At 50.8% G+C, this 93,261-nt stretch carries 93 protein-coding genes (1 of these 93 cut by a window edge); 76 read left to right on the forward strand and 17 right to left on the reverse strand.

Translation table 11 applies throughout. From position 1 onward, the window contains the following. On the forward strand, nucleotides 1–97 hold the final stretch of the coding sequence (locus tag EKM99_RS01750) for a hypothetical protein (protein WP_125580321.1). 203 nt of this gene lie to the left of the window's left edge; 97 of the gene's 300 nt are visible here — the last part of the coding sequence; the start codon falls outside the window, past its left edge; its stop codon occupies nucleotides 95–97. A gap of 516 nt (nucleotides 98–613) precedes the next feature. On the opposite strand, the gene EKM99_RS01755 is transcribed toward EKM99_RS01750, so the two are convergent. From EKM99_RS01755 to EKM99_RS01765, 3 genes are all read right to left on the reverse strand, one after another. Further along, nucleotides 614–1,486, reverse strand: a complete 873-nt coding sequence (locus EKM99_RS01755) for a DUF5776 domain-containing protein (protein ID WP_125580323.1) — start codon at nucleotides 1,484–1,486, stop codon at nucleotides 614–616. Continuing rightward, complete coding sequence (locus tag EKM99_RS01760; protein ID WP_125580325.1) at nucleotides 1,392–2,429, reverse strand: MucBP domain-containing protein; 1,038 nt, start codon at nucleotides 2,427–2,429, stop codon at nucleotides 1,392–1,394. Before EKM99_RS01760 ends, EKM99_RS01755 begins: the two co-directional genes overlap by 95 nt. 197 nt (nucleotides 2,430–2,626) lie before the next feature. Next, nucleotides 2,627–3,268, reverse strand: a complete 642-nt coding sequence (locus tag EKM99_RS01765) for an SDR family oxidoreductase (protein ID WP_125580327.1) — start codon at nucleotides 3,266–3,268, stop codon at nucleotides 2,627–2,629. A gap of 385 nt (nucleotides 3,269–3,653) precedes the next feature. Between EKM99_RS01765 and EKM99_RS01770 the strand changes: the two genes are divergently transcribed. From EKM99_RS01770 to EKM99_RS01790, 5 genes are all read left to right on the forward strand, one after another. Beyond that, entirely contained in the window at nucleotides 3,654–4,865 is a 1,212-nt protein-coding gene (locus EKM99_RS01770) for an NAD(P)/FAD-dependent oxidoreductase (RefSeq protein ID WP_125580329.1), read from the forward strand. Between the two features lie 94 nt (nucleotides 4,866–4,959). Next, nucleotides 4,960–5,484, forward strand: a complete 525-nt coding sequence (locus tag EKM99_RS01775) for a methylated-DNA--[protein]-cysteine S-methyltransferase (RefSeq protein ID WP_125580331.1) — start codon at nucleotides 4,960–4,962, stop codon at nucleotides 5,482–5,484. Between the two features lie 298 nt (nucleotides 5,485–5,782). Beyond that, on the forward strand, nucleotides 5,783–6,349 hold the full coding sequence (locus EKM99_RS01780) for a TetR/AcrR family transcriptional regulator (RefSeq protein ID WP_125580333.1): 567 nt from the start codon (nucleotides 5,783–5,785) through the stop codon (nucleotides 6,347–6,349). A 748-nt stretch (nucleotides 6,350–7,097) separates the two neighbouring features. Further along, nucleotides 7,098–8,513: an NAD-dependent succinate-semialdehyde dehydrogenase gene (locus EKM99_RS01785; protein WP_125580335.1), complete on the forward strand. Its 1,416-nt coding sequence runs from the start codon at nucleotides 7,098–7,100 to the stop codon at nucleotides 8,511–8,513. 208 nt (nucleotides 8,514–8,721) lie between these two features. Further along, a complete protein-coding gene (locus EKM99_RS01790) occupies nucleotides 8,722–9,171 on the forward strand; it encodes a flavodoxin (protein WP_125580337.1) in 450 nt (149 codons plus the stop codon). A 424-nt stretch (nucleotides 9,172–9,595) separates the two neighbouring features. On the opposite strand, the gene EKM99_RS01795 is transcribed toward EKM99_RS01790, so the two are convergent. Next, complete coding sequence (locus EKM99_RS01795; protein ID WP_164511482.1) at nucleotides 9,596–10,165, reverse strand: cob(I)yrinic acid a,c-diamide adenosyltransferase; 570 nt, start codon at nucleotides 10,163–10,165, stop codon at nucleotides 9,596–9,598. A gap of 436 nt (nucleotides 10,166–10,601) precedes the next feature. On the opposite strand from EKM99_RS01795, the gene EKM99_RS01800 reads away from it, so the two are divergent. Genes EKM99_RS01800 through EKM99_RS01930 form a run of 27 tightly spaced genes read left to right on the forward strand, consistent with a single transcriptional unit; the run spans nucleotide 10,602 to nucleotide 34,052 of the window. Then, nucleotides 10,602–11,114, forward strand: coding sequence for an ECF transporter S component (locus EKM99_RS01800; protein WP_125580342.1), 513 nt, complete (start codon nucleotides 10,602–10,604; stop codon nucleotides 11,112–11,114). Continuing rightward, nucleotides 11,107–12,315: a threonine-phosphate decarboxylase CobD gene (gene cobD, locus EKM99_RS01805; protein WP_125580344.1), complete on the forward strand. Its 1,209-nt coding sequence runs from the start codon at nucleotides 11,107–11,109 to the stop codon at nucleotides 12,313–12,315. Before EKM99_RS01800 ends, cobD begins: the two co-directional genes overlap by 8 nt. Next, on the forward strand, nucleotides 12,209–13,582 hold the full coding sequence (locus EKM99_RS01810; protein WP_125580346.1) for a cobyrinate a,c-diamide synthase: 1,374 nt from the start codon (nucleotides 12,209–12,211) through the stop codon (nucleotides 13,580–13,582). Before cobD ends, EKM99_RS01810 begins: the two co-directional genes overlap by 107 nt. Beyond that, nucleotides 13,569–14,534 carry an adenosylcobinamide-phosphate synthase CbiB gene (gene cbiB / locus EKM99_RS01815; RefSeq protein ID WP_125580348.1) on the forward strand — a complete coding sequence of 322 codons (966 nt, stop codon included), beginning with the start codon at nucleotides 13,569–13,571 and terminating at the stop codon, nucleotides 14,532–14,534. Before EKM99_RS01810 ends, cbiB begins: the two co-directional genes overlap by 14 nt. Further along, a complete protein-coding gene (locus tag EKM99_RS01820) occupies nucleotides 14,531–15,184 on the forward strand; it encodes a cobalt-precorrin-8 methylmutase (RefSeq protein WP_125580350.1) in 654 nt (217 codons plus the stop codon). The genes cbiB and EKM99_RS01820 overlap by 4 nt, the downstream gene beginning before the upstream one ends. A gap of 9 nt (nucleotides 15,185–15,193) precedes the next feature. Further along, complete coding sequence (gene cbiD, locus EKM99_RS01825) at nucleotides 15,194–16,327, forward strand: cobalt-precorrin-5B (C(1))-methyltransferase CbiD (RefSeq protein ID WP_125580352.1); 1,134 nt, start codon at nucleotides 15,194–15,196, stop codon at nucleotides 16,325–16,327. Then, a complete protein-coding gene (locus tag EKM99_RS01830; RefSeq protein ID WP_125580354.1) occupies nucleotides 16,324–16,923 on the forward strand; it encodes a cobalt-precorrin-7 (C(5))-methyltransferase in 600 nt (199 codons plus the stop codon). The genes cbiD and EKM99_RS01830 overlap by 4 nt, the downstream gene beginning before the upstream one ends. Continuing rightward, the gene (locus EKM99_RS01835; protein ID WP_125580356.1) at nucleotides 16,916–17,476 is read left to right on the forward strand and encodes a decarboxylating cobalt-precorrin-6B (C(15))-methyltransferase; all 561 of its coding nucleotides are present in this window, start codon (nucleotides 16,916–16,918) and stop codon (nucleotides 17,474–17,476) included. Before EKM99_RS01830 ends, EKM99_RS01835 begins: the two co-directional genes overlap by 8 nt. Before the next feature lies 1 nt (nucleotide 17,477). Continuing rightward, entirely contained in the window at nucleotides 17,478–18,257 is a 780-nt protein-coding gene (locus EKM99_RS01840) for a cobalt-precorrin-4 methyltransferase (RefSeq protein ID WP_125580357.1), read from the forward strand. Beyond that, on the forward strand, nucleotides 18,244–19,308 hold the full coding sequence (locus tag EKM99_RS01845) for a cobalt-precorrin 5A hydrolase (protein ID WP_125580359.1): 1,065 nt from the start codon (nucleotides 18,244–18,246) through the stop codon (nucleotides 19,306–19,308). Before EKM99_RS01840 ends, EKM99_RS01845 begins: the two co-directional genes overlap by 14 nt. Nucleotides 19,309–19,311: 3 nt before the next feature. Further along, nucleotides 19,312–20,037 (forward strand): precorrin-3B C(17)-methyltransferase, encoded by a 726-nt coding sequence (gene cobJ / locus EKM99_RS01850; RefSeq protein WP_125580361.1) that lies wholly within the window; start codon nucleotides 19,312–19,314, stop codon nucleotides 20,035–20,037. Beyond that, nucleotides 20,034–20,786, forward strand: a complete 753-nt coding sequence (gene cobK, locus EKM99_RS01855; RefSeq protein ID WP_125580363.1) for a precorrin-6A reductase — start codon at nucleotides 20,034–20,036, stop codon at nucleotides 20,784–20,786. Before cobJ ends, cobK begins: the two co-directional genes overlap by 4 nt. Further along, nucleotides 20,783–22,168, forward strand: a complete 1,386-nt coding sequence (gene cobA, locus EKM99_RS01860; protein ID WP_125580365.1) for a uroporphyrinogen-III C-methyltransferase — start codon at nucleotides 20,783–20,785, stop codon at nucleotides 22,166–22,168. Before cobK ends, cobA begins: the two co-directional genes overlap by 4 nt. Next, the gene (locus EKM99_RS01865) at nucleotides 22,140–22,928 is read left to right on the forward strand and encodes a sirohydrochlorin cobaltochelatase (RefSeq protein ID WP_125580366.1); all 789 of its coding nucleotides are present in this window, start codon (nucleotides 22,140–22,142) and stop codon (nucleotides 22,926–22,928) included. The genes cobA and EKM99_RS01865 overlap by 29 nt, the downstream gene beginning before the upstream one ends. Further along, nucleotides 22,921–23,649, forward strand: a complete 729-nt coding sequence (locus EKM99_RS01870; RefSeq protein ID WP_125580368.1) for a cobalt-factor II C(20)-methyltransferase — start codon at nucleotides 22,921–22,923, stop codon at nucleotides 23,647–23,649. The genes EKM99_RS01865 and EKM99_RS01870 overlap by 8 nt, the downstream gene beginning before the upstream one ends. Before the next feature lie 13 nt (nucleotides 23,650–23,662). Then, complete coding sequence (locus EKM99_RS01875; RefSeq protein ID WP_125580490.1) at nucleotides 23,663–24,382, forward strand: energy-coupling factor ABC transporter permease; 720 nt, start codon at nucleotides 23,663–23,665, stop codon at nucleotides 24,380–24,382. Further along, nucleotides 24,379–24,711 carry an energy-coupling factor ABC transporter substrate-binding protein gene (locus EKM99_RS01880; RefSeq protein WP_125580371.1) on the forward strand — a complete coding sequence of 111 codons (333 nt, stop codon included), beginning with the start codon at nucleotides 24,379–24,381 and terminating at the stop codon, nucleotides 24,709–24,711. The genes EKM99_RS01875 and EKM99_RS01880 overlap by 4 nt, the downstream gene beginning before the upstream one ends. Nucleotides 24,712–24,726: 15 nt before the next feature. Further along, nucleotides 24,727–25,419: a cobalt ECF transporter T component CbiQ gene (cbiQ, locus tag EKM99_RS01885; protein ID WP_125580373.1), complete on the forward strand. Its 693-nt coding sequence runs from the start codon at nucleotides 24,727–24,729 to the stop codon at nucleotides 25,417–25,419. After that, a complete protein-coding gene (locus EKM99_RS01890) occupies nucleotides 25,416–26,255 on the forward strand; it encodes an energy-coupling factor ABC transporter ATP-binding protein (RefSeq protein ID WP_125580376.1) in 840 nt (279 codons plus the stop codon). The genes cbiQ and EKM99_RS01890 overlap by 4 nt, the downstream gene beginning before the upstream one ends. A gap of 5 nt (nucleotides 26,256–26,260) precedes the next feature. Further along, nucleotides 26,261–27,778, forward strand: a complete 1,518-nt coding sequence (locus tag EKM99_RS01895) for a cobyric acid synthase (RefSeq protein WP_125580378.1) — start codon at nucleotides 26,261–26,263, stop codon at nucleotides 27,776–27,778. A 17-nt stretch (nucleotides 27,779–27,795) separates the two neighbouring features. After that, nucleotides 27,796–28,236 (forward strand): precorrin-2 dehydrogenase/sirohydrochlorin ferrochelatase family protein, encoded by a 441-nt coding sequence (locus EKM99_RS01900; RefSeq protein WP_125580493.1) that lies wholly within the window; start codon nucleotides 27,796–27,798, stop codon nucleotides 28,234–28,236. A gap of 5 nt (nucleotides 28,237–28,241) precedes the next feature. Continuing rightward, nucleotides 28,242–29,528: a glutamyl-tRNA reductase gene (gene hemA / locus EKM99_RS01905; protein WP_125580379.1), complete on the forward strand. Its 1,287-nt coding sequence runs from the start codon at nucleotides 28,242–28,244 to the stop codon at nucleotides 29,526–29,528. Then, complete coding sequence (gene hemC, locus EKM99_RS01910; RefSeq protein WP_125580381.1) at nucleotides 29,518–30,441, forward strand: hydroxymethylbilane synthase; 924 nt, start codon at nucleotides 29,518–29,520, stop codon at nucleotides 30,439–30,441. Before hemA ends, hemC begins: the two co-directional genes overlap by 11 nt. A 2-nt stretch (nucleotides 30,442–30,443) precedes the next feature. Further along, nucleotides 30,444–31,412, forward strand: a complete 969-nt coding sequence (gene hemB, locus EKM99_RS01915) for a porphobilinogen synthase (protein ID WP_125580383.1) — start codon at nucleotides 30,444–30,446, stop codon at nucleotides 31,410–31,412. A gap of 21 nt (nucleotides 31,413–31,433) precedes the next feature. After that, nucleotides 31,434–32,726, forward strand: a complete 1,293-nt coding sequence (hemL, locus tag EKM99_RS01920) for a glutamate-1-semialdehyde 2,1-aminomutase (RefSeq protein ID WP_191983287.1) — start codon at nucleotides 31,434–31,436, stop codon at nucleotides 32,724–32,726. A 21-nt stretch (nucleotides 32,727–32,747) separates the two neighbouring features. Beyond that, on the forward strand, nucleotides 32,748–33,341 hold the full coding sequence (locus EKM99_RS01925) for a bifunctional adenosylcobinamide kinase/adenosylcobinamide-phosphate guanylyltransferase (RefSeq protein WP_125580386.1): 594 nt from the start codon (nucleotides 32,748–32,750) through the stop codon (nucleotides 33,339–33,341). Nucleotides 33,342–33,353: 12 nt separating this feature from the next. Then, complete coding sequence (locus EKM99_RS01930; RefSeq protein WP_164511483.1) at nucleotides 33,354–34,052, forward strand: uroporphyrinogen-III synthase; 699 nt, start codon at nucleotides 33,354–33,356, stop codon at nucleotides 34,050–34,052. 614 nt (nucleotides 34,053–34,666) lie between these two features. Here the strand turns inward: EKM99_RS01930 and EKM99_RS01935 are convergent. After that, nucleotides 34,667–35,722 carry an AraC family transcriptional regulator gene (locus EKM99_RS01935; protein ID WP_125580390.1) on the reverse strand — a complete coding sequence of 352 codons (1,056 nt, stop codon included), beginning with the start codon at nucleotides 35,720–35,722 and terminating at the stop codon, nucleotides 34,667–34,669. Between the two features lie 113 nt (nucleotides 35,723–35,835). On the opposite strand from EKM99_RS01935, the gene EKM99_RS01940 reads away from it, so the two are divergent. Then, nucleotides 35,836–36,462: a histidine phosphatase family protein gene (locus tag EKM99_RS01940; protein ID WP_125580392.1), complete on the forward strand. Its 627-nt coding sequence runs from the start codon at nucleotides 35,836–35,838 to the stop codon at nucleotides 36,460–36,462. 150 nt (nucleotides 36,463–36,612) lie between these two features. On the opposite strand, the gene EKM99_RS01945 is transcribed toward EKM99_RS01940, so the two are convergent. The 3 genes from EKM99_RS01945 to EKM99_RS01955 all read right to left on the reverse strand — a co-directional run bounded on the left by EKM99_RS01945 (nucleotide 36,613) and on the right by EKM99_RS01955 (nucleotide 38,716). Next, entirely contained in the window at nucleotides 36,613–37,371 is a 759-nt protein-coding gene (locus tag EKM99_RS01945) for an IclR family transcriptional regulator (protein ID WP_125580495.1), read from the reverse strand. Between the two features lie 189 nt (nucleotides 37,372–37,560). Further along, on the reverse strand, nucleotides 37,561–38,301 hold the full coding sequence (locus EKM99_RS01950; RefSeq protein ID WP_125580394.1) for a sugar phosphate isomerase/epimerase family protein: 741 nt from the start codon (nucleotides 38,299–38,301) through the stop codon (nucleotides 37,561–37,563). Nucleotides 38,302–38,440: 139 nt separating this feature from the next. After that, nucleotides 38,441–38,716 (reverse strand): hypothetical protein, encoded by a 276-nt coding sequence (locus EKM99_RS01955; RefSeq protein WP_191983288.1) that lies wholly within the window; start codon nucleotides 38,714–38,716, stop codon nucleotides 38,441–38,443. Nucleotides 38,717–39,091: 375 nt separating this feature from the next. Here EKM99_RS01955 and kduI point away from each other — a divergent pair, with 375 nt between their 5' ends. The 6 genes from kduI (at nucleotide 39,092) to EKM99_RS01985 (ending at nucleotide 44,520) form a co-directional block, all read left to right on the forward strand. Further along, entirely contained in the window at nucleotides 39,092–39,937 is an 846-nt protein-coding gene (gene kduI / locus EKM99_RS01960) for a 5-dehydro-4-deoxy-D-glucuronate isomerase (protein ID WP_125580396.1), read from the forward strand. A gap of 29 nt (nucleotides 39,938–39,966) precedes the next feature. Then, the gene (kduD, locus tag EKM99_RS01965; protein WP_125580398.1) at nucleotides 39,967–40,782 is read left to right on the forward strand and encodes a 2-dehydro-3-deoxy-D-gluconate 5-dehydrogenase KduD; all 816 of its coding nucleotides are present in this window, start codon (nucleotides 39,967–39,969) and stop codon (nucleotides 40,780–40,782) included. Between the two features lie 95 nt (nucleotides 40,783–40,877). Further along, the gene (locus EKM99_RS01970; protein WP_164511484.1) at nucleotides 40,878–41,897 is read left to right on the forward strand and encodes a 2-keto-3-deoxygluconate permease; all 1,020 of its coding nucleotides are present in this window, start codon (nucleotides 40,878–40,880) and stop codon (nucleotides 41,895–41,897) included. A 35-nt stretch (nucleotides 41,898–41,932) separates the two neighbouring features. Next, entirely contained in the window at nucleotides 41,933–42,895 is a 963-nt protein-coding gene (locus EKM99_RS01975; RefSeq protein ID WP_125580402.1) for a sugar kinase, read from the forward strand. 22 nt (nucleotides 42,896–42,917) lie between these two features. Then, entirely contained in the window at nucleotides 42,918–43,571 is a 654-nt protein-coding gene (locus EKM99_RS01980) for a bifunctional 2-keto-4-hydroxyglutarate aldolase/2-keto-3-deoxy-6-phosphogluconate aldolase (RefSeq protein ID WP_125580404.1), read from the forward strand. Nucleotides 43,572–43,770: 199 nt separating this feature from the next. Next, nucleotides 43,771–44,520: a glucose 1-dehydrogenase gene (locus EKM99_RS01985; protein WP_125580406.1), complete on the forward strand. Its 750-nt coding sequence runs from the start codon at nucleotides 43,771–43,773 to the stop codon at nucleotides 44,518–44,520. Nucleotides 44,521–44,566: 46 nt separating this feature from the next. On the opposite strand, the gene EKM99_RS01990 is transcribed toward EKM99_RS01985, so the two are convergent. Together EKM99_RS01990 and EKM99_RS01995 are read right to left on the reverse strand one after the other, a co-directional pair. Then, nucleotides 44,567–45,097: a GNAT family N-acetyltransferase gene (locus tag EKM99_RS01990; RefSeq protein WP_125580408.1), complete on the reverse strand. Its 531-nt coding sequence runs from the start codon at nucleotides 45,095–45,097 to the stop codon at nucleotides 44,567–44,569. Nucleotides 45,098–45,216: 119 nt separating this feature from the next. Then, on the reverse strand, nucleotides 45,217–46,593 hold the full coding sequence (locus EKM99_RS01995) for an Nramp family divalent metal transporter (protein ID WP_125580410.1): 1,377 nt from the start codon (nucleotides 46,591–46,593) through the stop codon (nucleotides 45,217–45,219). 611 nt (nucleotides 46,594–47,204) lie between these two features. Here EKM99_RS01995 and EKM99_RS02000 point away from each other — a divergent pair. The 8 genes from EKM99_RS02000 to EKM99_RS02035 all read left to right on the forward strand — a co-directional run bounded on the left by EKM99_RS02000 (nucleotide 47,205) and on the right by EKM99_RS02035 (nucleotide 55,119). Further along, complete coding sequence (locus EKM99_RS02000; protein ID WP_125580412.1) at nucleotides 47,205–48,059, forward strand: DegV family protein; 855 nt, start codon at nucleotides 47,205–47,207, stop codon at nucleotides 48,057–48,059. 1,259 nt (nucleotides 48,060–49,318) lie between these two features. Beyond that, a complete protein-coding gene (locus EKM99_RS02005) occupies nucleotides 49,319–49,972 on the forward strand; it encodes a VTT domain-containing protein (RefSeq protein WP_125580414.1) in 654 nt (217 codons plus the stop codon). A gap of 748 nt (nucleotides 49,973–50,720) precedes the next feature. Next, on the forward strand, nucleotides 50,721–52,127 hold the full coding sequence (locus EKM99_RS02010) for an FAD-dependent oxidoreductase (protein WP_125580416.1): 1,407 nt from the start codon (nucleotides 50,721–50,723) through the stop codon (nucleotides 52,125–52,127). 580 nt (nucleotides 52,128–52,707) lie between these two features. Then, complete coding sequence (gene trxA / locus EKM99_RS02015; protein WP_125580418.1) at nucleotides 52,708–53,034, forward strand: thioredoxin; 327 nt, start codon at nucleotides 52,708–52,710, stop codon at nucleotides 53,032–53,034. Further along, nucleotides 53,034–53,297, forward strand: coding sequence for a metal-sensitive transcriptional regulator (locus tag EKM99_RS02020; protein ID WP_125580420.1), 264 nt, complete (start codon nucleotides 53,034–53,036; stop codon nucleotides 53,295–53,297). The genes trxA and EKM99_RS02020 overlap by 1 nt, the downstream gene beginning before the upstream one ends. A gap of 107 nt (nucleotides 53,298–53,404) precedes the next feature. Beyond that, entirely contained in the window at nucleotides 53,405–53,797 is a 393-nt protein-coding gene (locus EKM99_RS02025) for a fluoride efflux transporter FluC (RefSeq protein ID WP_125580422.1), read from the forward strand. Then, entirely contained in the window at nucleotides 53,794–54,153 is a 360-nt protein-coding gene (locus EKM99_RS02030; protein ID WP_225419751.1) for a fluoride efflux transporter FluC, read from the forward strand. Before EKM99_RS02025 ends, EKM99_RS02030 begins: the two co-directional genes overlap by 4 nt. Nucleotides 54,154–54,294: 141 nt before the next feature. Beyond that, the gene (locus EKM99_RS02035; RefSeq protein ID WP_225419752.1) at nucleotides 54,295–55,119 is read left to right on the forward strand and encodes a DUF1129 domain-containing protein; all 825 of its coding nucleotides are present in this window, start codon (nucleotides 54,295–54,297) and stop codon (nucleotides 55,117–55,119) included. 58 nt (nucleotides 55,120–55,177) lie between these two features. On the opposite strand, the gene EKM99_RS02040 is transcribed toward EKM99_RS02035, so the two are convergent. Then, complete coding sequence (locus EKM99_RS02040) at nucleotides 55,178–56,173, reverse strand: LCP family glycopolymer transferase (protein WP_125580426.1); 996 nt, start codon at nucleotides 56,171–56,173, stop codon at nucleotides 55,178–55,180. 488 nt (nucleotides 56,174–56,661) lie between these two features. Here EKM99_RS02040 and EKM99_RS02045 point away from each other — a divergent pair, with 488 nt between their 5' ends. From EKM99_RS02045 to EKM99_RS02130, 19 genes are all read left to right on the forward strand, one after another. Then, complete coding sequence (locus EKM99_RS02045; protein WP_125580428.1) at nucleotides 56,662–57,135, forward strand: S-ribosylhomocysteine lyase; 474 nt, start codon at nucleotides 56,662–56,664, stop codon at nucleotides 57,133–57,135. A 685-nt stretch (nucleotides 57,136–57,820) separates the two neighbouring features. Beyond that, a complete protein-coding gene (locus EKM99_RS02050) occupies nucleotides 57,821–58,909 on the forward strand; it encodes a hypothetical protein (RefSeq protein WP_125580430.1) in 1,089 nt (362 codons plus the stop codon). Nucleotides 58,910–58,995: 86 nt separating this feature from the next. After that, a complete protein-coding gene (locus EKM99_RS02055) occupies nucleotides 58,996–60,093 on the forward strand; it encodes a hypothetical protein (RefSeq protein WP_125580432.1) in 1,098 nt (365 codons plus the stop codon). Between the two features lie 192 nt (nucleotides 60,094–60,285). Beyond that, nucleotides 60,286–60,528 carry a Mor transcription activator family protein gene (locus tag EKM99_RS02060; protein ID WP_125580434.1) on the forward strand — a complete coding sequence of 81 codons (243 nt, stop codon included), beginning with the start codon at nucleotides 60,286–60,288 and terminating at the stop codon, nucleotides 60,526–60,528. Nucleotides 60,529–60,675: 147 nt separating this feature from the next. Next, nucleotides 60,676–60,951, forward strand: coding sequence for a hypothetical protein (locus tag EKM99_RS02065; protein WP_225419753.1), 276 nt, complete (start codon nucleotides 60,676–60,678; stop codon nucleotides 60,949–60,951). Between the two features lie 58 nt (nucleotides 60,952–61,009). Further along, a complete protein-coding gene (locus EKM99_RS15705) occupies nucleotides 61,010–61,150 on the forward strand; it encodes a hypothetical protein (RefSeq protein ID WP_164511485.1) in 141 nt (46 codons plus the stop codon). A gap of 23 nt (nucleotides 61,151–61,173) precedes the next feature. After that, nucleotides 61,174–62,001: a serine hydrolase gene (locus tag EKM99_RS02070; protein ID WP_125580437.1), complete on the forward strand. Its 828-nt coding sequence runs from the start codon at nucleotides 61,174–61,176 to the stop codon at nucleotides 61,999–62,001. A 178-nt stretch (nucleotides 62,002–62,179) separates the two neighbouring features. After that, nucleotides 62,180–62,530 (forward strand): hypothetical protein, encoded by a 351-nt coding sequence (locus EKM99_RS02075; protein ID WP_125580439.1) that lies wholly within the window; start codon nucleotides 62,180–62,182, stop codon nucleotides 62,528–62,530. Nucleotides 62,531–62,548: 18 nt separating this feature from the next. Further along, on the forward strand, nucleotides 62,549–62,824 hold the full coding sequence (locus tag EKM99_RS02080) for a type II toxin-antitoxin system Phd/YefM family antitoxin (protein ID WP_125580441.1): 276 nt from the start codon (nucleotides 62,549–62,551) through the stop codon (nucleotides 62,822–62,824). A gap of 91 nt (nucleotides 62,825–62,915) precedes the next feature. Further along, entirely contained in the window at nucleotides 62,916–64,184 is a 1,269-nt protein-coding gene (locus EKM99_RS02085) for a helix-turn-helix domain-containing protein (protein WP_164511486.1), read from the forward strand. Between the two features lie 171 nt (nucleotides 64,185–64,355). Then, nucleotides 64,356–65,624: a PTS transporter subunit EIIC gene (locus EKM99_RS02090; RefSeq protein ID WP_225419754.1), complete on the forward strand. Its 1,269-nt coding sequence runs from the start codon at nucleotides 64,356–64,358 to the stop codon at nucleotides 65,622–65,624. Continuing rightward, nucleotides 65,614–66,507: an alpha/beta hydrolase gene (locus EKM99_RS02095; RefSeq protein WP_125580447.1), complete on the forward strand. Its 894-nt coding sequence runs from the start codon at nucleotides 65,614–65,616 to the stop codon at nucleotides 66,505–66,507. The genes EKM99_RS02090 and EKM99_RS02095 overlap by 11 nt, the downstream gene beginning before the upstream one ends. Before the next feature lie 40 nt (nucleotides 66,508–66,547). Then, nucleotides 66,548–67,405, forward strand: a complete 858-nt coding sequence (locus tag EKM99_RS02100) for a LysR family transcriptional regulator (RefSeq protein WP_125580449.1) — start codon at nucleotides 66,548–66,550, stop codon at nucleotides 67,403–67,405. Between the two features lie 325 nt (nucleotides 67,406–67,730). Beyond that, entirely contained in the window at nucleotides 67,731–68,576 is an 846-nt protein-coding gene (locus EKM99_RS02105; protein WP_125580451.1) for a sulfite exporter TauE/SafE family protein, read from the forward strand. Beyond that, nucleotides 68,576–68,953, forward strand: coding sequence for a DUF1634 domain-containing protein (locus tag EKM99_RS02110; protein WP_125580453.1), 378 nt, complete (start codon nucleotides 68,576–68,578; stop codon nucleotides 68,951–68,953). Before EKM99_RS02105 ends, EKM99_RS02110 begins: the two co-directional genes overlap by 1 nt. Nucleotides 68,954–69,144: 191 nt before the next feature. After that, nucleotides 69,145–70,377 (forward strand): multidrug efflux MFS transporter, encoded by a 1,233-nt coding sequence (locus EKM99_RS02115; protein ID WP_125580455.1) that lies wholly within the window; start codon nucleotides 69,145–69,147, stop codon nucleotides 70,375–70,377. A 1-nt stretch (nucleotide 70,378) separates the two neighbouring features. Then, entirely contained in the window at nucleotides 70,379–71,053 is a 675-nt protein-coding gene (locus tag EKM99_RS02120; protein WP_125580457.1) for a GTP pyrophosphokinase, read from the forward strand. A gap of 209 nt (nucleotides 71,054–71,262) precedes the next feature. Beyond that, a complete protein-coding gene (locus EKM99_RS02125) occupies nucleotides 71,263–71,658 on the forward strand; it encodes a hypothetical protein (protein ID WP_125580459.1) in 396 nt (131 codons plus the stop codon). Nucleotides 71,659–71,746: 88 nt separating this feature from the next. Further along, entirely contained in the window at nucleotides 71,747–72,145 is a 399-nt protein-coding gene (locus EKM99_RS02130) for a hypothetical protein (RefSeq protein ID WP_125580461.1), read from the forward strand. Between the two features lie 109 nt (nucleotides 72,146–72,254). Here the strand turns inward: EKM99_RS02130 and EKM99_RS02135 are convergent, their stop codons facing one another. Continuing rightward, nucleotides 72,255–72,455 (reverse strand): YjzD family protein, encoded by a 201-nt coding sequence (locus tag EKM99_RS02135; RefSeq protein ID WP_125580462.1) that lies wholly within the window; start codon nucleotides 72,453–72,455, stop codon nucleotides 72,255–72,257. 258 nt (nucleotides 72,456–72,713) lie between these two features. Here EKM99_RS02135 and EKM99_RS02140 point away from each other — a divergent pair, with 258 nt between their 5' ends. Further along, nucleotides 72,714–73,910: a cation:proton antiporter gene (locus EKM99_RS02140; protein WP_125580464.1), complete on the forward strand. Its 1,197-nt coding sequence runs from the start codon at nucleotides 72,714–72,716 to the stop codon at nucleotides 73,908–73,910. 793 nt (nucleotides 73,911–74,703) lie between these two features. Beyond that, entirely contained in the window at nucleotides 74,704–75,315 is a 612-nt protein-coding gene (locus EKM99_RS02145) for a CadD family cadmium resistance transporter (protein ID WP_125580466.1), read from the forward strand. Between the two features lie 149 nt (nucleotides 75,316–75,464). On the opposite strand, the gene EKM99_RS02150 is transcribed toward EKM99_RS02145, so the two are convergent. Then, entirely contained in the window at nucleotides 75,465–78,191 is a 2,727-nt protein-coding gene (locus tag EKM99_RS02150) for a YfhO family protein (RefSeq protein WP_125580468.1), read from the reverse strand. A 1,377-nt stretch (nucleotides 78,192–79,568) separates the two neighbouring features. Here EKM99_RS02150 and EKM99_RS02155 point away from each other — a divergent pair. The 5 genes from EKM99_RS02155 (at nucleotide 79,569) to EKM99_RS02175 (ending at nucleotide 87,567) form a co-directional block, all read left to right on the forward strand. Then, nucleotides 79,569–80,261: a response regulator transcription factor gene (locus EKM99_RS02155; RefSeq protein WP_125580470.1), complete on the forward strand. Its 693-nt coding sequence runs from the start codon at nucleotides 79,569–79,571 to the stop codon at nucleotides 80,259–80,261. Continuing rightward, nucleotides 80,251–81,606: a sensor histidine kinase gene (locus EKM99_RS02160; protein WP_125580472.1), complete on the forward strand. Its 1,356-nt coding sequence runs from the start codon at nucleotides 80,251–80,253 to the stop codon at nucleotides 81,604–81,606. Before EKM99_RS02155 ends, EKM99_RS02160 begins: the two co-directional genes overlap by 11 nt. 593 nt (nucleotides 81,607–82,199) lie before the next feature. Further along, nucleotides 82,200–83,165, forward strand: coding sequence for a LacI family DNA-binding transcriptional regulator (locus EKM99_RS02165; RefSeq protein ID WP_125580474.1), 966 nt, complete (start codon nucleotides 82,200–82,202; stop codon nucleotides 83,163–83,165). 206 nt (nucleotides 83,166–83,371) lie between these two features. Continuing rightward, the gene (locus EKM99_RS02170) at nucleotides 83,372–84,745 is read left to right on the forward strand and encodes an SLC45 family MFS transporter (protein WP_125580476.1); all 1,374 of its coding nucleotides are present in this window, start codon (nucleotides 83,372–83,374) and stop codon (nucleotides 84,743–84,745) included. A 551-nt stretch (nucleotides 84,746–85,296) separates the two neighbouring features. Next, nucleotides 85,297–87,567, forward strand: coding sequence for a glycoside hydrolase family 65 protein (locus EKM99_RS02175; RefSeq protein ID WP_125580477.1), 2,271 nt, complete (start codon nucleotides 85,297–85,299; stop codon nucleotides 87,565–87,567). Between the two features lie 682 nt (nucleotides 87,568–88,249). On the opposite strand, the gene EKM99_RS02180 is transcribed toward EKM99_RS02175, so the two are convergent. The 3 genes from EKM99_RS02180 to EKM99_RS02190 form a co-directional block, all read right to left on the reverse strand. After that, nucleotides 88,250–88,693 (reverse strand): hypothetical protein, encoded by a 444-nt coding sequence (locus tag EKM99_RS02180; protein WP_125580479.1) that lies wholly within the window; start codon nucleotides 88,691–88,693, stop codon nucleotides 88,250–88,252. Nucleotides 88,694–89,138: 445 nt separating this feature from the next. After that, the gene (gene rpsN / locus EKM99_RS02185; RefSeq protein ID WP_125580481.1) at nucleotides 89,139–89,408 is read right to left on the reverse strand and encodes a 30S ribosomal protein S14; all 270 of its coding nucleotides are present in this window, start codon (nucleotides 89,406–89,408) and stop codon (nucleotides 89,139–89,141) included. A 193-nt stretch (nucleotides 89,409–89,601) separates the two neighbouring features. Further along, nucleotides 89,602–90,633 (reverse strand): aldose epimerase family protein, encoded by a 1,032-nt coding sequence (locus tag EKM99_RS02190; RefSeq protein WP_125580483.1) that lies wholly within the window; start codon nucleotides 90,631–90,633, stop codon nucleotides 89,602–89,604. 284 nt (nucleotides 90,634–90,917) lie between these two features. On the opposite strand from EKM99_RS02190, the gene EKM99_RS02195 reads away from it, so the two are divergent. Beyond that, complete coding sequence (locus tag EKM99_RS02195; RefSeq protein ID WP_125580485.1) at nucleotides 90,918–91,730, forward strand: alpha/beta hydrolase; 813 nt, start codon at nucleotides 90,918–90,920, stop codon at nucleotides 91,728–91,730. A gap of 46 nt (nucleotides 91,731–91,776) precedes the next feature. Here the strand turns inward: EKM99_RS02195 and EKM99_RS02200 are convergent, their stop codons facing one another. After that, nucleotides 91,777–92,595 (reverse strand): Cof-type HAD-IIB family hydrolase, encoded by an 819-nt coding sequence (locus EKM99_RS02200; protein ID WP_125580487.1) that lies wholly within the window; start codon nucleotides 92,593–92,595, stop codon nucleotides 91,777–91,779. A 223-nt stretch (nucleotides 92,596–92,818) separates the two neighbouring features. Between EKM99_RS02200 and EKM99_RS02205 the strand changes: the two genes are divergently transcribed. Further along, the coding region (locus EKM99_RS02205) for a transposase (protein ID WP_191983289.1) at nucleotides 92,819–93,261 on the forward strand (443 nt) is incomplete at its 3' end.

The raw sequence follows: 93,261 nt of genomic DNA on the forward strand, positions 1-93,261 counted from the left end.
AACGACGACCAAGCAGATTTCTAATCAGGTGCAGACTGCCGTGGATGCGAGCGCGTTGAACCTCAACCAGCAACACAGTGACCGGCAACTCAAATAAGAATACCGGACCAAGCTTAAACGGAGCCAAACAGAATAGAAGCTAACTGACCAGCAGCGGCGGGACCGTTGCTGATTTTTTAGTTGGTGGGCAAAGTTCCAGCTAACAGGGATTCAGTCCACAAAGTTGGTTGGAAAGTGCCACCTGCGGCTGCCAGAGATTCCGGCTCGGCTTGAAGCCTGACATAAACCGTCAGTCTCCAAACGCGTCCCACGCTGTAAGCTGAGAAATCTCAGCTAACACCGTCGACACAGCTGCCTGCATCTCTGTCCTCCTCCGGTTAAACTTGTTCCGCAACATTAAAATGATGTGGCCATCGCTGGACTGGCAACGTTTGTTCACCAATATCGGTCACGGTCTATGTAGACGTTCCAATCTAAATTTTTACGACTGGCAAGCCAATAATGACCGCAATGGTGCTAATACTCAGGCTCTATTCCTGATTTTAAATTAAAAGTCATCCCACGCCTTCATCAGGCATAGGGTGACTTTTAACATACTTAATTCGTTTACCAATTAATCTACAATGCGGACAAAATGGGTATTGGCCGTCATGTAGCCGCCCGTAACCTTATACCGGAGGGTGTCGCGCTTGCTGAAGTTGTTGGCGTTGGAGTAAGCCCAGCCTTGAACGGTGAAGGTGGCGTGGGCCCGTTTGGCGTAGTGGTGATTACGCTGGGTCAAGTTAGCCGTATCGTAGCGGTTCACGGCCGTCTTTGCCTGAACGCGTTTCGGTAGCTTCACGGTCCCGGCCTGCACCAGTTTTTTATTGGCGGTGATGAACTGGCCGTTGTTGAGGACGAACCGGGTGGTCAGGCCCTGGGTCACAATATTTTTGATAGTGAGGACCTGTCCCTGCCGGTAATGTGCTTTTTGCTGGGTCAGATTCTGTTGCCCATAAGCGTTGATGCCACTGGGATTGATGACCGTGAGCTGATTGTGGGTCGTCGCGTAATAGGTTGGCGTGACATCCGCCGTGTTCGTGGTCATGTAGCCCGTTTGGCCGGCCGTCTTGCCCTGAGAATTCACATCGATAACCTGATAGCGCGGCGTCCCGTTCTTAGATTTAGCGGTGCCGGTTACCCGAAACATCGGCCGGTTCATTCGGGATTTCTTGGCGTACCATTGTTTGCGCGTATTTGAACTGAAGTCAGGAGTGGCGTAGAGGCCAACTTTCTGGGTTGGCGAAATGATAGCGCCCTTGGTCACAGCGGTATACGTGTAGGTAACGGATTGCGCGGTCCCACTAAACGTCCCAGATTCAGGGCCAGTCGTCTTGCTCAGCGTGTAACCGTCAATGGTCAGTGGGTCGGCTTGGTAGGTGGCCCCGAGAGCGCCCGAGAGCGCCCGAGAGCGCCTTGTCTGGCTTGAGTGTGTTGCCCTGGTCATCGACGTAGTGGATGGTGACGGGCTGACTGGTGGCTGTGGAGGTTGATGGCGCGCTCCCGAAGTATAGGGCCATGATTGGCTCTTCGGTCACCGTTGCTAAGGTACCATCGGTTACATACGAATCCGAGTCGGTTGATGGGGTTAATAAGCTCCGTACAGGTTTATTCAGCAAACTGTCGGTAGCAGATACGGTCTCAGCGGGATTGACCTGGGAAAACTTTTGAGCGAAATCAGGATTATTTTCATCTATCCCGAATTGCTGACAGAGCGGGTCTACTTCAAAAGATAGCTGATTTGAAAGAGCCTTAACACTCATGAATGCATCCTTTAAGGGATCGTAGTCTTCATTATCGCTGTTGTCAGTGGCCTCTTTGACTTGTTGCAGGGCGTTTTGATAATAGTCTGTCTTAGCTTGGTTTAAATCAAAGGTGGGAAGCCTTAACTGCGCATCCAATTTAATGAACCAGCTACATGCATAAACCAGTGAATTATACCTTGAGAGGAAGCCGGGTGTTGATATTGAAGGTTGTTTTTGAAAATCAAAATAATATTCGCCAAATTTTTCTTGTGGAGAGCTTAGGGTAACACCATCGGCAAGCTCGCCCATCATGGTTTTAGCGTTCCCTGCACCCCGGTTATTGGGGTACGCAGCGTCAAAGGTCTGTGTAAGGGTGTCAGTGTTGTTAATTTCATCTGATGTGTAAGACAGATGAAGCTTCGGGAACCAGTAGTGCTTTTGGGATCCCGAGGCCGTTATGTAGCTGATATAGGGCATCTCAACTGAGCTGATTTTATAGGTAGTTGCCGTGTCACCGCTAGCACCAGTCGTTTCAGTACCGCCCGCATCCGTACTAGCAGCCTGCGCCAACACCGGACTCAGTAGGCCGCCAAAGAGAACCAGCGCCAGGCCGGCAAGGGTTAATTGATGAACCATTTTAAGCATCGAACTCACTCCCTAGACATTTTTTACTACAAGATTAGTTTAGCACTGAATCCATGCGCATCCCGAATTATATATATAAATTTCAATCGCAGACTGCCGTATACTAAGTCCAATTGACAGTGCAGCGGCCTTTGTCGGTACCCCAAAAAGCGGCATCCAGGAAGTTTCCCAGACGCCGCTTTAACCATTTTCAATTTTTACTTAATCGCCTCAACGACGGGTGTGTCGCCGTTAACAATCTCAATAATTTGCTTTGGCAGGGGATGTTTAACCACGGCTACTACCGCTGCGGCGACATCCGCCCGGGCAATCTTGGAAGTTGCGGCGGTCGCTGGCGTGGTTGAGATCTTGCCGGTTGGGTCGTCGTTGGTCAGAATGCCTGGCCGCACAATGGTGTAGTCCAGGTTAGTCTGGTGCTTGAGCCATTGATCGGCGTAGTATTTGGCAACGTAGTAAGGCCGAATGCCTGATTTTTCCCAGAAGGCACGGTCGTCGGTCCCCAGCGCACTCACGATGATGAACCGTTTGATGCCGGCCTTTTCAGTCGCAATCATCGACTTGATGGCACCATCGAGGTCAATGTTCAGGGTCATGTCGTCGCCGGTACTGCCGCCAGAGCCAGCGGAGAAAATAACCGTGTCAACGCCGTTCATGGCTGGCACCATGGCGTCGGCCGTTCCCATCAGATCAAACATCCGGGCTTGGCCACCGAGACCCTTGATGGTTTCCGCTTGTTCCGCGTTACGAATCGCCCCGTAGACGGTTTCACCAGTTGCGGCAAGCTGTTGCACAATGTGCTGGCCAACTTGACCATGAGCACCAACAATTAAAGTAGTCATGCAAAATCCTCCTATACGCAAGTTAATTAACTAACCTCCACTGTAACGGTTTTGCGGGTCAATTTCAGCTAAAACGACTCACGAATTCGGGGCCAGCGGAAACAAAGCGGGCACGGGTGAAAATGTCCTCTCCCCCACAAACACAGTGGTGACAGCCAATTGATTGTGTGCGTTTAATTTGTGAAATAGATTACGATAGTTTCAAGCTGGTTTTTCACCTGATAAGCCGTATAATAGAGACAAATCATCCCTGACAGTTAGATCACCCACTGGTTCCAATGGGGGGAGTGGTGGTATTTGGTTAAAAATGTAACCGTTTTAGCCAGCCTGAACGTCATTAACTAACTGTGATCGGGGAACTATAAAGTAAAGGGGTCGTTTCATTATGGCAACGATTTTAGTTCTAGGTGGCGGATACGCCGGCATGCGGGCCGTCAAGTTCTTGCAAAAGGAAGTTCCAAGTGAGCATCAGATTGTTCTGGTCGACAAGACGGGGACGCATACGGAAAAAACCAATCTTCATGAGGTCGCAGCGGGCACCATTGCGCCGGACCGGATTACTTACGAAATCAACGATGTGATCGGCAGTCGGGTGAACTTTATCCGCGACACCGTGACCAACGTCGACATCGATCAGAAACAAGTGACTTTAGCCGATCACAAGCCACTGAGCTACGACTATTTAGTCTTGGCATTGGGTTTCCAATCCGAAACGTTCGGGTTAAAGGGTGCGAGCGAAAATGCCCTGCCAATGGACGATTTGGAGACTTCCGAGGCCGTTTACCAACATATTGAGGCCAAGGCGAAGCACTATGCCGAAACGCAGGACCCGAACGATCTGTCCATTGCGGTCTGTGGTGCCGGGTTCACCGGAATCGAACTGCTGGGAGAACTCAGCCAGTCTCTGCCAAAACTGCAAACGCGCTACAACACGCCAGCCTTCAAGGTGACTTGTTTGGAAATGGGCAAGAGCATCCTGCCGATGTTTGACAAGTCTTTGGCTGACTATGCGTTGGCCTTCATGTCCAAGCACAACATTGAAATGAAATTGGGCGCGGCCATTACCGAAATCAAGCCGGGCGCGGTCGTTTACCAGGATAAGAACACGAACGATGAGCAAGATCACGAAGTCGCTGCGAACACCATTGTGTGGACCGTGGGGGTCAGTGGCTCGCAAGTTATCGCAGATTCCGGTTTTGAACAACGGCGGAACCGGGTAGTGGTGAAGAATGATTTAACCCTGGAAGGCCACCCTGAAGTCTACATTATCGGTGACGTGTCCGCGGTCATGGATCCAGCCAGCAACCGGCCATACCCTACCACGGCTCAGATTGCCTTGGCCTGTGGCTCGCACGCGGCCAAGAACATTGGATTAGCGTTACGTGGCCACGAAACCCGGCCATTCGTCTACAAGTCTAGCGGTACCGTGGCCTCTCTGAGTGACCGCGACGGCATAGGTGAAATCTTCAGCAGCAACAAGAAGATTCACGGCTACATTGCCTCCGCGATGAAGAAAATTATCACGGACCGTTCCCTGATGGAAAGTGCCCACTTAAGCACGACGTTGTCCAAGGGCCGGTTTGATTTGTATCATTAAAATATGACAAATGCGTGACAGAAGCAAGTATGCGAGTGGGTTAGTTAGCCTGCTCGCTTTTTTAATGGTAAAATGAGCAAAAAGGGGAATGACCATGCTACAAAAACGCTTAGAGACACCTTTGGGACCAGTTACCGTCATGTCGGATGGACTGTCCTTGAACGGCTTATGGTTCACCAATCAAAAGTATTACGGGAGTACCCTTCCACGGCTAACGGTAATGGGTGATCGGCCCGTCTTTGCCCAAGTGCAGACGTGGCTAACGGATTATTTTGCTGGGAAACAGCCAGCCATTAATTTTCCTATCAAACCCGAGGGCACGCCGTTTCGCCAGGCCGTCTGGCAGGAGTTGCAACAGATTCCGTACGGCGAAGTCCGAACGTACGGGGAATTGGCTGCCAGTGTGGGCGACCGCTTGGGCCATTTCGTTGGCGCACAGGCCATTGGCGGGGCGGTTGGCCACAATCCCATTAGCCTGGTGATTCCGTGCCACCGAGTTGTCGCTGGGGATGGCGATTTGACTGGATATGCCGGTGGCCTGGAGCGGAAGCAAAACTTGCTCAGATTAGAGGGTTCGCTAAAAACGGACGCATTACGGGTGGATTTCAAAGGAAAATAGCCGAATTTCACTAAATATCCGGGATTATTACTTGTTGCACACAAATCTATCGCACAATAGGCCCTCAGTTATGCTATAATCAATCGTGTTCAAATACTGAAGAGTACGATTATTAATAGACATAATCGGTTGACAAATTGCTCGCCTTTTTTGCCGAAAAGGGTTTCTTCTTTCGCCAGAACGCGTATAATTTTAGTCAGCTTAGGACGTTAGTGAAAGTTACTGATTTCCGGGGGGGATTTTCAGCGACAATTAATACTTAAACTTAAATGGTGTGTAAACGATTGGAGGTATCACGATGGCTGCATCAGAAACTAAGGAGCGAATTGCGGAGGCCTTGGCTTCGTTGTTGAACCACAACACGTTTGATAAGATCACGGTTCGTGAAATTGCGGACGAGGCGGAAGTCCACCGGAAGACGTTCTATTATTATTTCGCGGATAAATACGAACTTTTAGCGTTTGTTTACGAGCACTTCATTGTTGAAGCGCCACGCCGTGAACAACCGATGACGTTGACCTTAGAGAACTGGCGACCGGCCGTAATTCAATTACTGGAACGGATCGCAGACCATTCGAAGATTTTCTTAAACGCGTACCCGTACGATGACGGTGTTTGGCGTCAATCTACGAATGAATTTGTGGCATCACGATTGTCAATTTTGCTCCACGCAATGCCTGAGTACCGTTACTTAAAAGAAGATGTCATTGACACGTCCGCAGAGTTCATTGCTGCTGGGGCGTTGGGCATCATTAACAAATGGGCCAAGGATAATTTCACGGCTAGTCCGCGAACGGTTCTGGACCAAATTACGACGGCTAACCGGCTGTTCAACGGGATTCTTGACCGTTGGAAGTTGAGTTAACGTTAATAAAGAATCATGCGAGTCACTGTCGATCAGTGGCTCTTTTTTTATCTAAAGAGTGTGCCAGCAGGCGTTTAGCTGACGAGCATTAACGCTGCTAAACGAATAATCCCGGGCTTGGATTATTGGGTTAGCGGTGTTAAGCGGAATCAGCTGCCTGCTGGCACACATTTCAGCAATGTAAATTCGAAGATTGAAATTTAGGTTGGAACGCTGTGGGAGGACGACCCAAGCCAAAGAGCGGTCTTGGGTCTCGCTTTGAACCGCACAAATCGCGTTTCAACGTCGCCATTTTCCCAGTAGCCCATTTGCAAAATCCCACGGCTGAACCTAAATTTGGTTCGCTCACGCCTACACTAATCTGGCCAGTGACTCAGCACTAAATGCAATCACAGCAATGGTTTGCGTTTGACGTAACAGCTAAATCACAGGTCTAACTGGGGCAATTTTGGTGGCTTTGTGTTTTCAGCCTTAAACATCATCAGGACAATCCCATTAAAGCAAAAACCGCCAGTCAACCACTTGTCAAAGCAAACAATTGGTTGCGCCCCGAAGCCGATTAAAACTTGGTAGACCAATCGTGTAAAATGCAACCGGTTGAAAGCGGATTCCCTAGGTGGTTTCACAAACATTTTGCGGATTTCATCACAATCAAAGTGCTGGTATTAACAGATAATCGCGGGTATAGTGACAATCGTAAGGGGTTACATTGTGAATGTGGAAGAACCCCGTCAAGGAGGAAAATATCATGGCTTACCAAACGACAAATCCCTATACCAATGAAGTGGTTAAAACTTATGAAAACGCAACACCCGAATACGTTGAAGAAAGTCTAGCAAAGGCTCAAAAATTATACAAGGAATGGCGGAACGACCCAGTCTTCACGCGGACCCCGGTTTTGCACAAGTTGGCGCAAATCTTCCGGGACGAAACGGATAGTCTAGCAAAAGTTTTGACGACTGAAATGGGCAAACTGTACGGTGAAGCTCAGGGCGAAGTCATTCTCTGTGCGATGATTGCCGACTACTATGCCGACCACGCGGCCGAGATGCTCGAACCCCGTAAGATTGCGTCCATTGCCGGCGAGGCCCAGTTGGAGAATCATCCCCTGGGTGTCTTGATGGCCGTGGAACCTTGGAACTTCCCATATTACCAAATGATGCGGATCTTCGCGCCTAACTTCGCCGTGGGTGACCCCATCGTTTACAAGCATGCCGCAATCACGCCAGCGTCAGCATTGGCGTTTGAAGATGCTGTCCGCCGTGCTGGGGCCCCTGAAGGCGCACTGACGAACCTCTTCCTGTCCTACGACCAAGTGTCAACGGTAGTCGCTGACAAGCGGGTTCAGGGTGTTGCCTTGACCGGTTCCGAACGTGGCGGTACTGCGGTCGCTGAAGTGGCCGGCAAGTATTTGAAGAAGAACACCATGGAGTTAGGCGGGGTCGATGCCTTTATCGTCGCCCATGACGCCAACATGGCTGACGTGAAGGCTATTGCACCGCGGGCCCGTTTGTACAACGCCGGGCAGGTCTGCACCTCATCCAAGCGGTTTATCGTGACGGCCAACCACTACGACGAATTCCTGGAATCCCTGAAAGCCGCGTTCTCGTCCGTTAAAATGGGTGATCCGATGGACCCAGAGACGACGCTGGCACCAATGAACTCCAAGAAGGCCAAGGAAAAGTTGCAGGTCCAAGTCAATGAAGCAATCGCCGGGGGCGCAACGGCCTACTACGTTCACGAGCCAATCGATGACGAAGGCCAATTCTTCATGCCAACGATTTTGACCGACATTGATAAGAGCAATCCGGCATACGGCAAGGAAATGTTTGGCCCCGTAGCCCAAGTTTATAAAGTTGCTGACGACGACGCAGCGGTTGCGCTGGCCAACGATGCGGATTACGGCTTAGGCGGCATTGTGTTTGCTGGCAGCCAAGAGGCCGGTGCTAAGCTGGCTTCACGGATTGAAACTGGGATGGTCTTCGTCAACACCTTCTTCAGTTCCTTACCAGAACTGGAATTCGGCGGTGTGAAGGGCTCCGGCTTCGGTCGTGAATTAGGCCTGAACGGTATCTCCAGCTTCGTCAACCAGGAGTTAGTGGTCAAGCGTGACCACCCGAACGATGACGAAACCGGTGGCTTGATTCTGGCGCATAAATTTTAGAAAATAGTGAAACGAGGGAGCGGACAGTTTGGTCCGCTCCTTTTTGTTAGTCTTTAGAAATGGGATTCCGGCAATTCACCACGACATTGACTGGTATCCGATAAAACCGGCTTATCATTTGGCGACTACTTGGCTGAAATAGGCGACCGAAACCCCGCAGGTATGTTACGATGAAAACGATTTCAAAAACTGGGTTGAGGTGACAGGAATGTTAACAGCAAGGGTTGTCTACGCAACAATTACGGGAAATAATGAAGAGCTGGCCGATATTGTGACGGCCAGCCTAGACCGGTCCAAGGTCAAAGTCACGGAAAGTGAAATGTCGCAGACCGACGTCCAAAGCCTATTGGACGCGGATATTTTGGTGGTGTGCGCCTACACTTACGACGAGGGCAAGCTGCCAGAAGAGGGCTTGGACTTTTACGAAGATTTACAAGAGATTGATCTCACGGGTAAAATCTACGGTGTGGCCGGTTCCGGCGATAAATTTTACGGCGAGTACTACAACACCACGGTTGACCACTTTGATGATACGTTCAAGCAGACCGGCGCCACCAAGGGAGCGGACAACGTAAAAATTGACCTGGAACCCTATGAAGAAGACGTGGAACAACTGAATCAATTCGCTCAGCAATTGGTTGCTAAGGCGAGTGCTTAAGCTGGATTGAATTTTTAGCGAGCGATAATTTGAGAGTAATAAAAAATGTCCCGGATATCGATTATCCGAGGCATTTTTGTCGTTCACGTAGGTTAAATCCTAATTTGAGTTCAAGAGAATCTGAACGTTCACCCATAGATTGCGGCTAGTTAACTTGGCCATCATTGTGGCATGAAACGCTGATATGGCAATAACAAGCTGTCATTGGTCTAACAAATGTAGGCGTGAGTGAGAAAAATTTAGGCTCAGCCGTGGGATTTTCCAAGTGACCTCCTTGGAAAATGGCGACTTTGAAACGCGGGCTAGGCGGTTCAAAGCGAGGCCCAAGACCGCCTTTCGGCTTGGGCCGTCCTACCCACAGCGTTCCAGCCTAAATTTTTCTCACGGTAAGCCGGGCTTCAGCGCCAATGTAAAGCGCCAGTATTTACCGGAAGACGGGCTTGCTGTTGCGGTACAAGATATCGTCGTGACCCGCCAAAAAGTTGGCGTACCGGGCGACCGCGAAGAAGTAATCGGACAGCCGGTTCATGAAGACCAGCACGTCTTGGTTGATGGCTTCTTCCTGTTGTAAGGCAACAATCAGGCGTTCTGCCCGCCGCGTCACTGTGCGTGCCAGGTGGAGGGTCGCTGCCGGGGTGGCGCCACCTGGGAGAATGAACTTGTGGACCTCGGGAACGGCTGTCGTGTAGGTATCAATCTTACCTTCAAGCCAGTCCGTTGCTCCGGCATTCTTGCCAAAGATAAAAGCGTGGCGTGAGTCGTCATTTAACGTGGCCAGGTCGGTACCGGCGTCAAAGAGCAACTGTTGAATCTCTTCTAGCTCAGGCTGCAACACCTGGGTCTTCTCATCTAAAACGGAGATGGCAAAGCCCACCAAGGAATTGAGCTCATCAACCGTGCCATAAGCTTCGACCCGGGTATCACTCTTGTTCACAACTTTCTTACCAATGATCCGTGTCTGACCCTTATCACCCGTACGCGTATAAATTTTCATCACTGAATGCCTCCTAAAAGTAAGTCTCTTGGTTATCATGCGTGCCCGGCACTAATTTTGCAAGCGCTTACTGCAAGCAACCGACCGTCGCGACCTGAAAAGATAAAATTGGGGCTAATTTGCGGTTATGAGTGACATGAAAAGATAAGCCGGAATAAAACAATTTTAGCATCAACACATAATTTAGCCCAAATTGGTGAACCAGGAAGACAAAACGGTGCGGTAAACCGTAAAACAAACAAAAATGAAATGATTTTTCAATTGAGATGTTAATTTAATGCTGAATTAAACGGGCGACCTTTTGTCTGGTGTGGAAAAGGCGTTAGAGTCTTGATTCGCTTTTGGGGGCAGCGTAACCTAATTTGTAAGCGGTTTCCGAGAAACGGCCAGTTTACCCGGTTACAGTCGTCATTACATATTAAAGGAGTCTTCAACAATGGGGAACAATCTGGCACTAAAGAAATTGACGTTAACGGCCTTGCTCCTGGCCATGTGCATCATTGGGGCAAATATCAAGATTTTAGGATCAATTGCCTTGGATTCGGCACCCGCATTCTTGGGGGCCATCCTACTCGGACCCTGGATTGGCGCATTCCTAGGATTCTTTGGCCACATGACTTCGGCCATGTTGTCAGGCTTCCCGCTCACGCTACCCATTCACTTGATTATTGGTGCCCTGATGGCGCTGTGCATGTTTGCCTTCGGGTGGATTCGCAAAAAAATGGGGGTCAACCGGCTGAGTGCGATTATTTTAGCTGACATTGTGGGTTATATCATTAACGTGCCCTTAGAAATACCGTTGCTGTATCCGTTGCTAAAGGGCGCCATCATCGCCTTGTTCGTGCCCTTAACGGTGGCCACGATTTTTAACATCGTGATTTGTGAAGCTTTGTACGTAGTTTTGCCGCAACGGGTCAAGCAGGCAGACTTCATTGAAGGTCATGTCTGACGTCGTCACTCACGGTGGGAACCGTGAAGCCATTGCCGCGTTAACGCAGCAGTCGGCCCACGATTTGTTGGATTTCAGCGCCAACATTAATCCACTAGGAGTGCCGCAAAATTTACAGCCCGTTTTACAACAGGCGTTAACGGAGTTATGTGATTACCCGAATCCGGACTATCCAGAATTGGTCGCCGCCATTGCCAAATGGCATCACGCACCGACGGCAAACGTCACGGTGGGTAACGGCGCGGTCCAATTGATCTTTGAACTGGCCAACGCTCTCAAGGCCCCGGAAGCGCTATTGTTGGCACCGACCTTCGGCGAGTACGCACGGGCCTTTCACCATGCGGGGACCACGGTGCGATACCTGACCTTGGCAGCCGCCCAGAACTTTGTCGTCGACGTGGCGACTGTGATTGCTGACTTAGCGGCCCATCCCCAGACCCGGGTGGTGTGCCTCTGCAATCCCAATAACCCCAGCGGTCAATGCATTTCAGACGACGCGTTAGTGCCGCTGGTGGCCTACTGCAATCGCCACGACCTGACTTTAATTTTAGATGAGGCCTTCATGGATCTGACGGTCACCGCCAATCACGGCTGGGCCAACCGGTTAACGGCGCGAGACAACGTGGTCGTGGTGCGCTCCGTGACCAAATTGTTCGCGGTGCCGGGCCTACGGTTGGGGTACGCGTTAACCGCCAGCGTCCAGCTACAACAGGCCTTGCGCGACTACAGCGAGCCGTGGACGGTGAACATTTTAGCCGCCAGGTTCGGTCAACATATGTTTGAACAACAGACCTACTTAGCAGCAACCGCGACGTGGCTTCAAACAGAACAGCCCTGGTTGCAACAACACTTGCGTCAGATACCGTATCTCCAAGTGGTGCCGTCGACCACGAGTTATATCTTGCTCAAGAGCCAGGTGCCACACCTGCGCGAGCGCCTCTGGCAGGCGGGCATCCTGATTCGTGATTGCGCCAACTACGTGGGATTAACGCCCGGCTATTACCGAGTGGCGGTCAAGGATCACGCCGCCAATCAAAAATTAATGCGCGCCTTATGGCAGCTCACAGACTTTCAAATTAACGGGGTGAAGATCATTGAAAAAACTCTTAATCGCTGGGGTCACCAGCGGTTCCGGCAAGACCAGCGTCACGTTGGGGTTGCTGGCCGCTTTGCATCGCCGGTTGACGGTGCAGCCCTATAAGGTCGGTCCGGATTACGTCGATACGAAATTCCACACCCGCATCACGGGCCGGGCGTCACGCAACTTGGACAATTTCCTGGTGCCCAATCCGGCCGCGTTAAACTATCTTTTTACGGCGCAAACTGACGACGTTGACCTGGGCCTGATTGAAGGTGTCATGGGCCTGTACGACGGCCTGGGCACGGATAAGGATGCCTATTCGACGGCCAGCGTGGCCAAACAACTCGACGTCCCCGTCGTGCTCGTGCTCAACGCACGCGCCACTTCGACTTCAGCGGCCGCCATGGTTCAGGGGTTTCAGAGCTTTGACCCGGCCGTGGCGCTCAAGGGCGTCATTATTAATAACGTGATGAGCGAAAATCATTATCAGCTGGTGAGGGGGGCCATCGAACGGTACGTGCCTGACGTGAAGGTACTCGGGTACCTGCCGCACGATGCGTCCGTCAGCTTGCCCTCACGTCAGTTGGGCCTGGTGCCCGACGATGAACTGCCCCAAGTCGACGAAAAAATTGCGCGGCTGGGGGAGTTGATTGACCAGCACGTGGATCTTGACGCGCTGGAGGCGTTGGCGACTGAGGTCAAAGGTCCCACGCCACAACCCTACACCTTACCGCAAGTCCCTTGTCGCGTCGGCATTGCTCAGGATGAGGCGTTTAACTTTTACTACCATGATAACTTGGCGTTGCTGGAACAGTGCGGCATGACCCTGGTGCCGTTCAGTCCATTGACCGATCAGGCGTTGCCAGAGGTGGACGCGCTGTACCTTGGCGGCGGCTATCCCGAGGAGTTTGCTCAGCAGTTATCGGAAAACGTGGCCATGCGTCAGGCCATTCAAGCCTTCTCGCTAGCCAACCGGCCGATTTATGCCGAGTGTGGTGGCCTGATGTACCTGGGTTCTGCGTTGAAAACGGCGGCTGCGACCTATCCCATGGTCGGTATTTTCCCGGGCGTGAGCGAAATGACGCCCCGGTTGAAGCAGTTCGGTTACTGCCAAGCCACTGCCGTTCAGGAAACGCTGTTGGCGGCGAAAGGCCAAACATTGGTGGGTCATGAGTTTCACCACTCAACCTTTGCACCAACGGCAGATTTAGCGCCAGTGTTCAGCATGCAAAAGGTCCGTGACGGCCAGGTGGTCGATGAATGGGCGGGCGGTTATCAGGTGCGCAACACTTACGCCGGTTACCTCCACGCCCACTTCTATCAGAGCCAGGCAGTCATCGATCGGTTTGTCACTCACTTAGGAGCTGATGTCCATGTTACTCGTTGAGATGATTATTGGTGGCTTTGTCCTCGATCTCCTGTTAGGGGACCCGCCAACTTGGCCGCACCCGGTGAAACTAATTGGCCGGGCGATTGCCAAGCTAACGCAAGCGTGGAATCAGGTCAAATTTTCTGACCGGCAACGCACCTGGTTGGGCGTGTTGCTCTGGCTCATCATCGTTGGTGGGACGGGCGTTGTGGCCGCCGGCATCTTCTGGCTGATTCGCGTCAACCACTGGGCAACGCTGATTGTCGGGACCTACTTCTGCTATACCTGCCTGTCGGTGCGGGGCCTGGCGTTTGAGAGTCACAAGATCATGCGCAGCCTCCAACGGGGGGATTTAGCCCTAGCCCGCAAGCAGGTGGGGATGATTGTCGGTCGGGATACCGAGCATCTCAGCGCCGAAGAGGTGTGCCGGGCCACAATTGAAACCGTTGCTGAAAATACCAGCGATGGCGTGATTGCCCCGCTGCTGTATTTAGCACTGGGCGGTCCAATTCTGGGCTTGATGTACAAGGCGGTGAACACCCTAGATTCCATGGTGGGGTACCGCAATCAAAAGTACCGGGCGTTCGGCTGCTTCTCGGCCCGCGCTGACGACGTGATCAACTACATTCCGGCCCGACTGACCTGGCTGTTACTCATGGGTAGTAGCATGCTCCTGCGTGACGACTACCGAACGGCGTTCATCGTTGGTCGCCGGGATCGACAACAGCACCGCAGCCCCAACAGTGGGTTCTCTGAATCCGTTGTCGCTGGGGCGCTGGATTTACGGCTGGGCGGCCCCCACACCTACTTTGGTGAATTGGTCGTGAAGCCCTACATCGGCCAAGCCTCAGCCAAACCGGCAACGACGGTCGACATTGCCCGGACGTTACGCTTACTTTATGTGGCGGCGTTCGGCGGGGTAATTTTATTGGTCGGCCTACGACTTTTAGTGGAAGGATTTTTAATATGAGCGATTACATCACGATTCCCAATCAAATTACGGATAAAAGTTTTCAGATGATTCAAGACGAAATTGACCAGATTGATCCGAGCTATACCTTCAACAATCCCGTTGAAGAGGCCATCATCAAGCGGGCCATTCACACGACGGCCGATTTCGACTACTTACAGAATTTGAAATTTTCCCACGACGCGGTCGCTAAGATCCAGCACGTCCTGTTGCACGGCGGTACGATTTTTACGGACACGACGATGGCGTTAGCGGGGATGAACAAACGCAAGCTGGACGAGCTGGGCGTGCACTACCACTGTTTCATTCGCGACCCGCGCGTCTTTGACATTGCCAAGACCCAGGGAATTACGCGTTCGATGGCCGCCATTGAATTGGCCGCTACCATCCCCACGGAGAAGCTCTTCGTGATTGGCAACGCCCCCACGGCGCTGTACAAAATCTTAGAGATGGTCCAGCAGGGCCGGCTTAATCCGGAAGCCGTAATTGGCGTGCCGGTGGGGTTTGTCGAAGCCGCCGAGAGCAAACAGGCCCTCTACGACAGCGACTTGCCGGCCATCGTGGCCTTGGGTCGAAAGGGTGGCAGTAACTTAGCCGCCGCACTGACGAACGCCATTTTGTATAACTTAGATTTAGCTGAAAAGAAGTAGGTGAGAGACATGGCAACGACTGCCGATGATTACGTCTTTTATAACGGACGTAAGTTGCGGAAAGGATTTACCACGGGGACGACGGCCACTGCCGCGGCGGTGGCGGCAACCAAGACGCTGCTGCAGCAGGAACCACAGACCGTGATTGCGGTCACGGCCGCTAATGGCCAGAATGCCGAGTTTGAAGTTCAGGATTATGAATTTGATCACCAACATGCTAGCGTTGCCATCACCAAGGATGGCGGCGATGACCAGGACGCCACGGATGGCATGTTGATCTACGCGACCGTGACGCTGCGGGATGACGACCAGATTACCTTGGATGGCGGTAAGGGGATTGGCCGGGTGACCCAAAAGGGCCTGGCCAATCCGCCCGGCATGGCTGCTATCAACCCCACACCACGCAAAGTCATTACGCAAGGTGTACGCGATGTGCTGGGGGCCAAACGGGGTGCCAATATCGTGATTTCAGCGCCAGAGGGCGAGAAGGTGGCTAAGCTGACCTACAACCCCAAGCTGGGGATCGTTGGCGGCATCTCAATCCTAGGCACCAGCGGCATTGTGACGCCGATGTCGGAGGAAAGCTGGAAGCATTCGATTTCCATCGAGATGAACATTCACCGGGAGCGGGGCGATGACCGTCTGATCCTAACGCCCGGCAATTATGGCGAGGACTTCTTGACCCAAGAGATGAAAATTCCCGTGACCCAGCAAGTCCAGATGAGTAATTTTGTTGGTTATGTGTTAAAGGAAGCCCAACGTCTGGGGTTTAAGCAGGTCCTGCTCGTCGGGGACCTCGGCAAGATGATTAAGGTGTCGGCCGGTATCTTTTCCACCCACAGCAAGGATGCGGACGCCCGTGCCGAAGTCATGGTGGCCAACCTGGCCTTGCTGGGAGCGCCCGTCGACTTGTTGAAGCAGGTCTACAACTGCCTGACAACCATCGCAATGATTGACTTGATTGATCAGGCTGGCTACCAGGCCGTTTACCAACAAATCGTTGACCGGATCAAGTTACGATCAGAAAAATTGTTAGCGCACCGCGAGCCTCAGGTGGCCATCGAAGCCGTGATTTTTTCACGGGGGACCGGCTTACTGGCGGCGACGCGACCGTTAACCGAAATCGAGGATGAGTGGCGATGATTACAGTCCTAGGGATTGGGCCCGGTGCGGCCGACTTGCGCTTAGTGGGGACGCAACCGCTACTAGCGGCGGCCGATTTAGTGATTGGCGCACCACGGCAGCTAGCTGAGTTCGACCTGCCGGCTGCCAAGACGATGCAGTTGCCAAAGCTTGCGGTTCTTAAGGCGTTTCTGGCCGACCATCAGCGCGAAAATATCGTGCTCTTGGCATCGGGCGACCCGCTGCTCTACGGGATTGGCACGTGGGTCTTGCGTGAGTTACCAGCGGAACCCGTCCGTATTGTGCCGGGGATTAGCTCGATTCAATACTGCTTCCATCAGTTGGGCCTGTCGATGGCCGACACCTACCTCACCAGTAGCCATGGCCGGCAACCGGATTTTGATTTTCTACTCGCGCACGACCGGATCGGCATGGTGACCGACACCAAGATTGGCCCGTATCAAATTGCCCAAGCGATTCTGGCGCGGGGACAACGCCGTAACGTGTTTGTCGGCGAAAACCTGAGTTATCCAGATGAAAAAATTAGCCGGTTCACGGCGGCCACTGTGCCGGATCGTGAATTTGGCCTGAACGTGGTGGTGATTACCCATGAATGATCAAGACTTCTTACGCAACAAGGTGCCGATGACCAAGGCCGAGGTGCGGGCGATTAGTCTCGACAAATTAGCCCTGACGAATAAGCGAACGTTGCTCGACATTGGCGCGGGGACTGGCAGTGTCAGCCTCCAAGCGGCACTGGAACACCCGCAACTACAGGTCACGGCGATTGAACACGATCCCGACGCCCTGGATATTATGCGGCAGAACATGACCCACTTACAGACGCCGCCCATTGAGCTGATTGCGGGTTGGGCCCCGGCGGACTTGCCGCAGCGGCCGTTCGATGCCATTTTCGTGGGTGGCAGTGGCCAACAGTTGCCAGAAATCTGCCAGTTTGCGCAGGACTGGTTAACGCCGGGTGGCAGTCTGGTTTTGAACTTCATTTTGTTAGAAAACGCTCAAACGGCTGCGGCCGAGTTGCGCCGCGTTGGCTTTACCGACGTGGAAGCCATTGAGGTCCGGGTCAGTCACTGGCACGCGCTGGGCAAAGGCCACTATTTCAAACCGCAGAATCCAACCATTATTTTAAGCACCAGAAAGGAACGATAACATGACAGTAGTAAGTTTTGTGGGCGCAGGCCCTGGAGATAAAGATTTAATCACTTTGAAGGGTTACCGTCGCTTAGCCGCCGCCGATGTCGTCATTTACGCTGGCTCCCTGGTCAATCCTGCGTTACTTGATTATTGCCAAGATTCCGCGCAGAAATACGATAGCGCCGGAATGGATTTGGGCCAAATCATTACCTGCATGACCGAAGCCATTGCAAAAGACCAAACGGTGGTCCGGCTCCAAACGGGGGACTTCTCCATTTACGGGTCGATCCGGGAGCAGATTGAAGAGCTGAAAAAGGCCGGTGTTGGCTACGAATGCATCCCCGGTGTCAGCTCATTTCTGGGCGCAGCTTCCAGCATGGGCGTTGAGTACACGGTGCCCGAGGTGGCCCAAAGTGTCATCATTACGCGGATGGCGGGCCGGACACCGGTGCCAGACCGGGAAGCCTTGAAATCATTGGCCCAGCATCAAACGTCGATGGTCATCTTCCTCTCCGTTCAGGGGGTCCGCAAGGTGGTTGCCCAATTACTTGAAGGCGGCTACCCGGAGACGACGCCAGCCGCTGTGATTTACAAAGCGACCTGGCCCGAAGAAAAGAAGGTTCAGGGAACGTTGGCAGATATTGCGGAAAAGGTACATGCAGCCGGCATTCGGCGGACCGCTCTGATCATGGTCGGGGAATTCCTCGGGGATGAATACAATTATTCTCATCTCTACGATGCCAACTTCAGTCACATGTATCGGCAAAAGAGCGTGACGACTGATGGGCAAGACTAACCTGATTATTTTTGCATTAACCGCGACGGGCGCCGACTTGGCGCGGCAGTTGCGGGATCAGGCAGCCGCGGTCGGGACCACCATGACCGTGTGTTTGCCAGCAAAGCTCGCGCGGCCTGATGAAAGCGCCTACGCAGCCGGTGAGTTTCAACCGACCCTGGCGCAGGCTTTCGCCCAGTACGACGGCCTGGTCTGTATCATGGCGACCGGCATCGTAGTCCGGAGTCTGGCACCACTGGTCCGCGACAAGACCAGCGACCCGGCCGTCCTGGTGATGGATGAACGGGGCCACCACGTGATTAGCCTGTTGGCCGGTCACGTGGGGGGCGCCAACGCGCTGACCAACTGGGTGGGTCAGCTGTTAACTGCTGATCCGGTGATTACCACGGCGACGGACACGGAACACGTTCAGGCCTTGGATGTCCTGGCCAAGCAGTGTCACGGCTGGTATCCAGAATTCAAGCGCACGACCAAATGGATCAACGCGCGGTTGGCAGCCGGGAAACCGGTGAGCCTGTACGTCGAACCGGCTTTTCGCCCGTGGCTGACCGATTTACGGGGATTCACCGTGGTTGAAACCCTGGCCGCGGCGGATCCAGATGTCCCACTGGTAGTGGTATCCGACCGGGTGCAAACGGCTAAACGCGACCAACTGGTGCCGGTGATTCCCCGCTTAAATGTGTTGGGCATCGGTTGCCGAAAGAACGTCACCACCGCCATGGTTCAGGCAGCCGTCAGTGAGTTTTGCCAAGAACACCAATTGGCCTGGCGCTCGATTGGCCAAATTGTCTCAATTGATAAGAAAGCACACGAAGCAGCGATTCACTACTTAGCCGCAACCTGGCAAGTACCGGTTCATTTTTACACGGCGGCGACGTTACGGGAGAGCTCAGAAAAGTATCCGCAATCGGCGTTCGTTCAGCAGACAGTCGGTGTCGGCAACGTGGCCTGTGCGGCGGCTGATTACGCGAGTGGTCAACCCGTCGTGACGCCCCGGTACGCCGGACACCAAATTACGCTCGCCCTCGGGCGACAAACAAAGGATGACTAAATCATGTTATACATCGTTGGGCTGGGCCCAGGTTCTAAAGAGTTAATGACACAAGAGGCGTTGGCCGTCATCGAACGGACGCATACCATCGTGGGTTACGCCACCTACGTCCGCTTGATTGAAGACATGCTGACGGACAAGGAAGTCGTCGTCACTGGTATGCGCGGCGAAATTGACCGCTGCAAGAAGGCCATTGAAATTGCGGCGACCGGGAAAGATGTTGCCATCATTTCCAGTGGGGATGCCGGCATCTACGGCATGGCTGGCCTGGTTTTGGAACTCGCCGGCAAGCAAGAACAGCCGATCGACGTCAAGGTGATTCCCGGGGTGACGGCCAGCATTGCCGCTGCCGCAGCATTGGGCGCGCCTTTGATGAATGACTTCTGCCACATCAGCCTTAGTGACTTGATGACGCCCTGGGACGTGATTGTGAAACGCCTGCACGCGGCGGCCGAGGCCGACTTTGTGACTTGCCTGTACAATCCACGGAGCAAGGGGCGGCCGAACAATCTGCACCAGGCCTTAGACATCATGCTGAAGTACAAGTCACCGGACACGGTGGTGGGCATCGGCAAGGACGTCGCTCGGCCGAAGGAAATTGAAAAGATCACGACGATTAAGGATCTAGACGAAACGGAAGTCAACATGACCACCATCGTGATTATCGGTAACCGCAATACTTACGTTGAAAACGGCCGGATGATTACACCCCGGGGCTACACCTTATGATCCTGTTATTAGGGGGGACGTCCGAGAGCTTGGCGGTCGCTGACCTGTTGACGCGGCAGAACCTGCCGTTCGTGCTCTCGGTGACCACCGCTTACGGCGCAGACCTGGCAAAGACGCACGCGGCGCACGTCAGCCAACAAGTCTTACAGCCAGAGGACTTTGCCCCATTCTTTGCGCAGCAGCACATCACGCAGGTAATCGATGCGACCCACCCCTTCGCCCGGGTGATCTCGACGTTGGCCATCGCGGCAACCGCGGCGGCCGGTATCCCGTACGTCCGGTTTGAACGGCCAGACTTACTGACTGACAATGCGACCCAGCGCCTGGTCCCGGACTTTACGGCGGCCTGCGCTGAGGTACGAAAGCTAACCGGCACCATTTACCTGTCGACTGGCAGTAAAACGGCCAGTGACTTTGCGGCAGCGTTGGGCTTGGCACGACTACACGTCCGCGTGTTGCCAACCACCACGGTGATGACCAAGCTCACTGCCGCTGGCTTTGAAGCCACGCAGATCGATGCCATGCGGGGACCGTTCTCAACGGCCCTCAACGTGGAACTCTTTCGCCGGGTGCACGCCGTGGCGGTGGTCAGTAAGGAAAGCGGCAAGCGCGGCGGTGTGCAAGAAAAACTGGCGGCCTGCCAGGAATTAGGTATTCCGTGCATCATTATTCGTCGACCACAGATGGCTTATCCGGTTCAGGTGCAGTCCATCGCAGCGTTGGCAACTTATTTGGAGGTGGCAGTATGACGGGACGTGTGACATTGTTAGGCGCTGGTCCGGGTAATCCGGAGTTATTAACATTATTAGGCAAACGCCGATTGGCCGAGGCTGACGTGATTTTATACGATCGGCTCGTGAATCCTTCACTGCTGGCCTTTTCAAAACCGACGGCACAACGGGTAGACGTAGGTAAGTTGCCGCATTTTCACAAAGTCAAGCAAACGGCTATCAACCAACTGCTGGTGGACTACGCGCAAGCTGGTCAACGGGTGGTACGCTTGAAGGCCGGTGATCCGTATGTCTTTGGTCGTGGCGGCGAAGAGGCCCAATTTCTCAAGGCCAACCACGTACCGTGCGAAGTCGTGTCAGGCTTAACCAGTGCCATCACGGGGCTGGCGGCGGTCGGCATTCCGATCACCCATCGCGATTACGCGTCGAGCTTTCACGTGATTACCGGTCACCATCAAAGTGGTGGCCGGCAGTTGGACTGGGACAACATCGCGCATCAGGAGGGCACGTTGGTCTTTCTGATGGGGATGGCAGCGCTTAATGATATTTGCACCCAGCTGCAGGCAAACGGCCGGGCGGCAACCACCCCGGTGGCCATCATTCAGTGGGCCACGCAATGGCGGCAACGCCTGGTAACCGGTACGCTGGCCGACATCGAAGCGCGCGTCATTGCCGCTAAGATTGGCGCACCGGCGTTGATTGTCGTTGGGGATGTCGTAAAATTAGCTCGCGAGTTACAGCCGACACAACCGCTACAGGGGCAACATGTTTTACTGCCGTATTCAGCGCACTCCCGCTTAGCGCCGGCGTTGCAGGATCAAGGTGCCACGGTCGATTTCTTTGACCGGGAAGTGCCGACAGCCATCGACTTTACGCTGCCGGACCTCAGTCAGGTGGACGCGCTGGTCGTGACTGATGGGCGGGCCTATGATTACTTCCTCAAACGCTTGCTCGCAGCGGGCCAGGACCAACGCACACTGGCGCACTTGCGGATCATCGCGGTCAACACGGCTGTGGCGAAGCACCTGCGTCGACAGGGACTATTGGCCGATGACGTGATCGCAACGCCGCAGACCGCCAACGCCTTAGTCATCGGCGAGGCGGGACGGTTAGCCGCTGGTGGCCTGGCCACGTACCAGTTAACGACGGTGGCCACGCCAATCACCTGGGAGCTGGACGAGTTTCAAGCCATTATTTTTCCAAGTTCACAGAGTGTCCATGATTTTCAGCAGGATCTGCGTGCGGCGCAATTAACCCTGATTGCCATGGGGCCACGGGTTCAAGCGGCGCTACAAGAACGGGGCGCAACGGCGCAGCTAGTTTCGACCAATCGTGAAGACATCTTGGCGTTTTTGAAAGGGGTCCAGCAACATGACCAAGACAGCAATTCTATTAGTTAGCTTTGGGACCACGTATCCGCAGACCCGCCACACCACGATTGATGCGACGGCCGCGGCCTTTCAACGCGCCTATCCGCAAGCGACCATCTTTCAGGCGTTCACCTCTAGCATTGTCCGGCAACGGATTGCCGCTAACGAAGGGGTGACGATTGATTCACCGCAAACGGCCTTACATAAGATTCACACGCAAGGGTTCACTACGCTGTGGGTTCAGTCGCTACATTTGATTGCGGGTATTGAATTTGCCCAGGTCCAAACGGCCGTTGCGGCTTGCCGGGACCAATTTGACCAGGTCATCGTGGGCCAACCGTTGCTGACGACGGAGGCGGATTTCAAACAGGCAACACAGTTCTTACAGGAACTGCATCCCGTCACGCAGCCGCACACGGGCGTTCTGTGGATGGGCCACGGCACCGCGCACCAGACCTTTGCCACCTATGCGTGTCTTGATCACATGTTGATGGGCACCGGGCACTACCTGGGCGCTGTCGAAAGCTACCCGGATTTCGCTCTCGAGTTACGGCGGCTAAAACGCGATGACGTGCGCGCTGTCACGCTCCAACCGTTCATGCTGGTGGCGGGTAACCACGCACATCACGACATGGCGTCGGCAGAAAAGACGTCATGGCAGCAACAGCTCAAAGCCGCCGGCATCGGGGTCACCCCGGTACTGACGGGCTTGGGTGCCTATCCCACAATCCAACAAGTATTCATTACGCATCTGGCTCAGGCCGTGAAAGGAAGCGACACACATGACTAAATTTTGGGGCATCGGGGTTGGTCCTGGCGACAGCGACCTCTTAACCCTTAAGGCGGTTCAGACCATCCGCCAACTCGACGTGCTCTATACGCCGCAAGCTCATCGCGGCGCCACCAGCGTCGCCGAAACCATTGCTAAGCCGTACCTGCCTGCCGATTTAACGATTAAGCGGCGGCACTTTCCTATGGGGGGCGACTGGGCAATCCGGGCGCACCAGTGGCAAACGATTGCGGCTGAAATTGTGGCCGACGTCAAGGCTGGCCAAGAGGTCGGCTTCCTGACGTTGGGCGATCCGTCCATCTACAGTACCTACAGCTATATCGTGGACTTACTTCACACCCAGATTAACGTCGTGACCATTGCGGGGATCTCCGCGTACAGTCAGATTGCGGCGAGCATCTCGACGCCACTGGTACTGGATGATGAGTTGTTAGAAATCGTCCCGGCCACGGCCCCGTTAGAAAAAATCGAAACGGCCATTGACCAAAATGACAACGTGGTGATTATGAAAGTGGCCACCCGCTTCACCGACGTGTACAACTTGTTAGCTCAGCGCGACTTGCTGGGACAGGCGACCGTCGTTACCAACGCATCCATGGCCGACGAACGCATCAAGACCATGGCCGACTATCACCCGACGGACAAGTTGCCTTACTTTACCACGTTAATTTTGAAACACACCACAAGGGGGAATCCGCAACATGAAAATTCTAAACACTAAATTGTCACTGAAAATGGGCGTCATCATTGCGGCCATCTCGGCTGCCTATTTCACGCTCTATCCGCAAGACGCTTACGCCATGCACATCATGGAAGGGATGTTACCACCCAAGTGGTGTCTCTTCTGGTTTGCCGCCGCCGCACCGTTCTTTGTCTACGGCCTATACCGGATGAAACGGATCGTGACGTCTTCCCAACAGAACGCGAAAATCATGTTGGCGTTGTGTGGGGCCTTCGTCTTCGTCCTGTCCTCACTTAAATTGCCATCCGTGACGGGATCATGTTCGCATCCCACCGGTGTCGGCCTGGGGACCGTTATGTTCGGTCCCGGCGTGATGGCGGTCTTGGGCGTCATCGTCTTACTCTTTCAAGCCCTGCTACTAGCCCACGGGGGACTGACGACTTTGGGTGCCAACGAATTTTCCATGACGATTGTGGGACCGCTAGTCGGCTTTGCCGTTTGGAAATTATGCCGAGCCTTCAAAGTGAACCGTTCCGTTTCCCTGTTTCTGTGCGCGATGCTGGCCGACTGGTCGACCTACATTACCACGGCGTTTCAGCTGGCGGTGGTCTTTCCCGATCCGAATACGGGGATGTGGGGCGCGGCCGTTAAGTTCCTAGGCATCTATGCCGTCACGCAAATTCCGTTAGCCATTGCGGAAGGCCTCTTGACCGTGATTGTGTACAACCTGGTCATCAGCAATAACCTGTGGAAGGAGAGTGCCTTGGGATGAGCAAAACGACGAAGAAAAATTTGATTCTGTTGCTGTTCGTAATCATCTTAGTGGTGACGCCGTTTCTGATCAGTAGTCAGGGAACGTTCAGCGGAAGCGACGATCAGGGGACCGCGCAGATTCTCAAGAATGATCCCAGCTACAAAGTGTGGGCCCATCCGCTGTGGACGCCGCCTTCTGCTGAGATTGAAAGCTTGCTGTTTACGCTGCAGGGATCTCTGGGTACGGGAATCATTGCCTACGTGATTGGCAGCGCGCACGGTAAGAAAAAAGCACTGAAACAGTTGGAGGATCAGGCGAAACAGCCGAAGCCAACGACGGGCGCGTAAAAAAAGAGGGATCGTATGCTAACGATTGATAAATATGCTTATGCCAACCGGATTGTCCAGTGGTCGCCGCAACTTAAGGCGTTGTGCTGGCTGATTGGGATGATCATTGCGTTTCAACCGATCATGGCGCTCAAGCCGGTCTTGCTGGTGGCGGTGGCCTGGAACACGGTTTACCTGACGCACGTGTCGTGGCATCAGTATTTTAAATGGTTTTATGCGCTCCTGCCGTTCCTCCTGCTAAGTATTATCGGGATTGTGTTCACGGCGGGAACTGATCCGCAGCAAATCTATGCGCCCCTGAAACTTTTTGGCGGGTACATCGGGTTGTCCAAGGTGATGTTGCCACGGGGGATTGCGGTCGCCGTTCAGGCAGGAACCGCCATCGTTTGTACCTACTGGTTTGCTTTGACCACGCCGTTTCAACAGATCATTGGCTTTCTCAAGTGGACGCATCTACCCAACATCTTGATTGAAGAAACCATGCTGATGTATCGCTTTATTTTCATTTTTATCGAGGCGTTCGAGCAGATTTATCAGGCACAGAAGCTTCGGTTTGGCTATGACAACCTGCACCTGATGGTCCATTCGTCGGGAATCCTCGCCAAGATGTTGTTTGAACAGGTCATGGTCAATTATGAACAAATGGTATACGCGTTAGACGCCAAACTCTATCAGGGTGAATTTTACGTAAAGGGGCCGGAACCATGATTGAACTGCAGCATTTGAATTTTGGTTACGAGCCACAGCGAACCATTTTACAAGATATTTCGTTAAAGCTGGGTCAGCCGGGGCAAAATGTGATTGGCCTGATTGGTCCCAACGGTTCCGGTAAATCGACGCTGTTCTTAAACTTAGTCGGCATCCTCCGGCCCACCAGCGGCAACATTCTGGTGGACGACCAACCGATTGATTACCGTAAAAAAGGTCTCAATGCGTTGCGCAAAAAAATTGGCATCGTGTTTCAGAATTCTGATCAGCAGATCTTCTACTCAATCGTGAAGGATGACATCGCGTTTGCTTTACACAATTTGAAATTACCCCAAGCAGAAATTGATCGGCGGGTGGACCAGGTGTTAACGGAACTGGACATTCAGGCGCTAGCGAACCGACCCATTCAGTATTTGAGTGGCGGCCAGAAAAAACGGGTAGCCATTGCGGGCATCCTGGTGTTGCGGTCGGAATGGCTGTTGCTGGATGAACCCACTTCCGGGCTGGATCCGGATGGTCGCGCCCGCATGCTGGCGCTCATCAAAGGGTTAGTGGCTCGCGGTCAGAAGATTATTTTGTCGAGCCACGACATGGACTTCATGTATGAGATTGGCGATTACTTTTACCTGTTGAACGCCGGCCACATCGTGAAGGAAGGGCCCAAGGATCAGGTATTTGCTGACGCGGCGTTACTCAAGCGTAGTCAGCTGGAACAACCCTGGCTGGTTCAACTCAGTCAACGATTAGGCTTACCTCTGTATCAAAATTCAGAAGCACTATTTGCTGATCAACAACTACAACAAACGTTACGGGCCGCTTTGGCCAAAGGAGAGTGAAAACGATGACGCAAGCAATTATGTTTCAAGGCACGGCTTCAGATTCTGGCAAGAGTTGGGTGGCGGCCGGGCTTTGCCGAATTCTCCATCAACGGGGATTGCGGGTTGCCCCTTTCAAGTCGCAGAACATGGCGCTGAACTCATTTATTACTGAGCACGGCGACGAAATGGGCCGCGCGCAGGTCTTTCAAGCCGAAGCCGCTGGGATTAAACCCGATCCGCGGATGAATCCCGTACTCTTAAAACCGTCGACGGATAAGGATTCTCAGGTGATCGTGATGGGTCACGTGCTCGCCGACATGGACGCCGTGAGCTATTACCAATACAAACCCCAACTGCGGACGCGGGTCCAGGCCGTTTACGACTCACTGGCCGCAGAAAATGACGTGATGGTGTTGGAGGGGGCGGGCAGTCCCGCCGAAATTAATTTAAACGACCGCGACATCGTTAACATGGGGATGGCACGGATGGCCGACGCACCAGTCGTCTTGGTCGCCGACATCGATAAGGGGGGCGTGTTCGCCGCTATTTATGGCACGATCAAGCTCCTGCCACCGGCAGATCAAAAGCGCATCAAGGGCATCATCATTAATAAATTCCGCGGGGATAAGCGATTGCTGGAATCGGGTAACAAAATGATTACGGACCTCACGGGTGTTCCCGTGATTGGCGTGGTGCCGATGGCCGACGTGGATCTCGATGAAGAGGATAGCGTGGCTTTGACCCGTAAGTCCCGACGCGTCGATCAGAGCAAGGCGTTGGACGTGGCCGTTTTAGATTTGGCAAAAATTTCTAACTTTACTGACTTTCATAGCCTGGAAATTCAGCCGGACGTGTCCGTTCGTTACGTGCGGTTCGCGGACGAGCTGGGCGAACCCGACCTGTTGATCATTCCGGGCAGTAAAAATACTAATGAAGATTTACAAGTACTCAAGGAGGCCCAGTTTGTACCAGCCATCAATCGCGTGGCTCAAAAAGGCCGGATGATTGTCGGCATCTGTGGCGGTTACCAGATTCTGGGGCAGACGTTAAATGATCCGACCGGGATCGAGTCGCCAATCACCCAACAGGCGGGCCTGGGATTGCTGGATACCGTGACCACCTTTAACCAAACCAAAACCACGACGCAGGCAACCGCCTTACACGGCCACGACGAGTTGCAAGGCTACGAGATTCACATGGGCGCCACGGTTCTGGGGCCGAACGCACGGCCGTTTGCGACGATTACCACCAACAATGGTGAGGCAACGGACCGGGAAGATGGGGCCGTTTCACCGAGTGGTCAAGTCTGGGGCACCTACCTGCACGGTATTTTTGACAACGCCGAATGGACGCGCCACCTCCTGAATCAGTTGCGCGTGGCCAAGGGCCTGCAACCGCTAGTGGATACGACCCTGTCGTTGACGGCCTACAAAGAGGCCCAGTACGACAAGCTGGCAAAGGTCCTCGAAGACAACTTGGACATGGATCTGATCGAGCAGATTTTAGCGGATTCGGCCACGTCTAAGGAGGTCTCACGGTGAAAAGCCCTTATCCAATCATGTTAAATATCGCGGGCAAACCGGTGGCGGTGGTTGGCGGTGGTCAGGTCGCTGCGCGCAAAGTCCGTGGCCTCTTGGCAGCGGCAGCGGACGTGACGGTCGTCAGCCCTGCGTTGGCGGCGGCCATTGACCCGACCACGGTGCACTGGCTACAACAGCCATACACCCGGGCGGCTGTGGCCAACGCGCTGGTCATTATTGCCTGCACGGACGATCCCGCCGTTAATCAACGGGTGAAGGCGGAGGCCACGCCCGGTCAGTTGGTCAACAACGCGAGTGACAAGGGCAACTCGGACTTCTACAACGTGGCGGTGGCAACTAGTGATTCGGTGATGGTCACCGTCTCAACGGCCGGCCGTTCGCCCCACCAAGCCAAGCAAATTCGTCAGGAAATTCAGCACTGGTTACGCACACAATCGTGGCGTGATCGAAAGGAGTAATGGGCATGTATATGATGTGTGTTAGCCTCAATTATCACCGACTGCCAGCCGCAGTTCGTGAAAATTTTGTCTTCGCGAAGGAAGATTTACCACGGGCTAATCGACAATTGAACGCCGAAAAAAGTATTTTTGAAAACGTAATTTTAGCAACTTGTAACCGGACCGAGGTGTACGCGGTTGTGGATCAAATTCACACGGGTCGCTACTACATCAAGCGGTTCTTAGCCAGCTGGTTTCACGTGACGGTTGACGAACTCAAAGCATACGCGGAGGTGCAGGTTCAGGAGGAAGCCGTGGGTCAACTTTTAAACGTGGCGACCGGACTGGATTCAATCATCAAAGGGGAGCCGCAAATTCTGGGGCAAGTGAAGGCTGCGTTTGCGGTCGCCGATGAGAACGGCACCCCGGGCGTGATGTTGAATCACCTGTTCCGCCAGGCGATTACCTTTGCCAAGCGGATGCATACCCAGTATCGTGTGAGTGAATTTGCCCAAACGTCGAGTCAGGCGGGCCTTCACCAGATCAAGGTCCAGCTCGGTGGCGTGAAGGGCAAGCGCTTGGCAGTGGTCGGCCTGGGTCAAATGGGCCAACAGGTTGTGCGCAATGCCAGTACGATGGGCTTTACGGAAATCGTCGCGCTCAATCGCCACCACGAGATTGCGGACACGCTGACGGCCCGGTACCCGGTCGTGACGAGTGCACCGTGGACAGAATTGGCCCCTACGTTGAAAAAGGTAGATGCGGTGGTCCTGGCAACGGCGGCGCGACAACCCATCATACCGGCGGCACAGGTCGTGGCGTTACGGGCGACTCAACCGGTGGTCATTGACTTGGGCATGCCCCGCAATGTGGATGTGACGGCGTTGACCGCCGCCATTCCGTATTTTGATATCGATCACCTGCAGGCTATCATTTCGGAAAATGAGACACAGAAGCAAGCCATGTTCGCAGCGATGGCGGCCGCGGTAGAGCCGGAAGTGGCCGACTTCTTCCTGTGGCAGAAGCAACTCAACATCGTGCCGGTGATCCGGGCGTTACGGGAACAGGCGCTGAGCGTTGAGGCGACGTCCTATGACGGTCTCTTGCGGCAGCTGCCTGATCTGGACGCGCACCAACGCAAGGTGATCAGCAAGCACATGAAGGGGGTCATTAACCAAATGATTAAGGATCCCATCAAAGAAATCAAAGAATTATCGGTAGATTCAACAGCTGATGCCGACATTAATTTCTTTTGCCGGATATTCGGACTACATAATCTAAGTGCGGGGGCGCAACACGTTCATGAAGAATAAAATTATTATTGGCAGTCGACGCAGTCTGTTGGCGATGACCCAAACGCAAATGGTGGCGGACGACTTGCACGCCAGATTTCCGCAGGTCACCTTTGAAATCAAGCAAATTGTCACCACGGGCGACGTGAACCTGAAGGATAGCCTCCAGAAGATTGGCGGCAAGGGCGTCTTCGTGGAGGAACTGGAAAATGAATTGAAATCCGGCGAGATTGATTTTGCCGTCCACAGCCTCAAGGACGTGATGCCCGTGCTGCCAGCCGGTCTGATGATTGGCTCGGTGCCGCAGCGAAATTCACCGTATGACTGTTTGATCAGTCGGCGGCCGATTAGTAGTCTGGCGGACTTGCCACAGCATGCTCGCATTGGGACGAACAGCTCGCGGCGTCAGGGGCAACTGCTGCACCTGCGGCCGGATTTGGAAATTATCCCGACCCGCGGCAACGTGGATACCCGGGTGAAGAAGCTGGATACTGAGAATTTGGACGCGGTAGTCTTGGCTGAGGCCGGGTTGAACCGCTTAGGCATTGATCTGACGGGCCGTTACCGCTGGTCGTTAAAGGACGTGCTCTTACCCGCCATGGGGCAGGGCGCCATGGCCATTGAGTGTCGCGAAGACGATGCCGACGTGCGGCAGATTCTGGCGACGATTAACGATCCCCATACCGCAACTTGCGTGGGTATTGAGCGGGAGTATTTACGAGAAGTTGGGGGCACGTGTACCTTCCCCATCGGCGGCTTTGCGGTCGTTGACGGCGATCACGTGACCTTTGAAGGGTTGATTGCCTCGACGGATGGGCAGCATGTCTTACGCGAAACACAACGGGGACAGGTCACCGACCACTTGGGCAAATTGGTTGCACAGCATCTATTGGCACAAGATAAATTTGGCATTATGAAAGGGAGTCAGAATTAATTATGGTTACATTTGATCGTCATCGTCGTTTACGGAGCAGCAAAGCTATGCGGGATTTGGTACGGGAGACCCATCTCAACAAGTCAGACCTGATCATGCCCGTCTTTATCGACGCTAACATTACCGGCAAGCAAGAGATCAAGTCGATGCCCGGCGTCTACCAATTTGGGATGGACAGTATTTTAGATGAAATTAAAGACATCGTGGACCGTGGCATTCAAGCCATCATTCTGTTTGGCTTGCCAGATCACAAGGATGAGGTCGGCACGAGCGCCTGGGAAGAAAATGGCATCGTGCAAGAGGCGACCCGCAAGATTAAGGCGGCCTACCCGGACCTGATTGTCATTGCGGACACCTGCTTGTGTGAATACACTAGTACCGGCCACTGTGGCCTGGTCAAGGACGGTCGCGTGTTAAACGACGAGTCCCTGGTGTACATCGTCAAGACGGCCGTGAGCCAAGTCGCTACGGGGGCCGATATCATTGCGCCATCGAACGCAATGGACGGCTACGTGGCAGCCATCCGTGCTGGGCTGGACGAGGCGGGCTTCCAGGAAACGCCAATCATGTCGTACGCGGTCAAGTACGCGTCCTCATTCTACGGGCCATTCCGGGATGCGGCCAACAGCGCGCCGGAATTTGGCGATCGCAAGGGCTATCAAATGGACCCGGCTAACCGCTTGGATGCAATGCGCGAAGTCGTCAGCGATGAAAAGGAAGGCGCCGACTTCGTCATGGTCAAGCCGTCACTGGCATTTCTCGATGTGATGCGCGAGATTCGCGACCACACCATTTTGCCACTGGTCGCCTACAACGTTTCCGGTGAGTACGCGATGGTCAAAGCCGCCGCGCAGAACGGCTGGATCGACGAGGATAAGATTGTGGACGAGATGTTGGTGGGCATGAAGCGTGCCGGCGCGGACCTGATCATTACCTATTTCGCCAAGGACGTTGCCGCCCGGTTAAACTAAGCTGAGAAGGAAGTTAATCTGATGAATATTGAAAAATCACGCCGCGCCTTTGCCGAGGCCAGCAAAATCATGCCGGGTGGGGTCAACAGCCCCGTCCGTGCGTTCAAGAACGTTGGCGGGGATCCGCTGTTTATTAAAAAGGGAAAGGGCCAGTACATCACCGACATTGATGACAACACCTACATTGATTACGTGATGTCGTGGGGCCCACTGATTCTCGGCCATGCCGATGACCACGTGATTCACGCGCTACAAACGGCGGCCGAACGCGGTACCAGCTACGGCGCACCAACCGAACTAGAAACGCAACTGGCCGAACTCGTCCAAAAGATTGTGCCATCCATGGAAATGATGCGGATGGTGTCGTCCGGGACCGAGGCCACGATGAGCGCCATTCGGTTGGCCCGGGGCTTCACCCACAGAGATAAAATTGTGAAATTTATTGGGAACTACCACGGCCACAGTGACTCACTGCTGGTCGACGCTGGGTCGGGGATGGCCACCTTTGGCATCAACACGTCACCGGGGGTCCCTGCCGAGTTCGCGTACGACACGTATACGGTGCCGTATAACGACGTGGCAGCCATCAGTGAGCTGTTTGCCAATCATGGGGATGAGATTGCCTGTATCATTGTGGAACCCGTAGCCGGCAACATGGGCGTCATTCCGGGGACACTTGAATTTCTAAAGACACTGCGGCAACTGACGACGGACAACGGGGCACTCTTGATCTTTGATGAAGTGATGTCTGGGTTCCGCGCAGGTTACCACGGTGTCCAAGGACTGACTGGCATTACGCCTGACCTGACGACGTTGGGTAAGGTCATTGGTGGCGGTCTGCCTGTCGGTTCCTTTGGTGGTCGGCAAGACATTATGGAACAGATTACGCCGTCCGGGCGGATTTACCATGCCGGGACGCTATCCGGGAATCCGTTGGCCATGACGGCGGGGATTACCACGATTGATCAGTTGGACCCCGAACAGTACGTGGCGATGGATCGTAAAGTGACGCGGCTGGTTGACGGTATCAAGGCCATGGCCGACAAGCATCACGTGCCCGTTACCGTGCACCACGTAGGGACGATGTGGAGTTACTTCTTTAACGCGGGCCCGGTGAACAATTTCGCGGACGTGCAGCAGAGTGACGTGGCGTTCTTTGCCAAATTTTACTGGCAACTGTTGGCGCAAGGCATTTACACGGCGCCATCACAGTACGAAACGAATTTCTTATCGACCAAGCACACAGATTATGACATTGACCGGACGATTGCGGGCTTCGACGCAGCGTTTGACGCGACCTTAGCTGAAGACTAAGCGGATGGAGGCGAGAACGTTATGGGAAGGTTAACACTCATTACGGGCGGCGCCAAAAGCGGCAAGTCGGCGTTTGCTGAGAGCCAGTGTCCGGCAGATCAATCGGTCTGCTACGTGGCGACGGGGGTGGTCAAACATCCTGATGCGGAAATGCAGCTGCGGATCAAACGCCATCAACAGCGGCGACCGGCACAGTGGGTGACGGCCGAACGCTATCGCCAGGTGGATGACCTGTTAGCGACCGATCCCTACCGTGATTATCTGGTGGACGACGCGACGATGCTGACGACGAATTTGTTTTATGATTTGGTGGCTGACCTCGCGACGGCACAGCAGGACCCGGATTTCGATCACGTGTTGGCGCAGGCCAGTCGTGAAGATTTGGCGCACATTCGCAAGCAAATTTTGGACGAATGGCAACGGATCATTCAGGTTGTGGCGACCCACGACATTCACGTGATCGTGGTGACCAACGAAGTGGGTTTAGGCATTGTGCCGGCGACGTTGCAGACGCGGTTGCTGCGCGATTTGTATGGCGAAGTGAATCAACGCTTAGCACGAGCAGCGACGGCGGTGACCTTCGTCGTGAGCGGGTTGCCACAGCGGCTCAAGTAGGGAGGGATGGCGTTGGCATGGTTGTTAACGTATCCGCAGGAACGGGTCGCGCGACCGTTGCAGGAGCAATTGGCCGCGCACACAACGATTGTGTATGCCCCGCTGCGAGAGTTGGTGCCAACAGAGCTAACGGCGGCGCAACGAACACAGATTGCGGCGAGCACGGCGTTGGTGCTGACCAGTCACTTTGGGGTCACCACGTATTTAGCAAAATGGGCCCGCGTAAATACGACCGCGACGATCTACGTGCTGAGCACCAAGATGGCCGAGATGTTGCGGGCGGTGCCCAATCCAATAGTCGTGGCGGCAACGGAGAGTCAACGGGGGTTGATTGCGCCGCTCAGTCACTTGCCAGCGACGGCTAGACTGACGTGGTTGTTGGGCGATCACGCCCAGCGCCTGCCAGAATTGCGGCTGGGAATACCAGTGGTAATCTACCGCAATCGGTGGTCCCCGGCGGATGAAGCGGCGATTGTGAAGCGACTGCGACCGGAGACGTTTGACAAGGTGCTGGTGACCAGTCCAAGTAATTGGCAACGGCTACGTACGTTGCAAGCACAATTGCCGGCGGCGGGCTGGCAGCAAGCGACGTACTACGTGCTGGGTGACACCACGGCGGCAGCGTTGCGAGCGGACGGCATTTCGGCAGTGAAACCACGGACGAAGCAAGACGTCTTGGCGCAGGTGATTGCGGAGATGTGTGGGTATTAGCAGTATATTTGGACGACATAAAGGGCCTGGGACAGATGCCCCAGGCCCTTTACGATATATGATTGTTTAAGTTGGATATAAGACTTGTTTAAGTAGGCCGGCTTACCGTTCGCCAAATTTTAGGCTGGAACGCTGTGGGTAAGAGTGTGGCAGATGGCGGTTAGCTGGTGAGCATTAACGGTGATAACCGAATAATCCTGGGCTTGGATTGTTTGGTTATCAGTGTTAAGCGGAGCCAGTTGCCATCTGACACACGTTTCGACAATGAAAAGTTGGCGAACCAAATCCCACGGCTGAGCCTAAATTTGGCGAACGCACGCCTACGTTGTTGCAATGCCGCTAAACGACAAATGTCGAATGGTAAATGTAGCGTGGCAGAGATGGACACCGACAAAATGGTAAAATACCATGCTAGCCGGAGGAGGCTGGAGGTGGAGGTAGCTGTGACAACGGCGTTAGCTGAGTGATTTACTCAGGTTACGCCGTGGGACGAGTTTGGAGACTGATGGTTTTTATCAGTCTTCAAACCGAGCCGGAGGACCGTTCCTTAGGCCGCAGGCGGTCCCCATAGCAACCGGAACCTCCAGCAGCCGCAGGCGAATGGTTAGGTAGGATTAGTAAATGTTGTCGGTGTAGATCCACTGGACCACGGAGCAGGTGTCGGCCAGAATTTCGCTGGCCGGCGTTGGTGGCTGCACGCAGTCGACCAGGTAGATCCAACCACTTTGGTGCGGCAGATTCATCAGGTTGCCGATGGCGCCGATGAACGGATAGCCGTTGGCCAGCTGGGTCATGAATTTAATCTGATGGTCGTCGAAAAATTGCTTGGTGATGTCATAGATTGTGGCATGGGGATCACAAGTGGCAGGCCGGGGGACCGTGTAAACCTGTTGCACGCCGCTCTTTTCTTTACGATAAGTGGACGGCGTGACCTGCGTGATCCGCTTGAAAGCGCGGGTAAAGTAACTGGTTTGTGAAAAGCCAAGATTGCTGGCAATCTGCTGAACATCGGCGTCTGTCAGGCAGAGTTCTGCCTGGGCTTGCGCAATTTTCCGATACAGAACGTAGTCACCGAAGTTCACGTGGAGGGTCTGCTTAAAGCGCCGGCTGAGGTAGGAGCTGGATAGATAGACCTGATTGGCTGCCTGATCGAGTGAAATGGGCTCGTCTAAGTGTTCGCCGACAAAATTGATGGTCTGGGTGATGATGTCTTTGGTTGGTGAGGGACGGGAAACAGCCGGGGCGACGGGCGTCGTGAGCGTATCGGGAAAATAGTGATGGCTCACCTGGGTCAACAGTTGCGTCAGGGAAAGTGTTTGGTTGGGTGGTAGAGACGCCCAGACGGACACGCTAGCCGCGGTGGGGAGGGCCTGGGTCATCGTTTGCTCAAGGTAACTCCGGCAAAGGTCTAGGCGTGCGGCCGTGACGTGGGTGGTGTCACAAATGGCAAACCCGAATAGGTGATAGTTTAGTGCAGCTGGGAATAGTGTGACTTGTTTGAATTTGATATCTGTAATGGCTTCTTGGAAGGATGAATAAATCGTTTGATCCTTAATAAGGGTGCCATCCAGGCTGAAGAAAGCCGTTGGAATTTGTGTTAATTTAACAAATCCATCAATGGCAATGGCGATATCGCTGAGATTTTCGCGTTTAAAAAGTGGCGTTAACATTGGTGCCTCCGATCGTGATAATCCCTAAGTAGATTATACATCCTAGCATAACATGGATTTTGGCTGAGTTATATTCCCAATTTAATATAGGAGTCGAACGTAGAGGTGAGTACATGACAACGTTTTACGTCGTTCGTCACGGCCAAACGTGGGCGAACCAAGCAGGAAAAAAACAGGGAATTCTGGATACGGCGGAAACTATGCTGACACCACAGGGAATGTTGCAGGCGCGGCAGTTGCGTGCAGCTTTTCCAGTGGCGGAGATGGCTGGAATTATTTGTAGTCCGTTGCAACGAGCACGTCAAACAGCCAAAATTTTAAATGAATTCGCCCAGTGTCCAGTAGAAATTTCACCGGAGATTGTGGAACTTTCATACGGGGCATGGAATGGCTGTATGACGCGTGATTTGATGGCAAGGTATCCGGCGGCCTTTGACGCCAGAACGCAAGAGGTGACGGCGACATACACGCACACGGTGGCCGGAGAAAGCATGGCGGCTGTCCGCCAACGCATTCAACACTTTGTCAGGGAGACTGTGACGGCTAGGCCAAACGACAAGCTGTTAATTGTGGGCCACGGTTGGACGGTTAAAATGCTGCTATTGTTGGCATTGAACGGCGATAACGGCGCAGGGATGGTCGACCCGGTGAACGCGAGTGTGACGCGAATTGAGGTGGACCCGGCGACGTTGCGGTGTTATTTGGATTATTATAACCGGGGGTTGGAGACGGAGTTCTAAGGGCCGATAGTTAATTTTAGGCGGGTTAAAAGGACAGGCACCATTACCAAGTGGTATGGCATCTGTCCTTTTTGATTCGAACGTAGTCGACTGCGAATCCCAGACATAAGGAAGTAAATAGATTTTTTCCTTTGTGTGTTGGCGAATCCATTATAGAAATTTGAGGATATCCTTTTGAGCCCGCTTGGCAAAGTTAATAAAGGAACCTTGTCTGTCAATTGACATGCGGTACTTTGGCGTTGTAATTGAGAAGGCGCCGTATAGGCGATTGTTTTTCTTCAATGAAAACCCAATGCAGTAGACGTCTGGTTCATTTTCCTCATTATCAATCGAGTAACCGCGTTCGCGAACTAGGGCAAGGTCTTCTTTCAACTTCTCTTGATCCGTAATTGTGTTCGGACCAACTTGTTTTAAGGGACCAACGTGGGAAAAGTAATCATTTAGTTCCTGAGCATCGAGGGTGGCTAACATCGCCTTGCCCATTGAGGAGGAGTAAAGATTCATCTGGCCACCAATTTGAGACTTCAAATTGACACTCTGTGTACTTTCATATTTTTCTATTAGGGAGACACGATGATTGGCGATGACTCCAAGGTTGATGGTTTCAGAAGTTTCGTCCCTTAATTTTGAAAGCGGAATTTTAGTCATTGCACGAATATCAAAACTGGCGGCAACCCTTTGTCCATAACGAAAGAGTTCCATTCCTAATTTGTAACTTTTATCGTCCTCAGTCCGACTCACCAGGCCTAAAACATCAAGCGTCGTCAATATTTTGGATGCTGTTGAGCTAGTCATATTTGTGCCATCGCTTATTTCTTTTAACGTCGGATTAGAGTCTGTTTGGGCAATGAAGTCCATAATTTCCTTTGCACGTACTAAAACCGTGCCATATAATTTATCAGCTGACATTCTTTTCACCCCGTTAGCATCTCTACAAGCAGATGCCACTTTTGAATTCATAATACCTAATTTCAAGATAAATGTAAATGAATGTTAACTATTATCGCGTCGGGCATTTGAAAATAAAAACCAAAAAGGCCAAAAATTAACTGAATTTTTGGCCTTTTAAATGATTATTAAAGAGTTGATAATTAGGCTTTAATTATTAATAAGTAAATCAATCCCGTGATTAATTTCATCGTCACTTGCTGGGTATTCTAAGGCAACTGGTAAATTTTTGGGTAAAATTTCCAGAGCCGAATGCCAATCAATTACACCAGTATCCAAAGAGACAACCTGTGGTTTTTTGCCACCTAAAACATCATTTTTCACATGAATGTAGCGTGTATATGGGCTGAGAGATTTTGCGGCGTCGAGTTCATTCTCATTAACGAAGCGCCAGTTGCCAAGATCAAAAACAAACTTAATGTCGAGATCACTGTCCTTAGCGGCATTCAAGAATTTCAGAATGTTTTTGGTACTCCCGTTAGCAATTGATTGATCATTTTCAACATTGAATTCAATGTCAGATTCTGCGTACTCACGGAGTGCTGAATGCAAGTCACCACTGAATTTGTCAAAACCACCAATGTTCATTTTGAGTGAACTAACACCCATAGATTTTGCCTCGGCAAAGTATGTAGATAGTTCCGGATTCAGATCGCCATTATCTGTGAAAATGGTTTCTGGCACACTGTAGAACAGTTTTAATTGGTGTTCAGAAACAAAATTCTTGATGTCATTAGCTTCTTTTGCTGGGTCGTCAAAGAACTCTCGCCGAACCTCAGCCTGTTGAATACCAAAATTAACAACCCGCTTCAGCATGTTGAGTTGTGATTCACCGTTATCGTGTTGCTGATTGAAAACCAATGTGTTTAATACAATGTTTTTCTTGTCCATGATAGGGCCTCCAAATTTATTATTAAAGCATGCCTATAGTAATCGCTTACAAAACAATATGTCAAATAAAAAAATACTGATTAATAATCAGATTCCTGCTAGAATCGTGATTAAATCAGTATTTTTTGACTCGAGAAAATTATTTTTTCAAGGGGCTGAAGTCAGATCTCTGAGAAATTAGTTTGAGAAATTCAGTCATTGACAAGTCCTCAACCTTTTTTTGAGTGCCATCCAGAAACTCACTGGCCTCGGAAGAGTTAAATTGCTCGATCAGCACGTATGCCGTTAGATAAGCGAAAAGCTGTTCTTTTGCCTTATCCTGGGTGTTTGCTTTAGAGATGTCATCTTTGGCAATGGAGTCAACAAAGTGATAGGCAAATTCTTTGGGATCGATATGAATCTTTTGTGTACGCATGTTTTAAAGCCTCCTAATCTCTTAACAGTATTAATCTTACAGCTTTGAAATGTCAGGTCAAGATTGACAGTTTGTGCACAATGAAAATGTGGAAATAACTTCCGGATTGACGGGGAACAGGATATTTCCAATCAGGAAATCGTTAATGATTGTCAAGAAATGAACTAGTTGACAGAAGTGGACGGCTACTCACATAAATTTTAAAAAATATTTTTTTGCCTGTAAACAGCGTCTTCTCGGCTTTTGTTGAAAGCGTTTTCTTACTTTAGCGAAAAGCATCCAGAAAAAAGCTTGCTTTTTAACGCGTTAGGATATATGCTGATTTTGTCAAAAAGGAAACGCGATTTCCAAATAAGAAAATTGGAGGAAACAAACATGGCATTTAGCATGGTAACGAAGTACGCACACAGTCCTAAGGATATTGACCATTACAACACGGATGAATTACGTGATCAATTCTTAATGGAAAAGATTTTCAACCCAGGCGACGTTTTGTTGACTTATACATACAACGACCGGATGATCTTCGGTGGTGTTACACCAGTTGACAAGCCTCTTTCAATTGCATTGAGTAATGAATTGGGCGTGGAATACTTCTTACAACGTCGTGAACTTGGTTTCATCAACATCGGTGGCGAAGGTAAAGTTACGATTGATGGTAAAGAAGAAGCAATTGCACCTCATGATGGCTATTACATCAGCATGGGTACTAAGGATGTTCAATTCGAATCTGTAGATCCTAAGAAGCCAGCTAAGTTCTACGTTGTTTCTACGCCAGCTCACCGTGCATATCCATCCAAGAAGTTGTCTTACAAAGACGCTATCGCAATGCCTATTGGTGACCAAGAGCACATGAACAAGCGGACTATCCACAAGTACATTGATGCTTCTATCATGGATACCTGCCAATTACAAATGGGTTACACCGTTCTTGAACCAGGTAATTCATGGAACACAATGCCAGCGCATACCCATGCACGTCGGATGGAAACTTACCTTTACACTGAATTCGGCTCAAAGGATACTCGTGTTGCTCACTTCATGGGAACTCCAGAAAACACGAAGCATATCTGGTTGGAACCTGACCAAGCCGTTGTAAACCCAAGTTACTCTATCCACTGTGGCTTTGGTACAACGAACTACTCATTCATCTGGGCTATGTGTGGCGAAAACCAAACTTACGATGACATGGATCCAGTTGAAATGCATCAATTACGGTAATCACTTAATTTTTCGGAGGTAAATTTAATATGGCACAATCCAGAGAAGAGATTGAACACAACCAAGAATCACTGAACAAGTTCAAGTTGGACTGGTTCAGCTTGGCTGGTAAAGTTGCAATCATCACCGGTGGTAACACCGGGCTGGGCCAAGGCTACGCTGTAGCCATGGCTGAAGCGGGCGCAGACATTTTCATTCCAACATTTGGGACTGAAGGTTGGGACGACACCCGTGCATTGATCGAAAAGCGTGGCCGTAAGGTTGAATTCATGGATGTGGATTTAACTGAAGATGGTATCGCTGACAAAGTTGTTACTAAGGCAATGGCAACCTTTGGACACATTGATATCTTGGTAAACAATGCCGGGATGATCAAACGGAACCCTATTCTTGAATCAAAGGATAAGGATTGGAATCAAGTTATCGCGATTAATTTGTCCGCCGTTTATCACATGTCCTTGGCTGTATCCAAAGAATTTGCTAAGCAAAAGTCGGGGAAAATCATCAACATTGGTTCAATGTTGTCCTTCCAAGGTGGGAAGTTTATCCCATCTTACACCGCTGCTAAGCATGGTGTTGCCGGCTTAACTAAGGCCTTTGCAAGTGAAATGGCTGCTTACAACGTTCAGGTTAACGCAATTGCACCGGGTTACATCAAGACGGCTAACACAGCACCTATTCGCTCTGACAAGTCACGAAATGATGAAATCCTCGGCCGGATTGCTGCCGGACACTGGGGCGAGCCTTATGAATTGATGGGTATCTCAGTATACTTGGCAAGCAACGCTGCTAACTACATCAACGGTGCGATCATTCCGGTTGATGGTGGTTACTTGGTTCGTTAATTATGTGAAGAGTAAATACAGAGTTTATCTCTGTATTTATTTTTTGGAAATTTTGTGAAAATGTTTCAAAAATTCGAAATGTGCAGGTAGATATTATGAAAATTAAAAAGAATATTGAAAAAATACCTGGTGGAATGATGGTTGTTCCTTTAGTTTTGGGAGCGATTATTCATACCATTTGGCCAAAAGCTGATCTGGCGTTAACTGGGGTTACAGGTTCTTATATGGTAGGTACTTCAGTTATCCTGTTTATTTTCTTCTTTGCCGTTGGTACGAACATTAATTTGAAGTCTTCCGGGAAGATTGCAGCAAAAGGTGTCACTCTATTATTGGGGAAAGTTCTGTTAGCAGCTCTTATTGCAATTGTTCTTAACATGTTTATTCCCAAACAAGGGATAACCACAGGTGTTTTCACCGGACTTTCCGTCTTAGCTGTTCTTGCTGCTTTCAATGCTTCAAACGGTGGCTTATATGTTGCATTAATGACGACGATTCCTAACCGAGATGTTGATGTCGCTGCATACCCATTCTTCAGTATTCAATCGGGACCATTCTTTACGATGATTACTTTAGGACTTGCGGGTATTGGTGCATTCCCTTGGCCAGCACTTGTTTCAACCTTAGTACCTTTCATCTTAGGGATGATTGTTGGTGGTTTAGACCACGAAATGCGTGATATGTTTAGTCCGTTACAAGGTGGATTAGTGCCGTTCTTTGCCTTCACTATTGGTTATAGCCTGAACTTAGACATGATTTTACAATCTGGTTTGGTTGGTATCATGATCGGTGTTCTGGTTGTCTTCGTTTCTGGTTACGTTCTGTACTTGCTGGATCGCTACTTAGTTCGGTCAGATGGTTTAGCGGGTTGGGCAGCTTCTTCAACTGCTGGTGCAGCAGTTTCCGTTCCTATTGTTATTGCACAGATGAATCCTGCATTTAAGTCAACTGCCGGTTCAGCAACAGCGATTGTGGCAACGAGTGTTTTAGTTTCTGCTATCTTGACACCAATTGTTACGATGTGGTATTACCGTCGATTGGTTAAGCAAGGTAAAGTGACGCCGGTTGAAAATTCAGAAACGAATACTTCAACGGACGTGAAAACGAAAGAGGCTTAGATAATTTCTAAGTGTAGTTAGGATAGTGATGAACAGTGGCTGAATTTTTAACAATTGGAGAACCTATGGCTGTATTTGCAGCGGAAAACACAGACGTTTCCTTAGTTGACGCGTCAGATTTCCAAAAATATTTGGCTGGTGCCGAACTGAATGTTGCCATTGGAATCTCCAGACTGGAACATACCACAGAGTATATTTCATCCGTGGGTACAGATCCGTTTGGGCAATACATTATGAAAGCCGTTGCTAACTCTGGTGTGGGAACACATTATTTGGATAGTAATCCTGACTTTTGGACAGGTTTTTACTTAAAACAACGTGTAAGTCATGGTGACCCATCAACGTATTACTTCCGTAAAAACTCAGCGGCGGCTAACTTTAATCGTCATAGATTAGATGACATTGATTTTAGCAATATCAAGATTGCACATCTTTCAGGTATTTTTGCAGCTTTGTCACAGAATGATTTGGAAGTTTTAAATGATTTGAGTGCACAGCTCGTTGAGCACAAGATAACAGTAACCTTTGATCCTAACTTGCGACCAGCACTCTGGTCTAGTCAGGAACGAATGATTGAGGTGACTAATGAGCTCGCAAAGCAGGCTACCATTGTGATGCCAGGTATTAACGAAGGTGAAATTCTAATGGGTTCTCGTAACCCAGAAGACATTGCCGACTTTTACTTGAATCAGAGTGCTTTGACTGAAACTGTTATTGTGAAATTAGGACCGGATGGCGCATTGATTAAGCAAAGAGATGGTTCGCAAGAATTAGTTTCAGGCTTTAGAGTTGAAAAAGTTGTGGATACAGTTGGCGCCGGTGATGGATTTGCAGTTGGCTTTATTTCTGGACTTCTTGAAGATAAAACGTTACGCGAATCCGTGAAGCGTGGATGTGCGATTGGGGCGTTGGCCGTTATGTCACCGGGTGATAATGATGGCTATCCGACACCAGATCGGCTGCATGAGTTTTATAAGCAGCAAGCAGCACTAAGTTAGATTGATAAGGGGCTAATTGATTATGAAGAGAGCAGATTTATTAACAAATATGATTAATACCGGTGTGATCGCCGTTATTCGAGCAGAAACGCCAGACAAGGCTGTTAAAGTAGCTGATGCTGTGATTGCAGGTGGCGTTACAGGGCTAGAATTAACTTACAGTGTTCCACACGCTGACACAGTAATCAGTGAGCTTGTTAGCAAGTATGCTGATACCAGTGTCGTTGTTGGGGCCGGAACGGTACTAGATGCGACGTCTGCACGGCTAGCTATTGTTGCAGGTGCACAGTTCATTGTCAGCCCAACGTTTGACAAAGAGGTTGCATTGATGTGTAACTTGTATCAAGTACCATATGTTCCAGGAACTTATACAATTACAGAGGCCCAAACAGCTTTGAAGTTTGGCTCCGAAGTGGTTAAATTGTTCCCTGGTGCAATGGCTGGAACTATTGCGATTAAAGAATACCATGGTCCATTCCCATATCTTAATGTGATGCCTTCAGGTGGCGTTAATGTTGAGAATATGAGTGAGTGGTTTGAAGCAGGTGCCGTTGTTGTTGGTGCGGGTGGCGGTTTAACCGCTCCAGCAGCAGACAACGACTTTGCCGGGGTAACTCGGAACGCCAAAGAATACATGGACGAATATAATCGCATTAAGGACGTTCAGTTAGCTTAATCTAGATTTTCAGAAAGCCACCGCGCACTCCTGGTGGCTTTTTTAGTTCCTAAAGGTTATGTGGGTAAAATTTTACAGTGGATACGGTGCTGACATAAGTAGAAGAAAAGAAACGGTAAAGCCTCCCCAAAATAATTTCTATTCTCAACCCTCATGTGATACGATGAACGAGAATAAAAATTTGAAAGGGTGAATCTCTATGTCAGATCGTTTAAAAGGAAAAGTTGCTATTATTACCGGTGGGGTTGCTGGTATCGGCTTGGGCGTTGCGGAATGTTACGTTCGTGAAGGTGCTAAAGTTGTCTTAACCGCCAACCATAACGTGGATGGTGGCCATGCCGCCGTTGCTAAATTTGGTGATGATGTGAGCTTGTTCGTTCAACAAGACGTCGCCAGTGAAGCCGATTGGCAAAAAGTCATTGATGCTACGGTTGCCAAATTTGGCCGCGTCGACATCCTGGTCAACAACGCCGGTATCGGTGGCGTCAATGGTGCCATCGAAGACCTCTCGCTCGATAACTGGCAAAAGGTCATCGACGTTAACCTGACCGCCAACTTCTTAGGCGAAAAGGCCGCCATCAATGCCATGAAGGAAACGGCCGATGCCAAAGGGTCCATCATCAACGTCTCCTCCGTTGCCGGTCTGGTTGGGCTGCCATTTGCCCCAGCTTACTCCGCCAGCAAGGGGGGCAGTCGCATGTTAACCCACGCCACTGCCCTGAACCTGGCCCAACGCAAGCTCGACATTCGGGTCAACTCCGTCCATCCTGGCTGGATTGACACCGCCATCGTCCCAGAAGCCGCCAAGCAACAAATCATCGCCGGCATCCCCGTGGGCCACATGGGCAAGCCTGAAGACATCGGCGAAGTCTGTGTCTACTTAGGTAGCGACGAGTCTAAATTCGCCAACGGTGCTGAATTTACGGTTGACGGTGGCCAACGCGCTTAAGCTGTTAAGCCTATCAATAAGTTGAAACGAAAAAACGCCTGAAAATTCAGACGTTTTTTTGATACTCACTTTTCAATTTTGAATATACGACCGCATCAGTGTATCCATTAAGAGCGGGGATATGCTGGCGTAAGATGCCGTCTTGATGATAGTGATTCCGTACCGCAACTTGGCGGCTGGCGTCATTCTTTAAAGCCGCTAACAGGCTGATTTTGACCAAATCCAGCTGTTCAAAGCCAACCTGTTCCGTGAGCGCTAAACTCCGGGACATGATACCCTGACCCCGAAATTCGCGGCCTAACCAATAGCCGACGTCCGCATGATGATCCTTGAACTCGTGCAGGTCAATCATCCCCGCCGGCTGGCCCGCAACCCAAATGACCGACAGCCAGAGCTGCTTGTCCGCAATCCGCCCCTGGCAGTAGCGCAGAAAAATGCGTTCATCTGCTATGGTCAGGGTCGTTGCAGCCCAGGGCAGCCAATGCGCTAAATTCGTTCTATCCTGATCGATCAGGGTAAAGAGGGGCCCAGCGTCCGTGGTCAGCGGACTTTTCAGTTCAATTTTCTGTGCGTCCATGAGGGAACATCTCACTTTACTTTTTCTCGAGTTTACGCGCTTGCCTGGTGAAAGTCAAAACGAAAAAATCCCAGTCGACCGTTGGCTTTAACCAACCGTTGACTGGGATTTTGAGGTGGCTACTTCACTAAGCCCACCGTATTTAAAATCAGGTAAATGTTTAAAATAATTAAGATGACTGCAATGATCCAACCGAGAATTCGGCTCCAAGTTCGGTTAGCGAACTCGCCCATCAGGGTCTTGCTACTGGTGAAGATTACCAGTGGAATCATGGCAAATGGTAACGCGATACTCAGGAAGACTTGCGAGAGCGTCAGTAGGTTTTCAATCTTTGCTTCGTTACCGTGGTAGATAATGGCGAAAATAATCACTGGTGTCACGGAGAGTAGCCGAGTAATCAACCGTTGTGCCCAGAGCGGCATCTTCAAGTTGATGAACCCTTCCATGATGATCTGCCCAGCCAACGTCCCAGTAATGGTGGAGCTTTGCCCGGAAGATAACAGGGCTAAGGCAAACAGCATACTTAGAATTGGGCTGGCAATCGCCCCAACAATTTGGCTATCTGATAGAGCGTTGAACAGGTCCACGAAGCGACCGAGGTCACTGTTGGTCCCAAAGAACAGGGCAGCTCCCAAAATCAGCAGCAGACTGTTAACCACGAAAGCCAAAGTTAATTGAATGTTCGAATCGATCGTGGTGAACTTGATGGCTTGGGCCACACTCTTGCGGTCCTTGCGATCAAAACTCCGGGTTTGTGAAATGGATGACCCCAGGTACAAATCATGAGGCATCACGGTGGCCCCGACAATCCCTAAGGACAGGTAGAGCATGCCGTGATTTGAAATGATCGTGCTGGAAGGAATGTACCCTTCCAAGACTTCGGTCATGTGGGGCTGTGCCAGAATCACTTCGTACAGGAAGACGAAGAGGATGACGGCCACCAACGTTGCCACGATGGCCTCAATTTTCCGGAAGCCTAACTTCATTAAGACCAACAGGACCAGAACGTCCATGGCGGTGATGATGATCCCGACAATCAACGGGAAGCCAAACAACAACTTCAGGGCAATGGCGGATCCAATAATTTCGGCAATATCGGTTGCCATAATAGCTAATTCAGTAACGATCCATAGGAAGAAACCGGTGCGCTTCCCCGTATGTTCACGGGTCAACTGGGCCAAATCCTTCCCGGTGACAATCCCTAGCCGAGCCGACATGGCTTGTAAGAGCATGGCGACTAAGCTGGACAGCAGAACCACAGTTAGCAAAGTGTACTTGTACTGGGCACCACCGGCGATCGACGTGATCCAGTTCCCGGGGTCCATATACCCCACGGCAATTAAGGCGCCGGGGCCGGTATAGGCGATTAGGGTCCGCCAGAAGCCCGCGTTTTGTGGTACTTCCACCGTCCCATTGACTTCATCCAGGCTCTTCTGGTCGTTCCCGGTTGACTGAATCATATGGTGCTTCTTTTCGTCGGTTTCATGATTCTTCATAAAATCCCTCTTTTCTATTGGCTTAGAAATTCAGGTAGTCGATTGACTTCTGCCTTTCCTGGTGAACGCGAGTCAGCGTCAGCGTGGCGTAAATGGTGCGAATAATGGCAAAATTTAACGAAGCTAACTCTTGTGACGCGCTTCAATTCCATTCGTAAGTATAGGCTATTTGGCCGTAATGTCAACCTCATTGGAGATAATTTTTGGCGACCCAAAAAAAGTTTTTTATATTCGGATAATTGATATTTTATATTTGGGAGCAAGTAATAGTGAGCCGTAAAAAACAGTGTGGTGACGGTTTCATGGTTGGTCTGACAAAACGTGTGAAAAAAGGGGCAATTCATTTGCGTTTAACGGTTGACCTACCGGACTATGGATACGACTTATTTCAAGATTAGAACCTGCTTACCCTTAATGGGAGAAAATATTTTTTGATCAAAGAATTACGGGCCTGTTCTAGTGGTGATCGAAAGCTGGGAAAGGCAAAGAAAACGGTTCGTTGCGTTAGATTAAAAACAAAGTACAGATGAGCTAGTTCCCAAAACTAGATGATTGCGTTATAATCATAATTAATATCCAAGCGTGAAACTAGCAGAAACGAGGTAACACCCATGCAATCAGAGAAAATTGCGATTTTAGTTGATTCTTGTTCGGATGTTCCGGAGGAAGTATTAGAGGCTGCCGACATGGCGTTGATGCCGATGAACGTAGTCTTTCGGGACCGCGTCTACGAAGACCGATTAACGATTACGCCAACCGAATTTTACCGCCGCCAGGCTACAGAAAAGGCCACCACGGCAAGTCCCACGGGTAAGCGGATTTTGGATGCCCTGGAACGTATTCAAGCGTCAGGGTATACCCAGGTGATTGCCGTCTGCATTTCGGCGGCATTGTCTGGAACCTTTCAGGAGACGCAATTGTTGGCGGCTGATTCGCCGCTGAAGGTCCACGTGATTAACACGCATAGCGTTGGTATCGGTAGTGGCTTTGCGGCCATCTATGCGGCTAAATTACGCGATCAGGGTCTGGGCTTTGATGAGATTGTGGCGGAAGTAGAACGCGTCACGAATCAGACGAAAGTGTTCTTTTATGTACCCAGTTTAAAATATCTACAAGCCGGCGGACGGATCGGCAAGGTCGCTGGTATGGCTGGCACTTTATTAAATGTGAAGCCGATTATTTCTTGTGATCCGGAGGGTGTCTATTATCCCATTGCCAAGGTCCGCGGCGCCAAACGGACGATTGGTAAACTGTTGGATTTGGTGAGTGACGCCATTGGTGACGCAACTCGAGTCAACGTTGCGGTATGTGATGGCGCCGACCCAGACTTGCGCCAACGGGTGTTGGACCAATTAAAAGTAGCACATCCGAACGTAACGGATTGGTATGCCGGCGACGTGTCACCAGCGTTAGGCGTGCACACGGGACCAGGGTTGATTGGTGTGGGCGTCCAGGTGTTGGACTGATTAGTTGGCTGGAAAATGCGGTTGGCTTTGCCTGTAGGCGGTTTTTTAGGGCTGACAGGCATGTGGACCAATTGTGTATTTAAATCGCTGTGAAGCTATGTGATGGCCGATGGGATGATGCACAAGAGATTGCCTTAGACTTTTAAGCTTGCTCTCGTCGATATATTTCGGAGGCCAATTGAGGGCTGAAATGACCAAGACGAATGTGGCCATTTGCTGGACCGTGTTAGTGGAGTCGGAGGTAGTCAAGCACGACACCTGTGTCGGTGCTGTTAGCTGGTGGTTTTCCAGCTTTACAGCACGGAATTGTTTTAGACCGTTAGTCTTGCTCTCGCCACTAAATTCCGAGCCTGGCAGCCTCCGAAATGTGCTACGAGAGGCAACTGGTTCCGCTTAACGGCATAGCGGAAACGCCCCAGACCCGGGGTCATTCCCGTTATGCCGTTAATGCTCGCCAGTTAAGCGCCTCTCTCCGCACTCTTATACAAAAAAGCCACGATTCGCGTCGTGGCTTGAGGGGGGATACGAGCAGGGTTAGATACTTTGGGGGAGTGCTAATTACTGCTCGTAAAGAGTATTAAGATTTGGTACGACTTCGTTAGCAACAGTCATTGTTACTAACTTGATTGTAGTGTAACCCCTAATTGGATTAGGTGCAATTGATTGGTTTCATAAATTTACTAATAACGGGGTTGGCCGTCAATCGTTGGTAAACTTAATGGCTGTTTCCACCTGATAAGGGTAATTTGAAAGCGTTGGTTGCGAAAAATAACTGGTAGTCTTAATTGGTAGCTCATTCCCGGCATAGTAGGGATTTGAGCTACCTTTCTTACGCAGCCAGCATGTCAATCGCGGCAAGAGTTACTGACAAACGCACGATTAAACGTATAATGGAGAGCAGATATATAGTAGAGACATGTGGTAACGACAGCTTGGACTAGGTGGGAGACTGGCAATGATTTTTGTCACGGGCTGCCGCGGTAAAAATCTTGTTGAAGAATCTGATATTCGGTTAATTACCTGTTAACCATTTATAGTGATCCTTTCGATGAAAGCTTAGTTTTGATGGGGTTTGGTGAGCTGGCTGATTGTGAGCGCCCAGTGTAGCTAGTCAGCGATGGTAATGGTAGACATTTAGCCCAATCCGTGGGGGCCGTTTTCGTAAGGATGGCTTATAATCAAAATAGGATGAATTCACTTTTAATATAAGCTTTATTATAAGAGAGCCGTAACTATGGTTGTGGCAGAGGGAGATTTTTATGAGTTTAATCACGTTGATTTGGGAGGTCGTGTGGCACCCCTTAACGGTTCTGGTGCCACTGACAAATCAGCTGGGCACCGGCATCTATCCCATTTTATTCTTTTTAATCTTTTTGGAGTCGGGTATGCTGATCTTTTCCTTCATCCCCGGCCAATCCCTCCTCTTCATGGTGGGGTCGATTGCGGCCAATCCCAGTTCCCGGCTCAATATCTGGCTACTTGTCTTGATGTTTACGATTGCGGCGACAGCTGGCTCGGCAGTCAAGTATTTGACGACCCTAAAGTGGGGCGACCATCAGGAAAAATTAATTGCGCGCCTCCCGGATCAAAAGGTGGAACAGGCGACGGCGGTCTTTACCCGAAATCAGGATCAGACGCTGTTGATTGGCCGTTTTATTCCGTTTGTCGGATTGTTTGTGCCCATCATTGCCGGAACGACGGACATGAACTGGCGCCAATTTCGCTTCTATAATTTACTAGGAAGTTTCATCTGGGTCTTTAGTTGCTCGGCGGTCGGCTACTTCTTTGGCAACACGCCGTTTATTCGGCAAAACTTCACCTGGTTGTTCATTGGCCTGCTGGCGATTCCGTTCTTGGCACGGCAAGGGTGGCAGCATTATCGGACGATTAAAATGGCTAAGAGCCATAACTAGGCGGGCCTACTAATTGCATAGAATACAGAAAAATGGGTGCCGTGACGGATTGTCAGGACGCCCATTTTATTTGGCTAATTATAAAAAGGCTATAGAAAGGGCCCTGAGTAACATGCGGATTACTCAGGACCTCTATTTAGGAATCTGTTAATAAATCACTTGTTTTGGGGGGAGTGCATCTATAGACAGTGATTCCTATCATCTATCACAGTGCTTAAGGTCAGAACGTATCACGAACTAACTACGAGTATGATACCGATTCGGCGATTGATGCGCAAGTGAATTGTAACTGTTCGGAATATCTGGCTAAAAATGTTGTTGGCGGGTAAATCAGCAGTACAGGTTCAGGTTAATCAGTGATCAAAGTAAGTTGAATACCGCGCTGATTGCTTTGGAATCGATTTCAAAATCAGCTATCAAAGTCCCGTAAAATAAACTGATTTGCCAGCAGAGTATACGGGTTACGGTGTCGACGGTCATTTCGTCAGCCACCTCAGCGACCGACGTTGACGAGACCGCTCGCAATGATAAATTTCGTTATTTTCACGAGTCTAATTAGCCTGGATACTTATATAATTATAATAATTATCAAGATTTTTATAGTGCACAACGCACATTCTTTCACCATTTTTCTTGAAGTGTGAGTTTTTAGACCGGTTTGACGGGTTTTCCGAGACGAAGTCATTTATCTTTCGCTAACTTTCAAGTAGACTAGTTTTAGAATCGTTTTTCATGTAGGAGGGTAAACATGAAAGTCATCATTGTTGGTAGTACACACGCTGGTACTAATGCAGCGCTACAAATTTTGCGTGATCATCCAGATACAGATGTGACCATTTACGAACGGCATACGAACGTCTCATTCCTTTCTTGTGGGATCTCTTTGTTCCTTGATGGACAAGTCAAACATCTTGAGGACATGTTCTATTCTTCACCTGAACAACTTGCGGAAGCCGGGGCCAAAGTTTTGACCCGCCACAACGTGATTAAGATCGATGCAGCAACGAAGTCGGTCGAAGTCGTCGATATGGAGTCTGGGGATGTTTCCACGGACACTTACGATAAGCTGATCATGGCGACGGGGTCAACCGTGACGGTACCGCCTATTTTTGGTATCGATGAAGATAAGGTCATGCTTTGCAAGAATTACGAACAGGCCGTAGCCATTGACGCTGCAGCTAAGGGTAACAAACGAATTGCGATTATCGGTGCTGGTTACATCGGGACCGAATTAGCTGAAAGTTACGCGCGGACTGGCCACGACGTTCAACTGCTGCAATCGCGAGACATCATTTTGAACCACTACGTTGATAAGGGCATGTCTGATCACATCGTCAGTTTGCTAAAGGAACAGGGCGTCGAAGTGCTGTTAAATCGGCGGGTCACTTCCTTTACAGGTAACGAAAATGGTGAGCTAGTCATCGAAACGACGAATGGCGACTTCACAGCCGACCTAGCCGTTGTCTGCACGGGCTTTGTGCCCAACACAGAATTGTTGCGGGGTCAAGTTGAAATGGACCGGCACGGCGCCATCATCATCAACGACTACGTTCAAACGTCAGACCCAGACATCTTTGCCTGCGGGGATGCCAGTGTGGTTAACTTTAACCCAACCGGCAAGCCAGCTTACACACCACTGGCTACTAATGCCGTTCGGCAAGGGATGCTTGCGGGGATTAACGTCTTTGGCAATATCCAAAAGTACATGGGAACGCAAGCCACTTCGGCTATGCAGATCTTTGGCCGGACGTTGGCATCAACTGGACTGACCATCGACCACGCGTTAAACGCTGGCTTCGATGCAGACCAGGTCACGTTCGAAGGTACTTGGCGGCCAAAATACATGCCATCTACGGATGATTTGACCATCAACCTGGTTTACAACCGGGAGAACCGGCGCATCCTGGGTGCCCAGTTCTTTAGTAAGCATGAAGTTGCTCAATCCGCCAACGCCATCTCGATTGCGATTCAAAACCGCAACACGATTGACGACTTGGCCTTTGTGGACATGCTGTTCAACCCGAACTTCGACGACCCATTCAACTACCTCAACTTGGTAGCCCAACAGGCCGTGGAAAAGGAAACCAAGCGCGGCCACAACAACCCACGCTTGACCGCTGGGATGGACGAAGATCCAGAACTCACTCAAGACTAAGCAGTTTAATGACAGGCACGGGCTGAATAAGTCCGTGTTTTTTGTCGTCGTAGAAAACGTAAAATCTGAAATGCTGGCAGCATTGTGCAATCCCGTCGGCTTACCGTTCGCCAAATTTAGGCTGGAACGCTGTGGGCATGACAACCGTGTGGCAATATAAAGTTAAAGAACCAAATCCCACGGCTGAGCCTAAATTTGCCTCACTCATGCCTACATAGAGTTGTCAACGACTTCGGTGAGTTGGATTGCCACGGTAATGTTCAGCACTGTAGTGGCTAAAACCCAGTCTTAACCGGAGGATGACAGAGATGGAGGCAGCTGTGTCGACGACGTTAGCTGAGCGATTTTCTCAGGTTACGTCGTGGGACGCGTTTGGAGACTGGCGGTTTTGGACAGGCTTCAAACCGAGCCGGAGGACCGCCTCTCAGGCCGCAGGCGGTCCCCATAGCAGCCGGAATCTTTGGCAGCCGCAGGTGACTGGTTTCACCTAATTTAGCCTTGCTGAGCAAAGGGGTGGCGTATCCATACCCCTTGGGGTATAATGGCAACATTGACGATTAACTTCGAGGAGGAACAACCCATGCAAGCTATTACGAGTAAGGATTTTGAACACATTGGTGATGACACGGCGGTGACCGTGGTGGATTTTTGGGCGGACTGGTGTGGTCCCTGCAAGATGCAGACGCCGGTCTTAGAAAGCTTAGACGAGGCCTACGGTGATCAAGTGAAGTTTGCGTCATTGGATGTCGACCAGAACCAAGAGTTGGCGCAGTCGTTAGGCATCATGAGCATTCCGTCCCTGGTTATTTTCAAGAATGGCATGCCCACGGAAAAAGTTGTCGGTTTCCATCCCAAGGCGGCCCTGAAGAAATATATCGACGAAAAATTAACTGAGGTGACAGCTTAATGGTCCAAACGACTTCTAACCAATTGAAGAACCGGTTGCGACGGGCAGACGGCCAGTTACAGGGGATTTTGAAAATGGTAGATGACGGCCGCGAATGCCAGGATATTTTGACGCAATTGGCAGCCGTCCGGGCCGGTGTTGAGCGGATGATGGGGGTCGTTGTGGCGGAAAATGTGAAGCAATGCGTCGCCGAAGACCAGCTAACAGACGACCAACAGGTGGCGTTACAAAATGCTTTGGACTTAGTGGTGAAGACCCACTAAGTCGTACGTCAGATTCAGACTGATCATAAACCGTAATCACAAACGAAGTCGCCATTGTGGCGGCTTTTTTGGTACAATGAAAAGATACTCTTCAAGGAGACCTGAAAATGGCAAACGTATTCACAATTATTGTTTTTGCTTTTATTGGTGGCGGTGGCCGTTACCTGATTGGTCAGACCTTGCCCGTGGTGGCGGGCTTTCCCTGGGTAACAATTCTGATTAATTTACTCGGCAGTGGTGTCTTAGCCTGGCTGTCCCACGCCAAGCGGTTGACGGCGCACTGGCCGGAAGCACTCACGGTTGGCCTAGGGGTCGGCGGCGTGGGGGCGTTCACCACCTTTTCGACATTTAGCGTGGAGGCCGTCCGCTTGTTGCTGCACCAACAGTGGTTGCTGGCTCTGAGCTACGTCTTGTTAACGGTGATTGGCGGCGCTTTGTGTAGTCTATTGGGTGTCTGGATTGCACGGCGTTGGTGGACTTTCCGCGTGACAGAGCAATGATGGCCGCGATTGCCGGTCTGGGCGCAACGGTCGGCGCCTTGGGCCGTTACGAAATGACGCGTTGGGTGCAGGCGCGGCGGGGGAACCGGTGGCCACTAGCCACGCTGTTGATTAACTGGTTGGGCAGCCTGTTGTTAGGCCTCCTAACCGGTTGGCAATTAAATCATGTGACGCTGGTGCTATTGGGCACGGGGATGCTGGGTGGATTTACTACCTATTCCACGTTCAGCCACGAAGTCGTCATGTTGGCCGATCAGCGGCGGTATGGCGCTATGGCAGGGTATTTGGCATTGAGTGTGCTCGGTGGCTTGTTACTCGCAGCGGCTGGCCTGTGGTTGGGCTGGTTGCTGCGGTGAGACTGTGGGTCACAAGTTGTCGTAGAGGCCTTCTAGCCTATTTTTGACGACTTGCGTGATTGTGCATAAATAAATCAGTGGTATTTCACCTGCAAGTTCCCTATCATGGGGGTATTGATTGAAACGAGAGGAGTGGCAATTTTGGCAGAACGCTTAACGATTGCGGAACAAAATCAGGCGTTGCGGGAACAACTTTCGCCAGAAAATCAGGCCTATTGGGACGACCTGGTGGCCGCGTTACGGCAACAGCCTAAGTTCAGTGATGAGGATAAATTACAGCGACAATTACGGGAACTTTTACCGAATTTATTAGTCGCGCAATCGTCACAAAAATCCGCGCAACAGTTCTACGGCGCGGACCCAGCGACCGTTGCGGCACAAATCGGTGCCCCAGCCAAGGCCAAAGCGACCTGGTTGAGCTGGGATTTGTTGGTCCCAGTGCTCATCTTTATCCTGGGCGTGATTCTCCCCGCAGCCATTCTACCGGCCGTACCGCTGCAAGGACTTTTGATCACGGTTCAGTTTGGCCTATTCATCGTTGCAATGGCCCTTGGAATTTGGGTGGCACAACGGGTGACGGCCCAAGCCCAATTGATTGGCTGGCTCGTCGTCATTGTGGCGTTAATCATTGCCATGTGGGTGGCCGCCAGAATCGTGCCAGCACAAGGCTTGATCTACCTGACGCGCGTCGGTGGGAGCATCACGCTACTCGTGTTCGCGTTGGTCGTGACCGGTCTAACTTGGTGGCATCATCGTCGACACGCGGATTCTTGGTTCCCGGCAATTTTGGGTAGCCTGTGGATTACGACGTTGTTGGCTTTGCTCGCGCGCTTCCCGTTAACTTCGGGGTTAATGGTGACGTCGGCGGGCAACCTGCTGATCGCGTTGGGCACGATTTTAGCCGATGCCAGCATCTTGATTATTGGCTGGCACATTTGGCAAGTGCGGCAGAATCAGGAAAAATAGATGATCATCGTAAAAACTGATTGCTTACCCTCGATATCCGGGCGAGCAATCAGTTTTTTTAGAAGCCTACTGGATCCAACGCATCTGTTTGAAACGTACTCTGCGTTGCCAGTCCGAGTGCTTGACGAAGCCCAGTGGACACCTTCGTAATTTCACTCTGCGGCGTGACTTGATAGTCGATGCCGTTGATGGTGGCCGGTTGTCCCTGCAGCGTCTGCGACTCGATGTGCCGGCTGGTGTGGCCGTCTTTGGTCCGCAGCCACATCAGGTCGTCAAAGGTCAAATTGGTTTGCAGGTTGCTATTGAGCGACTTGAGAACGGTTTGGTAACGTAGGATGGAGCTGAGACTCGCTTCCTTTAACACCAGGGCCTTGATAATTTGACGTTGGCGGGCTTGACGGCCGTAATCGCCCAACGGATCCTGGTCACGCATCCGCGAATAGGCTAAGGCGCTGGCCCCGTTCAAATGAATCTTGACGCCCTTGGTAACGTTGGCCTGTTCGTAGTGGAACGTCAATAGCGGATTGACCGTGACGCCCCCGACCGCGTTGATCATTTTTTCCAGGCCACCCATGTTCAACAGGACATAGTAGTGAATGGGGATGTTGACCAGGTGCTCGACGGTCTGAATCGTGGTCTTGGCGCCGTAAAGTGGGTAGGCCGCGTTGATTTTTTCCTCGTCATTTTGACTCCCATAAATATTGACCAGGGTGTCCCGCGGAATGCTGGTTAGTTTCGCCGTTTGTTTCTGCGGGTTGATGGTCGCGACAATCATGGTATCGGTGCGGCCAACCTGCGTGCGGCCCAGGGCACCGGTATCCGTCCCCAGTAAGAGAATCGCAAATGGCTTGCCACTGGTGATGGTGGTGTCGCTAGGCTTGCCAACGGCGTGGTAGGTCTGTGAAAATGTCTGTTTTGCGGTGTGCCAAGCGTGCCAGCCGTAAAGGCCGCCGCCCACCAACAAGAGGGCGAGCAGGGCTAAGACGAGGTGGTGGCGACGATGATGACGCCCAATGAAGTGCCGTCCCCGTGGCGGCAATGGTGCATTTTGCATGATAATTCCTCCCCTAATACGCTCACTAGTATAGTCACTTACGCGGCAAAAGGTGGGGAACTTTACCTAATTAGGTAGGAACGTTACCAAATCTTAGCAGAGTGTGAAGAAGGGCGGAACCAGTTGCCCTTTTTCACACGTTTCAGCAATGTCGCGGTTAACAGCCTGCTCACTCACGCCTGCTTTGTGGAGGCCAGCTACCTGGGCATTAAAATTTGGCACAGTAGTGAATAGTACCGACCTGATTGAGGGACAAATTTTAACCAAAGTTGGCTACAGAACGTTCCATAGACGACAGAATTTCTAGCAGCTAAAAGTAGTCATTGTCCGGTTTGGCAGGAACCAAACCAGCCATCGTCAGAAAGAACTGAAAATTAGTGGCCGTTAGCGGTTACTTTGGTGTACAGTAAGGGAGTACGTACGTTTGATGATGACGATTCAATCACAGGCGTGGGACATATTAATAGTTAAAAGGGAGTTGGCAAATAATGGCAAAAGTTGAAAGTTTTACTTTGGATCATACAGCTGTTAAAGCACCTTACGTTCGGTTGATTACACGGGAAACGGGTGCCAAGGGTGACGTGATCTCGAACTTTGATTTACGGTTGGTTCAACCTAACGAAAACGCTATTCCAACGGCCGGGTTACATACGATTGAACACTTGTTGGCTGGCTACCTGCGTGACGAAATGAGCGGTGTCATTGATTGCTCACCATTTGGTTGCCGGACCGGTTTCCATTTGATCACCTGGGGCGAACAGTCTACTGAAGAAGTTGCCAAGGCTTTGAAGGCAGCCCTTCACCGTATTGCATTTGATACGGAATGGAAAGACGTCCAAGGAACTGACAAATACAGTTGTGGGAACTACCGCGACCACAGTCTGTTCTCTGCTAAGGAATGGAGCAAGGATATTCTGGACAAGGGAATTTCCAAAGACCCATTCAAGCGTGAAGTTATCTAGCTTCAGGTACCGTTTCAGTAAGTTAAGCGGACTTAAAAGGTGAGGATAAACCTGTCGAAATGACGGGTAGTCCTTGCCTTTTTACGTGTGGGTAAAAGCTGAAGCGCTGGCAACTTTGGCTAAAACTGCCGGCGGACCGTTCGCCAAATTTAGGCTGGAACGCTGTGGGTGGGACGGCCCAAGCCGAAAGGCGGTCTTGGGCCTCGCTTTGAACCGCCCAACCCGCGTTTCAAAGTCGCCATTTTCCAAGAGGACCACATGGAAAATCCCACGGCTGAGCCTAAATTTGGCTCGCTCACGCCTACATAGAGTGAGGTAACGACTAAGCGTCGACTGTCACCTCAAACCAGAATTGTGTACTGACTAAAAACTAGTCTTAGCCGGAGAACTGTACCTTAGTCCCGTAGCCGCCGGTATTGACTTTCGACTAATTTGATGGCGACAATCCCTACTAGTTAGCTTGATGAGGTCCTTTCAACGCCAGCTAAAGCCTGTGAACATTTGTCACTAGTTGGTAATGCTGGATAAGTTACATCGCCGGAATCATTGTTAGGCGGTAGGTCCTGCGATATACTTAATACGTTGAATATATGTCTCAACCAAAAATGACTATATCGAAAATTTGGTTGGCTAAAAGCGTTAATTTCATTTAGAAATGTCTAATACTGTTTTGGGGGAACTAATGATGAGTAAAATAAATTGGTGCTTAACGTTCGTTGCGGCGTTGAGCCTAGGTGTTAGCGGGACGACAACCGCGCAGGCCTATAGTACGTACCATCAAAAATCGTCGGCCTTGAGCGTCGGCAAATTGCGGTCCTTGAATAATTCTCGTGTTCACTATGTCAAGGCACCCAAGAACTACCGCCACGCCAAGAATACGCATGGCATCAACACGATTAAGCATAGTCGGGGTACGGCGGTCACGTTTAAAACGAAATATTTATTACCGCTCCCCGGGTACCACAATCAGGCCTGGGGCAATCCGCAGAGCGTTGCCACCAACGGCCGTTACCTGTATGTGCTCTATTGCCCGACCGCTTGGCACAACCGCGGGCGCATCGTGCGGTATGACATGCAGAAATTAAATAAATTGGGCTTAACCCCGCGGCAATTACAAACGGCCTACACCAGCAACGCTGCAGCTCAGTTGGCCAGTCACGCGGCCGTCAAAATTGGCGCGCCTTTTGAGACCGGCCACGGCCAGTCGTTGGCGTACAACTGGAAGAATCGTCACCTCTACATGTGGTGTGACAAGGAAAAGTCTGCCGCAACGCCCGTCAATCAGTACGGCTACATCAAGCAGATCAAGGCGGAGACATTAACGCCGCGCTACCAAATTCGCTTCCGGTTGAAACACAAGCGGTTCTCCGTCCCGGGCGGCCACGTGCTTACATTTGACACGCAGGGCCGGGCCTACTTCTGGAGTCGACCGACTACCCACCGGGTCTACATTTACCGTGGCACCATTTCTAAGCACCACGTCAAATTCAGCCTCACCCATCAGGTCCTGTCGCACGGGCCGGGAACCCACGTTCAGAGTATGGGGTACAATCCGCACACGAAGCGCGTTTACCTGGTCGCTGACGATTCGATTGCCAGTCTGCCCGTCAGTAAGTTGGCTGGCAAGGGGCACCTCAGTAAATCGAGTGTCCGCTGGACCAAGTTTGGGTCCAAACGGGAATTTGAGGGGCTGACGTTTACCAAGAGTGGGCATGCCTATCTATTGAGTAATCACAACCCGGAAATCCTCATCAGTAACCGGACGAGTTGGTAAGTTTAGCAAGTTGAAAAAGCCTTTTCTCACCACCCATTGACCGCCAACGCGATATACTGGCTGAAAACATTGGGGGGTGAGGGATTATGCGAAGAAGTTATTTACTTTGGGCACTAATCCTTAGTTTGGGGTTGCTGGGGATTGCCACACCGGCGCGGGCTGACATCCAAGTGAATCAGTCGGTGGCGGCGTTGGCAGAGCCCAAGAACCTCACGGCGTTAGACGATTCGCTGGTTCATTTCGTACCCGTGCCGAGCACCTATGCCAACGCAGCGAATCCGCACGGCATCAATACGATTGCCAGCAATCAGGGGAGCGCGGTGACCTTTACCACGAAATACCTGTTGCCAGTACCGGGCTATCAGCATCAGGCCTGGGGTGATCCCCAGAGCTCAGCGGTGGTGGGTCAGTACCTGTATGTGGTCTATTGCCCGACCGCTTGGCAGAACCGAGGCCGCATCGTGCGGTTTGACATGGCGGTCTTGACGTCGTTGCGGGCAACTCCGCAGCAGGTCCAAACGGTGTATGCCAAGTCGCCCAATCAATCCGCGCGGGAAAAGAAAATTCAGGCGGCCATCAAAGTAGGACCCGCCTTCACCACCGGACACGGTCAATCGTTGGCTTACGATTGGGCGACGCAGAAATTTTACATGTGGTGTGACCGTGAATCCGCACCGCGCATCAACATGAGTCAGTATGGCGTGCTCAAAGAAATCAGTGCGAACACCCTGGCGCCGGTGCATCAGATTCGCTTCCGGCTAAGGGCTAAATCATTTGCGGTGCCTGGTGGTCACGTGTTAGCGTTTGATCAAACGGGGCACGCTTATTTCTGGACGCGGCCTAATTCGGCAGACGTCTACATTTACCAGGGAACCATTCGGAACAATCGCGTCAGTTTCCGGTTGACCAAGCAAATTTTGGAAAATGGGCCGGGAACCTGTGTCCAGAGTATGGCGTACAATCCCAATAATGATCGGCTGTACTTAGTGGCGGACGATTCAATTGTCAGTCTGCCAGCGGCGAAGTTGGCGGGCAGTGGCCATCTGACCAGTGCAGATGTGAAATGGACCGGTTTCGCGTCAACCCGTGAGTTTGAAGGGTTGACGTTTGGCAGTGATGGTCAGGCTTATCTGATGAGCAATCACGAGCCGGAAATTTTGGTCGGGAATTCATTAAATTGGTAATAGAACGGTTGGGAGCTAGTCCGCTTGGGCTGGCTCCTTTTGCGCTGCACGCGTTGCGGCGGTGGTCCAGCGAACTGGCTTGCCGTTTCAAGAAAAAGTTTACGTACTTGTGAAAATAATTGAACACACTAGCCCCAGAATAGTTTAGACTGTAGGTAGCACAAAAATGATGAAGAAGGTAGGCGGACACAAATGGATAAAGAAGATTGGCAGGCAATTTATCAGGAATTAGCAGAACTGATTGGCGAAGAAAATACACTGAAGATATTTAAAGATTTCCGGGGAAGTACAGTGAATTTCCCGATGCGATTGGTGCGCCGAGAAGTGATTTTGAATCACATTCAAAGCGACCATTCAGCGGGAGCGTCAGTCCATGAACTGAGTGCGCAATACGACTTGGCCGAGCGGACGGTTCGCAAATACTTACAGAAATAAGGTCCACTAATTGCTGGTTTGTGTGGAAATTTGTTGTGCAATTTCACGTGTAACTCTGCAAGCAATTCAGCATGCAGAGTAGTTGGCGAGGGTGATTACAATTGGCCAGCAAAGTTTGCTAATCTTTGCTTAAGGAAAACTTAAACATTGAAAGGCCTGAAAGTGATGGAAATTGATACGGATGCGTTACAGGGCGTCTATAAAAGACTTGATGATCTGCTGGGAACCGAAGATATGCTTAAGGTCTATCAGGAATTTCGGGGAACCCAGTTGAATTTGCCGATGAAACTCTATGACCGGGACGAAACGATGGCGGCCATTCAAAAGAACTTTCCGCAAATGTCGGAGAAGGTGTTGGCAGATAAGTATGGTTATTCACAACGCTGGGTCAAGCGGGTCATCAATGAGCAGGGTAAGGATTAGTACATAGTTGGTGAGTGATACGGAGAAGCACTGGTAGGCGCGTTACCAGATTAGTGGTATGTGTGATGAAAACCACAAGCAATTTTACTGGTTGCATCCGGTTGCCAACGTTGCTCGCTTGGGTGTTAAGTCCCGGTGGGGTGGCAACACGGTTGACGAAACCTGGTTAAATTTGATGACCCGGCTGGAATCTTGCTGAGTCATACATAGGAGTAATTCGTGATGACAGTGAAACAATGGCTAAAGGTAGGCGTCCTGAGCGCAATGATCATGGGTGGACTGTTGATCCCCGCGGTCACGGGACAAGCAAGTACGAAATCGCAGGAAACAAAGACGATTCGAAAAATTGTCAAACGGGACATGGCGCCCGTCCATGGCCGCTGGTCGGTGAAGGTCACGCGCCTAGGTAACCGTTCGTTAAGCGTGACCACGGGCAATCGGCGAGTGCGGGCACAACGCTCCGCCAGTACGATTAAGGTTTACGTGATGCTAACCATTTTCAAACGGGCGCAGAACCACCAGCTGAAGCTGACCAATGCGGTGAAAACAAACCTGAAGCGCATGATATATTATTCTGATAATACGGCGACGAACGCCTTAATTCATCGGCTCGGCGGGTTTAAAAAGGTCAATCAGACGGCCAAGGCGTACGGTTTCAAGCAGACTCATTTGGCCCGCTACATGCTGGATACCCAAGCGTTGCGGCGTGGCCACGACAACTACACGTCGGTCAACGACCTGACCCGCTTTTTAACGCTAACGGCGCAGCATCAGCTGTTGGGCAAGACGTACGATCGGAAGATGATGACGCTGCTTCATCACTGTCGCAACCACAGCAAGCTGCCGAAACTGGTGACCCATGCGGCCGTTTACAACAAGACGGGTGAGTTCCCAACCAAGGGCGTCCAGAATGATGCCAGTCTGTTCAAGACGACTCACGGCACGTACACGATTGTGGTGATGAGCCAGCAAGGAAACCAAGCCCAACAGTATCGGGCAATGAATCGCCTGGGGCGGGATACGGTGAAGGCTCTTAATGCGCAAAAATAGCTGGGAGTTCAGACGAGGTTGTCTGGACTTTTTTTCTTGTTAAAACCGCTGAATTATAAGTATTTCTATGCTTTCATTATTACAAAATTTTTATGTAAATGTTCTGTAAATGGCCTATACGCCAGCCAATTTATCCGTTAACATTGGGGTAATCAAGTAGTGAGGGGGCGGGTTAATTTTGGATGGAAGTCTCAGTAACGTGATTTTTTCACCTTGGCCAATTCTGCTGTCGTATAAATTAATGTTGTTCCTGCTGCTGATAGGTCACTGGCAGTCAGCGTGGACCCAAGTCATCATGTTAATGATTGGTGGATTCAGTATGATTGCAATGGTCGTCTGTGGGTGGTGGCGTCTTTGGACGACCGCCGACCATGAGTTTTGGGTGCTATATCAATCACTGTACGGGACTTTAGCGGTTTTCAGCATCTTCTTTTGGATGCTACGAGAAGCGAGCTTTGTGACGTTAATCGTCTGGTGGTTGGGCATCCTAGTATTTTCTGGATTAGTCTACGTGAACAAAACACAATGAACCTGGGGAGGGCACACGATGGATGCAACGAGCTATGCATTTTTCCGCAAGAAACTTAAGCACTACATGAAACGGGTCACGAACAACCAGGAACCCTTGATGATTACCCGCAAAAATAAGCACAACGTCGTCCTGATTTCTGTGGAAGAATACAGCAATCTACTGGAAAATCAGTTCATTTTAAGTCACCTAGAAAGTCGTGCCTGGCTACAAGCGACCGCGGAACAAAAGGAAGCCGCCGCAGTCGTCAGCCAAGAACTGGTGACGGAGCCAGCCGAAGTCGATCCTTCTTAAGTTTAAGTAGTGCCATCTTGACCAAGTAATTGTGTGAGGATGGCACTATTTTTCTTAACCGGCCAAGGCGTCAGTGAAACGGGGGATGGAAATGAATGCCAACATCGTATATTTGGAACAAAATATTCCGGAAAACACGACGACCCAACAGCATAATTTATTCATGTTGGACTACCCAGTTTATCAAGTCGAAGCTAACGGCACGTTAACCCCAGTCCTAAATAGCTGGGGGAAAGTCCTATCGATTATGGTGGATAAGAAGGAACGGTTTAAAATATTTTTCACATCTGGCCGAACGTTTGTCCTCGGCAGTAAGAAAATTATGGCCTACGATACCGATTTGGATGGCATGGACCCCGTTTCACGGTTACGGAGCCATGGCTACGTCTTTGCCCCGGAACAACGGGCAGTGGCCACTCAGTCAGCCAACAAGCACTCCCGTTCCGTGTTCCCGAATATCCGGGTGTTACAAGAGATTCCCCGGGAATACGTGGTGATTGACTGTGAATTTGGCGTCCTGTTTCAAACCCAACGAACGGGGGACCACATCACGATGGATCGGGCCGTGATCAATGGTGAGAAGGCCGGTATTTTTCAGCTGGCCGCACTGGGTTATCGCGGGAGCCAACCGCTAGATATTTATTTCAATCGGTATTTTGACGACCCAGCCTTTTCGCCGGAGAGAAAGCTGCGGGGGTTGAAGGAAACGGGGAGCACGCTAGCCGCGTATGAGCAGGAATCCCGACCGGTAACGGTACTGAAAGATTTCATTCACCAGGTCTTGCGGCGGCAATTGCCCTTGGTCTTCTGGGATCAAGGCAATGATCTTCGGTTATTGCAGCACACATTGGCGGTCAATCTGCCTTACTTGGCGGTGGAGGAACGCTTGGCTTTGACCGCGCCCCTCTGCGTTTTCGATGGCAGTCTGTATACCAATCAGGTCATCAACCGGAGCAATCATCAGAAGGATACCCATCACTTCCTCCCCCTCAATGGTATAGCGGGGCTTCTCAACATCTTCAATCCCAAGCAGCACAACGCCGTGTGGGATGCCCAAACGACCCAATGTGTGATAAATGAATTGGCCAAAATTAAGCAGACCAAGCCCCTGGTCATCCAGGAGCCACGGCCAGTTGTGACGCCAATTCTTCAGTTACCCAAAGTCACTTCGGCAACGCCAATCGTACCCGTTAAATCAATTGAACCAATTGAGCCGACCGAGCCCCAGCTCCCGGCCGTTGCGACCCTCCAACGCTTACGAGCGGCTGGACGGACCTATCGCGAAATTGCCAATCAATTTGGGCTAAGCACCAGTACCGTTTGGCGGGCCGTTAAGCGGCGTGAAGGAGTCAGCTACTGACCGTTTCCGGCCCAGTCTGCCTATTTCCTTATAATTAACTAATTTGTAAGACGTTCAGCATCGTTTTTAGGGTGAAGGACGTATAATGAGAATTAGTTTAGGGAATAAGGGGGTCAGCAAATGATGGGGAATTGGAAACCGCTACGTAGATTATGGCGGCTTAATCAGCGAATGGAACAGTGGCGAGCAATGCGGGCAATTAAAGAAGCCTTGCGGATCGCATACCCTTTTATTTTGGTGATGACGTTAGTAGATGTGGTTGGTCAAAGCTTTTTGGCCAGCAGTGGGTTCTTTTTTCAAATTTATCACGTGGGTAGTTGGTTACCCGGTATAGATTTGTGGCAACAATTTTTTCAAGTGATTAGTTTGGTGATCAACGGGGTCGTCGCGGTGATTGTGGCGTTTACAACGGGGCATTATTTGGCGCGCACCTATCGGGGTGACGCACTAGCCGTGGGCGTCATGAGTGCTTTAGCCTTCCTGACGCTGAATGTGAATTACGACGCCTTGTACGAGACAAATCACGTGACCGGTGAAGGTGTCCCACAATTCATGGAAAATAATTTAGGCCCTCAAGGGATTTTCCTGGCGATTGTCGTGGGCCTCACGGTGGGCTGGTTCGGTAGCCATCTGATGAGCTGGTTGGCCAAATGGCAACTGCGCCATCCCCGGTTCGGCCAATTATCCTGGACTGGCCGGGTAGCTTGGCCCTTAGGAATTATTCTGGTGATCACTGTGGGCATTGGCTATGGTCTGAGTTGGTTGACGGACGGTGGCATCAATGGTTTGGTTTATTCAGCCTTGAGTGCTTCCGTTGCCAATCCCGGTCATCGGGGTCTGGTTATTTTAGGCGTGACGGCCTTGAGCAACGTTTTGTGGTGGCTGGGACTGATTGGCCCCGTTTCATTGGCTGGCAATAGTTCAGTCACCTCGCTACAGAACTTAGCTTACGCTGTGCAACACGGTTCTGGGTGGAACGCACCCAATCCAATTACGTTACATACTTTAGGGGATGCTTATGCCAACTATGGTGGTGCGGGGATGACCTTGTCTCTAATCATTGCCATTTGGTTGGTTTCCAAGCAGGCGAGCTACCGGCGCGTGGCCAATCAAACGTTTTTGCCCAACCTGGTCAACCTGAATGAGCCAACTTTATTGGGCTTGCCGCTACTATATAATCCCATTTTACTAATTCCATTTGTCGTGGCACCAGCAATCAATATTGGTCTGGCTTGGTGCGCAATCACTTGGAAACTGGTACCGCCAATTGTCTATCCAGTGCCGCGGACGACACCCGGGCCGTTGATTGCTTTTCTGGGAACGGGTGGTGATTGGCGTGCCTTACTGTTAAGTTTAATTTGCCTGACATTGTCGGTCGTGATTTACATCCCATTCATTCGGTTACTGAATCATGAAGGGGGCGACGACCATGCGGCATAATTGGTGGCGATGGTTGTTAGGCGTTGTGATTGTGTTGGGCATCTTCTTGCCAAGCACAGTCTGGATGCACCAACGCATTTCAAAATATAAGACGAACTATAAGACGCCACTGAATCCGACCATTATGGTACCGGGATCCAGTGCCAGTCAGAACCGATTCGACGCGTTAATTAAGCAATTGCGTAGTGAAACAAAGTCGGCGCACAGTGTCTTAAAGGTCAAAGTGGCGGAGAACGGTCAGCTGTCCTACACGGGATCGATTAGACAGGGCGACAACCAGCCCTTCATCGTGATTGCATTTGAGAATAATCACGACGGCTATGAGAATATCAATAAGCAGGCGAAATGGCTGTCGATTGCTTTTAAGGATCTCGTCAAGACGTATCATTTTAACCATTTTTCGGCGATGGGCCACTCTAATGGTGGCTTGATTCTCAGCGTCTTTCTCGAAAAGTACTTCGGTGAGACCAAGCACGTGGCCATTGATAAATTGATGACGATTGCGACACCGTACAACATGGAGTCGGATAGTACGACGCAGCAGACGGCAATTCTTAAGGAACTGATCGCTGGCCGAAGTAACCTGCCGAAGAAGCTCACGGTCTATTCGGTTGCGGGTACCGAGAATTATTCCAGTGATGGGACGGTACCAGCCAATAGCGTGAACCAAGGGAAGTACGTCTTCCAGAATCAGGTTGCCCACTACACGCAGGTTACCGTGACGGGAAGCAATACGACCCATTCAGATCTACCGCAGAACAAGCAGATTGTCTTGTTGATTCGGCAATACCTGTTGAAGGAAAAGTTGCCCGCTAAGGATCGGTATAAACGGCAAAAGGCTAATGCCTCAAGTTCCATTACCGGGGAAACCGGACTACCCTAAATTTTTGGTATAATGGATAAAAACGGTGGGGGTCCTCTCAGTGAATTTTCGACAACTAGAATACTTTTTGGCAGTGGCCAACGCGGGTCAAATTACGGCCGCAGCCCAACAATTACACATGGCCCAACCACCACTGAGCTATCAGCTCAAACAGCTGGAGGCTGAAATGGGGGTCACGCTGTTGAATCGTTCGGCCAGTGGCACCACACTGACGCCAGCGGGACAACTGCTACGGGACTATGCACAACAGTTGGTCGATCTCCGGGAACGGGCGGACAGTCAGGTGCGGTCGCTGGGTCAGGGCCTGGCCGGCGTTCTATCAGTGGGGGTGATTTCTTCTTCCATTGGTGCGACGCCCAACGCCAAGCTACGGACACTGACCCGGCACTATCCCAAGGTCCAAATTCGTTTATTTGAGGACAACACCTATGGCCTGATTGACCGGTTAGAAAAACGGTTGATTGACGTGGCAATCGTCCGCACGCCGTTCACGGCGCCGGGACTTGCCAGCAAGGAGCTCGCGACCGAATCAATGGTGGCGGTCGTACCGAAGAAGTATGATCACTTTCCAGCGGCAACGTTAAAGGTGGAAGATTTGGCTACAGTTCCGTTAATTATTTATCGGCGGTTTGAGCGATTATTCCAGGCGACCTTCACGGAGAAGCAGATGTCGCCGTTCATTGCCTGTACCTGTGACGATGCTCGGACGGCCGTGCAATGGGCCGAAGCCCGGATGGGCGTTGCCATTGTGCCACAGTCGGTGGCGGAACAGACGAGTGGGGTCCAGACCAGCATCCGGCAGATTCGCTACCAACCGTGGCGGACGACGCTCAAACTAGTTTGGCCGGAGCAAATCACGCCTAGCCCCTTGTTACAACGGTTTATCGACAGCTATTAGGCATATGATAAATACAAAATTGGCGAGGTATCCATACTTTTATTGTATGGATACCTTTTTTAGTTCTGAAAGCGATTGTAATGCCGGTCACTTCTCGTTTGCTGGGAGTGAAAAAGATATGAAAAAAATTTGGCTTAGAGAAATGATTATATTCAATGGTGAACAATCGTAATGGGATGAAAGCGTGAATGCTTTTAATTCAGCGTTTAGCACTGTGAATTCATTAACAATTGGCTTGACTTTTTCTCCCTGGCAAACTTGCCGCCATCCCCGCAAAGGTTGATAATCGGTTAAGTAAATTAGTTGAAGGAGGCATTAGCCACTTATGATTCATACAGCCATTATTATGTTGGCCGTGGGTATCTTCGCCGGAATCGCCGGGTCCATCTTGGGCATCGGTGGTGGGATGATCATCACGCCAATCTTGACCCTTGGGATGGGGTTAAACATTAAATATGCCATTGGGGCCAGTATCATTGCCGTTATCGCCACCAGCTCGGGGTCAACGATCGCTTATCTGCGAGATAACGTGTTGAACTTGCGGGTTGCCATGTTCCTCGAAATTGCGACGACCATCGGGGCAATCGTCGGGGCCCTGTTGACTGGGGTGCTGGATCCCAAATACCTGTACCTGTTATTCGGGTGCTTGTTAGTCTTTTCCGGGTGGAACATGTACCGCAAGCTACGGCGGGGTTCCGAAGTGCTCCAACGGGTCGAACCCGACAAGATTGCTGCTAAGCTCAAGTTGAATGGCACCTACTTTGATAAAGCCGAAATGAAAGACATTGACTATCAAGTTGAAAATGTTCCCGCCGGCTTCTCCGTCATGTTTGGTGCTGGGGTGGCGAGTGGGCTGCTAGGGATTGGTTCCGGTGCGTTCAAAGTTATGGCACTGGATACCTTTATGAAGATGCCCCTCAAGCCATCAAGTTCAACGTCGAACCTGATGATGGGGGTTACGGCTGCGGCTAGTGCGACCGTTTACTTCTTCAACGGGGCCATTTTACCGGGAATCGCCGTTCCGATGGCGTTAGGTATCCTGGTGGGTGCCGTGATTGGTTCGCGGATCATGCAAGTCTTGCCTGCCCGTTGGATCCGAATTGTCTTTATTCCAATTATTCTCTACATTGGTTTTGAAATGTTATTTAAAGGATTGGGGGTTCACTTCTAATGGCACAAAAACCAGCAACGACCGCCAAAGAAATGGCACAGGTTGAGACCATTATTGGCCGAATTCTCCAAGTGGGGGTCGTCATTTCCGCAATTATCATGTTAATCGGCCTCGCAATGTTTCTGATTACCGGTTACTCCGGTTACGAAGGCAGCTTTGTTCCTCGGCACATGGGGATGATTCTTGCCGGCACTTGGCAACTACGGCCCTACGCCATCATGATGCTTGGGGTTTACTGCTTGATTTTGACGCCCGTCTTACGGGTGGTCGTCTCAATCTACGCATTTTATAAAGAAAAAGATCATTTGTACGTGGCCATCACCACGTTGGTTTTAATTATCCTACTCATCGCATTAGTGATTGGGGTTAAAGGGTAAGCAGCAGAATAGAGATGTGACGAGCCCGGGTGAAATGCATCCGGGCTCTTTGTGTTTGCCAATCCTAACAGTGTTCCACCACCAGAACGACGACGAAAAATTTTGGATTCAGGGACACCTTAACGTGACAGTGGGAGGCAATATGCTACACTAAGAAGTAATAAGTTTTTTAGAACGAGAGGCGACTCACCGTGGGAACACGTCAACCAGAGCAGTGGCGGCGTAATTTGGCCGTTTTGTGGTTAGGGACATTTATTGCTGGCATGGGTTTTAGTGAAATTATGCCGTTCATATCGTTATACGTTGATGACTTGGGGACCTTTACCAAGGGTCAATTGACCATCTACAGTGGGCTGACCTACGCGGCAACTTTTTTAGTGATCGCAGTGGTGTCACCTTTGTGGGGGAAATTGGCCGATCGCAAAGGGCGGAAACTCATGTTACTGCGGTCCTCCCTGGGGATGGCGGTTGTGATTGGGCTCATGGGTTTTGTTACCAACATTTGGCAACTGATTGGCCTGCGGTTTTTGCAAGGGTTCTTTGCCGGGTACATTCCCAACGCCAGCGCGTTGATTGCGTCCGAAACGCCGAAAGCCAAAAGTGGCAACGCTCTTGGCATCTTAACGACTGGTTATGTCAGCGGCAACCTCATTGGACCGGTTCTCGGTGGGATTCTGGCGCAGGTCTTTTCCATTCGGTGGACGTTTATCCTGACCGGGTTCTTCTTAATTATCGTCTTCTTCCTTAGCGCGACATTAGTTCACGAACATTTCACACCCGTCAGCAAGGAGAAACAGGCCCAGGCCGGCTTTTGGCTGAAACAGGTGAAAAATCCAACGCTCATCGTGGTCCTATTAGTGTCGACGATGTTTATTCAAATGGGTAACAACTCCATCACGCCAATTATTAGCCTTTACGTGCGTCAGCTGATGCACCATACCGGACCCATTACCTTGGTTGCCGGAATTATTGCGGCCTTGCCAGGGATTTCCACGCTACTGGCTGCCCCCAAGTTGGGCGAATATGGTGATCGGCGCGGTACACAACGGGTGTTGATTTTTGGCTACGTCTTTGCCGTCCTGATGTACTTCCCGCAAGGCTTCGTCACCAGCATTTGGTTATTAGGTGTCTTTCGTTTCATGATTGGGATTTCAGACGGCGCGTTGTTCCCAGCCGTACAAACGATGTTAACTAAGAACGCCCCCCAGTCCTTGACGGGGACCGTATTCAGTTGGAACCAATCCTTCCAAGCCCTTGGCAGTATGCTGGGCGCGATGTTAGGTGGTTTAGTGGCCAACTGGTTCAACTACAACGGCGTCTTCATGTTCACGGCAATGACGCTGTTAGTGAATTTCTTATTATTATGGTGGTTGGTTCCGGAAATCCGGCAGTGGCACAGCAAGCCAACCAAGAGGAGCGTGTAAAATGGCTAACGAAAATATTTCCCAGAATTTACCGGCTCAGTTTCCGAATGACCCGACTTCGTTAAAGGCCATCGATCAGTTTCGAGCGTTGATGTTGAATTATCGGAGTGCCGTGCAGGTGGTGGAGACCAAGATTCATTACCTGGATCAGGAGTATCAGATTCAAAATGGCCACACCCTAGTGGACAGCCTCCAGTCGCGGATCAAATCGCCCGAGAGTATTTTAGAAAAGGTGCAACGGAAGCAGTTGGATTTTAATTTCGAGACTTTACCTGGGCAAATGCACGATATCGCCGGGATCCGCATCATTGTGCGCTTCGAAGATGATATTCTCTCCATGGAACGCCGGTTGGAGAAGCAGCCCGACATCCGCGTCTTGAAACGCAAGGACTACGTGGCCAATCCCAAGCCCAATGGCTACCGGAGCCTCCATCTGATTTTGGCCGTGCCGGTGTTTTTGGCGGCCGGCATGAAAGAAGTCACGGTTGAAGTGCAGATTCGGACGATTGCCATGAATTTTTGGGCGTCCCTGGAACATGAATTGAGTTATAAGAAAAATGTGAAACACCAAGACGAATTACGCCGTGAGTTAGTGGCGAAGGCCGAACTGGTCCGCCAGTTGGACGAGGACATGAACGGGATTAAGAACCAGATTCGGGCGGAAGAAAACATTTGAAATGGCAAGGGTGGTTAGCTGGCTTAAGTGGCGTCAGTTGCACTTGGTCGCGCGCTTCAACAACATACATGTCGAGAGACTAACGAGTCTGGTATTTTGTTCCAGACTTTTTTTCGGCATATTTTCGGTTGCATGGTTAAATGCTTGGGCATTAATTACTGAGAAGCCACCAGTTAGTGATAATATTAACGATGAAGGGAGCGGATAATATGTTACGCCATAAAGTGATTACCATTTTAGCCGTTAGTGCATTGGGACTCGGCTTTGAGGGACTCGTTCAGCCTGCGCAACCAGCTGCTGCACAGAGTGTGTACCAGAAGATTCCGAAGCGTTACCGGGGAACTTGGCACCTGAAACACGCCACCTGGAAAGTGAAAAAGGGCGGTACCATCAAAATTAAGGCGCGGTCATTTGAGAGTGCCTTCGGTTCCTACAAGGGCAAGCAACTCGGCGTTCACGTGGCTAAGAAACACGTCTCACTTTTTCAGATTGCTGGGGGCCAGCAAGTGGGCGAGTTCAATAATCTCCAGCGGACGCGTTACAAGAACAAAGCAGCGTTGAAGTGGACATTTGATGCCCAAACAGCCTACTATGTTAAAGGCTAGTCTCGTTAGGTATGTTTGCTAATTAACGGTTGCACACCCGTGAAAATCATCGTTCGTGATAGGATAAACGATGAGGGGAGTGGATAGCATGTTAAAGCAAATGTTCATGACGACAATCGCTGTGGCTGCTTTAGGTTTGGGGGCAAACACAGTTGTCCAGGCACCAGCAACAGTCGCGGCCCAGGGCGTCTATCAGGAAATCCCACAAGCCTACCGGGGAACCTGGCAGCTCAAGCACGCGACTTGGTCAGCTAAGAAGAATAGTCAGATAACCATCACAGCGCGGTCCTTTAAAAGTCAGTTTGGCTCATACGCGGGCCAGAACTTAGGCGTCAGTCACACCAAGAATGCCATTTCGGTCTTTCAGATTGCTGGGGGCATGCAGGTGGGGGCGTTCAACCATCTACAACGCACCAGTTATCAACAACATGCTGCGTTGACCTGGTCTTTTAATGGGCAGTCGATGACCTATGTACGGACACATTAATACTTAGAGATAACAAAAGCGCCTGGAAGTCTATCCCAGGCGCTTTTGACAACTGAAAAAAGCCTTAGCATTTGCCAAGGCTCAGTTAATCGATCATGCTTAACGTGAACTATTTCTCACTGGAAGCTTGGTCGTCACGGCTAAGTAGCGCAATCCCGTTGACCGCGATCACAGCGATAATTGCCATCCAAATCCCAATTTTCATGGGTTCCCAGGTCATTTGTTTCAGCGTACCGCCGATATAACCAATAACTTCGCCAAAGATAACGGACCAAAAGATCACGACTAAATTAGATTCAAGCCACTTCACACGTGTCACCTCACAATCGTTATTAGTTTACCACGATTGACCCTTAAATGGGTAATTAAGTTTGTATTTTTTTCAGCCGGCTAGAACGTGGGTACGGGTTGGCAAGCGTCTGTGTTGCGGATGAGGCGGTTTTCTAGTATACTGTATGAAATATGAATGTGAGATGGTTGAAGCGACTGCTTTCAAGAACGGCGTCCTCCTTGGGTTGGGGGGGCCATTTTGAAGCGGCCGTTTTTTTCGTGCAAAGGGAGGAAACTTGTGGAACTATTAAAAGATTTAACGCTAATTTTACTGGCAACGACGGTGGTCGGCCATTACTGTACGCGTATTGGAATCCCCGCCGTTATTGGCCAATTGTTGGTCGGTGTCTTGGTGGGACCGGCTTTACTCGGTTGGATTTCGTTGTCGCATTCGCTGGAAAGTTTTGCTGATATCGGTGTCATTATTTTAATGTTTATTGCCGGTCTTGAAAGTGATTTGCAATTGTTAAAACGCTACCTGAAACCTAGTGTGTTGGTGGCCCTGATGGGGGTGTTGATTCCCGTCATCGGAACCTACGCGGTGGGAATGGCCTACAACTTGGGTACCACGGAGAGTTTGTTTATCAGTGTGATCTTTGCGGCAACGTCGGTGTCCATTTCCGTTGAAGTTCTGAAGGAAATGAACGCGCTGAACAGTCGTGAAGGAACCACCATCCTGGGAGCGGCCGTCGTTGACGACGTGTTGGCGGTGGTGATCTTAAGTGTGCTGGTCAGCACGACCGGGACCGCTGTTGGCGAAAGCGCTGCGCAATCCAGCAGTCTTTTACTAACGACGATTGAACAGATTATTTATTTCGCCGCAATCTACTTCGTCGTTCGGTGGCTGGCACCTTACATGGCCAAGATTGGCGAACGGCTGATGATTCCGATGGGACCCACGCTGATGGCCATCATTTTGTGTTTCGGAATGGCCTATCTGGCTGAATTAGTTGGCTTGAGCGACGTTGTCGGGGCCTTCTTCGCTGGAATCGCCATTTCGCAAACCACGGCGCGTTCTACGGTCGATCGGCACATTGAACCAGTGGGCTACGCGTTGTTTATTCCCGTCTTCTTCGTCAGCATCGGTCTGAACATGGACTTTAACGGGTTGGGCAAGCAGCTAGGTTTCATCGTCGTCCTGACTATCGTTGCCGTGCTTTCCAAATTAATTGGCGCTGGTAGTGGGGCTAAAATGGCTGGCTTTTCTTGGGCCAGCGCCAATGCCGTGGGCGCCGGGATGGTCTCGCGGGGTGAAATGGCGTTGATCATCGCGCAGATTGGGTACACGGCTAAATTGATGTCGCCCGTTCGGTATTCGGCGATTGTGGCGGCAATTATTGTGGCTACGCTGTTGGCACCGTTCCTGTTGCGGTGGACGATGAACAAGGTGCACCACGCGGACGTCGACCGCTCCAAAGTCCGCCAGGCTGAATAACACTCAGCTGTCTTTCGCCTCCGGGCGATTGAAAATTGGGCTGGAACGCTGGGGGAGGACGCCACGAGCCGTAGTGCGGTCTCCTGGCTTGCTTTGAGCCGCTGGAAAACGCGTCTCAAAGTCACCATTTTCCTGAGGAAAGCGCTCATGAAAATCCCCGGCTGAGCCCATTTTCAATCGCCCTGCGGCTGACACTGGCGTAGTTCAGCTGGTCTTGGATGTTTCCCTGGTTTTTAATGGCTCATTTGGCTTATTAGTCAATTTGCGTTTCCGGGCGATTGAAAATTGGGCTGGAACGCTGGGGGAGGACGCCACGAGCCATAGTGCGGTCTCCTGGCTTGCTTTGAGCCGCTGGAAAACGCGTCTCAAAGTCACCATTTTCCTGAGGAAAGCGCTCATGAAAATCCCCGGCTGAGCCCATTTTCAATCGCCCTGCGGCTGACACTGGCGTAGTTCAGCTGGTCTTGGATGCTTCTCTGGTTTTTAATGGCTCATTTGGCTTATTAGTCAATTTGCGTTTCCGGGTGACACTGGTTTCGTTCAGCTTCTCTGACTTCGATTCTTAATAACGTGATAAAAAATAATCGTGCGGAACCACGACCCGATTTGGGTGAAGGTGGTTGCTCACGATTTTTTCGTGCTTCCTGATATTGAGACATCGCCCACAATCACTGCAATCCCGCCAACTACCCACTGATTTTCGACTAGCTTAGGGAATTGCCTACTTGTCGCCACTCCAAAATATGATACACTGCAAATGTAAGAGCTTTCACTACAGATTGGAGTGCCCGTCATGTTCCAGACCATCCTCACCGCCATTTTGCTGTACACCGCCACGGCTGTCGACCTGCTCGTCATCCTCCTGATTTACTTCGCCCACGTCAAGGACAAGCGCCAATACTTTGACATCTACCTGGGCCAGTACATCGGGTCGGTCGCGTTGATTTTGATGAGTTTGTTTTTTGCCTTCGTGCTACATTATGTGCCCGAAAAATGGCTGCTAGGCTTGCTGGGACTGATTCCGATTTACTTTGGGATTCGGGTATGGTTCGTCGCGGACAGCGGAGAGGACCGGGCCAAAGAACGACTCAACACAAAGGGCCTCAGCAAGCTGACCGAAACCGTGGCAATTGTCACGCTGGGAAGCTGTGGAGCGGATAACATCGGCTTGTTTGTGCCGTACTTCGTGACGCTGAATCTGCGCGAACTCACGGTGACATTGATCGTCTTTCTTATCATGATCTACCTGCTGGTCTTCACGGCGCAGAAAATTTCCTGCCTACCCGGAGTGGGCGATTTCATTGAGCGTTACAATCGCTGGGTCATCTCCGTGATTTACATCGGGTTAGGGGCGTTTATCATTTTAGAAAATGGCACGATTCATTACTTATTAGCTTTGTTATAAAACGACAAAAAGGGCGTCTGGGACAAAAGTCCCAGACGCCCTTTGCATCTCTAAGTCTATACTGCTGAAACGCGCGACAGAAGGCAACTGGCTCCGCTTAAAACTGACAGCCAAATGTTCACCAGCTAAGTGCCCTCTGTCCCACTCTGTTAAAAATGACGTTCCTCTTTCAAATCTCGTTCACGTTTTCTCAATGGTCGTTGCCATTCCACGGTAAACCACAGGAGGATGAAGACGGCGAAACTGGCCAGACTGATGACCATGCCAAGCTTCAATCCCGGCGTCGTGTACGACAAGACCACGTGGTTCTTTCCCTGTTGCAACGGCACACCAATCATACCCTTGTAGTTCTGGCGAACTGGAATCAGGGATTGCGCGTGCATCGCCGACTTGATGGCGACCGGCTTGCCGTTGACCGTTGCTGTCCATCCCGGTGTATCGGGAATCGACAGGTAGAGGAGTGACCGCTGCTTCGTACCAGTCACGTCACCGGACAACCAGGTCACACCGCTGTTGGCCCGTAGCTTGAGGCGTTGCTGTTTCAAACTGTCGACCAACTTGATGTAGCGTTTCTGATTCAATGACGCAAACTGGTTGGTGTAGCCACCCAATGGCTGCTGGGTGAGATAGCTCACCTTGATGACGTCGCCCTTGGTAAATTGTCCCAGCTTGATCAAATAACGATAGCCGTCTGCCTTAATCATGGGCTTAACCGAGCGACCGTTGACTGCCAGACTGGAGTACACGATTGCGTTGGCCGGTGAGTAGGCGTGCAATAGGCCGGTCGCCGTGACCCGAATCTTAAAGGTCTGAACGAAACGTTGGCCCGGAATCTCGGTGGACTTGGATACCCGTTTCATATCCTTTTCCGTCGCCCGGTGCGTCGTGACTTTCAAAACGTCGACGGGTGACAGCGTGTTCTTCTTAGCTCCTAAAGCGGCTAAGATGCGTTGTTGATTAATCATTGCCGCTTGGTCGTCTAGCTGGAGTTTGCCCAGCTTCTTCGGTACCGCAAACCCAATACCCGCGTACGAATCCAATAAATTAACGGGTTCGGCATTCGATGCGTTCAGCCGGTATTTGACACCCATCAAGGTATCCGTTAAGTGCGAATAGCCCTGGGAACTGATCCGGCGGACGTTCGGACTGAAGTAGCCCAGGTCGTGTTGGAAGACCCGCGCCTGCTCAACCAGCGTGGAACTATAGGAGCTGATGCCCGCGTAGTTGTACATAACCGGGTCGTTGTAGTGATTATAAACGCCGTCATAGGCTTCCCCAATCGCCGAATGACTATAGTCAATTCGGTGCAGGTTCGGCTTCGATTTGCTTGCGGTAATCTTGTCTAAAATCTTCGTATCCTTATCAAAGGCCTTTTCAAATTTCGGCTGGTTGCCCCATTCCATCCCGCGGGTTGCCAGGAGGAAGTTGCCACCCAATTCAACCGAAATCAGCAGGCCCAGCAGGCCTAACCGTACCGGTCGCCATTCACTAATGAAGACCAACATGGTGTTGAGTAGCAACAGACCCAGTGCTGGCCACAGCAAGTGGAAATTAGGTTGACTCATGATGTATAGATCATGGTTGTAGCTGGGTAGCAGGTGATCCCAAACGACGGGGATGACTTGCGCACTCAGAAAACCGATAATCAACAGGCCAGCGCCCCACACGAAGGCAAGCACCTTTTGCGGATCGTTCATGGACTGAGACGGGTGCGTTTGCCAAGCGCGGTAGGCCGTGGTTAATGCCAAGAACGTGAAAAAGTAGACGTTACGGTACGGGAAGCCGGCTGGTTGTTGGAACATGTGCCAAGCCGTGTTGAACAGTGTGATGAACAGGCCGAGGCCCATGACAATTAGGAGCCACATTGTCCGCTTCTTTTCCACCGCATGAATTTGGGGCGAAACGAAGTAAACGATGAGCAACAGAAACATCAGCGTGCCCATGAAAAGGGACGGCGCGTGGTACAGGTGCGACATGTAATTACTGGTGCCGGGGCCGAATTGGGCCAAAACTTCCGGACCGAACATTGGTGTCGGCAGGTAGTTGTTGAGGAAGAAGTTACTCTTTCCCGTCAACAGCATGCCCTTAGCCGTTGGAATCAGAACGATCATCGACATCCCGCCAGCCAGCAGCGACCCAATCGTAAATTGGCGAATCGCTGGCCAATGCATGTGCCAGACAGTCTTGAATGGCGTGGCGGTTGGTTGATGTTCAACGATTAAATAGATGAAGTACATTACTGAGAACAGGCAAGTCATATAACCCATGTAGTAATTGCTGATAATCGTCGCCGTCAAGCTGACCGTGTATAAGCCGTAGCGGTGAAGGCTGACCAGTCGATGCAGTCCCAAGGCGACCAAGGGTAACCAGATCAGTGAGTCGAGCCACATCATGTCGTAGAAATACATGCTGACGAAGCCACAGAGACTAAACGCCGTGGTGAACAGCAGCATTGACCAGCCACTCTTCAAGAAGGCGTGACGCATGAAAATAGCCATGGTCAGCCCAATCGTACTAATTTTTAAAATGATAATCCAGGTAATCGCAATCGGCAGTTTTGTCGCAGAAAACAGGAAGATCAAAAGGTTAAACGGACTGATCACGTAGTACGTTAGTAGGGGAATAATTCCGCTACCAGAACCCAGTGAAAATGAAAATAAGTGAAATTGACCGTGTAAAATCGTGGCACGTAAATTTTCTAGGATTGGCGCGTATTGCGTCCCCATATCGCTAAATAATAGGTTCCGGGGCCCAAACGGTGTAATCTTAAGGTGCCAAAAGATTAAGCACAGAATGATAAAAGGAATGAAAAATGCTCCCCCGTACACCCAGCGGCTAACTCTCAAGGCCGCAAGGGTGTGTCGTTGCTGCTTCATGAATACCCCTCCGTTGATGACGAACAAATGTCTAACATTAATAGAATAACATGCAGACTACTTTGAGGAAAGTTTACCGCAAAATTTACGGCTCGCCGCAAAGAACGTGCCAAACTTGGCAAAAACTTACCGTTTAGTAAGGAAACCAACTCAAGTCATTGGGGTTAAACTGGTTTTGGACAGCGCCTCCGGGCTGGTGAAAATGAGACCGGATCGCTGTGGGCGGGCGCCCGGAGCCAAAGGGTGGTCTCCGGGCTTACTTTGAGCCGCTTAGGGGCGCGTCTCAAAGATACCAATTGCCTAAGCGGCCAAGCTCCCGCCGCTAAGGCAATTCCCACGGCTTGGCTCATTTTCACCAGCCCTGCGGCTGACGCTGGTTTAGCCCGCAGACTTGATTTGTCCTTACTGGGTGTTTTTTGTGTTTTCAGGCGGGTATTTGGATTTCTGTAGGTGGAGGCTTAGAACTTAGACTGTGGACGACTTCCGTTCCCGCCGGCGAGTTCAAGTTGTCCTGCTGTGGGGCCCGGTTCCGGCCTGAGGAGCGGTCCTGCACCTCGACTTGAAACCTCGCAAGACCCGCGAGTTTCCAAGGTCGTCCCATGGCCTAAGCTGAGGAAATCGCTCAGCTAATGCCATCGACACAGCTGGGCACCTTGACTCGCCTGTGGTCACTGACATAGGTGTACTAAATTTATTGGTGCTGATTCATTCCACGAGTCCCGTGGCTGACACTGGTTTAGTCGACCGACGGCAGGACTCTAGGTGATCGTCCATCCGGATGGGGACTTGCCAATTCGGACTAGCTTAAACAAACTGTCCCATCAAAGAACTTAAGGTTGCGTTATTGTTAATGGTGTAGGGTATAAGCTTAATTGGCCTCAAAGCAACCAGCAAGGCGAGCCAACGACTTTACGCTGGCAACATTTTTTCAAAATAGCCGTTGCCAGCTATAGCACCTGCTTAAGAAGTGTTAGCGCTCTGGCAGAAAGCTCGGGCCTGACCACCAGATGTGGTAAAATTTAGCCAGGCAGCTGAGTTGGCCTGACAGCTAACCCAGGAAAGAAAAAATAGGATACCCCAAGGAAGAGTGACGGGGAGTACACCTAAATTTTCCGACTTGGTGTTCACCCGCTATGTCAGCCGATAGGGCGGTAAAAATGTACTCAGCCGTGGGATTTTCTGAGTGGTCTACTCAGAAAATGGTGCCTTTGAGACTCGTTCCTCAGAGGCTCAAAGCAAGTTCAGAGACCGCTTTTCAGGCTCTGGACGTCCTCCCCACAGCGTTCCAGTACATTTTTACCGCCCGGCAAGGCGCTGGTTATATCAATCTCGTTTTAAAACAAACAACAAAAAGAAAAATATTAGGAGGAATGCCCGTTGAGTACTACTGCGAAGGTATTGGTTGTCGAAGATGAAAAGGAATTATCCGCGGACATTGTTGAATTAATCTCACCAATCTGTGAAACCACCACCGCGTTTGACGGTGAACAGGGTGAGTTCTTGGCCAGTCAGGGTGTCTTTGATGCCATCATTTTGGATCTGATGCTTCCTGGCGAAAGCGGGTTGGATCTCCTGTTGCACATTCGGAACAAGGGCGTGAAGACGCCAGTGTTGATTCTGACCGCGAAGGATACGATTGCCGATAAGTTGCGGGGCTTCAATGATGGGGCTGATGACTATGTGACCAAGCCGTTTCACCGTGAGGAATTACTGGCACGCATGAAGGCCCTATTGAAACGCACAGGCCATTTAAACAGCTCCGACGTCATTACCCTCGGCCAGTTGGAAATTAACACAGGCAAGCATTTAGCGACCTTTAACGGCGATCCTTTGACATTGAAGGGCCGTGAGTTTGATCTGTTAGCTTATTTGGTGGCCAATCCCGGCACGATTATCACCAAGGAACAGATTTTTAATCGGTTGTGGGGCTTTGATTCCGAGACCAGCCTGTCCGTGGTCGAAGTCTATATGAGCAACCTGCGGAAAGAATTGAAGAATGCCGGCAGTGACCTGTCGTTGCGGACCATCCGGAATGCGGGGTACATCGTGGAGGCCCCCGATGAGCAATAAAGTTAATCGCGCCCAACAGTGGCGCTTGTTTTGGAGCAGTTTTATTGGGTTCACGCTCATTTTCGTTTTGCTGGGAGTCATTGTCTTTGTTCTGTTTCGGCGGACAATTCTGACCAGTACCGATCAGACACTCCGGGTGGAACGGAGCGCACGCTTAGCGGGACCCCCGCGGCAAACGACGCAACCCTTTGGTCAGACCCAGAGCAACCAGCAGGCGCAGCACCGCGCGTCGATTCATCCATTTATGACGACAACGGTTATCTTTAGTCCGGCCGGTAAAATTTTAAATAAGGCCCAACTGGGGTCGCGGTATTCCACGTTGAAAAATATTGTGTTGGACACTTCGCAACGTGGTGAACTCCGAACTATTTCGGTCAGTGGCAAATACAATTTCCGAACATTGTTGGTTAAGGTCCCCGCTAGCAATGCCGATCAGAGCGTGGCCGGCAAGTACCTGTTGATCATGGAAAATATTGATCCGCAAAAGGCAGCGATGAGTACGTTTACCCGGGTCATGTTGATTACGATGGGTGTGTTCTGGCTCCTGTCAATCTTGATGAGTATGTGGATGTCACGCTTGACCATGCGACCAATCTTGCGGTCGTGGGGGCGGCAGACGGAGTTCGTCGGCAACGCTGCCCATGAGTTGCGGACGCCGTTAACGATTATTCAAAATAAATTGGAATTACTCCTGACGAAACCGAACGATAAAATTATTGATCAAGCAGAAAACATTGCGATTGCCAGTAGCGAAAGTCAACGTCTACAGAAGCTTACCCAGGACTTGTTAGCGTTGGCTCGCTCAGATTCCAATACCCTGCAAACGAACTTTGAAACCACCCACGTGGCCGGCTTCCTGGAACACACGGTGGAACCCTACACGGAAATCGCCGCTAGCCAGGGTAAGAAGCTGGAATTACTGCCAGTCACGGACTTTAAGGCGATTCTCGATCAAAATCTGATTCACCAATTGATGAATATTCTGATTGATAACGCCATGAAGTATTCGCCCAAGGGTAGTACGATTACGGTGTCAGCCAAACTGGTGAACCGCAAGTGGCAGTTGATTGTGGGCGACCAGGGGATTGGTATCAAAGAGGCCGACCGCAAACGGATTTTCGATCGCTTTTACCGTGTCGACACGTCTCGTAGCCGGCAAACTGGCGGAAACGGCTTAGGTTTGTCAATTGCGCAATGGATTGTCAGCCTGCACCACGGTACGATTACGGTCAAGGACAACTTGCCGCAAGGAAGTCAGTTCGTGGCGACGCTGCCACTCAATCCCGAGAACGGGTTAACGCCAGTTGGCGGCCGGAAAAAGACGAAGAAAAAGAAAGTCGACTAACAAAATACCGAATTAGTTAAGTCCCAGCACAAACTTCTGAGCTGGAACTTTTTGTGTGATTACCAAGGGTTTAACCGTTAAGCCACAAACGGTTAAACCTGGAAAAAGTTTCAATGCCGTCGTTTCTATGGTAAGGTGGTTTCATTAAGACATTCGTCTGCCCGGACATAGCTTCGTATCGACCGAGTTGCTGGTTTACAAGTGCTGGTGTTCTCGATGATTGATGAATGCTATTTTCTCACAGTCTTTAGTCGCATTTATTTTTGGATACGTCGGTTCAACGCTACTGTTGTTGGTTTAGCGCTTGGTGGCATGGTTAGAGTGAGGACCAGCTTTTATAACAGCGAACGACGGTGTGAGCCGTGAGGGCGGTAAAAATAGATTCAGCCGTGGGATTCTTGAGTCGGCAGAATGCCGACCCAAGAATGGTGACTTTGAAACGCGGGCTTGGCGGTTCAAAGCAAGGCCGAAGACCGCACTTTGGCTTCGGCCGTCCTGCCCACAGCGTTCCAATCTATTTTTACCGCCCGGTAAGGCGCTGATAACAACCAGTCCAATGAGTAAGTGTAAAAGCATAAGGAGTCTATGAAAAGATGTTAACTATCCGTGATATAGCTGCGAAGGCTGGTGTGTCTGTCTCAACCGCCTCGCGGGCATTAAACAACAATCCGCGCATCAGCCAGGCGACCCGGGAACGCATCCAGGCGCTAGCTGAAGCGGAGGGGTACCTCCCCAATTACAATGCCAAAAATTTAACGGCGGGCGAGGCCAATGCCGTGGGGGTCGTTTTCCCCACGTCTGACCACAGCCAAACCGAAAATCCCTTCTACATTGACCTGCTACGGGGAATCAACGGCCAGCTGCTTCAGCGCCATTATGTGCTGTCAGTCGCCATCAGTAAGACCGCCGATGAGCTGTTGGAAAATGTGAAATCAATGGTCGTCCAAGGAAAAATCAAGCGGTTCGTCCTGTTTTACGCGCACCGCGATGATCCAATCGCAGCCTTTCTCCGCCAACACCATCTGCGATTCGTCACGATTGGCCAGCCGGCCGACAACGCCAACGATTACTTTGTCGACAACGATAATCTGCAGGCCGGCATCGGTGGCGCTAATTTCCTGTTAAACGAGCTGAAGGTGAAGCACCCGGTCTTCGTGGAGTCCACGCACGATTGGGCCTTCGAGCAACAGCGGCGTCAGGGATACGAGCGGGTGGCTGCCAGCTTCAACGTGGAGCCACTGACCTGCAAGTTGGGCGAAATTAACCGCGCACGGTTGTTCATCAAACAACATCCAGAAATCGATGGGATTATGGCAACCGATGATTACAACGCCATCGAATTTTATCGTTTGTTGCGCGAACAATACCACATCACTAACTTTCCAGTCGTCAGCTTCAACCACACGCTACCAGTGGGATTGACGGATGCTGACTTGCATTCGATTAACTTGTTCCCGGAAAAAATGGGTTCCGCGACGGTCGCCTTATTGTTTAGCGACCGGGAACCATTGGACACACCGACGCCTGGTCAAATTAGAATTCCCTACGAAATCAAATAGAATTTTCAGACTCACTTAACTGGCGCTAAAGTCAGTGAGCGAGCCTTTTTTGATTGTCACGCACACCAATTTAAAACTGGAACGGTCCAAAAAAGTTGCAAAAAGTTTTGCGCAAACGGTTGCATAAAGATAAAAGCGGTGCCATAATGATTCATGTAATCGTTTTCAGCAATTATTTAAAAGCAGATTTTGAGGAGGTTTTTTATATGTCAGATGTTGCGTCTGAAGATACATCGGCGGAAGCCGCAAGTAAGAAAAATGGCTTGCCAAAACTCCCTGCCAGCACAATTTGGATGATCAACTTTGGTTTCTTGGGGGTTCAAACGGCCTTCACGTTACAAAGTTCTCAAATGAGTCGAATCTTCCAAACTATTGGGGCTGACCCGAACAGTTTAGGGTGGTTCTTCATTTTGCCACCATTGGCTGGTTTAATCGTTCAACCAATCGTTGGGTACTATTCCGACAGAACTTGGGCACCAAAATGGGGTGGCCGGCGGTTGCCTTACCTGTTACTCGGGACAATCGTTGCCGTCATTGTTATGTGTCTGTTGCCTAACTCAGGGAGTATGGGCTTCGGGTATGCGTCGCTAGCAGCTTTGCTGTTCGGTGCCATCACCGTTGCCTTCCTGGACTTGTCTTCTAACATTGCGATGCAACCATTCAAGATGATGGTTGGGGACATGGTTAACGATGACCAAAAGAGTTACGCTTACGGGATTCAAAGTTTCTTATCCAACACGGGTGCCGTTTTAGCTGCCATCCTGCCATTCCTGTTCGCCGCAATTGGTATCGCTAACACGGCCTCCAAGGGTGTTGTGCCTTCAACAGTTAAGGTTGCTTTCTATGTTGGGGCTGTCCTGTTAGTCATCACGAGTCTCTTCACTATCTTCCGGGTCCATGAATACGATCCAGATACCTATGCGAAATACCATGGGATCACCAAGGAAGATAACGCTGAAGGTGGGAACTGGTGGACGTTACTGAAGTCAGCACCAAAGGTTTTCTGGACCGTTACCTTAGTTCAATTCTTCTGCTGGGTTGCCTTCCAATACCTGTGGACTTATTCCGCTGGTGCCATTGCTTCTAATGTTTGGCACACGACCAACGCCGCATCCGCTGGCTACCAGGCTGCTGGTAACTGGTACGGGGTCTTAGCCGCCGTTCAATCTATCGCTGCTGTTATTTGGTCATACGTTTTGGCTAAATTGCCTAACAGTGTTCACAAATTGGGTTACGCTGGTAGTTTAGGCTTAGGTGCCGTTGGGTTCATCTCCGTCTTCTTCGTTCACAACCAATACGCTTTGATCATTTCATTCATCTTAGTTGGGATTGCTTGGGCTGCGATGAACACTTACCCATTGACCATGGTTACCAACGCCTTATCCGGTGCCCACATGGGGACTTACCTGGGCCTGTTCAACGGTTCAATTTGCTTACCACAAATCGTTGCTTCCCTGGCTAGTTTCGCTTTGTTCCCACTGCTCGGTGGTGCTCAAGCCAACATGTTCTTGTTAGCTGGGATTATCATGGCCATCGGTGCCTTATCCGTCGGCACCATCAAGGAAACTTACAAGGCTTAGGGTTTTAAACGGATGTTGGCAGCGCCTTAGCGGGTGCTGAAAATGGGACCGGAACGCTGTGGGCAGGACGCCCGGAGCCAAAAGGCGGTCTCCGAGCTCGCTTTGAACCACGAAATTCACGTGTTTCAAAGGCGCCAGTTACTCCGCTGACCGCGCAGTAACTCCCACGGCTTGGCCCATTTACAGCACCCACACGGCTAACATTAGTTTAAACCAGCTTGTAACCTTTCTTGATTGCTTGTTGGGCTTAACTTTGTGAGAGCTTCACGGCTGTTGGGTTGCCGTAACAGGTGACATCAGTTTAAACCAGCTGGCAAGGCTTCTTGATTGCTTGTTGGGCTTCACTTTCGTAGGCACTCAGTGGATGCCATGATTGTATCTGCTGGGGTTCCCTGCTAATAAATCTTATAATGTACGTACAACCGGTTGGGCAACTTCAACCGGGAGGCAGCCCTGGGGCTTAACCGTTTCGGCTGACCACTTCGCTGCCTTTTATTTAAACGATGATGTGTTTTTTACCGCAAACATTTTGAAAAGGAGACATGTTTAGCATGAAACGTATTTTTGAGGTACAACCTTGGAACGTCATTACCCATACTTTTGACCCCCAAGACAAGCGGCTTCAGGAATCCATGACTAGCTTAGGTAACGGCTACATGGGTATGCGGGGCGACTTTGAAGAAGGCTACTCCGGCGACTCCCTCCAAGGCATTTACTTGGGTGGTGTCTGGTATCCTGACAAAACGCGTGTCGGCTGGTGGAAGAACGGTTATCCGAAGTACTTCGGTAAGGTTGTCAATGCCGTTAACTTTATCAAATTACCCATCGAAATCAATGGCCAAGCCGTTGATTTAGCCAAGGATACATTTAGCGACTTCACCTTGGATCTCGACATGCAAAAGGGCATCTTGAACCGGGCCTTCACGGTGACGCGCGGTGACGTTAAGGTTGCCTTGACCTTCCAACGTTTCTTGAGTGTTGCACAACAAGAACTCTCCGTTCAAAAGGTCACGGTTAAGAACTTGAGCGACGTCAGTGTTGACGTGACCATCAAGCCAAGCATTGACGCCGATGTTAAAAATGAAGAAGCCAACTATGACGAACGGTTCTGGGACGTGTTAGCTGCAGAACAAGGCCAAGATAGTGGGAGCGTCGTTGCCAAGACGACACCAAACCCATTTGGTACGCCACAGTTTACTTCTGGCATGGAAATGCGGACGGTCACTGACCTGAAGAACGTGGCCGTTACCCAACCCAACGACAAAGAAGTGGTCACTGCTTACGCGGGTAGTTTAGCCCCTCAAGCAACCACTGAATTGGAAAAGCGGGTTATCGTGGTGACTTCACGGGATTACGACACCCAAGACAAGCTGACCAGTGCGATGCACGAACTCAGTGACAAGGTTGCCAAGTCTGCCTATGAAGACCTCCTGAACGCGCATACGGCCATTTGGGGCCAACGTTGGGCTAAGTCCGACGTGGTCATCAACGGTGACGATGAGTCGCAACAGGGGATTCGTTTCAACCTGTTCCAACTGTTCTCCACTTACTACGGTGAAGATTCACGGTTGAACATTGGTCCTAAAGGGTTCACCGGTGAGAAATATGGTGGTGCGACCTACTGGGATACTGAAGCCTTCGCCGTTCCCGTTTACCTGGGGATTACGGATCCAGAAGTTACCCGCAACCTGTTGATGTACCGTTACAAGCAATTGGACGGTGCCTACGTCAACGCCAAGGAACAAGGCTTAGACGGTGCCCTCTTCCCAATGGTGACCTTCGACGGGATCGAATGCCATAACGAATGGGAAATCACCTTCGAAGAAATTCACCGGAACGGTGACATTGCCTTCGCCATTTACAATTACACCCGTTACACGGGCGACACCAGTTACGTCTTGCACGAAGGTGCCAAGGTCTTGACCGAAATTTCTAAATTCTGGGCTGACCGGGTACACTTTAGCAAGCGGAACAACCAGTACATGATCCACGGGGTCACTGGTCCTGACGAATACGAAAACAACGTTGACAACAACTGGTACACCAACATCCTGGCACAATGGACGTTGAAGTACACGTTGGAAATCTTGGGTCAAGTCGACAAAGACACGGCCAAGAAGCTCAACATTTCCGCTGACCAAAAGGCCAAGTGGCAAGATATCGTTGACCGGATGTACCTGCCTTACGACAAGGACCTAAACATCTTCGTGCAACACGATGGCTTCCTGGACAAGGACGTCGAACCCGTCAGTGCCATTCCAGACGGGCAACGCCCAATCAACCAAAACTGGTCGTGGGACAAGATTCTGCGTTCGCCTTACATCAAGCAAGGGGACGTGCTTCAAGGTATCTGGGACTTCATCGACGACTTTACGCCAGAACAAAAGAAGTCGAACTTTGACTTCTACGAACCACTGACGGTCCATGAATCCAGCTTGTCACCAGCCATTCACTCTGTCTTGGCTGCCGACTTGCACTACGAAGACAAGGCGGTTGAACTGTACAACCGGACGGCGCGGTTGGACTTGGACAACTACAACAACGATACGGTTGATGGCTTGCACATCACGGCCATGACCGGTGGTTGGATTGCTGTTGTTCAAGGGTTCGCTGGCATGCGGGTTCGCGATAACGAACTGCATTTCGCCCCATTCCTGCCTAAGCAATGGAAGAGCTACAGCTTCCGGCAAGTCTTCCGCGGTCGCCTGATTGAAGTCAGTGTTCACGCTGACGGCCCACACTTCAAGCTGATCAGTGGGGAACCATTGACGATTGACGTGGCTGGCGAAAAGGTTAACCTTAGCACTGAAGTTACGGAATAGAATTTTAAATTGCTATGCCAAACAGCTCTCACCTTTTGTTGGTGGGGGCTGTTTTTGTATCCAAAGCAAGTTCAAAGCGAAGACCAGCTAACGAAGATTCTGTCCACAAAATTTGTTGGAAATTACCACCTGCGGCTGCCAGAAATTCCGTCTGCTGTGGGGACCGCCTGCGGCCTGGGGAGCGGTCCTCCGGCTCGGCTTGAAGCCTGTCAAAAGCCGCCAGTCTCCAAACGCGTCCCACGACGTAACCTGAGAAAATCGCTCAGCTAACGTCGTCGACACAGCTGCCTGCATCTCTGTCCTCCTCCGGTTGTGATTGTTCTTCAACATAACATGGATGTCACTATCGCTGGGCTGGCAACGTTTGCTAATGATAATTTGCTGCCGCCAATGTAGGTGTGAGTGAGCCATACGTACTGTCGCATACAGTGTTGCGGCTTGAATTTTGCAATCGGTAAGCTGTCAGAGGTAGACAACGCTGTTGATCGGTAATTGTTGTATTGTTAATCCCGACATTTCGGTCTTTTTTGGTGCTGGCCAGTTAGCGAATGGTCTGGGTCAGCCGGCCAGCTAGAAAGGCGGTTAGTCCCTGAATCTCAGGTGCGGCGGTCGTCAAGCAGATGATGGAATAGGGAAATTAAAAACGTCTACCAACATTTACGCTGGTAGGCGTTTTGTGCGCTTAGAAGTCTTGTGGCAAATTATCTTGTTGCAGTTCCTTAGCTTTGACCAATGAGGCGTCTTCGTCCCAATAGGTCAGCCATTCGCCGTTCGTCGTCAGGCTTTCAAGTTCTAATTGGTCCTTCACAAGGAAGTCGGTTTCGAGTTGTTCTTTGAATGCCGTGATCAGGCGTTGCATCGTTTGTAAATTAGCGGCCAGGTCGTTTCCGCCCATATTAGCGATGGCGTCTTCGAATTGGGTGCGAACAGCCGTCTCAATTTTACGAAGTTGGCGTTCCTTATCGCGGGCAAGCTTGGGCTGGTTGTGAACGTCAAAAGCCATGGCTGGACTGACGCCGACGAATTGCACGCTGATTTTGGGCAGGTCTAAGCCGTAGGGAGCTTGCGCGTCGTCGCTATTGCCGTAGACGGTGAAGTCGCGGATGACTGTTAAGATTTCTGACATGGGGTTTCTCCTTTGGTGACTAGAATACGTTTAGTTTACGGCAGGGAAAAACCCACGTCAAACGAAGCCGCGGGCAGGGGTTGGTGTGGGTTGTTTTTGGGTTGTGAATTTTAGTGGTACTTGCCTTTGAGCTTATCTTGCTTTGGCCCGTTTGGCTGGTTCTTCACGGAATAGTTCGGAAATATGCGGCCTCTGAAACGTGCTACACGGGGCAGACTCCTGCGCTTAACCCAGCTAAGAAAATACCCCATCGTTTCTGTGTACCTTATTTTAGACCGTTTGACTGGTTCTACATGGATACTAACCTCGGTCCTGGCAGCCTCTGAAACGTGCTACACGAGCCAGACTCCTCCGCTTAGAAAGTCCCAGAACTCCTGCCCGGCGAGGCCGAACAGAAGCCCTGGGGCTCCCTAATGCTCAGAGTCTAAGCGGCTCATTCCGCACTCTACCAACTAGCCTTCCGTACCCCAGGGATCTGTCCCTGATGGGCCAACTGGCGGAAGTTTAGGCGGGATAGGCCGAACTTGCGCATGTAGGCGTGTGGGCGGCCATCTAAGTGGTCCCGGTGGTGCATCCGGGTTGGGGAGGCGTCACGGGGTAACAGTGCCAAGGCTTCGTAATCGCCTGCTGCCTTTAGTTCTGCGCGGCGTTCCGCGTACTTTTCAACGGTTGCTTCAATCCGTTTTGCTTTTGCAATCTTAGACTTTTTTGCCATGAATAAATAATGCTCCTTCTATATTTAGATAGTAATAATTACGTTTTACAAATGTATCATAGGTGCAGATTTGCTGTCAATCAAAGCGACTTGTCGTTTCTTCAGAGAAGAGATCACAAAAAGCAGGCTCCAGCAATCGTCGGAGCCTGCTTTGCTAAACAACACGCGCTGTCACCAGCTCGCCCGTTAGTTTTTAGTAAGTGATGTCATAAATAATTTCATCGTGGGCCGTCTCGCCAGGGGCCAATTTCACGTCGCCGAATGCTGGGAAGTTCTGTGAGTCGGGGAGACCTTGGGCTTCTAGCGCAATCCCCATGTAAGGCTGGCCAGCACCGACCGTCAGCTTCATGTCGGACGTGAAGGAGTTGGCGGTGAAGACCACCAATCCATTCCGCTTGGACTTGATGGTTACAGCGCGGTTAGATTGCGGGTCAGACAACTTCGCGATGGTATCGTCGGTACCGGGCACCACATGGTACACGTCGTCGAAGCCTTTTTCGGGGATGTCTTGGAGTCCACGGATGGCCTTACCCAAGTTCTGGCCGTCTGCGAAGTCGTACGGGGTCCCCACGTTAGCAACCATCTTACCGGTTGGTAATTTCTCGCCATCGAGATCGAGGTGTTCCTGACTGTTGATCTGCAACGTTTGGCCGGCAATCAACTGGTCGTCGCCAACGTTGAAGTAAACGTGCAGCGTTGGGTTGAATAGGGTCAGCGCCGTACTGGTGGCTTCAAACGTCAAGGTCACGCGGTCGTGGTTGTCCAGACTGTAGATCATCTTGGCCGTCAGATCACCAGGGAAGGAATCGTCCGTGCTCTTAAAGGTATGCGTCAAAATGATACGTGCTTTTTCGGGATCCGTCGTGTCGAGGTCACCGACCCAGTTGACTGTGTTGAAACCGTGAGGCCCACCATGCAAGGTGTTTTGCCCTTCGTTGGCATCAACGTGGACCGTTTCACCGCCTAAATCAAAGGTGCCCCGGGTAATTCGACCACCCGTCCGGCCAATACCCATGCAAACGTAGAACGGATTATCTAGATAATCGGCCATCTTATGGTAAGATAGCACCAGATTCTTGTCACCCTTATCAGTCGGTACCATTAACTTGTGTAGCGTGGCGCCCCAGCTAAGAATGGCGAGTTTCACCCCATTGTCATTTTCGATCGTGTATTCAGTGACGGCTTCGTCCTGGTAGGTGTCCCAATGTTTCGTAGCAGTTTGCATAGCAAGTCCTCGATTTCTATTTTGTTATGAAGCGTTTTCATTTTCTCTATCATATATTTTTATCCGGACAATTGTCAAATGAATTTCGGATAAAAAGCAACAATTGGTGCGGCTAATCACAAGACGGGCCGCAGAGACTGTTTCTTTCGCTGAGAGACGGTGAACTTATGCGGATGAATTTTCGGCCACAATGATTCAACGTTATAAATGTTCGCTGAACAAAATTTCACTTGTACGCAATTGAGAGAACTGGCATAATGGATTAGTTTAAGGAGGAATGCGGTATGCACCGTAAATTACGTTGGTTACCAGTTGTTTTGGGTGCGAGCTGGTTCGGGTATCGCTGGGCCAGTCGCCAGGCGACCCCGCCGGAACCGTTGCGGCAACGCAGGACCGACGTGGCTTACACGACCACACCGACCCTCTTTATCCCCGGCTGGGGTGGCAACGCGTGGACGTATAATGGTCTGTTGCGTTGGCTTGCTCGGGCTGGTTTTGGTCACAAGGTGTTAACGGTGACGGTCGATCGCCGGGGGGGACTCCATTTTGCTGGTCAATGGGATCAGGTAGCTGACAACCCGCTGATTCAGGTGTTGTTTGAGCATTCGTTCACGCCAGATTACCAGGAACAGATCGACTGGATCACCGCGATTTTGCGGCATTTAAAAAGCCACGACCACGTGGCCGCCTATAATCTGGTGGCGCACTCGTGGGGTGGCAGTGCTGCAGTTAGTAGTTTACTGTTGTACGGGGCGGCCGGGGATGTTCCTCGGCTCAACCGGCTAGTTTTGTTGGGCGCACCAGTCGATGAACGTGACGCAACTCATCCCGTTGACGTGGCTTTTCAGCGCCTTCAAGCGGCGGAAACGGATTTGCGTGAACTGGGTCCAGGGGTGATCCACAACGTCTACGGGACGCTCTCAGGCCGTTTAACGGACGGTTCAGTTCCCGTGACCCAGATTACCCCCTTACGCCAAGTGGTGGCTGACAGCTCGCTGTCGTATCACGAACACCACGTTCCCGGTATTGGGCACGGTCGGTTACACGCCTCACCCGAGATGTGGCGCTTGATTGCCCGCTTGTTGTGGCAAGACTAATCGCCCAGCCCCCGACTAAATGATGTGTTGAATGGTTTAGCTAGTTTTAAACTTCGTCAGCTAAAATAGCATCAATGACGTCGAGCACACCGTCGTGATTATTGTCGGCGGGGGTGATCAGGTTGGCGACATCCTTGACGGAAGCTGTGCCATTCTGCATGGCAACGCCGAGGCCAACGTGAGCCAACATGTCGCGGTCGTTATCGTTGTCGCCAAAGGCCGCAATTTCAGCGGGAGCGATGTCCCAGGTCTTGGCCAATTCGGTCAGGCCGATGGCTTTGTTCATGTGGGCGGCCACGATGTCGATACTGCCGAAGCCGCTGGCCATGGCGTTGATTTGACCCGGGAAACGAGCATTCAGGCGCTTGGCGACGTGCTGGATACTGTCGTTGGGCCATTCGCCGTTGATCTTGTAAATGGTGTCGTGGACCTGCGTCAGGTCGTCAACGCGGACGAGATTGTTGAAGAAATAATCTTGGGTGGCCGTGTCCGCGGGTTCGTCGGTCCGATTCATGTAGGTCCCGTGGCTGCCAGATAGGCGGAGCACCGGTGGCCGTAACGTGTCGTCGGCTAAGATGGTGGTTACCACTTGCGTCACAATCGTGGCGGGGATGGCCGTTTCCAAGAGTTTCTGGCCGTGGTCAACGATCAGGCTGCCGTTTTCAGCAACGAAGGTCTGAACGCGGGGACTCGGCGCAAAAACTTTTTCCAAATGGCCCAGGTGATTGCCGCTGGCCACGACGAAATGAATGTTGGCCGCTGCCAGGCGGGTGAGTTGCTGGTCGAAGCGGGTGTGGTTGAATTGGCGTTGGGTGTTCAAGAAAGTGCCGTCAACGTCGGTCGCAATCAATTTAATACGTGTCATGTTAGTCTCCTCATGTTTTAAGAATTTCTAACATTCATGATAAAGGCTTCTGCCTGGATTATTCACCGTAAGCTAGAAAGTCTCAACCAGCCCTTTGTGGCTCTGAGGTTTTCTAGCTTTTTTGGTCTCACCCATCGGGTGTGACCAAAAAAAGGTTAAAAAAGAACCCCACAATGGTATTGTGAAGTTACCACACAAAACAATATTCAAAGGGGAGTTCCTAATGACTAATATACTAGACCATGGTTTAGACTTCAATTCAAAAATCTCTTTTTGTGATGATGGTACCCAACTTACCAATGATGCCGGTCTATTTTTGACGACCGAATTTCTTCAAAAAATAGATTTTGATAAAATGATCAAATCCTTCTTACCCCAAATAGACAGTCGTTGTCGACCTAAACATGGTTTTTCTGAGTTGCTAACGCAGCTCTTACTTCAAAAGATTGCCGGTTACCAAAATGATTCGATGATTACGGCACTTACCAAAGATGTAGCGTTGAAGCTGTGCTTAGGAACCGATCAGTTAGCTTCTCAGCCAACCATTTCTCGTTTTATTAATCGTTTGGATCAGACTGCCACGGATGGCTTCAGTAGGCTTAATCTTGCCCTCAATCGGCGGTTGATAGCCCAAAGCAACCAGTCTGATATGGTTCTTGATGTTGA

The organism is Levilactobacillus cerevisiae, assembly GCF_003946245.1.
In the GTDB taxonomy this organism is placed as follows: Bacteria; Bacillota; Bacilli; order Lactobacillales; family Lactobacillaceae; genus Levilactobacillus; species Levilactobacillus cerevisiae.

Excerpts from the sequence above, each read along its gene's own strand:
- EKM99_RS01755 (WP_125580323.1), bottom strand. The coding sequence starts at position 1,486 with ATGACCAGGGCAACACACTCAAGCCAGACAAGGCGCTCTCGGGCGCTC.
- EKM99_RS01760 (WP_125580325.1), bottom strand. The coding sequence starts at position 2,429 with ATGCTTAAAATGGTTCATCAATTAACCCTTGCCGGCCTGGCGCTGGTT.
- EKM99_RS01765 (WP_125580327.1), bottom strand. The coding sequence starts at position 3,268 with ATGACTACTTTAATTGTTGGTGCTCATGGTCAAGTTGGCCAGCACATT.
- EKM99_RS01770 (WP_125580329.1), top strand. The coding sequence starts at position 3,654 with ATGGCAACGATTTTAGTTCTAGGTGGCGGATACGCCGGCATGCGGGCC.
- EKM99_RS01775 (WP_125580331.1), top strand. The coding sequence starts at position 4,960 with ATGCTACAAAAACGCTTAGAGACACCTTTGGGACCAGTTACCGTCATG.
- EKM99_RS01780 (WP_125580333.1), top strand. The coding sequence starts at position 5,783 with ATGGCTGCATCAGAAACTAAGGAGCGAATTGCGGAGGCCTTGGCTTCG.
- EKM99_RS01785 (WP_125580335.1), top strand. The coding sequence starts at position 7,098 with ATGGCTTACCAAACGACAAATCCCTATACCAATGAAGTGGTTAAAACT.
- EKM99_RS01790 (WP_125580337.1), top strand. The coding sequence starts at position 8,722 with ATGTTAACAGCAAGGGTTGTCTACGCAACAATTACGGGAAATAATGAA.
- EKM99_RS01795 (WP_164511482.1), bottom strand. The coding sequence starts at position 10,165 with ATGAAAATTTATACGCGTACGGGTGATAAGGGTCAGACACGGATCATT.
- EKM99_RS01800 (WP_125580342.1), top strand. The coding sequence starts at position 10,602 with ATGGGGAACAATCTGGCACTAAAGAAATTGACGTTAACGGCCTTGCTC.
- cobD (WP_125580344.1), top strand. The coding sequence starts at position 11,107 with ATGTCTGACGTCGTCACTCACGGTGGGAACCGTGAAGCCATTGCCGCG.
- cbiB (WP_125580348.1), top strand. The coding sequence starts at position 13,569 with ATGTTACTCGTTGAGATGATTATTGGTGGCTTTGTCCTCGATCTCCTG.
- EKM99_RS01820 (WP_125580350.1), top strand. The coding sequence starts at position 14,531 with ATGAGCGATTACATCACGATTCCCAATCAAATTACGGATAAAAGTTTT.
- cbiD (WP_125580352.1), top strand. The coding sequence starts at position 15,194 with ATGGCAACGACTGCCGATGATTACGTCTTTTATAACGGACGTAAGTTG.
- EKM99_RS01830 (WP_125580354.1), top strand. The coding sequence starts at position 16,324 with ATGATTACAGTCCTAGGGATTGGGCCCGGTGCGGCCGACTTGCGCTTA.
- EKM99_RS01835 (WP_125580356.1), top strand. The coding sequence starts at position 16,916 with ATGAATGATCAAGACTTCTTACGCAACAAGGTGCCGATGACCAAGGCC.
- EKM99_RS01840 (WP_125580357.1), top strand. The coding sequence starts at position 17,478 with ATGACAGTAGTAAGTTTTGTGGGCGCAGGCCCTGGAGATAAAGATTTA.
- EKM99_RS01845 (WP_125580359.1), top strand. The coding sequence starts at position 18,244 with ATGGGCAAGACTAACCTGATTATTTTTGCATTAACCGCGACGGGCGCC.
- cobJ (WP_125580361.1), top strand. The coding sequence starts at position 19,312 with ATGTTATACATCGTTGGGCTGGGCCCAGGTTCTAAAGAGTTAATGACA.
- cobK (WP_125580363.1), top strand. The coding sequence starts at position 20,034 with ATGATCCTGTTATTAGGGGGGACGTCCGAGAGCTTGGCGGTCGCTGAC.
- cobA (WP_125580365.1), top strand. The coding sequence starts at position 20,783 with ATGACGGGACGTGTGACATTGTTAGGCGCTGGTCCGGGTAATCCGGAG.
- EKM99_RS01865 (WP_125580366.1), top strand. The coding sequence starts at position 22,140 with ATGACCAAGACAGCAATTCTATTAGTTAGCTTTGGGACCACGTATCCG.
- EKM99_RS01870 (WP_125580368.1), top strand. The coding sequence starts at position 22,921 with ATGACTAAATTTTGGGGCATCGGGGTTGGTCCTGGCGACAGCGACCTC.
- EKM99_RS01875 (WP_125580490.1), top strand. The coding sequence starts at position 23,663 with ATGGGCGTCATCATTGCGGCCATCTCGGCTGCCTATTTCACGCTCTAT.
- EKM99_RS01880 (WP_125580371.1), top strand. The coding sequence starts at position 24,379 with ATGAGCAAAACGACGAAGAAAAATTTGATTCTGTTGCTGTTCGTAATC.
- cbiQ (WP_125580373.1), top strand. The coding sequence starts at position 24,727 with ATGCTAACGATTGATAAATATGCTTATGCCAACCGGATTGTCCAGTGG.
- EKM99_RS01890 (WP_125580376.1), top strand. The coding sequence starts at position 25,416 with ATGATTGAACTGCAGCATTTGAATTTTGGTTACGAGCCACAGCGAACC.
- EKM99_RS01895 (WP_125580378.1), top strand. The coding sequence starts at position 26,261 with ATGACGCAAGCAATTATGTTTCAAGGCACGGCTTCAGATTCTGGCAAG.
- EKM99_RS01900 (WP_125580493.1), top strand. The coding sequence starts at position 27,796 with ATGTTAAATATCGCGGGCAAACCGGTGGCGGTGGTTGGCGGTGGTCAG.
- hemA (WP_125580379.1), top strand. The coding sequence starts at position 28,242 with ATGTATATGATGTGTGTTAGCCTCAATTATCACCGACTGCCAGCCGCA.
- hemC (WP_125580381.1), top strand. The coding sequence starts at position 29,518 with ATGAAGAATAAAATTATTATTGGCAGTCGACGCAGTCTGTTGGCGATG.
- hemB (WP_125580383.1), top strand. The coding sequence starts at position 30,444 with ATGGTTACATTTGATCGTCATCGTCGTTTACGGAGCAGCAAAGCTATG.
- hemL (WP_191983287.1), top strand. The coding sequence starts at position 31,434 with ATGAATATTGAAAAATCACGCCGCGCCTTTGCCGAGGCCAGCAAAATC.
- EKM99_RS01925 (WP_125580386.1), top strand. The coding sequence starts at position 32,748 with ATGGGAAGGTTAACACTCATTACGGGCGGCGCCAAAAGCGGCAAGTCG.
- EKM99_RS01935 (WP_125580390.1), bottom strand. The coding sequence starts at position 35,722 with ATGTTAACGCCACTTTTTAAACGCGAAAATCTCAGCGATATCGCCATT.
- EKM99_RS01940 (WP_125580392.1), top strand. The coding sequence starts at position 35,836 with ATGACAACGTTTTACGTCGTTCGTCACGGCCAAACGTGGGCGAACCAA.
- EKM99_RS01945 (WP_125580495.1), bottom strand. The coding sequence starts at position 37,371 with ATGTCAGCTGATAAATTATATGGCACGGTTTTAGTACGTGCAAAGGAA.
- EKM99_RS01950 (WP_125580394.1), bottom strand. The coding sequence starts at position 38,301 with ATGGACAAGAAAAACATTGTATTAAACACATTGGTTTTCAATCAGCAA.
- EKM99_RS01955 (WP_191983288.1), bottom strand. The coding sequence starts at position 38,716 with ATGCGTACACAAAAGATTCATATCGATCCCAAAGAATTTGCCTATCAC.
- kduI (WP_125580396.1), top strand. The coding sequence starts at position 39,092 with ATGGCATTTAGCATGGTAACGAAGTACGCACACAGTCCTAAGGATATT.
- kduD (WP_125580398.1), top strand. The coding sequence starts at position 39,967 with ATGGCACAATCCAGAGAAGAGATTGAACACAACCAAGAATCACTGAAC.
- EKM99_RS01970 (WP_164511484.1), top strand. The coding sequence starts at position 40,878 with ATGAAAATTAAAAAGAATATTGAAAAAATACCTGGTGGAATGATGGTT.
- EKM99_RS01980 (WP_125580404.1), top strand. The coding sequence starts at position 42,918 with ATGAAGAGAGCAGATTTATTAACAAATATGATTAATACCGGTGTGATC.
- EKM99_RS01985 (WP_125580406.1), top strand. The coding sequence starts at position 43,771 with ATGTCAGATCGTTTAAAAGGAAAAGTTGCTATTATTACCGGTGGGGTT.
- EKM99_RS01990 (WP_125580408.1), bottom strand. The coding sequence starts at position 45,097 with ATGGACGCACAGAAAATTGAACTGAAAAGTCCGCTGACCACGGACGCT.
- EKM99_RS01995 (WP_125580410.1), bottom strand. The coding sequence starts at position 46,593 with ATGAAGAATCATGAAACCGACGAAAAGAAGCACCATATGATTCAGTCA.
- EKM99_RS02000 (WP_125580412.1), top strand. The coding sequence starts at position 47,205 with ATGCAATCAGAGAAAATTGCGATTTTAGTTGATTCTTGTTCGGATGTT.
- EKM99_RS02005 (WP_125580414.1), top strand. The coding sequence starts at position 49,319 with ATGAGTTTAATCACGTTGATTTGGGAGGTCGTGTGGCACCCCTTAACG.
- EKM99_RS02010 (WP_125580416.1), top strand. The coding sequence starts at position 50,721 with ATGAAAGTCATCATTGTTGGTAGTACACACGCTGGTACTAATGCAGCG.
- trxA (WP_125580418.1), top strand. The coding sequence starts at position 52,708 with ATGCAAGCTATTACGAGTAAGGATTTTGAACACATTGGTGATGACACG.
- EKM99_RS02020 (WP_125580420.1), top strand. The coding sequence starts at position 53,034 with ATGGTCCAAACGACTTCTAACCAATTGAAGAACCGGTTGCGACGGGCA.
- EKM99_RS02025 (WP_125580422.1), top strand. The coding sequence starts at position 53,405 with ATGGCAAACGTATTCACAATTATTGTTTTTGCTTTTATTGGTGGCGGT.
- EKM99_RS02030 (WP_225419751.1), top strand. The coding sequence starts at position 53,794 with ATGATGGCCGCGATTGCCGGTCTGGGCGCAACGGTCGGCGCCTTGGGC.
- EKM99_RS02040 (WP_125580426.1), bottom strand. The coding sequence starts at position 56,173 with ATGCAAAATGCACCATTGCCGCCACGGGGACGGCACTTCATTGGGCGT.
- EKM99_RS02045 (WP_125580428.1), top strand. The coding sequence starts at position 56,662 with ATGGCAAAAGTTGAAAGTTTTACTTTGGATCATACAGCTGTTAAAGCA.
- EKM99_RS02050 (WP_125580430.1), top strand. The coding sequence starts at position 57,821 with ATGAGTAAAATAAATTGGTGCTTAACGTTCGTTGCGGCGTTGAGCCTA.
- EKM99_RS02055 (WP_125580432.1), top strand. The coding sequence starts at position 58,996 with ATGCGAAGAAGTTATTTACTTTGGGCACTAATCCTTAGTTTGGGGTTG.
- EKM99_RS02060 (WP_125580434.1), top strand. The coding sequence starts at position 60,286 with ATGGATAAAGAAGATTGGCAGGCAATTTATCAGGAATTAGCAGAACTG.
- EKM99_RS15705 (WP_164511485.1), top strand. The coding sequence starts at position 61,010 with ATGTGTGATGAAAACCACAAGCAATTTTACTGGTTGCATCCGGTTGCC.
- EKM99_RS02070 (WP_125580437.1), top strand. The coding sequence starts at position 61,174 with ATGACAGTGAAACAATGGCTAAAGGTAGGCGTCCTGAGCGCAATGATC.
- EKM99_RS02080 (WP_125580441.1), top strand. The coding sequence starts at position 62,549 with ATGGATGCAACGAGCTATGCATTTTTCCGCAAGAAACTTAAGCACTAC.
- EKM99_RS02085 (WP_164511486.1), top strand. The coding sequence starts at position 62,916 with ATGAATGCCAACATCGTATATTTGGAACAAAATATTCCGGAAAACACG.
- EKM99_RS02090 (WP_225419754.1), top strand. The coding sequence starts at position 64,356 with ATGGAACAGTGGCGAGCAATGCGGGCAATTAAAGAAGCCTTGCGGATC.
- EKM99_RS02095 (WP_125580447.1), top strand. The coding sequence starts at position 65,614 with ATGCGGCATAATTGGTGGCGATGGTTGTTAGGCGTTGTGATTGTGTTG.
- EKM99_RS02105 (WP_125580451.1), top strand. The coding sequence starts at position 67,731 with ATGATTCATACAGCCATTATTATGTTGGCCGTGGGTATCTTCGCCGGA.
- EKM99_RS02110 (WP_125580453.1), top strand. The coding sequence starts at position 68,576 with ATGGCACAAAAACCAGCAACGACCGCCAAAGAAATGGCACAGGTTGAG.
- EKM99_RS02120 (WP_125580457.1), top strand. The coding sequence starts at position 70,379 with ATGGCTAACGAAAATATTTCCCAGAATTTACCGGCTCAGTTTCCGAAT.
- EKM99_RS02125 (WP_125580459.1), top strand. The coding sequence starts at position 71,263 with ATGTTACGCCATAAAGTGATTACCATTTTAGCCGTTAGTGCATTGGGA.
- EKM99_RS02130 (WP_125580461.1), top strand. The coding sequence starts at position 71,747 with ATGTTAAAGCAAATGTTCATGACGACAATCGCTGTGGCTGCTTTAGGT.
- EKM99_RS02145 (WP_125580466.1), top strand. The coding sequence starts at position 74,704 with ATGTTCCAGACCATCCTCACCGCCATTTTGCTGTACACCGCCACGGCT.
- EKM99_RS02150 (WP_125580468.1), bottom strand. The coding sequence starts at position 78,191 with ATGAAGCAGCAACGACACACCCTTGCGGCCTTGAGAGTTAGCCGCTGG.
- EKM99_RS02160 (WP_125580472.1), top strand. The coding sequence starts at position 80,251 with ATGAGCAATAAAGTTAATCGCGCCCAACAGTGGCGCTTGTTTTGGAGC.
- EKM99_RS02165 (WP_125580474.1), top strand. The coding sequence starts at position 82,200 with ATGTTAACTATCCGTGATATAGCTGCGAAGGCTGGTGTGTCTGTCTCA.
- EKM99_RS02170 (WP_125580476.1), top strand. The coding sequence starts at position 83,372 with ATGTCAGATGTTGCGTCTGAAGATACATCGGCGGAAGCCGCAAGTAAG.
- EKM99_RS02175 (WP_125580477.1), top strand. The coding sequence starts at position 85,297 with ATGAAACGTATTTTTGAGGTACAACCTTGGAACGTCATTACCCATACT.
- EKM99_RS02180 (WP_125580479.1), bottom strand. The coding sequence starts at position 88,693 with ATGTCAGAAATCTTAACAGTCATCCGCGACTTCACCGTCTACGGCAAT.
- rpsN (WP_125580481.1), bottom strand. The coding sequence starts at position 89,408 with ATGGCAAAAAAGTCTAAGATTGCAAAAGCAAAACGGATTGAAGCAACC.
- EKM99_RS02190 (WP_125580483.1), bottom strand. The coding sequence starts at position 90,633 with ATGCAAACTGCTACGAAACATTGGGACACCTACCAGGACGAAGCCGTC.
- EKM99_RS02195 (WP_125580485.1), top strand. The coding sequence starts at position 90,918 with ATGCACCGTAAATTACGTTGGTTACCAGTTGTTTTGGGTGCGAGCTGG.
- EKM99_RS02200 (WP_125580487.1), bottom strand. The coding sequence starts at position 92,595 with ATGACACGTATTAAATTGATTGCGACCGACGTTGACGGCACTTTCTTG.